This is a genomic window from Acinetobacter nosocomialis, assembly GCF_041021905.1.
Classification (GTDB): Bacteria; Pseudomonadota; Gammaproteobacteria; order Pseudomonadales; family Moraxellaceae; genus Acinetobacter; species Acinetobacter nosocomialis.
This window is the reverse complement of the sequence record NZ_CP157432.1, coordinates 2,249,184-2,364,526: the sequence shown is the minus strand read 5'-3', so window position 1 is coordinate 2,364,526 and position 115,343 is coordinate 2,249,184. Positions and strand designations below refer to the sequence as shown.

The window sequence follows — 115,343 nt, the reverse complement described above, 5'->3', positions numbered from 1 at the left end:
TAGATCCTACAGTTGATGCAATCAATGAAGTTGGTCACTTACTTTCGCCTGTACGCCGTGCTGCTGGTTTAGCATTGCGCCCATTAACAGGATTGATGCGTAGTAAAAAGCGAAATGAGCCATTACCTCGTGAACAAGAGAACCATAACCGCAAACAAATAAAGTTATTGCAGCGTATTGCCGATAATTTGGCGTCTAAGGGTGGTTTGTTAGGTTCTCTAGGGAAATTGCTTACTTCCGTGTTATCTGCTGGTGGTGGGCTTCTAGGTGGTGCTCTAGGCAAAGGAAAGAAAGGTGTAGGGAAATTAGGAAAGGGCTTAGGTAAACTTCTTAAGTTTGGCCGTGGTCTACCCGTAATAGGTGCATTGGCTGCTGGTGCATCATTATTAGATTGGAATGAACAAAGCACACAAGAAAAGGGCGGTACGGTTGGTAGTCTTGCTGGGGGCGTGATTGGTGGTACTGTCGGTTCTTTAATTGGTCCAGCTGGTACCTTAATTGGGGGCATGGCTGGTTCTTGGATTGGGAATAAACTTGGAACCGTAGTTGCGCCGTATTTCAAAGAGTGGACAGATTCTTTAATTGCTGCAGATGTACCAGGTATTATTAATACTGCTTGGAAAGGATTTGTAAGTTATGCGTCTAATGCTTTTGAACAGGCGAAAGGTACTGCCTCAAAAGTTGTAGACGGGGTAAAAGAAACGGCAGGTGATACATTAGATTTCATTAAAGATAAATTCAACCGATTTAATCCATTTCATGATGGTGTTCCAACATGGGGAATCGGGCAAGGTGTTTATAAACCGGGTTTTGGTGCAAATGCTAATGTAGCGCAATATGGAGCTACTGTTGCACAACCAGTCAATCAATCCGCTGCTAGGGATGAGGCATTAAAGTTTTTTACTAGTAAGGAAGGCGGGAATTGGTCACCTGAACAAGCCGCTGGAATTGTGGCGAACCTAGAAGCTGAAAGTGGCTTTAAACATACGGCTATAGGTGATAGTGGTAAAGCTTTTGGAATTGGTCAATGGCATCCTGATAGACAAGCAAAATTTAAACAGAAGTTTGGTAAAGATATTCGTCAATCCTCATATCAAGAACAATTAGCTTTTGTGAACTGGGAATTAAATAACAATGAATCATCTGCAGGTAAAAAGTTGAGACAATCTAAATCCGCTAATCAAGCTGGTGCAATTGTCTCCCGATATTATGAAAGACCTGCAGCAGTTGAAGCTGAAGCTATGAAACGTTCAGCAATGGCGCAAAATATCCATGTTGATGCAGGCAAAAGATCTCTACTTACAGATAAGCAAGATAACTCTAAAACATTAAAAGATGTAGAAGCTAAAACAGTGAAGAGTGCTTCTGGCATTGAGCCAAAGCAAGGGAATATCTATAACCAAACAAGTAGAAAACTCTCAGGCGTTTTAAGTTCTCAAACTCCACATATACCAACTCCAAAAAGGGATCTTAGCTCAAGTGGTACTAGTCTAAAAAGTACTCCTTTAACAAAAGTACCAGCTTTTAAACAGCCACTTAATACTCCAAATCCTCAGGAAGTCGTTGTTGTTAATGGTAATAATGGTAATATCGGTCAAAATGTAAATGATAGATTCCTAGCACATGCTTTAACTGGTGGGATAGGAATGGGAAACTTAGAAGGTTAGTTTATTAATGACTCTTAGAGCTTTAAATTTAACGGTATTAATTACTATGCTTGCATTAGCTGGTTGTAATAAAAATAATGAGCAACCAGCTGAAGGTTCTAACTCAGCAATGCAAGAACCCGTTAAAGCGGAAGCAACTTACGATTTTACATCTTTAAATGAATCTGATTTTTTGAATCAAAGTATTTTAATAAATGATGACAAAACCTATAGAGGAATTAGATTTCATGATTATGCTGTAGGTACAAAGCTAATTGGTGCGGCAAGCATTGACTCAATTCAGAAGGTTGATAATCACACTTTAGCTTTAGCATCTTCACGACCACTAATAAATCAAAAAGCTGGTTTATATGGGGTACTGGCTAATAAAGCTAATTTCGAAGGTAATTTAGTTGTTTTAATTTTTGATCCAAAGTTACAAGCAAGGGTTATAGAAGGCGACATAATTGCATTTAAGGGCACTGTAGCGCCGTCAGATGTATTTACTTATACAAACCCTATAACTAATCAAATTGAAGAGTTACCAATTATATATGTTCATTTCTATCAAGCTGGTGAACTATCAATACAAGGTATTAACGATTATTTAAAAAAACAATCTTCTGAAATTCCTAATATGATTCAAGACAAAATTCTCCAATATGAAAAGCTCAATGATGCATGCCGTGGCGGTTCAGGTGATGAACCCAAAACAATTGAAAGTTGTGAAGCAAGAGATACGTTATATGTTGATATTAAAAACGGCGGATGGTGTTGGGGTTCGGAAAATCAAAATGCTGCAGGATCGGATTTGAATTGGCTGCCTTGTATAAAAGATAGATATAACTGAAATGAAAAAAAGAAAGCCAGCTAAAACAGCTGGCTTTTTTATTACCCGGAAAAAATAAAAACATTAATTTTATTGATATTTCCAATGTAATTGGTCATATATTTCTTGAAAATTAATATTCATATATGCATAATTCGCGCGCGTTTTAAGGATTATGTTAATGACAACAACAGCTTATGATACTCATTTCATGGCTTCCGACATAGCCTTTACAGTGAATCGTACAGAAGTTACTCTAAATATTCCTTTTAGGAAAGTGAAACGTTTGGGCGATATTGTATTTGGTATGGCTGGATGTTTATTTTGTATGAGAGATTTTAGTGAGGCTCTTATTGATTTTATCTTACAAAATAAAACACAATTTGAGCTTCCGAGATCTATACTAGAAAAAACTAGCAGCGATTTTATTGCATTGATCTACTTAAGTGGTTCTTGCCTTAAAGTTTCAAAAATGGTAAACCATGCAGAGTTTACAATAGAAAACATTACTAATGTTCCTACTGTAATCGGTTCTGGGAGTTTACATACTCAACATATTATTCAAGATTGCCCTAATGCCATAGCTGTTGTTCTAGAAGCTATTAAATATGATCAATATACTGCAGGGGAAGTTAAATATTGCAGTATTAAACGAGAAGAAGTTCATAATTTGGAAGCGCCTATCATGTCTACAACTCTTAATAATCAAATACAAATGTTGCAAACAGAGATTGCTGAAACAAATCAACTTGTTGGAAATGGCAATACTTATCACGCTAATACTGAAACATATCATCATGGTGAACCAGTCAAAATTTCTACAGAATTAGGTTTACAAATGTTTCAACACAGTTTAACGAACGTCCGAAATAAATTAACTACAAATTAATTTTTAGTAAAAACCTGCATATGCAGGTTTTTACTTTTAAAGGTTATGAAAATTAATGGAACTTACTTAATTCTCAGAATAAATTTACTTAGAAGATAACCTCATTGATATGAGGTTATTTTTCATGGGCAGTCTTAATCTTGCAGCTGTAACAGCTACTACTCCATATATTAAAAAGATCCAATCAGCATTAGAAAAGGCAACAGGCCAAACTATTGTCACACCAGAATTTCGCAAAATTAAGCGTATTGCTGGTGTTAGCGTTTTACCAGTTGCATTTTTCTTTTCAGGTGGCGCTACGCTCACACTTTATGTTCGTGCTTTAGCAGATGTGGTGAAGGCAGAGCTTAATGACAAAGTTATTGTGTTATCTGGTGATTTTAGTGATGACTATAAGCCAACATTTGAAAACGCCGTGAGTTGCGTCGCTAAACTTATCCGTGAAGCACAATCAAAGATTCAAGAACAAAATAAACGGGAGAAAGTCAGTTTGCCGCCGCGCCGTACTTCTGTAGATCAGAAAATTAAAGAAGTACAAGAACAAGAACAAAAGCTAGATGAAGATTTAGCAAAACAAACCGCTCAGCGTGACCAACTGAAGGAACAAATTGAACAAGCTAAGCAACAACTGGGTATAAGTTCGGAGGCTGGTCAATCCGAACTGGGAAAGCCTGAATTTGATAGTGCGAGTCCAATCAAATCAGTTACAGCAAATATCACGCGTGGTAAAGCTGCAATGAACAAAGCCATTATGGAAAAAACCACAGTGCATAGAGCAATGTATCGTAATGATCTAGGCTGGGTAGATTTTGAGTATGGCAGTGAAAAACAGGGTATTAAGCATATTATCAAGCGCCGTATGGAAAGTGATGGCATGACATATGATGAAGTTGTGCATATGCTTGTGGATACTATTGTGCAAACAATCGCTCAAGGTAGTACACAACGGCGTACAGAACGTGGATTATCTACAAGAATAAATATTGTATTTAATTCGCATGAAGCGTCATTGATTAAGCGAGAAGGTAGTAATGCATGGCTGCTTACAGCTTTTGAAGTGCATTAAAAAAGCCCGGTAGTTAGAGATGGGTTGCGACATCTTCTAACCTACACTTATGACCCTATACGTTCTCGTGTCATAAGTGGAGCGGGCTTTGTATATATAATAATCCATGCTTTTCCTATTTTCAAATCTGGAACCATTCACGCTTACATAAATACAAAAGCAATACCCTTAATACAGTTCTTATTAAGGGTGTTTTTTATGCAAATTCAAATCGGTATTGATATTGTCTTAATTCTTGCATTTTTAGCTTATCTTTCCGTTGTTACTGGATGGAATAGCAAGAATAAAGCTGCGTATATTAAACAATTCCGTCATGTGCCTATAAGCCTCTTATTTAAAGAAATCAGATATATGTATTTCATAAGTATGGCATGTGTATTGATCACTATTATTCTTGTTGATTGGAGAATCTATAACGTTGCTTCATATTTTGATGCATTAAGCGTTTCATTATGGATATTCATAATCTATTTCACCATTTTTTCAACTTATCAGATTGGCACCGCAATACTAGTAAAGCTTTTGATGATTTTCAGTAATAGAGCAACTTCCTAATGATCACATCTAAAACAATTTTAGACATGGTTGAGTACTGGCTTAATCATCCGGTTAATGGGAAGTATGGTTCTGACTTTGGTGCACCTCTTTATGATTTGCTAATGGCACCTTTAGACTCGAGGGTGGCAGATAGTTTTCTTATTAAGATGAAAAAGGATCTACCAATATTATCTGAGCTTAACTCTGACCAATTAGCCCTGTATTCACAAACCGAAGGATTTGAGACGGTTCATATTCATTTAAGCATCATGAATGTGAATATAGATCTTAACCAAGTAGCAGACCGATTGGGTAAATCAGTAACAGGTGAGACATATGACATTAACGCAAGCTGATTTTGAAGCCCAGCTCCAAGCAGCGATAGATGATTATGAGATTCAGGAACGCTATAAAGCTCAAGATCCACTTGTCGTTCACCAGCTGCGTTCTATGGCTAGTTTTTTGACTGCATTTGGTCCAGAAATCGATATTGCTTCAATTGAACCATTTACCAAAACACGTGACCGCTCAATTATTGCGGATGCTACAAATAAAGGCATTTTGCCTATAGGTACACCGTGTCAGCACTTAATAGAAATTATCAACCGGTCAACAAATGCTGTGAGCTTAAGTCAAGGGCGAATGATTGAGGACCATAGCGGCGGTAGAGTATGGCGGTTGCTTCAATCAATTACTGTTAAAGCTGGTGAGACGGCGGAAGTAATAGCAGAACAAAGTGAATACCGTGAAATTAAATATGTTGTACCAGTTACTGAAGGGTTCCATAAATATCGAATAGACCTTTTAGAGGACCTTTCACTTGCAAATATTTCGATTAAGCAGGGCAATAATAACTATGTAATTAAGCCGCGCTGGATGAATGTTGAACCAGGTGAATATGCTGTAACTGTTACTACAGATAATCTAAGAAGATTGTTTATTGAGTTTGGCGATTCTGAGAGAGCTGGTCGTACTCTGCAAGCCAATGAAACGGTAATAATTGGAATTCTTGAGACATACGGGGAAGTTGATGTTAATCGTTTAAAAGATGCGGCTTTACTTGATGTACTTTCTAATGATGAACAACGCATATCAGTGCGTTTTAAAGCTGGTGGAGTGATTAGAGAGGGCGTAGATCCGTTAGCTATATCTGAATTACGTTTATTATCAAGCTATCCATCGCTTTACGATGAAGATGCTGTATTTCTGGGTAACTTTGACTATGCGGTCCGTAAAAAATTCATGAAACGGGCACAGTTTATTTCTGTTTGGAATGAAACTTTGCAAGAGCAACACTTTGCCATTACATACCGCGACATTAATCATTTAAACCTTGTGGTGGTTGCCAAGAACCCAGCTGAACAAGCAACGTTAGAACAAGATATCTGTCAGTATATTGGTTATTGCGATAACTTGTATGAAGGTAAAGTGAATGTACATGAAGCTGTAGAAAAGCCAATTGAAGTAAAAATTAAAGGCTCTTTGGCTTCTGTACATAACACAGATATGGTTAAGACACAGATCAAAGAATTACTTGTAGAACGATACGGGCGTGAATCATTGAGCTCAAGTCGTTGGCTGGTTAATGGCTTTAATACGCAAGAAATGGGGAAGCTGATTAATGACAATATTGTGGCTTTCCAAGACCGGATGAGTGACTTTACCATTATGCTTTCAAATGAGTTGAATAAGCCTAATGAGTGGGTGTATGTGACAAAAGACAGCATTACTGTTGAGTTGGAACGCACCGCTGATATTTCGGGGGCTACATGGACCCTATAAGCTTTACTCGGCCTATCGATGAACACTATGTGAGTACGGGCTTGCAAACCGCACTTGCTAAAGCATTTAAACAAGTATTTGCACAAAACTTTGAGCAGTCCATTCAAGATTTATTGGATTACGGTTGTCCTCATATCGGTAGTAAAACAGTTGTAGAACGGTTCTCTAAACAAAACGGACTTGTTGTATTACGCCGAAATAACACCTCTGACACGTTAATGCGAATTATCTATGCCAATTGGAGCAGCATGGGTAATAAAAGAGGATTAGCGTTTTTAGAGTTTGTTTTACGAATGTTGTGGGGTAAAGATCATTTTCAGATTATCCGGCTATGGCACAGCTTGGAAAAGCTAAAAGAATATCCAGCCTATTTGTCTGATTTTGAAAAGCCAAATTACTTCTTAACAAGTCGGATTAGAATTGTTTTAGATAAAACTGTTGATGCAAATGAAGTGGTAGAGCTGTCACCGATATTACGGCGTTTAGTACCAGCCAATATTGTCGTTAAAGTTCACTCAATGGCATTTGATAGAGATTTAGGCGACACAAGCTTTGCAGCGGCATTAGCAGCTAAGCCTTATGCAGTCTATAACTTCCTTTAATTCAATTGGAACTGTTGAGTTAGCGCTCAAATACAAAATGATTTCATAGTCCTGTTCATTAGTTCAGGACTTTTTTATATGCAACAAGCTCAAGACAATGTTTTAGTAGGAATCGCAGAACCTATCAATGGTCAGGGAGAAAACTTATTAATTGATCATTTCTTAGGATATGCAAGCCATGAATTAGAACCACAAGAAATTGATAAAGTTATTAAAGGGGAAGTGGTTGAAGGCATCACGGAATATGCTCAGGGCCATTACTATAAGATTTCAGCAAATCCTGAAAACCAAAATGCAAAAGAATTTGAAATCAGTATTCATTTTCAGGATGGCCCAATTCCTGAACATGGGGTGAATGGAGTTACTAGTGAAGCATTGTTAAAAGTGCTTATTCACCGTACTAAAACTTTAGATGAAAAATTCCCAAGCGAATTCAATAAACAAGCCATTATTTATATGGAAAGTGCGCTAGAAGAATTTAATAAGCGTACAGCAGAGCGCCGTGCTCGTGGTGTTGAAGGTACACTTCTAAAGTAATTGGGTGAAGTATGCGATTAAGTATTTTTTGTCGAAAGCGTGGTTGTTCTCAATTAATTGACTTATCTCAAATGGATTGTTTGCAAGTCTCCCAAAGTGAACATCGAGGCGGCATGGTTAGCGAGAGCTTTTATGATGTTTTTATCTCACTAAAAAGTGGATTCATCTTTGATGCAACCATTGAAGATAAACAGCATGACAAGCTATTGGAATTGATTGAATGTGATCAAAAGATTTGATTTGGAACTGATTAAATTTCAACTATAGAACAACTGAAACAATAGCCTCAATCACAGCATTGGGGCTTTTTTATGGCTAGCAAAAATAGAAAGACAAAAGTTCTATCTTACAACTTACATGACCGATGCCGTAAATATACCGGTGTTGATCGAAGTAATGTCGATGTTGATGCAATGGTCAACTTGATCAACAGTGACCATGTTCAAGAAATGGTTGCTACTAATTCATTACAAGGTTTTTACGGTCATCAAATTCGACAGCGTTACGGTATGGTACCGCCTGAAACTGTTCCTATTAAAGGTAAATTGGTATATCTAGCCCCTGCGCTTAAAACAATTCATTTACGTGCTTCACAAGATGGGACTGTAGAGCATCAAGAAGAATTTTTTGACAATGAACCTGGTGAACTTGCATTAAGACAGTATGCCGCACAAGCAGGTGGATTCAGCACAGCAGTTAACTATAAGAGAATGGGTGGTCGTCTTATACCAACTGGCTTTTTTGGTTTTGACTATGTGTCACAACCTAACTATGCAAGTAATGTAGGTGACGGTCAGTTATTTGATGGTTTATTTGTTCCAGAAGAACCTGAAGGTGTTGTTTCTTGCTTTGATAGTGCAACTGACATTTCACAGTTATCACCATCTGAAATTGTTATTGCTCAATTACTTGAAGATCAAATCTTACAGACCTACGACAATATCAATAGCCAACTTCATCTTTTAAATGAGTTAGGAAATGCTCAAGGGTTAGTAGGTGAACTATCAGAAAAAGTTGATAAACAGAAACGCCTGCAACAACTTAGGGAAGAACGCAAAAAAGAACTCTATACAGGTTTGGTAAATCCTGTGAAGAGCTTTGATTCAGTTCAACAACATGCTGAACAAATTCTGCAATCCATGGATCAGCCAAGTGTAAAAGAAAAAGCTAAAAAGCCGAAAAAGTCTTTTGGCAATATCTTTAGTGTATGGGGGTAATAATGAATTACCCCAATGATTCACTTAAAAGCATTCAAAACGCTTGGTATAAGCAGTTAGTTAATTTTCGCGCTTGGTATATGCCAGAGACACAATTAACAGCTGACTGGAAAATGAGAGCTATTGGCAACGCTATAAAAGCATGTCCTTCAAGGATGATGGACGACTCAGAAGCAATGCTTTCTGAATACAGAAAAAGCCAAACACATGGTGATAACTCTAAAGTTCAATTACCAATCATGCTTACTGCAACAGCGTTAACAGACCAACCCCCTGATGTAAATCAATTACTACCAGTACCAGATTTTGTTGAAACGGTCATTGATGAGAAGCGGGTAAAAGTTCGTCTAGTACCAACAACTGTAAGAGCTCAAATCGCATTTTTTGCCACCAATCCTAACGATCTGCGTTCAGTCATTGGGCAATTTTGCGCGTACATGTCTAGCAGTGATAACCGCCGTTTTAATGTGCCATTTCAGCAATGGAATGATCATGTTGTTAATTCAACATTCACTGTATTTGAAAATGAACTTTTTCCATCACCCGTACCTAGCGAAGCAGTCAATCTTTCTATCTCAACTGTAGATATTCAGCTTGTGGGTTACACACCTAACGTTATCGGTTTCGGTGGTCCTTTCGATCAAAACACGGGTAATGGGTATGAACCTGACGGCTCAGCAACGGAACAGCCCGCAATCAACGACAAAGTTGTAGTGCAAGCTGATCAGTACACGCCACTCGACCATCAACGTTTGAAGGGTGACAGAGAAACAGGTGAAATTACAGTTGAGCGTATAGATGACTGACTTAATCGATAAGGCACAAGAAAGTGCTGATTATTTATTGCAGCAAGAAATTGCAAATCGATGCCGTTTTGACGGCGAATCTGAAAAAGAATGTGTTGAATGTGGTGAAGAAATACCAGAGCGCCGCCGTTCTTTAGGTGGCGTGAAATTCTGCATTGAATGCCAAACCAAGTTAGAACGCAAACGGCGCTAAGGATACAAGTAATGTCTGGAATTATTCGTATTGACAGTCGTGTTGCTGGGTTTTCTGATCAACCGATTCGTCTCATTGGAGCCGCATTTGCGGATACTGGTGAGCTTGTTATTCAAAAAACAGCCGTTTATTCAAATTTACCTGTACCAAGTGATTTAAGAGATCAAACGGTTGTAGTAACTGACTCACCGGACCAAGTACAGAATTGGCAATTAAGTTTCAATGCTAAAGACCACTTAGAGGAAGTGATTTCAATTTATCAAGCTCGTTACAGAGCAAAATTAATTGAAATTGAGCCGAAGTTAAACCAGTACAACCCTAAGAACGTACTTGAAATCCGTAAAGTCGATAAAAACGGCCTTCAGCAGGAATTTGATAGCAGCAGCTTAAACAACGGCCACATTGCAATCCTGTTAGCTGTTTGGGCTAGTACAAAAATTGCAAAAGGCTTTTCAATTACTGAAGGGAATCAGTTTGAAGAAGATGCTGTAGATCCAACAATGCTTCCTTTTTCAATCTTTTAATTAATGGTGTTTTTACGGTATGGCTTTGGCACCATTAAAAGAAATTCCCGAATGGTGGGAACTTTGTGAGCGTTATCGATACGACATCTATGCTTTCGCCGTAGAAGCATTAGGTGTCGAACCCACATGGCAACAAGAATTACTATTTGAATCTATTGCATTTGATGGTAGTCGTACATCCGTAGCTTCAGGTCACGGTTGTTTTGGAAAAGGGACTTTAATCAAATTAGCCAATGGGGAATTTATCCCAGTTGAGCGCATTAACCTAAATCACAAGATCCTTGCTGCAGATGGTAAGACTGAACTAGATGTAATTAAAACAGTAACTGGTTATCAGGATATGTACCGGTTTGAATATGAGAATGGCAAAGCTCATACATTCAATAAATCGCATATCCTTTGCTTAATCTCTTTATACGATGGTAACGGCTGGTCAAAGGGCGACAAGATTGAATTACTTGTTTCTCAATACATGAACCTAAAGCCAAAAAATAGAGAACAGTTTGCATCATATAGGCTTGTTGATGGGGATCATGAGCCTTTAAAAATCACATCCGTTGCCGAGCTGGGTGAAGGTAAATATTACGGTTTTGTACTCGATCCAGATCCATTTTTCTTAGGTGAAGATGACTTAGTACTACATAACACTGGTAAAACGGCCAGTGCCGGTATTGTTGCCTTATGGCATCTCTTGTTTTTTGATGAATCAATCATGATGTTTACTGCCCCCCAGATCGGGCAGTTAAAGAAACAAGTCTGGAAAGAAATCAGTATCAATCTAGCACGATTGAAGCAAGGGCCTTTGGCTTGGCTTGCTGATTATGTCGGGTACCAGTCTGAACTCGTTTACATTAAAGGCTACAAAGAAAAATGGTATGTCTTTGCTAAGACAGCACCAAAACATCAACCTACAAACTTGGCTGGTAACCACGGCGATAACTACATGGTCTGGGTCGATGAGGCCAGCGGTGTAGATGATGCTGTACTGGATGTAGCGTTTGGTGCATTAACTCACGAAGACAACCGTGCCGTAATGACGTCGCAACCTACCCGTAATGCGGGTATGTTCTATGAGACTCATCACAAGTTAAGTCATCGAGCTGGTGGTGTTTGGATTGCTCTCACATTTAACGGGGAAGAGTCACCATTAGTTAGTAAGCAATCTTTAGAAGAACAACGGCAAAAGTATGGAAGCCGTGAAGACGCTCAGTACAAGATCCGTGTTCTAGGTGAATTCCCAGACTTATCGGATGAGTTCTTAATTACCAAACGTCAAACAGAAGAAATGTATGTTGGCGCGAGTATTTTTGATGACCATCAATTCGGTTATGTCATTACGGTTGACGTTGGTGGTGGTGTTGGTCGTGACGATTCAGTAATTGTTGTATCTAAAGTTTGGGGCGAATCGCAATGGGGGGAGCGTGCACGGAGCTATTTAATATTCAATGAAAAAGGTAAAAAGACAGGTGACATTGAAATAGCTGAACAATGTACTTCTGCAATTTTCAATTACCAGGTAATCGGGAACGGGGCAGAAGTAGAGTTTTTCGGAAGCAATGTTCCATATGCAGATCCGCAAAACGATTCTCACTGGGTGTCTATTCTTACATTAACAGCTGCTGCGCCCGATACTGAACCGTTTAGACAGCATTGCTGGGATAAGCTCCGTTATAGAGTGAAAGCAGGTGATAATGTGGAGATTTATGTTTCAAGTGGTGTAAGCGGATAGCTATATAAATAAAGGGCTGAGATGGTCCTTTAGCTACATTTTCTTTGTCCTCAATTTTGGGGACTTTTTTATGTTTGGAACCGACCAGCTTTAGTAAAAATAGGCCATGTCAGACTTTCTGCATCTTACATAGAAAGCCAAAGGCTGGTTTAAAATGACTGTGTTAACAGAAGAAATTCGTAAAAAGTATGATGCTCAACAACTAGCTACTGTTCAGTGCCGAAATTACTATTTCAAAAGTCCTGATGAGCTTGAAAATGGGTTTGATAGTGCTCAAACAGCTGCAGAAGATTACCCAGAAGTATTAAAAGCAATTTTTGATTCAATTGGCATGGATTATGCGCCAGAAGTTGATAAAGCTGTGATGTTTGGGGTATCACAATATCAAGCACGCCATGGGGGTGAATTACCACATCCTTCAATCATTGCAGCTGCATTATCTGCTGGTTTAAGTGGTGCGAAACAAGCATCTGCTTTGCCTGCTGAGACCCTTAGCTATTACGATAGTATTAATGAATCTGGTTTTGATGATGTAAATCACCAGCATCATGAATCTGTAAGCATCGTTCCAGCAATTACAGTTGCTACTATCGCCAACGTTATCGCTTATGCAACACCTATCGTTGCTATGATTCCCAACTCTAATAGCTCAAATGAAGTACCGATTGTATCTATTCGCTTTATCACCAACCGTGATTTTGGTGCAATGAAGAAATCAGAATACTTAGATGGTGCAAATGCTTCTAAGCCTTATGTTGAAGGACGATTCCGTTTTGCATTGTCTAATGGTGGCGCAGGTACAACTTATACTGTGACTGCACGAACAGGTTATGAAGACTTCAAGGCTAAAACACCTGATGCCAAAGCGAGTTTATTGCCATTTATTGCGGGTAATGTATCTATTAAGATCAATGGTAAAGAAGTTGCGCATACTCGAAATCGCAGTAAATCAAAATTTTCAGGCAAGATTTCTGCTATTGCTGAGAAAGACGTAGTAGTAAACGGCGTTGAATATCGTGTAGTTGGTAGCGAAATTGACATTTCAGCTAGCAAAATTAGCGTGACATTAAATGAAGCATTACCAGTTGGTGCGAAAATTGAAGTTCATCTTGTGGCGGATTTTGATGCGCGTGATGGTAATGATAACTATCTATTAACCCCAGTTGGTGTTGATTTCGAACCTGAATATGAAACATTGATTGCGTCACCTATCATGGCACGGGTAACAGCTTCAACACTATTACAATCTCAGTTAACTAACGAACTTAAGCTTGGTTTTCTGGGTCAGGCTTTAGCAATTGTTCAAGGTAAAATCTTCTTAGAACAAACTGTACGTTTATTAGGTGAAGCAAAAGATTTAGCTGAATACTCCGCTCGTGAAGTTACTTTTGATGCTTCTCGTGGTGTGACTGGAAAATTAGCAGCTGCATTTAATACTTCAGGTGACTTGTTTGCGGAAGTAAATAAATTTATTGCAGCGGCCAAATTGGATATTAACCAACGTACTGGTGGCTCTACCGTAGCATTTGACTTATATGTTGGCGATACTGGGTCAGTATTCTTTAATCAACTGTCAAGCGACAAGATGCCAGTTAAAACCGGATACACTGCTGGTTATGGTCAAATTGTCCGTATTGGTACTCTTGCAGATGGTACAAACGTTTACCACGCACCGACAGCACAAGAGCTTGTAGCTGAAGCAGATACAGCGTTTGATATGCTTTTAGTTGGTCGTGGTAATGAGCCAATTCGTGCGCCGTTCGTTGGCTTTATTCAAACGCCTCTTTCAGTTATTGAAACTCGACCAGATGCGCGTGAATCAGTACTTACTTTAATCGGTGCTCAAGCAGCCGAAATGAACCCGTTAGAACGTTATGCTGATCAAAGCTATGTCATCCACTGTATCAATATGCCATCTCTCAAAAATTCGTAAGTAAAACAGATAAGGGCGCATTTCGATGCGCCTTTTTACCCTATTTATTGAAAGGAAAATCTCATGGCTGCTGCAACACAAAACACTGACGAAACTTTAGCTTCAACTGACGAACAAGCGACTACTAAACAAAAAAACACACGTAATAAAACCAATAAAACTACAGAAACACAGAATACCCAAGCTGGTGATGAAAAAGCTTCAGACCAAGGTGATTTGTTAAATAGCCAAGGTCCTGAAGACGGCGCATCTCAAGATGAAGGTAATAAACCTACTGATTTGAAAAATGGCGATTCAGATAATGAAGAGTCCAATACTCAAGAAAATGGAAATCCAACTGAAACATCGAATGATTCTGTCAAACCTTCAAATGATCTAGATTCAAATGGTGGTAAGTCTGGTGATGATGTGGGGACGGAATCGGATCATGTCCTTAAAGAAACTGATACTTCTAAAGTTAATACTCCCATTACGGATTTGTTAACAGTATCAGGTGGGAGTAGCGTGGATCCGCTAGTTATTAAAGTTACTAATAACGGATTTGCAACAGTTTTAGAACCGTTATCACGTGTTGCTATTGAGGCAGGTAAAACAGCAAGTATTACGTGTCATAACCAAACATTTAAACATCAAGTACTGGAAAACTTACGTCAGTTGAAGGGGCTTGGTAAGAATCTAACTGTTGAGTAACAAGATGACTATTTTCATTATTGATGGCACGAACCCAATTATGGATGCTGTTGGTGATCATCCTACTGAACGAAGTATTACACTTCAAAATAACGGTTTAAGTGACATTACCGAACCATTTACGCAAGTTTTGGTACAAGCTGGTCAAAAGGTCACATTCACTTTGATCGGTGACGAAGCTCATAAACAATTGCTAGATAACCTAGATCAAATTAATGGCTTGAAAGGTAATGTACTTCAAATTGTACCTACTGAGGCAGAAGAGCCTACAGAACCTGCTAGCGGATTATAAAATTTAGGAAATGAAAAACCACTTTCGAGTGGTTTTTTTTACATTGGAACTAGCCAGAAAATCAAAAATGCCAACGGCTCAAAATACTTAAAACAAATAGCCTTGGGCGTGTAATGTAATGAATATACTTGCTCTATCAAGTACAGGTGAGCTATCCCTTGTTGCAGGGGCCAGCCCATCACTAAAACTGGAATTTGATACTCACAGTTATCTTGCAAATACAGAAATCAATGTGGCCTTTTTTGCGAAAGTAACTAGCCCACGCGGTCCTGCAGATATTTCTATGCGTTTGGAAATCCGTGATGCGGTAACAGGTGATCAAATTGTTACTGTTCAGGGATTAGTAGATGGAGACATTGAAAATTCTGCTTCTATTGTCGCTGTAGCTGATGCGAAAGAATATTTTGAGCGTTTTGATTTATCGTTAGGTATTGATGCGTTACAAGCAATCCTCAAATCAAATGCTTATAACGAATCAAATAGCTTAGGTCGTGCTTCAAAAACATTGGCATTGGAAGATGAATCATTACCATCATTTAATCCAGATGAACTATATAAAATTCTGACGAGTCAATTAAGTACACCAGCATATCTGACTTTACCAAATCCTCATGATTTACCAATTTATGTTGCGGCACAACGTGCAGCTACAAAGTTACGTATTCCTTTGGATGCTGAAATCAACCCAACTTTTACAGCTGAGCAAGCAGCTCAATTTGCGACAAGCGTAGATGCACAATCACAGTTTGTTCAATTCATTTGGAGTCCGAACCTATGCCGTCCATCTGGTGCTGTCACACTAAGAGGGCGTAAGGTCCCAGCTTATTATTTGGGCCATTACATCGGCGATAAATTATTACGTAACGCAAAGTTAAATAAACAAGGCTTTGCGCCGTTAAAAAATGCAGTAGCTTGGAAAGATTATCCATTTACAGCAAAAAACTTAAGCCAGATGCCGAATATTGATCTTGAAGATGAACAGACTCAAGAAATGTTGGCTAAGGCTAAAGTAAATGTAGTTCGCCCAGTTAAGTTTGAAACTACATTATTTGTATTAAGTGATGTGCTTACGCAATACCAAAGCAAAAATAGTGCTTTGCGTTTAGTTCCGGCCGCGGAGATTTCAGCTCGAGTTACGAATAAATGTATCGAGATCCTACGGACTTATATGTTCCAAGCTACACCGGACTATATCAAAAAAGCTGGTGATGACATCCAAGAGTTTTTAGAAGGTGCTTCTAGTGAAACAACCGGTTGGTTGCAACCGGCTGAAGATCTAGGGGGTAAACCTTTTGAGTTCAGTTTAATACCTGACAAAGACTATCCATATGAGCGTGTACGGCTCTATTTAGCCCATGGAGTTGTTGGTACAACTCGTGCCGCAATTTTTGATGACGACGTTTTAGTTAAATAATTTTATTAAGGATCTATCAAGATGAATCCATTTGGACCCACTACTGAAAAACCATTAACTTTACGTGCTTTTGATTCAGCAGCGGAGAATATCTCTACCGTTGTAAGTAAGGTTTCAAGTACTGATCGAGAACAGCAATCTGTGATTGAACAAGTACGACAAATTGCTCTGAACATTCTATCCGATACGGTAGATACAATCAGTGAAGGTAAGCTTGAAGAAGGTGAACTGGGCGTTGATCATTTAGACGCATTAATTGTCGATGCATTAGATGGTGCAGATGATGAAGAAGGCATCTTTGAAAGCGCTTTAATGGCATCTCTGTCCGATGCTTTCCTAACATTCGGCGTTGACGCTTCTGATATTGAAGAGATCTTTAGTGATGATACAGAAGTTGCTGATGTGGCGTTAGAAGCAGCAGCCAATACAGTTCTTGCTAATATGCCAGACGATGGCCCAGAACTTGAAGAACTCGTTCGAGAGTTTATTTTCGGTGAAGCGGATGAAACTGAAGAAGGTTTCGATTCAATGGCTAAAAAAATTAAAGCTCGAAATGGAGCATTTAGCCAACGGAAAGTAAATGGACGAAAAGTTCATTACCGTGGAGTACTTGCGATTCGACAAGGTATTAAAACGGTTGTGAATAAGCGGTTACCTGGTCAAAAGGTTCGTTTAACTGCAGCACAAAAAGCTGGTATGAAAAAAGCTCGACTTCATGCTTTTACTGCAAATGCAATCAACAAGCGTTTACGTTCATTCAAAAAAGGTAAACGCTTAGGTATTTACTAATTACTCATAGGTAAGGTCATTTTTGGCTTTACCTATAATCCATTTAATTAAGGAAATACTCATGAATACAACTCAAATCATAGGTGAAGCGCCTGGTATTCAATATCAGAAAAAAACTGATAAAACAGAAATAAAGACCAATCAATCATTAACTGACACAATTATTATTGGTCGTTTTATGCGTGGGCGTTTTGATGCACCGATGACAATACATAAGGGTAATATCCGTGGTGAACTTGGTTATGAACCAAATAATCCTGATTATCGTTGTGTCCAAGATGCGCTAGATCGGGGTGTACCTTCATTACAGGTTCTGCGAGTACCACCAAATATTGGATAAGTTCTAAAAAGAAAGCCAGCTGTATAGCTGGCTTTAATATAAGGGGAGTTCCAGTAGGAACGTCTTAATTTAATGATATGCCCTTTCAGTTCACAGGTTCAAAAGGAAAGCGTTTTAATACTTTGCCAAGCTCAAGTACTTCATCCTTATGAAGAAACTCCCATAGCCCATTAAACTTTTCGCGTAGTTGCACGACATTAATGGGCGTGTGGTGTAGAGAATATTGCTGTACTGAAAGAGCGCCGTTTTCCTGAATCGAAATCCAGAAGTTTTTCGGACCTTTGGGAGATTGATACTTTAGCTTCTCACCTACATGCTGTGCTATTTCATAAGCTAGCGGATTTTCTAATGCTGGATACCGTGCAGCGAGATTATCTACAAATTTTTCTAAACGTTTAAGTGTATCTGTTTCGGTTGGGCCTAGCTCATGAAGTGGTATTGTCTCAAGATACTGCTTCGCATCATCAAAATGGATTGAAAGCAATTGGCTATATTTAGCAATTCCAAAGTGGCGATTATGACGTATCCACATAGAGGCTCTTAAACTTCGATCTTTTCCTGCACGACGATCGACGATTGCATGTAAAGCATGCTGTTGTTCAGGTGAGATAGCTTTTCTATGATTGATTACTTGGCCTTTTGTCCAGTAATTCCATAAGACATCATCACATTCGTTTTGGTACATGATGACAGTGTCACGAAGTTCAGGTTTTACTTTGTTAGGACTGATGGTGGTGAGCCAAGCAAGAAGTTTTCTTAGTGGTAGACAAACCATTTCCTGTAAGTCGCCAAGAGTAGGTATAACGATTTTCGTTATACCCCATCGTTGAGGATTGGCATTCAGTTTTGCTAATTGAGACTGCCAAGCTAACCCCATACCCTCAACAATAGGCTTCATGGGTGTATATGGCTGACCATCATGTTCCACCAAGTACAACTCAGCATTGTGGAAAGGTACGGTGATTTGAGTTAAAGTAGTCATGTCTAATTTCCTCTTAGAGATTGGATATAACCCCTTGTTTACTTTGATCGGTACAAGGGGTTCTTTTTATCAAGACCATATCCTGTCCTGATGAGTTAAATATAACAACTATTAAATATAATAGCAATTACGAGTATTAATAAAATTATATTTAATAGCAATTGTTCTTGTGATACACTGAACTAAATATTTTTTGGTATATCGTGATGGTTGAAAAAAACAATGTCGCAACTTTGCGAGAGCAAGCTGGTATGACAGTTTATCAATTAGCTAAACAATGCGGATTTATATCAAATAATCATGTGCTTAATAGGTATATAAAAGATGCAGAAGCAGGAAAACACATCAGTGTTTATCGTGCCTTACTCATTTACACCGAACTAAAAAAAGCTGGTGTATGCGAGAAGTTTGAAGATGTCTTTTGGCTTGAATGTGATGATAAAGATATCGAAAACTAAAATATTTTTCTTGTGGAGTTGGAACTAACTAACTTCTAAGCTTTCCTCATTGTAAATAATGGCTTTATTCAATGAATAGGGTCATTATTATGTCCAAAGCTTTAGCTTATGCACCGGCAGTAAATACAGCTAGAACAAAGTTGCCCAGTACTGAATCAGATCCTTTCTATTTTAGGCACATTACAAGAAAATCAGTTATTATGAAAATCATAACAACTTGATTAACTATTTGTTTTAACTTAACAAACTGAGAAGCCCAATCTAAGCCAATGCCATCAACGATATGCTTCATGGGTGTGTATCGGGGTGTACCTTCAGTACAGGTTCTGCGAGTACCACCAAATATTGGATAAAAAGCTGATTTAAAAAGCTACCTTTTAGGGTGGCTTTTTTATTAAGACCTATTAAGTGGTTGTTAAACAGGTCTTGAAACAGATCTTCAAATTGTTTATATTGAGTTAACCCTGTAGCAAACTTAACTTTCTGAGGACGGTTCTAATCAATTGGCTACAAATTGATGTAGGACACATCAAATGAGAAACGTCATGAACCACATAATCCATAGTCGATTTGTGGCTAGTGTTTCTGAATTAAAAAAGAATCCTACAGCAGTTGTACAAAATGCTTTTGGCGAAGCAGTAGCTATTCTGAATAGAAATAATCCAGAATTCTACTGTGTTCCGGCAGCAATGTATGAACGCATGATGGATCTAATTGAAGATCAGGAACTAATTAAACTAGCCGAGCAAGTTGATACTGACGAAACTGTGAAGGTATCTATTAATGAGTTACGAGCTAGAGTTCTCAAAAACAGCTCTTAAAAAGTTTGACAAACTTAACCCACAAATCGCTGAGCAGTTTATTCGTAAGCTGGAAGCAATCCTAGATAACCCTAAGATACCGAAGAATAAGCTGAGAGGATCAGTTGATCTATATAAGATTAAACTGAAATCAGCAGGATACCGCCTTTTATATCAAGTCAAGGATGATGTAGTCGTAGTTCTTGTTCTTGATGTAGATAGGCGAGATGTTATCTATAAACAGATGTGATATAGCCCGCTTTTGCGGGTTTTTTATTAATATAAAGTCAGTTTTCTAAAATGGAACTGATTAAAAACCAATAGCAAAAACATCCTTAATCTTGTTGCATAAATCTGCATTTTGAGCATCAAAATTATGCAACAATCTAATCCGATTTTACTAAATCAGCTTAAACAAGATTACATTGCTCTACAGCAACTTGGTTCACCATTATTAGCGTGTCAGGGGATGTTTGTTCCTCGTGGCATGGAAGACCTTCGCTTCTTATTTAAAAGTTGCCCACGGCCAATTGTGAGTAATGAAGATCCAGCAGAAGTTCAATATGCGGGTGGATTTACTGGAATTGTTGCTGGTCCCCCGAAAACCCATTACACAGGCAACCTTCAAATCCTAGTAACTGAAGCAGGGCATGATCAACTATTAGCTGAATATGTCGTAGCTAGTGGTGGAATCATCCATGGTGATTATTACGATGGCCGTTTAGGTAGTTTTACCCGTTCTTATGCACTTGAAAACTGTGCTATACGCTTTGAGTCAGCTGAGTATGATTCAGATAGCCGATCTCAAGTTATGACAGTTTCTTGCCCAATCGACTATAACTACTTTGGTAGCTTCGCAAACATTGGTACCAACGGCAGTATTCAGCCGGGTAAAAAAGAAATTGATGGTACAGCTGAACTTGTGAATCGCGTTCAGCAGGTAATCAATACTGCTCAACAAGCTGTACGCAACTCAACGATTAATGCGACATCACGTACATTAGGCAATCTTTTCGGGTAATGGCTATGAAGTTATTACCTGAATCTGAAGGGTATGCTGTAGTTGCTGGTTCTATCCAGCAACTTTCAGAAGAACTCTATAAAGAATATCAATTATCGGGCTATTCAATTTTGCTTGATGATATCGTGAAAGCATTTTTAGATGAGGCAAAATATTATGCCGGATGGGCTGTTTTAGATTGTCAAACTAAAGCTACCACGAGTATTGAACTGAATGAAACTATCGAACTTAGCGGTGATGAGTACGTAATCATCCAACCTTTAGTAAAAGCTCACTGTGATCTTTTGCAAGCTAGATTGGTTGAAGCTACTCGTGGGCTCGGAGTCGAAAGTTATGGGCTATCTGTATCAGAAGCTCAACAGAACTATAATGAAAAGAAAGACGCTTTGCCTAAACTTGCGTTTTGTATGGCCCCAATGAGTTTTAATTTTAACTTGGGGAACCGTTAATGCAAATCACCATTGTATCTGCGGGTAAAATTATTCCAGCGTCTGAGCTGATTAGTGCAACTTTAAGAACTGATCTCATACCTATTCCCGCATCTATTGAGTTCACAGTTCAATCTACTACTGAATTAGACTCCCTTTTAAAAGAAGGGGAGCTACTTACTGTAAATGACATATCTCATCCTTTCGAACTTATCAAAGTTACCCCTCTAAAAACTCAGACTATTAAACAAGATCGGCGAGTAGGTGGCATCTCATGTATTGGTATTTTGGCTGGTTGTAAAAGACTTATCGAATATTCAAAGCAAGCAATTATTAGTAATGAAACTTCTTTTAATTCAGTAATTCGAGCTTGTGGTGCAACGATCAGTCTGGGCAGTGATTTACCTTTGCCTAAATTTGTTTGTTTAAAGGGTAGTATGCCTACACAGCGCTTGGCTCATTATCTGCAACAAGAAGCAGCTGTAATTTGCTTTCAAAATAATAAAGTGTCTGCTCAAAAAATTGATTCTTTCTTCAAAAAGGAACCTATCACAAAACTAGATCCTAGCAGTGTCGTTTGGATATCAAGTAAACCTTTGGAACTGATGCAAAAATCATCTTTTGTCACAGTTGAGAATAACGGTTCAACGGTTGTTGGTGATGACTCAATAACCCCAGGCCACACTGTGACGCAAAGAGCTGGTTTAGATGCCCGACAAGTCAAAAACTTGGAAAAAGTTTTGATTATGCGTGGGACCATTATTAGACCACTAAATTTGAACTGGAATGCAGGCGATATATTTGAAATAGATAGTAAGAAGTATGTCGTTTTAACTGCTGCACATCATATAGATACAGGCGCAATCGGGGGATCAATGGGGACTTCATCAAAGTTCTGGATTGCTAATTTGTAGGTCAAATATATGAATGGTTTAAAACGTGCAAAGATTTTAAGTTACAACGCAAAAGGTCGTACTGCACAAGTACACATTCATGGTTTAACTGATGGCGCGAGTGAAGGAATTACAGCAACTTTTGCTTATCCAGTCGGCGATAGTGATTTAGATACAGAAATTCAAATAGTTGATGGTGAAGACGTCTATGTCTTCTTTGAAAATGGTAATGAAGAACGTCCAGTAATCCATAGTTATGTCAGTCACGGAGACGGCGCGATTGTAGGTGTGCGCCGTATTCGACAAGATAATATTGAATTTATCTCTAAAGAAAATTTAAAAGTAGATTCTGGCACAACCGTTTCGATCAAAACGCCGTTAATGAATGTACAAGCTAATACTCAACAAACTGGTAATAGCACATTAACGGGAAATAGCACTGTAATGGGTAATACTTCAGTAGCTGGCAATAGTTCTGTAGCGGGTAGTATGGCCGTTGGCACAACGCTTACGGTTGCTGGTGTGCCTATTGACCCTAACGCTATTGAAGGTGCATTTAAAGACGCTCTCGATAAGTTAGAAGGGCTTAAGGAGGAATTAAAAGAACAAGGGGAGAAGATTGAAAATAACGAACAAACTAATCAAGAAATTGAAGAAAAGGTAAAAGAAGTAGAAGATTTAATTGAAAACATTAAAGATTCTGATGCTTTTAAATTGCTTGAAGAAGGAATGAAACATTTTGATGAGGAAGTTCAAAAGATTCATGAACAAGTTAAAGAAGTTAATCAGATCGCTCAAAATAAAGTCGATGAAGTTCGTGCTTATATAGATCAAGAAATAAATAATACTAAATTAATTGTAGATCAACATAATAATGAGGCTAATCTACGATTGGATGAAGCCAATCAACGTATCGATCAGTCTATTCAAGCTAATGAAGCATTGGTTGCTGATGCTCAACAACGTGCAATTCGTGCTGAGAAAGAACTCGATGATAAAATCGGTTTTATTAAAAGTGAAACAGATTCAATCATTGCTGATGTAAGAAGTGATTCAAATGAAATTCGGTTAGTCGCAGAAAACGCAAAAAAAATTGCGGATCAAGAAGTTCTGGACCGTAAAAAACAAGCAGCTGACACACTAAATGTTATTGATCAAACTAAGGCCGCCTTAAAACAAGACATTGATCAAAACTTAGTTAAAGCTGGTCAAATGATTGATGACGCTAAATTAGCATTAGGTGAAGAAACTAATACACTCATTAATCAAAAAATTGAACCGGTTGTAACCCAAACTGAAGCTGCAGTTAAAAAAGTAGATCAAATTGCAGCTCAGTATATTGATCTTGATAAGAAAGTTGATTCTGGTTTTCTAGCTGAAGCTGAAGCACGTGCAAATGATAAAGAGGCTTTAACTCAAAGTTTTGAGCTTAAGTTTGCTGAAATGCAAAACGAATTCGGTAAGTCAAACGCTCTAATTTCAGAAGATATAAAAACTCTAGCAGCTCAAGATAAAGCGTTTACTGAGCAAATTAGCACCGCACAATCACAAATTGGTGACAACAAAACTGCTATTAACAAAGTCGAACGTACTGTAAGTGATTTGAATCAATCTATTGCTGAGAAAACCTCACAAATTGAATCTACTCTTAAAAACTCACAAGAACAAATAGAAGGTAATGCCGCAAACATCGAAAAAGTAGAATCTTCAGTGAAACTTGTTGATGAGAAGGTTGTTTCAGAAGCAAAAAAACTTGAAGATCTAAAAACTGACTTTAATTCGAATAAAACTAAAACAGAGTCGGATATAGCAACAATTACTCAATCAGTTTCTGATGGTGATAAAGCCTTATCTTTACGTATCGACCAAACGAAAGCAGCTTTGGAAGAAGCTGATCGGAAATCTAATGCAAATATTTTAGAAGTTACTGAGTCACTTACCGAGTTGGAACAGTCTACTGCTTCAAAATTTAGTGAACTTGATACAAGTATCTCTAAAGAAAACTTAAAGGTACAAGGGCAAATTACTGATGTTCAAAAAAGTGTTTCGACCTTAGAAAGTAATACAAATACAAGCATAAATGGCCTTTCATCATCACTTAAAACTACTGATGATCTTGCAAAACTGGCTTTTGATAATGCAGCAGAAGCGCAGCAAACAGGAACAACGGCGGTAAAAGCTACCGAAGCCCTTTCTCAAAATTTATTAAGTCTAAAATCTCAAACTCAAGTAACTTCTGGGGTACGTGCAGTCGTCACAACAAAAGGTATTGATGACTGGACACGTTGGCGTACCACTGCAGAAGCGAAAGTAATTCAAGATTCTGATGCACTAGGTGGTTATATTCTTGAGCTTGGGAATAATGCTGATAATGATGAAACATGGGTTCATTGGAATGAGTTTGTAAAGATTAACCCAGATACACTTTATCGGGTTCGTGCACGTTTCCGCCGTGTACTCGGTGAAAATGGATCTATTTATCTTGGTGTTGCATGTAAAAATGCAGACCAAAGTAAATACGTAACGACTACAAACACCCTTGCAGAAGATATGGGTTCTTCTAACTACTTATTGTCGGCCATTAAACCTAATTTAGGTGAGTGGCAAGAAGTAGTTCTATACATGAAGGGTAAGTCTACTGGGGCAGCAACTGGCTTAGGGACAATTGATAATCCGCGTACTTTCCCCGCGCAAGCTGAATTTTATGCCCCAATCTTTATTGCAAACTACAACTTCCAGACAGGAATTTGTCAGCTTAATTACATTATTGTTGAAGATAACAACTCATTAGCTTCAGCTAATGATGCAACTGCAACAGCAAATGATTTATTCAAAACAGCAACTAACAGAACAGAAGCTGAAGCTGAAAGGACCAGTAAGCTTGAAACAAGAATGCAGAATGCAGAAACAGGTATTCAGAGCAATGCTCAAGCTTTATTGAAAACAGCTACAAAGAGTGATCTCGAAAGTGCAATGGGCCGTGTATCGACTGATATAACAGCTGCTGTAGATAATTTAAAAATCGGTGGTGTTAATGCTGTTGCTAATTCAGAAGCTCCTAGAACATCGACAGCTACAACAAGTCGTGAATACTTAATGTATGAACGAAGCAAAGAGTTAAAAGTTTTTTATGACGAAAACTTAGATAAGCCGGTTACCATTTCATTTGAAGTGAGTGTACCTGTTGCCGGTTCGGTTCAGGTTTACTCATCTAATGGTTCTGCCCACTTTTTCACAACTTCAGTTACAGTAACTAAAGCAAATGAATTTCAAAAATTTGCAGTGACGGTTTTTCCTAAATTTAACACTGGCAGTTCAACTGAATCTACAATTGAGTTTTACGGTACATATGGCTCAGGCCGAATTCCAACAATTCAAAAATTACAGATCGAAGCCGGCAATAAACCTACAGCATGGAGCCCAAGCCCTCGGGATACGCAAAGCTCATTAAATGCTAATGCAGAAGCGATTAAGATCACTCAAGCGGAAGTTAAGAAGCACGGCGAAACATTGTCTTCTCAAAGTTTAGATATTTCTAAGCTTAGAAATGATCTAAATTTAACTAATAATGAAGTAAATAAAAAGGCTTCATCAGAAGCATTGGAAGCAACGAAATCAGATGTAACAGAACAAGCTGGACAGATTAAAGCAGTTACAGAGCAAGCAACAGCACTCTCTGCAAGTTTGAGTAGAGCCGCAGCTGCTGGTTCGAATTTGCTTATCCAGTCAAATGTTGTGGGTAAATATAACGGAACTTCATATCCTCATCTTTCATATAAGCTAGGCGAGGATTGGGAGGTAGGCGCAAAATACACTTTAATGTGGTGTGCCGAACATCAAAGAAATGGTGCGGATACAAACTCTAATTTGGCAGTTTATGCTGGGGGAGGTCAGCAAGCCTTACAATCCGTTGTTAATACAAATGGCAAAGTTATTAATAAAATAACCTTTGTTAAAAATAATCAAGTTATTGAAAAACGTGCTTTAAATTTTTACATGATTAACAGTCCTACTGCTGCTCAAGGTTCAGTCGGAACGGTTTATTGGGCAGTGCTTGTCAGGGGTGACTTAATCACTACTGAATCGTGGATCCCCAGTGCTTATGACTACAACGCTGCAGTAGACCAAGTTAATGCAAACTTTAATGATTTCAAACAAACATATGTGACTGAAAAGGAGGCACTAACAAAGAGAACATCAAGTCTTGAAACTGGACTTTCAAATGCTGAAAAAAATATCGATAACACCGCAAAAGCACTGCAGAACTATGCAACCACAGCAAAGTTAGACGAAGCTACAGCAAATCAAACTAATCAGCTTAATGCTCAAATTAAAAATGTTAAAGCATCTATTGAATCTGCTAATGATAGTGACTCATTACTGCCAGATTTTAATTTAAAAAACCCTGAAGATTGGATTAATTACTATAGTTATGATTTGAAAATCCACTTTAAAACAACTAATACAGGTAAAGTTGGCAATACTGTCTTTAGAAAAGATTCTTCGAATCAAGCAGGATGTTGGATATATAGCCGTAAAGCTTTACCGACAAATCGTTCATATAAAGTTAGCTTTTGGGTCCGCCGAAGTGCAGATTCTACAGGTGATTGCAGCATTACGGCTATGTATGGCAAAGCTGATGGTAGTTTTTCAAATGCTACAATCACTGCATCAGCGATTGCTTTAATTAGAATTCCAGCAAACGAAGAATGGGTATATATCGAACAGGTTGTAACTTTTAATACTCATCCACAAATGAAGTTAGGTTTTGCACTTGGACACAATGGCAGTGGCGGTTGGTGGGAGTTACAAGCTTATCGGGTAAATAGCGTTTTAACAGACAAAGATGTAGACACATCACTTGTTCGCGCTACACAACTACAAAATTATTCGACTACTGCTGACACCAATAAAGCTGTTGCCACAGCTACAGATGCCTTGGAAGCAAAATTTAAGCAGAAGTTCGGGAATTTATGGACAGATAGTTCAGCAACACTGGATAGCACCCGTTATACAAAAGCAGAAACAAATAAAGCTATTGCTGAAGAAAGTAAAATTCTAAAAGCAACAATTTCGTCTAGTGGTGGAGACAATTTAATCAAGAATGGTGATTTCTATGCGCCTTTTTCAATCTCTAACTGGCGTCAGAATGCTGGTGTTGAAGGTAATGTTCTAGAAGTTTTTAAGGATGCTTATGGCGCAAACTGGGGGAGATTCCGCTCTACGAATTCGTCTACTTATTTTAAAGGTTTTATAGAGTCAATTACGATAGCTGATGGTTTAGAAATTAATCAAACCTATACGTTGTCACTTAAAGCCAAAGCTCTAACTGCAGCACAAAAAACTTTGCTTTTAATCATCCATAGATATGATGGTACTGGTAATAACCAGGTTGTTAATGAATGGAATATTGCAACAGATAAAGAAGTATTATGTACTTATACTTTTGATACAAATATCAACAACTTACAATATATTAATATTATCCTATGTGCTCAAGTAGGGTATGCTCCTGATTTCTTAATTCGTGAAGTTCAATTAGAGAAAGGCGAGTTAGCAACAGGATTTAGAAAAAATCCTCGTGAAATTGAGAAAGGTTTAGAAGCTAATTCATTAGCAATTACAGGCACTAAAACAGATGTTCAGAAAAATTTAGAAAAGATCCAAGTACTAACTGAAAATTATACAACTCTTAAATCAACTGTTGATACGAATAAATTAACAGTTGATGGGAAGTTTCAGGAAATAAACTCTACAATTAGTGATAATCAACAAAATATAACCCAATCAATTAATAGCTTGGATTCTAATTACAAGCAGTTAAATCAAGATCTAGGACAAGTCTTTAATTACAGAGTTTATTCTTCAGGCTGGAATAATGATTTTACTGGAATCAAGAACTTAAAAGGTGAGACTATATCTGTAGCTTCTAACCGCGGCTTTTCTGTGCATGTTTTAGCAGCAGATGGCTCGATTGCAACCTCTACGAGATACGATACATATGCTGACCCAGCTAATGCAGTAGCAATGAGTAATGCAATTCAGTCATTACCTCAAAATACTTTTGTGATTATCACTAACTATGATTACATTGCAATGAATTTGAATAGTGTAAAACCAGCATTACTTTCATTAGGCGCAAATCAATTTACTCTAGATCAGATTACAGGCAGAGATGCTTATATTTTAATTGGGCAGAAGGGAATCGGAGCGGGAAGAGGTATTGAACTTCATGCAACTCCTGACTCTGGTCTGAATGGCGCAAAACAGATTATGGTTGCTGTTCAGGTCGTTAGTGGTATTCCATTAGGATTAGCTAATAACAGTGGTAATTTGCAAAAAGTTTTGGAAAATCATGCTCAAATTTTAAGTCAAAAAATTACTCGATCTGATGCTAAAGAAGTATTTGCAGAGGAAATAAAATCCTTTTCAGCAAAACTAGATACTATTCAATACGCAGAAGATAATTGGATTTTATTAGGTGATGAAACTAAAACATTAAATGTTTCAACAGGCACAAATCAAACTTTTCCAGTCTGGGAACTACAATATAAAATTAAAGAACTACCAATCGCTAAAGGTGATCCTGTAGTTATACGAATCAAATATAATGCTTCGGCAGGTCTAATTGGTGCAGTTTGTACCATCCAATTTCACGGCGCGGTATATGGGCTTGGTTTACCATTATTTACTGTTCAAGCAAGTGGAGAATTAGAATTAACGGGGATTTTTCCAAGTGATGTAAAAGCTACGAATTTTGAATTTGTTCCTCTGGGTTTACGATTTGATAATGCTCCTTCAGCGGGCACATTTTCAGTTTCGAATATTTTCATTAGCCGAGGAAATTCTGCTCCTAATTTCAAAGGAGGCTTTAAAACTACTCTTAAACAAAATGCGAAATTTGTTGAAGATACATTTATCAATGCTGATGTTAACAAAGGTGTTATTGCACAACAAATTCAGCAATATGACGCTTCTGTACCAGGTGGACTTTCAACGGTATTAAAAACTACTAAAGCAGCAGCGGATCAAACATCAAAAGATTTAATTAATCTTCGTAATAATGATATTACTCAGCTCCAAACAAGCACCGACAATCTGGGTTCAGCATTAGAAAATACAACTAAGCTTGCAATGATGATTACTAACGGTAAGTTGCTTTACGGTGATGTAAATTTCAAGAAAGGAATGAACAACGTCGGCACTTACAACAATCTTCAGAATGGTACAGTTAGTGTTACTCGTGAAGTTAAAAGTGCTGACAATCCGACCACTTCAACTCATGAGGTTAGAATCGTTACAACTGGTTCAGCAAGCCCGAATTTCGGCGGTTTTCATCAACAGTTTTTCACACGTTCAAATGCTATTTTTATCATTAAATACCTGATTAAATTACCTATCGGCTACAAGTTATATCCTGCAGCAAATTTAATGGGCGATGGATCAGTAGATAAATTCATTGGTAGCACTGACGGGACGGGGAGATTTGAAGTTTATGTTCGTATGGTTAAATCCGGTGCCACCGGAATATTCGATACTTCTGGATTCGTACATGTAGCGGGTGGACCAGCCCCAACACCTGAAAGCCCTCTAATCTGGACTTTAGCTCAAATTGAATGTTATGACGTAACTGACTATGCATCTGCAGATCCTAATTTACAAGATTTCGTTTCCACAGCTAACGAGTCATTAGGGACATTAACTAATTTTAAGGAAACATGGGCAAGTAAACTTACTGAAATGTCTTCTAAATTGGATAGAACAAATAGTGCATATATTCTTAATTCTGACCTAACTAATACAAATATTGAAAGAGCAATTGCTGCATCGTCAAATCAGTTAAAGTCGGAATATATTGATCCATTACAGAAAAATACTGAAAGCTTAAAAGAAAATATTTTAACGAATGTTGACTTATCAGGTTTGAATCCAGATATTTACTATCCTGTTATCTTTCAGTTGGCTACCGGTAAGCAAAAGTATGATTTTAAAGTATTTTGTACTTTGGGCGGCCAAAATAATAGTAATGTGCCTTGGGCTACACATGGTACACGCTCTTTCGGTCTTAATTGTGAATGGAGTGTTACCGCTAATGGATGGGGTACTCAAGCAGAAAATAGAATTATTGATAAGTTCTCTTTTAGCTGGACTGCACAATCACCTTTAATAAACATTAAACAAATGCCTAACTCTTCAATTGAAACTGTCTTTTTACGGGGTGGGGCGAGATATGATATATCACACTATAAAACGATTACACCACTTATTAAAACTGAGTCTTTCACAGCTTTGGGACAATCTATTGAACCAATTCAATATAATTCGTCACTTGTACCAGTACCAATTTTTGCAGAAATTGTAAAAGCTCAAGACACAGCTGCTGCAGCATCTAGAACAGTTGCTGACATACAAAGAGATTATGTGACTTCTTCAAAATTGAATGAGGCAGTTGCTTCATCCAATGAAAGATTATCAGCCCTCTATTCAGCAAATAGCCAAACCATTATGGCGTCTGCTTTGCAAACTTTTGAGAAAGATTGGATTAACAGAACGCCTAGCGGCTCAAGAATAGGAATGCGTTTAATTGAAGATCAAACTTGTCGTGGTGGTTATGCATTACGAATGGGAGATAATTCAGGAAACGATGAAGTATGGTTGAATTGGTTTTCTACCTTACCAATTGATGATAATAAGATGTACCGGATTAAATACCGCTACAGAAGAGTGTCAGGTGCTGGTGTCGTTTATGTGGGGGCCACCTGTTTTAATGCCGCAAAAACTGCATTTATTACAGACGCTAATTACATTAATGGAGATATCGGCTCAAGTCATTATGTGGTGGGTGGCGCTGCACCTGCCTTGGGTACATGGGTGACGGGTGTTGCTTATTTCAAAGGTAGATCTGCTGGTGCAAGTAGTGGGGCTGGAACGCTTACAAACCCCAGAACATTTGCAAATAAAGCAGCTTTCTTTACTCCTGTTTTTATCGGCAATTATGCAGCTCAAGCAGGCGAAGTAGATCTAGATTACATCGATATTGAAGATGCAGACAATATTGCTGAATTTGAGAGTTTTAAAACTACATATACCACGGATGTAGGAGCTTACGTTGGTTCACTTCAAACTCTCACTTCAGTATATGGGCCAAATGCAATTAATCTTAAGTCTCAAGCTGACTTGATAGATGGCGTAAAGGGTAAGTATGTAATGGGGATGGACAATAATGGTGTGTTCACTGGTATGTCTATGGTCAGCGAGCAAACAAATGGAACTGTGCTCAGTTCTATAGGTTTCCAAGCGGATAAGATTTTCTTCACTACTGGTACTTCTTCTACTAAATATATGCCGTTCATAATCCAAGACAATCAAGTTGTCATGAACAGTGATGTATTTATTAAGAATTTGACAGCTGCAAATTTCAAAGCGAAGTCTTTAACAGCTGAACTGTTTAAAGTCGATAAATTGAGCGCGATTGCTGGTGAGTTGGGGACCTTAACTACCTACAAGGATCCGGCTAAACCCAATGGTGCGCGGCAGTTTAATTACGGTTTACGACGATAATAATGTTGTCAGGGTTAAATTAGGGCTGTGGTAGTGAAGAAGGGCTAGTTATCTAGCCCTTTATTTTGGGAGGACAATATGCCACAAGGCTTACAATGTTTTGATGAAACTGGGAAGATTGTTGTTGATGTTACAGATCGTCAAATGCACTTAATACATACTTTTGAAGTCTCTTTAGGTTCTAATGAGTATTATAAGGATTATGTTTATGACGGTATTACATCTGAAACTCATATAGCAATTGTTAGAGAAGACTGCTTAGGTAATATGACTCAGCAATACCCTACACTTGCTTACCATGGTGGGCCTTTTGCATCTATTTATACACCTAATGTAGTAAGAGTGAGCGCATTGTCTGGTTTAGCCCTTCTTACTGTTGATATTTATAGGTATGGATAATGTCTGGCTTTGAAGTAAGTAATGATAAAGGTGAAATTATTGTTAGCGACACTTACAGACATTTAGGTGTAAATTCTGTACAAGTGTTAGATGGTGGTGCACCTAGTTCAATAGGTGCTTCTTCTGGTTGGGCACCTAGTTTTATTCAAACCCCTAGTTTGGTATATCCTTCTTTTCGTAATGATTTACCAAAAGAGACTCTTTATATTTTAAACCTATCAGAAGGCACAGAGTTCTGTGGGAAATATTGGCATAGTGTGCATAACAATAATATTTCATTTTTAAGTTATGACTACACTAAAACCTCTGGTTATTTAGATGTATATGATGAGCAAGGTAATTTAATCTGGTCTGCTATATCTGCTAAAAATGTTCCAAGGATTGTGCAAACATATCAATTAACAGCAGATAACTTATTATACGGTATTACACTGAGCATTGGTTCTAATGTGGGTATCTTACTAAATACTTTACCTTCGTGGTTTAGGCCAGGACCTATGAATAACTTAAATAGAGGGGGCGTGTTCGGTAGGTACTCTAATGGTCAGTTACAATTACAGTTTGCGGCTGCTGCTAAATTAAATAATATCTCTTCAAGGATTATTGAAAATTTAGGGCCTAATGGCACTCTTCCTGTTCATATTACCTCTTTTGCATCATAAGGTTACTAGATAATAAGAAAGCCCCTTATTTGGGGCTTTTTTATTAAAGTATGTTATGCAGGTTGATCATTACTTTGTGGTTCTTCTACAAAAGTGTAGTTAACTGCAATGGAACCAGTTTCAAGGTCCCAGCCTAGGTTTAATGTTTTGAAAGCAGGACGATTATTATATCGTTGACTATTTACAATATCTTTTGTCTTTTGAGCTAATTCAATATCTAAATCAGTGAAGACTTTTACATCAGCCATGAGCGAATCCTCTGAACAGTAAAATAAGTTTGTTCAGATAGAATTGCATGCTGGATATTTATTAAATCTGTTTGGTTCCAATTCACTTTGGAACCCATCTAAAAGTAAAAAAATAGCAGCCTTCAAAATACATAATTATTTAGGTATTTTGGCTTCGTTATGTCTTCTCGGTTCTTATCGTTGTTACTCGGTGAAAATGTTAATTCATATGATCAGCAATTCGATACGTCTAATCAGGATGCAACAGCGCAGCTATATGAAACTATGGCTCCGTTTTCACTTGGGACTAACCAAACCAAAGCCAATAAGAAGCGTACTCGAAAAGAAATTCTTACTAAATGGGAAAGAATGTTACGCTTTGCACCTATCGCAGAGGGTATGGGGATTCATGTTTCTGCAGCCTTAGGGGGAGATTCTTATAGCGGCCAACAAGTCTTTATTACGCCCGCAGAACGGTTAAAAAAGGCGAATGGACCAGCAGCTGAAAAACTAAAAAAACAACTAGATGAGCGCCGTGTAAAGATGGAAAAGCTGATCAATAAGTATTTAAGCAAGCTAGCCCGAGATGCAATTTCATTTGGTGATTCTTATGCACGTATTTACGGGAAAAAAGATCAAGGTGTAATTGACCTCGTATGTAATGAGTATACTTATCCACCATTAATACAACCTTTCGAACAAGGCAGTAAGACTGTCGCCTTTTTTTGTTTAGATCCTCGTAATTGGCAAAAAACTATTACCAAACTGAATACTATTCAAATGGTACGTTTCAAAATGCCCCGTATGAGCAATATTGCTCAATATGAGCTTGTAGAAACTGGTCTAGTCACGAAAATGTTAGAGGGGGATGATCCAGATGAGCTACCTATCTTACCTGCGCATTTGGGCGGCTCATTCCTTTACGAAATTGAAGACATTTATGATGATGTAATCCTTGCTTTGGCATCTATGAACAGCCAGCAAATTGCAGATACCGTAAATCAGATGTTCTTGACAGTAAATATGTCGGGAATGCCACCAGCACAACGTCAAGCTTATATCCGTGGTTTAGAAGGTTTACTTAAAAATCATGAGGCTTATGTCCGTGATGCTTTATCAGGTGGAGAAGCAGTTTGGAATACTGCTTTTCACATGCTTCCGGTATTTGATGAAAAACAAGTTCTAAATCCAGTGGGTGATATCAAGAATCAACGAAGCTCACCTATTAATATTGAACAGTTCATGATTAATGTCCGTTTGCTGATGGGTGGAATTGGTCTAGATCCAAGCATGGTCGGTTGGGCTGATATGTTAACTGGTGGTATAGGAGAAGGTGGAGCATTCCATACTTCTGCACAAATCATGCGTAGGTCACAAGATATTCGAACAGCAGCTTCCGAAGGGATTAATCAAATTCTTCATTTGGATTGGGGGTTTGCTTACAACGAACAATTTGAGCCTGAAGATTACCCTTGGCAAGTTGAATATTATTCAAACCAAACTGCAGCAGCTACAGAAGAAATCAACAATGCTCAATCAAGAATGAATACAACATTACTTAAAACACAAGTAATCGCATCATTGAAAGAATCAAATTTAGATGTAGATATTATGGCGTACATTCTTGAGCGCGATACAGGTATGAAATATGAGGAAGCATTAACATTAGCTGAAAGTATTGCTAAGAGCCGTAAATTTCCAGAGGATGAAGAATAATGGCTTTCTTTGAATACGAAACGCAGAATAAAACTATAAATAACAGTTTTGGAAACGTTTTAAATCCGTTTAAAGAACGTTTTGCTAAGAATCCTGTCTTGTGGTCTGGGCTAACTGTTGATCGAGCTGTTTCACATTATCAGGAACTTTACGCATTAGGGACACTTTCAGCGGCCCATTTTGGAATTGAAATTCGCCCGTACCGTGCAAACAGTAAAATTGCTCAAGCAAATATTCCAATTTTTGATCCTTCAAACAAAGTTGCTTGGTTAGCCAATAATGTAGATGTATCACTACTAGATGCCCAAACCGATGCAGTGCATGTGGGGCATTTTCAACTCAACCATGTAACTGGTAATGCTTCAAATGAGTTGAGCATTTCATTTATTGAGACTAAAGAAGCAGCTATTGCGAATAGTGCTAAAGCTATAAAAGAAATAATGTTTAATAAAGATGGTACTCAGTCGCCACCAATTGAATACTTAATGAGATTAAAAATATATGCTTTTGATAAAGCTGCAAGAAATCAGAACCAATTTGAAATTGAGCATCTAGTTTCACTTCAAGCAGGCAATTTGCCCCTTGATGCCTCTAATAAAGCACATGCCATTGTTACTTTAAATTTCATAAAAATGTTTCCCAACTTAAAATAAGCTATGGAACTCATTGCCTTTATAGATTCACCTAATTGAGAAAATATCCTCAAACTAAAATGAGGATAACTCCGTGAGTGTTAAATCAATTTTCATTCAAACACACGCACCACATCAAAGCCGATTAGTACATGGTTTTGACTCCATGGTGAATAGTGGTGCTTGTTCAATTGGGTTTATTAAGGGTGATTACCGTCAAATTAATGCTTTAGTCACTGAAGATTACACGGAAAATGATTTCTGGCGTGTTGTAAATTTAAAAGGTAAAAAGGGTGGGATAGATGCGTTTGATTCTGTTGCGGTTTTAGGCGCTATCGATGACCAGCATGCAGCTGATTTAGCGATACTGCAATTTGGCCGAATGTTTGATGCTTGTGTTACAGATGTTATTGAAACAAATCAATTTGGACTTAAGCGCCATTTATCTTCACAACAATTTAATTTGACGGGTGCAAAACCGATTCAAAGATGGCAACTAGAACAATTACAAAATGTTGTCGCAGCTGAAAAACCTGAATGGGATGGAATCAATTTAATTTCTCATGAGGGTGATACTTCTAAGTTGTTATTAGATATGCAACGAAATGATGATCACAGCCAATTATTAAGTAAATTTGATGGGTTACCTACGCTTTTATCTAGTCTAGGCGTCGAAGAAGCGCATTATGACTCTATTATCGTTGATTACCAGCATTTAGAGCAGCTGTCTGCAATTTTGCATCACTCTATGGATCAGTTTTCAAAAACTGGCGTCAAAATCGTTAACGTTACGGAAAGTAAGCCCTTTAAGCATAAAAAAGTCCTTCAAATTGCCCTTACTTATGATTTTGATGACGGCCAAAACTTCACAATCCTTTTTCATAAGCCAGATCGATTATCAAAAAAAATTAGTCCAGCAGATTCATTAATTTCATGGAAGATTTTAATGAACAATCGGGATATTACTGCTGCAATCCAGCCTAATCAGGGAGAAGGAATTTCAATTCCAGTTCTCGCTGGTCGAATTATGAAGTTAATTAACCAAAATAGTAATCGTTTTAAGCGGTTACAATCTAAAAAAGCAGAAAAGGCCAAGGCTTTAGCAGATGCTGAACTACGTCTCGAGCAAAAACAAAGTCAATTAAATTCTTTAAGTGTAGAAATTTCCAATTTATTAAATGAATTGGATCAGTTGCAAAATACATTGTTAACCAAGCAATCTGAAGAAAATGAAGTAATCATTAAAGAGAATAGTCTCGATAATGAGTTACCAGATAGTATTTCTGATGAAGAAGCCGAACGTTTAAAAGCCGACTTAAAGCGTTTAAATGCTGATCCTGAATGGGCAGGTGAAGATGGTTTACGTTACCAAGCATTCTTTGAACGTATCAATAAGGCTCTAGAGGGGGATTCTGATGCAGTAGTTTGGGCACGTGAATGGATTTCTGATCTAGATGACCAGGCTTTGGCTCAACAGCAAGCAGAATTAGAAGCAAAAAAACTTATTGATGCCGAAAATGAAGCTAAACAAAAAAGAGATGAAGAAGTATTAGCAGCACGTACAGCTGGTATAGCTGAAAACAAAATGATGCAAGCATGGTTAGACACTTTGGAAAATCCTGAAGATTCTAACAACATAGACTTTATGGCTTGGGTTTCAGATCGCCGTGGTGAATTCTTAAAAAACTGGAATGGTGCCGAAGGTTCACCAGAATATTTAACAGCATTTTATGAATATTCAAGAGCATGGGCAGATGAACATTTAGCGGATCGCCTCAGAAATAAAGAGCCAGCCCAAAATTCAGATAATGAAGAATTTAAAGAACTAAATGCTCCGACAGAAGTTGAAGATCTTCAGCCTAGTACGACAAATGATGAAGGTAATCAACTTTACCGTTCAGTAATTGAAGGGCAGGTTAAAGTTAATCTTGAGTTATTAGAGCAAATTCGAGATGAAGCAGAAAAAGACTTAAATGATCCACTTCTTATTCCAGCGGTGACAGAGCTCTTGAATCAAGTACAAAAAATGGAAGCGGAGAATATCTAATGACAACATTAAATCTAATTTCTACTCAAGATATTGCTAAAAATCCATTAGTTGTAATTGATCAAATGATCAGCTTCTTTAAACCTAAACAGCCCTTCACTGGGCTTTTGAAGGGTAGAACTAATAATGTGAAAACAGCCAAAGGACAAAAGATTTCTACTGTATTCGCCTTAGTTGATATTGATCAAGTAATTGCATCTCATACAGCAACTGGTGCGGAAAACCCTAATTATCCGCAAGAATTGCAGCCACGAGATCGTAGTCGTGAATCCTCACAAGCATGGGTACAGAAAACTGCTAATGATTTAGATCCCGAAAGCCTAGGCCGCTCAGGTCGTGCAGATACGGGAGCACCGATTACTGGTGATGATTTAGTGGTTGAATCAGGAAATGGCCGAACAATGGCAATCAAGCTTGCCTATGATCGCGGTTCCGCAGATGAGTATAAACAATGGTTGATTGATGAAGCTGATTACTTTGGCTTTAGTAGTGAGCAGGTCCAAGCAATAGCTCAACCAATTTTGATACGTATTCGTACAACCGAGATTGATAGAGCTCAATTTGCAATAGATGCTAACCAAGATGATAAGTTGTCTTTTACAGCAACTGAACGTGCTAAAGCTGATGCTAAACGTTTAGATGAGAATTTACTGGCACTTTTTAATCCGAGTGAAGATGGCGATTTATTAGCAGTAAGTAATCAAAAGTTTATTCAAGGTTTTTTAAGTAAATTAGGTGATACAGAAGCTGCCCAGTACACAACGAAAGATAAAAAACCAACACAAGCACTGATAAACAGAATCAAGGCCGCAATTTTTAGTAAAGCGTACAATGATGATCGTTTGCTAGAAATGATGGCTGATCATACAAAACCAGATCTTCAAAATATGCTTAATGCGCTTGGTGTTGCTGCCCCTAAATTTATTGAAGCGCAAGCCATAAGTCGTGGAAATGTTCAAGATATATCAGATCAAATCGTTGATGGAATGGAGCAAGCCATTGATCAACGTGTTGCTAATGCAATTATTGATGCAGCAAATACAATTTTATCTGCAAAGCAAAATGATCAAGATATTGTTGAGTTTGTAAAGCAGCAAGGGCTTTTTGAGGATCTGGGAGAAGGTGTTGCTGAACTCGCCGTGTTTCTAGCTAAGAATAGCCGCAGTTCAAAAAAAATGAGTATGTTATTTAAAGCTTTAGCTGAATTTGCAGAGAAACAGGCTTTAGATAGTAGTAATGTAGGCTTGTTTGGTGAACCTGAACCAGTAAGTGTAAAAGATGCTATCCAATATGCACAACAAGTGCTTGGTGATGATTTCATCAGTGTGCAAATGTACGATTCATTATTCTCTAATGCATGTAATTATTTAAAATTAATAGATTATGTATCTAAGGATCCTCTTTTTGTTATTAAATCATTGATTATAAACATTAAAAAATATAAGTTTTAATTTTTAACATTGGTATTAGAACATTTAATTAATCTATTGTTGACTAATAAATGTTCTAATATGTTTTTTGGGAATAATTTAGGAATAAAAAACTATAGAAAAGTAAAAAAATAGTGTATAAAGTTAAGTGAAATATTTTGGAGCCGCTTTATGGCTATAGCTGAAGAATTACATGTTAAAAGTTTAATCCAACCATATTCTAATTCTATTATTCAGGCTATTAAGGAGGCGTGGTCATTGTGGCTGCAAAGTCCTTTTTTTGGAAAATGGAGTTCACGCGGACGTGCCACATTCGTTTGGGAAACTGTAATTAATTTACTCAAAGAAAAATTTATGGGACGTAGTGACGTTTTTATTATAGATAAAGGTGTTACGGTACTTTTTGTAATTCAACAGCAAGTTGTTTTTCGTTTTAAATTGGCAGATAGGACTGGAAGAAGTAAAAACGTTCAAACAGATTCGGCTAAAAGCTTTCATGATCCTGAACTCAATTATAATTTATTAGCTGAAGCTGATATAGCTAGTAATATTCCACGTATTGAAGTTATCTATACTTTAAATAAGTCTGCTACTCAAATCGATAATATCAAAATGATTGCTAGAGATAAAAATTCCGTTGCTTGGAATGTAAGTTTAATTGATAGCCAAACATCATTCGTTGAATTTGACGAAAGCAAAGATACAAGTGACTTTGATACTGTTAAGGATAATCAAACAAAACGTCGTTTCAAAGGGAAATCCACTGGCGGTGGATTTAAAAAAGCAGAAGGTGAATCGTGAGTAATTTGACCTTTAATCCTGAGTTATTAAGGATAGTAAGGCAGTTTAGAGGGTTTGGACAAACAGCTCTTGCTAAAATGGCTTCTTTGTCTCAGGGAACTCTGTCAAAAATTGAAGCAGGATTGTTAGAGCCTAATGAGGAAATGGTTTCAAATCTTGCCAAAGTTTTAAACTTTCCCGTTTCAATATTTTATGAGACCTATAAGCCATTTGGTTTACCGTTAAGTGTTCATCCCATGTACAGGAAGAACTCTTCAATCGGTAAAAGGGCTATTGAACAACTTGAAGCTGAACTTAATATTCGATTATTTAACTCTATGAAGTTAGTTAAAGCTATTGAGTTTGAGGAGGATTTACCACTTCCTTTTTTAAGTTTAGATATATATGAAACTCCTGAAAAAGTTGCTGAATTGCTCAGAAGAACTTGGTTAATTCCTAATGGCCCATTAAAGAATTTAACCGATTATGTTGAGAGGGCAGGGTGTCTCGTATTTCATTGCGATTTCTCTCAAGAAGGTGTGTCTGGTGTAACAATAAAAGTACCTGGTTTAAACCCTTGTATTTTTATTGATAAAAATATGCCCTCAGATAGACAACGTTTCACACTGGCGCATGAGTTAGGTCATGCAATTATGCATAAACTCCCTTCAGAAAATATGGAGGATGAGGCTAACCGTTTTGCAAGTGCTCTTTTGATGCCTTCAAAAGATATTAGACCATATCTTACTGGGAAAATTACTTTAGAAAAGCTCGCTACCTTAAAGTTGGTTTGGAAAGTTTCTATGAATGCTCTTCTTAAAACAGCAGAACGAGAAGGCTTATTAACACCATCCCAGAAAAAGTATCTATGGATACAAATGACTAAGAATGGTTATAGGACTAAGGAACCTGTAGAGTTGGATTTTCCTAAAGAAAAGGCTGTAACTATAGATCAAATTTTTGAATACTATAGAGAAGACTTAGGTTACTCAATTGATGAGTTATCTAATTTATTGCAAACACCAAAAGAAGACATTGATTCACTCTACTCATTAAATATAGTTAAGAAAAAACCAAATATACGAATTTTAGAATAAGATAGGCCCTCCATTAGGAGGGTTTCCTTTTTTAATAAAAAAACTTTTCTTTTTAAAAAAAATAGTCATAATAAATCTATGCTTCCACACTAAGCTTGTCACTCCAACCGTATTACGGAGCGAACATTCCTTAAGTAATGATGTGTACGTATATATGATTTACAACATTAGTGTAGATCTAGATTTTTGGAGTGGTCTAATTTTTATCTACACAGATGGATCGTATAATCATGTCTGATAAGAACTTCGTATTTCCTTCAGGATTGACCAGTCAACGTGCTAGAGCTTTAGCTAAAGAAGCAAAAAAACTAAATGGTACGCAACTTTCATGTGAGCTGGATTTAATATCTAAAAAAGAATGTCAACTCCCATGGCATAAAGCAGTTTCTAAGTTTACTAATGAAGATATCTCAATTCTACATTTGAAAGTAGAAGATATTTTGAAAAAAAACCCATTATTGGGTTATGGTGGATTCTATTCTCCATTAATATTTTCAGATCGTTATTATCAACGTCAATATAGAATGTCTAAAATAGAGTATGAACAGCATTTTATTGAAGGCCGAATTTTAAGTACAGACTGGTTAAAACAAATAGAATATGCTCAGCAGTTTATGTCATATTTTGGAAAAAATAAGAATATAAATAATAATATGTTAGGTTCTTATGGGTTAAAACATATGTGTGAGGATTACTATGGAGAAATATGTGGTCAGCATACTTATATATCTAATGGTGCATTAATCATAGGTGCTATTTTAAATAATTTCAATTTTGAGCAATATAGTGAATATCATATTAACTGTAGTTTTAATATTAGTAAAAAAAGTGAATTTTACCAATGGTATAAAATGTGGAAATATGGCTACAGGCCAAGTCAGTATCTAAAGTTTAAGATATTGGACCAAAAAATAGATCTAATAGCTAAAGCTTTAGTTAAAAAGACATGAATTAAAAAAGTAATCGATAAATCAAGGGAAATCGTTTAACTGTTCGTAAGGTGCTTAACAAATGAAAACCAGCTATCTAGCTGGTTTTCTTAATTTGGGGAGTTCTGGTGGAACATCTTAAAATAATTATATGCCCTTATCCTCTGATAGGTTCATAGGGAAACCTCTTTAAAACTTTACCTAATTCAAGTACCTCATCTTTATGTAAAAAATCCCATAGTTGATTGAATTTCTCCCGAAGTTGTACGACATTTACAGGTGTATGATGTGAAGTGTATTGATGTACTGCAACAGCACCACTTTCCTGAATTGAAATCCAGAAGTTTTTAGGGCCATTTGGAGATTGATACTTTAACTTTTCACCTACTTGTTGAGCAATTTCATAAGCCAGAGGGTTTTCTAATGCTGGATAACGTGATGAAACTCGATCTAAAAGATTTTCAAGCCGTTGTAAAGGATCTGATTCCACTTTTTCAACAACATTGATTGATTCTAAGTATTGTTTAGCTTCTTCAAAATGTATTGATAAAAGTTGGCTGTACTTAGCTATGCCAAAATGTCTGTTATGTCGTACCCACATAGATGCCCGTTGGCTGCGGTTTTTACCAGCACGGCGGTCAACTATCTCATGTAGTGCATGCTGCTGCTCAGGGGTAATCGTAAGACGTTTGTTTATTGCCTGTCCTTTTGTCCAGTAATCCCAAAGCACATCATCACATTCTTGTTGATACATGATGACTGTTTCGCGAAGTTCAGGCCGGACTTTGTTGGCGTGGATTGAGTAAAGCCATGCAGCTAATTTTCGGACAGGTAAGCAAGTCATTAAGCGACTTTTCCCATCATTGGCAACTGTGGTGATTTCCACCATAGTTGCACTGAAACGATCTTTTAATTTAACAAACTGGCTTTTCCAATCTAGCCCCATAGCTTCAACGATAGGTTTCATTGGTGTATAAGGCTGCCCATGATGTTCAATAATCATAAGTTCTGCATCATGAAATGGTACAACTTGTGGTATGTATGATAAATTAGACATATCAATATCCTTTCGTGGTTGTTGATAGAAGCCCTTGCATTTGGTTGGTAGCCTGCAAGGGCTTTGTTGTTTCAGGTTTAGAGCCTGTTGTGAATAACTATATATAGTGTATTTAAATAATGCAATATTAAAATAAATTAAAATATAAAAAGAATGCAATCTTATTGTGTTATGATTAATTATCTTTTTTAGAGAATTGAGATGATTAAGAATAATATTATTGCCTTACGAGATAAGGCCGGCATGACGGCGTATCAGTTAGCGAAACAATGCGGATTTATTTCAAATAACCATGTACTGGGAAAGAAGATAAGTGACGCAGAAAAAGGAAAAAATATCACAATTGAAACGGCTTTTTTAATCTACACTGAACTCAAAAAAGCTGGTGTATGCGAGAAGTTTGAAGATGTCTTTTGGCTTGAATGTGATGATAAAGATATCGAAAACTAAAAATATTTTTTGTAGAGTTGGAACTAACTAATTTTTAAACTTTCATATTTGTAAATAATGGTCCTATTCAATGAGTAGGGCTTTTTTATGTCCAAAGCTTTAGCTTATGCACCAGCTGTAAATACAGCAAAAACTAATTTACCAAGTAATGAATCAGATCCATTCTATGGTTCTATTTCAAAGCACAAATACGCAGAGTTTTCTCTATGTGACAAAGAGGGGAATCCTATTGCTGGCTCGCCAGTGATTAGAGCCTTATTAACGGACGGTGATAAAAGCATTGAGAGCCAATGGCAAACTCCATTTGAGAATAGTAATCCTGAGCTAAAAATGCCTATGCTCATGGCAGGCTTACAATCAGGTCAGCTATCACAAGTCGCTGAACAGATGCAAAGTAATCCTATAGCTCAAGTTTTATCAAAACTTGGGGTTCAAGATGCTATGCAGAGCGTTGAAGGGCGTACCAATCTAACTAAAGTGAATACAACTCAAGTATTCCTATCTACTTCTTCAGTACGGCTCAACCTTTCTATTTTCTTCCTTGCCTTTAGTGATGCGAAAACAGAAGTTGAAGACAGGATCATGCAATTAGAGGCTTGGAGTCTTCCAGTTTCTTTATCTTCTGATTCTACACTTCAGAATGTGGTTAATGACTCAAACTCAACTTTAGAAGGGTTGTTTTCAGGTGTAATCCCACCCTTTGTGTCTCTGACAACTCACGGCAAAACTTATAAACCTTTCATTATTGAAAGTGTTTCTGCACCAATTGTTGCGCCAATTGATGAGAAAGGTAACCGGTTAAGTTTGGCCGTGAATATAAGTTTGATGAGTCGAACTGCATGGGATTCAAAAGACATTTATTCATTGTATGGAGGCAACTAATGATTACTTTTGATCCAGTGTATGTAGGCGATAATACTTTTCAAATGCAAGAATTGAGTTTTGAGCAGTGTCTTAAAATTTCAATCATTGCGCCGAATTTAAATGAAAAAAGACTTACAGCTTTTCTTAAATCAGCTTTAGATAGTGTGTTTGATCCTTTGGTTTTAACTATTCAAGAACGATATTTACTGCTGCTGAAGTATCTTGAAAAACAAAGTAATACTATGTTGGAGGTGAACACAGACTGGTCTAAAGTTTTCCTTCAATCAGAAAATAATTGGAAAACTGAAACTACTCAAAATGGAATTACAGTTAGACAGCTTATTGGAATGGAAGTGGAGTTCTTAGAGGCAAATTGTAAGAATGTCGCTGAATGGATTGCCTGCATGATGGCTTTTCAGTTGAGTTATTCTAATCATGAGCACTTAGCTTTATTGCCGGATAGAACAAATCCTCAATTATTTGAAGAACAATTTAAGCAGCGGCTAGATTTCATTAAGAAAATGCCAGCTAGTGATTTTGATTTGTGCTATCAAGACTTTAATAATTTAAACAATGAGTTATTTACTCATTTACGGTTAAGCGTTGATAACCACGGTATTTTAGTGGAAAGAGGTGCAGATGACGCGCCTGCACGATTTCGCACCGCTTCCATCTTTACAGGAATCATCAAAGAGTTGGACCGATCTTTTGCTTGAGACAGCAAGTAGTATTTCTGAAAACTGCCCAATGCCTTTATCGGATGCATTAAAAATGCCTTTGAGTTTTGAAAGTACTTACTTCAATTCATCAGCATGGGAAAACCGCAAGAAGTATTTAGAAAATGAAATTGAACGTCACAACGTATTCTTAAAATTAGGTCAAGAAGTCATTAAGGGATTAAATGCCCTAGCAAGTAGAGGCCGATAGTTTTCATGTAGAAAAGTCTGATTAATTCAGACTTTTTTCGTGCTTTGTATTTGGAACCATACTCTATTTAGAACAATAACACTTGCAAAAATAGCTCCAAATGAAACGTGGGGAATAGGTCATGTCTGATCATCAGGCAATTGAAGTCACAGTCACAACTTTTGCTAATAAAACTACCTTCTGGAGTGGTTTAGCAAGCGCATTTGGTTCTTTAACTTCAATTAATTGGTTGAGCTATACAGGTGCAATAGTGGCTGTTGTTGGCCTATTCATAAGTTTCATTTTTCAGTGGAGACGTGACCGCAGAGAACGTAAAGAAAGTGAATTACGTGAAAAAGAAAGCGAATTACGAATCAAAGCTTTAGAAGCTCTAGAGCAAGATAATTTACGAAAGAGGAAAGATGAATGAAGTTAATTGAAAACAATGCTTGGCAGTATCTATCTGTTAAGTTACCCGCCGTAGGTGCATTCATCATGCTAATTTTATTGCCAGCACTACAATGGGGTGTTGATTATGAAGTTATTCCTGAAAAATATCATGCATTTGTTACTGGTACTTTGATGCTTGTTCTGTCATGGATTGGAAAGAAAATTTCTCAACCACGACTTAATGGCCCGCAATTAACAGGCCAGTTAGTAGGAATCAACACTTTAATGAATATTCCTACACCGACAAAGCTTGATGAATTAGCTTGGATAGCTGAAGCAAAAAAACATATTGGTCTGCAAGAAATACCAGGTAAACAGCACAATCCAACTATTTTGAAATGGTTAAAAGAGCTTAAAGCTTGGTGGGCGGATGATGAAACTGCGTGGTGTGGAACTTTTGTTGCTCATTGCTTGAAAGCAGCAGGAATTGCTTATCCTAAGCATTGGTACCGTGCATTGGATTACGTGAATTACGGCGCAAAACTAACAAAACCTGCTTATGGTTGTGTTGCTATTAAAACCCGTAAAGGTGGAGGCCATGTTTGTTTTGTCGTAGGACGTGATAAGACCACTGGAAAACTTGTTTGTCTTGGTGGTAATCAATCAAATAAAGTGTGTTACGCACTCTATAGTGATTCAGATTTCCAAGAGTTCCGTTGGTATGGACGTACTCCTCAACCAGCAAGTAAGCGTTATACATTGCCACAATTAAAAGGCGTAACAGCTACTAGGGTTTTGGAAGCCTAATGAAGTTACTGTTACTGAGCTTTCTTTTATGTGGCTGTACGGCCCATACAATAAATAGCAACGTAAACGTATCTATTTGCGTTAAAGCACTTTAAAAAAAAGCCCTGAATATTCAGGGCTTTTTTATTAATTATTTATTTCTGCATCGTAGACTGTTTTTAAAGAGGCTTTTAGAGCTTCATCATTTATACTATCAATGAATTTCCTCATTTTGAGTGTAGGTATTCGTTTAAAAGCCATTTGACGAGGGCTAATCATTTTTTGTAAGGTCAATTGAGTCAAGAACTTTAGCTTCAAGATCTTTATATATTTCACTTAGCTTTTTTATTAACTCAAATATATTATTAAAAGTATAAGATATATCTTCTTTCTCAAATTGTATAGGAAGATAGATATGCGTATTTAAAAGACCGACCTCTTCAGCATTTTTTTCACTTGGAAGTATATACTTTGGGAATGACCCCTTATTCAACATAAGTATACGCTCGGCATTACCCATTTCGCTATTAAATTTATCATAATATCGAATATATGATTTTTGAATGCAATTAAAGTTATCTACTAAATATACAAGATGGTTCTGGTATTTTGCATAAACAACAAATATTTCATTTTGACTTTTATTAAGTCTATCAAGCATTTTAACATTCAGTTGTTTGCTATAAAACTCATCTCTTAAATCATTTGCTTTAAATGAATAATATTTTTCATAAAGTATTTTATAGTCTTTCACATTTTTCAAATTTTCTAGTATTTCTTCCATTTTATGAAGTTCGTCATAACTTTGGGCTAATAAATAACTAATTTCATTTACATGTTGTTTTTTTAAATCAAAAGAGGCTTGAAGTCTCCAATCATTGAATAAATATGTTGCTACAAAAGCAGCAAAGAATGCACCACATGCCCCAAGTATAGAGCCAAAAGCAGAAATATTATCTGCTGAAGCACTTAATACACTCTTCATTGTACAATATGTAAGAAGTGCAAGTGCATAAGCAACTACGCCCCATAATAAAACTGCTGATAAAGTTACTTTCCTATGTTTCATTAATCACCAACTGTTCCTAAAATAGAAATCATCTGTAGACCCGTCATCCGAGCCTTACTAATAATCTCGACGAGTTCATCATAAGTTAAATTTAAAAAATCTTCTTTTTAATTAGTTTATTAATGTATTCCAGTGATTGGTATTTTGGTAGGAAGATAAAACTATTCTAAATCTTCATCCGTTACGTAAATATAAGGTACAAAATAGGACTAAATCGAATATACCAAAGAAAACGAATAGCCAATCGAACAATGACCATATGGACTGGTATTTATATAAAATCAGGCATTTAGTTGAAAATATGTTTTGTAGATTAAAGCAATTTAGAGGAATAGCTACTCGATATGAAAAGCTCAAAAGAAATTATCAAAGTTCTGTTGCCTTAGCCTGTATATTTTTATGGCTACCTTTATAGGGTTAATTATGAACAGTAAGTATCAACAGACCCTAATCATTTACTCGATTTTTGACATATTTTGTAGTGAATTACGCAAGTACTATATAAGTTTATTTTTTAAACACTCGGCTTCCTTATTTCATACATTAATTTACAGCTCTAGGTCAGGTTATAAGGCTCTAATAAAAAGGCTTTTTAATAATCAGCAGCCTTATTTGAGACTATTTATGTTGAACTAGAGAGGAAATCCGCATGCGTGCTCTTACCTATCATGGTGCTCGGGATGTACGAGTTGAATCTGTTCCAGATCCAGTGATTCAGGAACCAGATGACGTTATTTTAAGGGTGACAGCCACTGCCATCTGTGGCTCAGACCTACATCTATACCGGGGTAAAATCCCCGCCACTGAAGACGGTGATATTTTCGGCCATGAATTTATGGGAGTTGTAGAAGAAGTCGGCCCTGCAGTGACAGAAGTCAAAAAAGGTGACCGGGTGATCATTCCCTTTGTCATTGCATGCGGTCACTGTTTTTTCTGTGAACATGAACTGATGGCTGCCTGTGAAAATACCAATACGGGTCGTGGTGCAATTCTCAATAAAAAACAGATTCCACCAGGAGCGGCCTTGTTTGGCTTTAGCCACCTGTATGGTGGTGTTCCGGGTGGTCAGGCTGAATATGTGCGGATTCCCAAAGGCAATGTCGGACCGTTTAAGGTTCCCGGCTCCTTGCCTGATGAAAAAGTATTATTCCTGACCGATATTCTGCCAACAGCCTGGCAGGCAGTAACCAATGCTCAAGTCACCCGTGGTTCTACAGTGGCAATTTATGGTGCTGGTCCAGTCGGTCTGTTATCTGCAGCTTGTGCACGGATGCTCGGTGCCGAACAGATCTTCATGGTCGACCATCACCCTTATCGCTTGCGATTTGCTCATCAAACCTATGGAGTCATTCCGGTCAACTTTGATGAAGTCGATGCAGCTGAATTTATTATTCAAAATACAGCAGGTTATCGTGGTGTTGATGCAGTTATTGATGCCGTTGGTTTCGAAGCCAAAGGGAGTGTTCTGGAAACAGTAATGACCAACCTGAAATTAGAAGGTTCGAGTGGTTCAGCACTAAGACAATGTATTGCAGCAGTCCGACGCGGCGGTGTGGTGAGTGTACCTGGGGTTTATGCAGGTCCAATTCATGGCTTCTTGTTTGGTGATGCCTTTGACAAAGGTTTAACTTTTAAAATGGGACAAACCCATGTGCATAAATACTTGCCGCAGTTACTCGAACATATCGAAAATGGAGATCTGTCTCCGGATGTGATTATTACCCATCGCATGAAACTGGAAGATGCTGCGGAAGGTTACCGTATTTTTGATAAAAAGGAAGAAGACTGTCGTAAAGTCATTCTAACGCCGTAAATTTACTTAAAGAATAAAAAGTGCCTTCTAGGCGCTTTTTATTCTTTAAACAAGACAGATCAAATCACCTGTTTTTATTTTTCAATTTTCTTCATCAAAAACTAGGGTCTGTTGATACTTACTGTTCATAATTAACCCTATAAAGGTAGCCATAAAAATATACAGGCTAAAGCAACAGAAGTTTGATAATTTCTTTTGAGCTTGTCATATCGAGTAGCTATTCCTCTAAATTGCTTTAATCTACAAAACATATTTTCAACTAAATGCCTGATTTTATATAAATACCAGTCCATATGGTCATTGTTCGATTGGCTATTCGTTTTCTTTGGTATATTCGCTTTAGTCCCTGTTTTCCTGATCTGTTCACGCAGTGGTTCTGAATCATAGCCTTTATCTGCGCATACCACTTTTGTCTCTTTTAAATCTAATGTTGATATTAAATCAGGCGCAACTTTAACATCATGTGTGGTTCCATCGGTAATTATGAAATCAATAGGATTGCCATGTGCATCAACAATCAAATGTATTTTTGAGGAGTTTCCTCCTACACTTTTAGAAATAGATTGATTCGCTATGCCGGCAGAATGTTGATGAGCACGTACATGAGAGCCATCAATAAAAATCCACTCCATATCGGGACATGAGGCTATTAATTTGAATAATCTAAGTAACTTACCGCTGCTTGACCAACGATTAAAACGTTTGAAAATAGAGTTTGAATGACCAAAACAAGAAGGAATATCTCGCCACGAACAGCCTGTTCTAATTCTATAGAGAATAGCTTCAATAAAATTGCGTAAATTTGAGTTGTGGTGAATGGATAAATTACGCAGAATAACTTTCAACTTTTGCCAGTGTTGATCTGTCAGCATGGTACGAGGCATAGCGAATAGTAAAATTGGGTTTGGTGATTTGATTTTACTACTTCGCTATTTTTTTAAGCGAAAAGTGTCAACACACCCTAGTTATTAATAGTCAACAGTTCGTCCCACAAAAAAGGATTTCTGCTTAATTTATCCCGTGACATAGACCAGTTGCGACCTGGCACATAACACGTACTTATACCGAGTTTTTTCTTTCCAAATTTTGTATGTACGTTATCTAGTGTTTTCATCAATTGTTCTTTCTTTTCTATAGCTTCAAAATCTGTGAGTAAGTCATATGTATGACCAGCCTTCGGTTCTAGTCCAGTTAATATCACGCCGCACTTTTTATACTTAATACCTTCTTTATAAATATGAGAAACCATTTTTGTTGCGGCTTTTACGAAATCTAATGCACTATCTGTTGGCTGTGAAAATGATCCGGTTATTGACTTGTTATAGAACGGTACATTTTCATCAAAAGGACTAGATTGAACAAAAACAATAAGACAGCCGCATAATGATTCATCATCTCTCAATCTCTTACATGCTTCTTGTGCATGCATGGCTATTGCTTCTTGTAGGTCAATAAGTTCGGTAACTTTCGCACCAAAAGAACATGACTTAATAATTTGCTTTTTAGATGGCGGAGTGTCTTCAATTTCTAGGCAAGAGATGCCTTGTAGCTCGTTAATAGTACGAGCCATAACAATAGAAAAACGTTTTCGCATTTCACGTGGTTCAGCACAAGCTAGATCAAGCACTGTATTAATTCCCAGGCTTTGCAACTTTTTTGCATGTTTACGGCCGACCCCCCAGACTTCACTCACATCTATTTGAGCAAAGTAATATTCTTTATTGCACGGATCCATGTTTACGAGATCGCAAACGCCGTTAAAGCCTTGATTTTTCTTAGCTATATGATTGGATATCTTTGCCTCCGTCTTGCTGCGACCAATACCTACGCACACGGGCAAACCAATCCATTTCCAAATCTTCGCTCGCATATCGTGACCGACTTTTTCTAAATCAAAGTTTTTCTCATAAGCGGTGAAATCAACAAAACATTCGTCTATAGAGTAAGGTTCAACTTCTTCATCAGTAACGTAAGATGCAAGAATCGTATGAAAGCGCCGTGACATTTCTGCATACATTGCATAATTACTAGAAAGTACGATTACGTTATGCTGCTGAACAATGTCTTTGATCTGAAATAGTGGCACACCCATTTTTATGTTTAGAGCTTTTGACTCATTGCTACGTGCCACGGCGCACCCATCGTTGTTACTGAGAACAATCACAGGTTTATTATTCAAACTTGGATCAAAAACTCTCTCACATGAAACGTACATGTTATTGACGTCAATCAAGAAAAAGACCTTGTTTTCATGTTTCATGATTTTCTTATCATTTTAATGACGCAGGTGACAACGCCCCAAATTATTAATTCCTGTTCTTCTGAAAGATAAATATTTTTATATTCTGGATTTTCTGCTTTGAGCCATTTCCTAGACTCTTCGATCATTAATCGCTTAACAGTAAATTCATTATCGATTAGTGCAACAACAATATCGCCGTGTTTAGCATCTAAACTACGGTCAACAATTAGTTCATCATCAATATCAATACCAGCGTTAAGCATCGAAAGCGAAGCAACTTTGACAATAAATGTAGCGGTTTCATTTTTGATTAAGTGCTCGTTCATATCGAGCGCTTTATCTACATAATCTTGAGCTGGACTGGGGAAGCCTGCTGAAATCTTTTCAAGTGCGTAGGGGACAAGCATGTGTGTTGATGGTACAACTAGCTTGATAGACATAACTTCAGATAAAAAAAGACTTTTTTGCAGAAATGGTTTTATCTGGATAATGGACGGTGCAATTTCGCTCATACTTTTCCCCTAGCTTGATTATGTAACATATTCAAGATGATATTCTAGAGATGAGCATAAATTCAAATTTAAAAAGCTGTGGATAAACAAGTAGAAGTCAAAAATTGACGTCTTTCATTGTGCATTTGGTCGGAAATTCTTCAGTTCTGATCTTGGCTGAGCAGTGAATTCATCAGCTGGCATATCTAAGAAAAAGTCCATTGCTTCCTCATGCTTACAATGAAGCCAGTCGTTCCTTAATTCAGGAGGAATAACAATAATAGAGTGCTTTTCATCAGTTGGCGCGTGAAATTGCTTCATAAAAGGGTGATGGTCAGAATTAATTGTGAGCATGCTCATAGATCTTATTTCTTCGCCGTTTACGACAGCATATTCATAAATACCAGTTATAGTAAAAGGCATAGCATCTTTACGATAAATTCCCCACCACTCAGGCTTATTATTTATATATTTTGGCTCAAAGATTACATCAGCTGGGATTAAACAGAATTGGTTTTTCTTCCATGCATTTTTGAAACTAGGCTTTTCGTGAACTGTTTCCGTTCTTGCATTGTAAGTGTTATGAACTTTTTTAAGTTCTTTGACCCATGGAGCGACCAAACCAAATCTAGCCAATCGCCATTCCATTTGTTCTTTTTTAGAGAATAATAGGGGGCTTCATAGTTAGGGTATATGTGAGATTTATATTCAAATGTCGGCTCAAACAGATCCAGCAAGTGAATTCTATCTTTTGCAATTGGTTCATAGTTTGAGCACATATTGAAATCCTTTAGAAAGTAATTTAATTGATATCTGTGTGTACTTTTCCATTCCAGTTATTTAAAAATAAGAATACTTCATAAAAGAAATTTGCTAAATCATTTACTAAGTATGCATCATATTGAGCATTAGGTTTCTCAAAAAAATATCTTGAGTCAATAAAGTAGCTTTTAACTTTTTCCAAAGCATCAACTAAAGATAAATTTAATGAAGTTTTATAAAAGCAATCATAGATATAGATATGAAAATCTTGGATGTCTTCAGGTAGAGCTAAGAAGATTTCTTTAAGGTTATGTAAGTTTCCTTTTCGTAAACTTTTTAGAAAAGTTGTGGCAAAAGATCCCATATAACGAACATGAGTGACTTGATGATAGGGTGAATAAATATGTTCGACTTTATCCTCTGCTATCCAAGCTTTTAAAAATAATTCACAACTGAAGGCACTAATAGAAACACTTGGTAAATATGTGTAATAGATATCTATTCCATCAACATCAAGTAATTTATTTGAAGAAATTAGATACTTTATTGCATGATCAAAAGGTTCGCGACGATTTTCTGCAATCTCTGTATAAATACTTGAGCGAAGGTCCTTAAAGCTTTCATCTATCAATAATTTAAAATAATGATTAACAGGTTTTACCTTTAAATAATGTGTATTAGCTCCATTTGAATAATTGGGTTGTGCATAAAGGAAATGTTTTAAACATATTTGAAATTGTGTTTTAAAATAGCGCATAATTTTCCAACTAAATTTATGTCTTTTGACGAAATTGATTATTTATTTCTTTGTTCAATTATAAATAAGATATGCATTAATAATGCATTATTTCTCTTTATTTAGCTTAGGACTTCGCTCATAACTAAATAATTATTTTTCAAACCTAATGACCAGCCTGACTCTTTAAAGAAAGGTTCACCATATTTAATTGTATGCTCGATATAGAAGTAGACCCAATCTTTCATAAGTTCTTCACTCATTCTTAATAAAAAACAACTATCAACTAAGAATCGATAATAATTCATTTATAAACTATTCAAAATGATAGAATTACTCAGGTTTGAAAGTTGGATATGTTTTGCTTAGAAAGCATGCAGTCTACAAATTTTTTTAAATTAATTGAAAAATAAATTTGTAGACTGATTTGTAGACTAATGAAATGCAAAATACAGCATTGTGGTACAAGCGGATGCAACTTTAATTATGTTTAACTATTTGAAAATGCAAGATAAAGCAACCGAATGCAACCATTAACAATTACAGCTAGACTGTCAGGATTCTACTTTTTTTACTATTCCATCGTTGGCACATTCATGCCGTATTGGAATTTATATCTTCAAGATCAAGGGTTTAATTATCAGCAGATAGGTATCTTATCATCTATTGCTATTGTGACGCGATTCTTTGCGCCTTTAGTTTGGGGCTGGATCGCAGATAAATCTGGTAAAAGAATGCTTTTGGTGCGGCTCGCAACTTGGATGGAAGCTTGTATATGGTTGGCTATCTTTATAGTTCCCAATACATTTCAATCTGTCGCTTTACTTATGCTTATTTTTAGCTTTTTCCAAAATGCAATTTTGGCTCAGTTTGAAGGGGTAACCTTATTTTGGTTGGGCGACCAAAGGGCAAAACTTTATGGAAAAATTCGAAAATGGGGATCGGTCGGTTTTATTGTAGGTGTGTTTACCATAGGTGCAATTTTAGAAATTATTCCAATCTCTATGTTGCCTATTTTATTACTCATAATAGCATCGCTTGCATTTATTTGGGCTTTTACGATTCGTGAACCAGAAGGGGCTCCTACTTCACAAAAGTATTTAGAACCTTTATTGCCTGTGTTAAAGCGTCCAGAAGTTGCTGCTTTTTTTACTATTGAATTTATTCTTCTTTTTTCACATGCCCCTTTTTATAGTTTTTATAGCAATTTTCTAAAATCTTTAAATTACAGTACCACTGAAATTGGCTTTTTATGGGCAATGGGAGTGATTGCTGAAATTGTGATGTTTGCATATGCCGCTACGTTTTTTAAATATTTTTCGTGGCGTAGTCTTGTTGCCATGTGCTTAGTTTTAACAAGCATACGCTGGTTGTTGGTGGCTCTCTTCTCTCATTATTTTATAGGTCAGTTATTTGCACAGTGCTTACATGCTTTTAGTTTTGGCTTGTTTCATCTTATTGCAATGCGTCTCATTTTTCAGAACTTTTCAATAGGGCAGCAAGGTCGAGGTCAGGCTTTTTATAGCACCATGTGGGGACTTGGAGTTGCCTTTGGAAGTATTCTAGCTGGTCATTATTGGAAAATTCTTACTGGTGAGTATATTTTTATGATTGCTGCATTAGTAGTGCTTCTAGGTTTGTGCTTTGTATTTTGGCTACCAAAACAGATTGAAAAGCCAGCTTCTTAAGTCAAATGTTGCTAAAAATTGTTAGGGATGAGTAGTTAAAGATAAAAATTGTTTGATGAGAAGTATCGGTTCGTTACGGTTGAAAAATATTGTTTTTATATGGTTATGAAACAATGTTTTTCTAAAAAAATGTGCTAACTTAAACCCATGCGTTTAATGATTAATAAATCTATGAAAAATATTTATATTATGGGATTATTATTGGCTTGTTCTGGTTTTGCTATGGCTGAGACAGTGACTCAACAGCCAACTGAACAGCCCGTACGCACTGCTAGTAATCCTAACGCTATACGTATTGTTACGCGTCCTGAAATTATGGGATTGTGGGGAATGGAGATTCCAAATAATAAAAAATGTGTAGAGTACTATAATTTCCGTAGTAGTAATGATGTGGTGATTAAAAGCGGTGAAGAATGGTCATATGGTATTTATGAATATCAACCATCTGATGACCCTAAAGAGCAGTTATCAGCTCTAGTGATGCAGATTAAGTTTGATAATAATAAAGTTGATTGTTCTGGTCAGCAGCAAGATCAGACTGGTGATGTTTCCCAGTATTTTGTGCAATGGAAAAATGACCATACCATCAATTTCTGCTCAACTGCTAAAGGCGAGCAATGTTTTGCAACACTACGTCGCATGTTGCCATAAATTTGAATTAATAAAAAAAGCCTCTTATGTAAGAGGCTTTTTTTATTATGCATATTATGCAGTTTCAGCTTTCTTTTCTTCTTCCACTTTTTTCAACAAGTGTTTTTCAAGGTAATGGATGTCCATTGCTTGTTCGCAGAAGTTTTTATCTTGCAAGATAAGATCTTTATGTAAAGGAATATTGGTTTTAATTCCTGTAAGAATCATTTCGTCTAACGCTTGACGCATACGGGCAAGCGAAGTTTCACGATTTTTACCATGAGAGATCAATTTTGCAATCATTGAATCATAATAAGGTGGAATGCTATATCCAGGATAGATATGAGAATCTAAACGAATACCTGCACCGCCTGGCGCATAAAAACTTTCAATTTTGCCTGGTGAAGGTAAGAAAGTGGTTGGATCTTCGGCATTGATACGACATTCAATGGCATGACCACGAACTTCAATATCTTCTTGTTGAAGCTCTAAGCCTAAACCAGCTGCAATACGTAATTGCTGTTCAATAATGTCAACACCAGTCACCATTTCAGTTACAGGGTGCTCAACCTGAACACGAGTGTTCATTTCAATAAAGAAGAACTCGCCGTCTTCGAACAAGAATTCAAATGTACCAGCACCACGATATTGCATTAACTGACATGCATTAACACAAGCTTGTAAAATATCAGCGCGTGCTTGTTCTGGTAGATTTGGAGCAGGAGCTTCTTCTAACACCTTTTGGTGACGACGTTGTAATGAGCAGTCGCGATCATATAAATGAATCGCATGGCCGTTACCATCACCTAAAACTTGAACTTCGACATGGCGAGGTTTTTGTAAGAAGCGTTCCATGTACACGGTATCATCGCCGAACCACATTTCTGCATCACGTTGAGCTGCTTGAACTGACTCAAGTAATGTATCTACGCGTTCAACAATACGCATACCACGACCACCACCACCAGCTGCCGCTTTAACAATAAGCGGGAAACCGATTTCTTTAGCTTCAGCTAAAGCATTGTGGATAGTTACTGCATGGTCACAACCAGGTACTGTCGGTACACCAGCTTTTTTCATTGCAACAATTGCAGAAACCTTATTACCCATTAAACGAATATGTTCTGGGCGAGGGCCAATGAATGTGAAACCTGAGCTTTCTACAATTTCAGCAAACTCGGCATTTTCTGAAAGAAAGCCATAGCCTGGGTGAATTGCATCAGCACCAGTAATTTCTGCAGCAGTAATAATTGCCGGGATATTTAAATAGCTGTCACTACTTGCACCCGGACCAATACATACTGCTTCATCAACGAAACGTAAATGCATCAAATCTTTATCAGCATCTGAATAGATACCGACAGTTTTGATTCCTAATGTTTTGCAAGCCCGGGTAATTCGTAAAGCGATTTCACCACGGTTTGCAATTAAAACTTTTTGCAACATAGTTGTCCCCGAGGTATTACGCGCGATAACGGAATAAAGGTTGACCGAATTGGATCACTTCACCATTTTTCACTAAAATTTCTTCAATCACGCCGCTTTGAGTTGCTTCAATCGGGTTCATGATTTTCATTGCTTCGATAATACCCAAAGTCTCACCAGCAGATACTGTTTGACCTACTTTAACAAATGGTGCTTCGCCTGGGCTTGGAGCAGCATAGAACACACCAACCATAGGAGAAGTTTCAACTGCTCCACGTGGTGTTTTTGCAACAGGTGCTTCAGCAACAGGAGCTGCCGGAAGTGCTACACCAGCCGCAGCAACGACAGGATTGCGACGAGTTAAAGCGATCGATTGATCACCTTCTTTAACTTCAATCGCTTGCAAGTCAGACTCAATCATTAAATCGATGAGTTTCTTAATTTTGCGGATATCCATGGGCGACTATTCCTGAACTAGTTTGGGTTAGATGGTTGAATTTTTTCAATAGCGTAATCGAGAGCAAAGCTGTAACCTTTTGCGCCTAGACCACAAATCACGCCAATTGCTTTGTCTGATAAATAAGAATGATGTCTGAAAGCTTCACGTGCGTGGACATTTGATAAATGTACTTCAATAAAGGGAATAGCAACGCCCAGTAAGGCATCGCGTAAAGCAACTGAAGTATGAGTGAGAGCAGCAGGGTTAATAATAATCAGTTTTACGCCTTCTGTTTGTGCCTGATGAATACGGTCAACAATGGCACCTTCCCAGTTGCTTTGAAAAGTATCTAGTGTAATAGAGGCTTGTTCAGCTTGAGCAATAAGTTGTTGGTTGATATTGTCTAGGGTAAGATGACCATATACTTCTGGTTCGCGTTTTCCCAGCAAATTCAAATTCGGTCCATGAATTACCAAAATGGTCGAACTCATTCAGATTGCTCCAGCTCTAAAGTTGCAAATAATCTTTGCAAGATGTCTGCAAAGTTTGCTTATTATGGCATATGTTTCTACAAGTTTTTTATAATTTCTTTTAATTGTCGCAGAAAGGGTACACCAAATTCGGCTTATATATTGTAAATTTTGCGACGAATTAGCAATGTTAAAAAATGACAAAATTTCAAGTAATTTAACGGAGCTTATTTTAAACCGAATTGACAAAAACAGTTCATGTATTTTGTGTAACGAGGTCGTGAGCATCTTCAATCGTTAACATTTCATTCCAGCGAGTTAGGTAATTTTTTGAGCGATGGCATTGTTTCATTTGCCAAGATGGGTTACGTGAGTGATAGCCGACTTGTAAGTAATGACTACCAAAACGCTTACGGACTATACCTAAAGTTTCCATCAATTGTTGTCTTTGATGAATAAGTTCTAAAGGCTGCCATAAATCATCAATATGTTGCTGACGTGCATGTAGACCACAAAATAACACGCCAATTTTTATGTAGCTTTTATTTTCTTTATATAAAACATCGATTTGCTGCATTGCGGCTTTTGTTAGTATACATAAATCATCTGTTGCATAATGAAGGCCAATTGCCTGAGATGTGGCTTTTTTATAGGGTGGTTTGTCGGTTTTTTCATAAAGCATAACTTGAACACAGGCACAAAGTTGTTCTTGTTTCATTAAACGGCGATGTGCCCGGTTAAGGTGAAAGATAAGTGCTTGTTTAATAATCTCAATACTGGATAAAGCTTGAGCAAAACTTCGTGATGCTAAAATCCGTTTAGTCGGAATAGCGGGATCGTCAAGTTGAATACAGGATTGGCCTTTTAGCTCACGAATGGTACGTGCCATGACCACAGAAAATGCTTTTGCCATATGGTGTTCATTGGCAAAAGTTAAGTCTAGGCAGGAGTACACTTCATAACTTTGTAGTTGTTTGACCAATTGATAGCCAATTCCCCACACTTCTTTGACTGATGTGTGCTGCATGAGATCTTCCATAATTAATGGATCTAAGGTGATAAAATTACAAATTCCCCTAAAACTTTTAATTTTCTTAGCATAGTGATTGGCAAGTTTTGCTTGTGTCTTTGAATATCCAATACCAATACAACAAGGTAAGCCTAACCATTTTAGGAGGGTGTTTCTCACTTCACTGCAGTAATCTGATATATCAATAGACTGAAGGTAAGGGGTGAGATGAATAAAGCATTCATCTATAGAGTAAGCTTCTAAGTCATCTGGAGAGAAAAAGTCACCGAGGACAGCAAAAAAGCGACGAGACATCTCGGCATATAAAGTGTAGTTGCTTGAATAAACTTGAACACCAGCTTTTAAAGCATCTTTTTCAATTTGAAACCAAGGTATTCCCATCTTGATACCTAAAAGTTTTGCTTCTTCGCTACGTGAAACAACACAGCCATCGTTGTTAGATAAAACAACTACAGGTTTATCATTGAGTTTAGGGTTGAAAAGTCGCTCACAGCTGACATAACAATTGTTAATATCAACCAGTGCATAAACTTCGCGGTGTGAGATTTCTCTCATCATTTCTTTGCCCCCAATTTATTAATCCAAAATACATATTTTGAATTTGTAACATAATCAAGTTAACAAAATTACAGACTAATATCTAGGGGAGTTCAGGTTGTTCGTCGAAATTATAAAAAGGATGCAAGACTGCTGAATTGTCAGTTATTGATATGGAAATGTCTGAAAATGATAAGTTTTAGTTGGTTATGATCGGAAGCATAAGAACTATATTTAATGGATGAGTTGAGTCTTTTAAATGTAGTAATGCGTATAACGCATTTGTCTTATGGGTCTTTCAAGCTGTCTTTGTTAATAAAGACAGCTTTTTTTTATAATGTGCTTAAGTTTTTTAGAGTTTGGCTTGATTGTAGCAATCGAGATTAATGCATTGTGTACTCAGTTCTATGATTTGAGCAGGGGCTAATTGAAGTTTTTCCCATTTTTGCATTTGTTCAAATAACCAATAAAAGTCTTCTGGTTGCGGGGCAGCATTTTCTTTAACCAAATACTTAACAATATTTTGAATCATATAGTATTTATCGACATGTACTTCTTCCGAGCAATGAAATCGGACAATCCCAAACTCGACCAATAACTTTAAGACAGGCGTAAAATCTTTTAAATTACTCAATTCTTTTTGGGCTTTCATAATTGCCCCTGTAAGTGCAACTAAGGTTTGAGGGTGTTGTTCGGCCCATTCTTGAGTTACTGCGAGAACTTTATCTGCCACATTGGGAATAATGTCCTGACTTGAGCAAACCATTTTACTTAAGCCTAAAAGTTCTCCTTGTGTATTCCACGGCTCTCCCACACAAAAACCATCAATCACATGGTTATCTAAAGCTTCGACCATATACGGTGGCGGAAGTGCCTTGAGTTTGAGCGTTTGAGCTATTTTAGAATCTGCCAACGCAAGCCATTCTCTTAAACAATAATGATGGATTGAATGTTTAAATACATGGGCTAAGGATAGAGCATTATCTTCTTTAATGTAGCTCGTCACTTTTTGGGCGGTAGTTTGTGCATTATCATTCTCTTGAATAGCCAGTTGATGGGTTAATTTTTGGCTTAAGCTAATAAAGGCACGGTTTTTACTTAAAATAAGAGGGGTTTGCAGTGCAATACCAATTTGGTCTGCACCCACAGCTGCAGCGGGTAGCATAGCAGATAAACAATGTGCAGCATCTAATAAACCAAAAGCTAAACGGTCGCGTAGACTTGCCCATGATGCTTCTTTGACTAGGGTAACATCTAAATCGACTTCTTCGAAGAAACCTTGCTGCTTTGCCCACAGTAAAGCGATGCAATCAAGTAAAGGAATATAGCCGAGTTGCAATTGAGTCTTTTCTAATTTGCTCATTTATTCATCCTTTAGTTGATCATTTAGTAATTTTTGAGCGTCAAGTAAACGCCGTGCCATTTCTCCAATCGTTATACGGTGACTCATGGCATTTTTTCTGAGTAATTGAAAAGCCGTATCTTCAGGTAAGCCATGCAGTTGCATGAGTAGCACTTTGGCCTTTTCAACATCTTTACGATCTGCCAGTTTGGTTTGAGCTTCTTTTAAGTCACCTTCGAGCTTTTTATGTTTTTTATATTGCTCAATTGAAATCTCTAAAATGGTATGTAAGCGGGCAGGGTCTATGCCGTCTACAATATAAGCCGTTACACCTGCATCTATCGCTTGTTTGATGGTGTCTTTATCTGAATTTTTAGTGAATAGAACAGTTGGTAGGTCATAGCTACTCACACAACTTTCAATAATGTCACGATGAGGATGATCCATGTCGAGCAAGATGACATCGGCTTGTAAATCTTCAAGACAGAAAATATTTAAGTGGTCCAAAGTAAGGCAGGCCACCACTTCAAAGTCATTTTCAAGCAGACTGTTTTTTATATAGTCGGCCCGTGCATGATCATCATCGATAAGAGCTATTTTGAGTTTTGGCATAAGTTCAGAAAATCAGGCTAAGAAAATGCGCCAATTCGACGCGTTTTTTGTTATTAAGTTTTAAGCAAGATTAGTGCCATCCAAATTTAAACAAAAAATCAGGCATGAGTGGTCCTTTACTATGCTAAAGCATTGTTTTGATCGATATTGGTGCAAAAATACGATTCATTTTGTGGCAAAACTTATTTTTGTTTAAACCATATAGAGGAGCACCAATAGTGCAGGAAAAATTAAATCTTCTTTATGGATGAAAAGGTGTTTTAGTTTAAATAATTGAAAATAATAATAAAAAATTATTAATATTAATCTTAAAAAGAATTGGCATGCAAAATGCTTAGTTAATTACAGGTCGAAGACGACCATAAGTTTTAAAGACGGCCAACGATGTCCGTTCTGATCGAATTTGTGAGTGCAACTGCACACATAAAGAATTTACGTTCAGTCGGAGTGAAGGTTATGTCTTTATTTTTATTGCATAAAAAAGTTACATCTGAATTAACTAATTTTTCAGTTCCAGCGATGCGAGCCTTCTCTATGAGGGGGCTCGCTTTTTTTATTTGTTTTTATGACTTTGCTATGCATTGGGTGTCGTCAACGAGTGGAAAAAATGGATTCCAAGCAGCTATACGCTTTGTGATGTTGATACGTTTCTCGGTAGAGCACAAGGCAAAACAACAATGTCTATTTGAGAACGTAAGAACGCAGCTTAAAAGCAACGTGATTTGAGGAGAAACACTATGAAATTGGTAATGATTGGTCATGGTATGGTGGGCCACAAATTCATCGAAGCCATTTTAGAAAAAGCAGATGATGAACTGGAAATCACAATTCTCGCAGAAGAGCCTCGTATCGCATATGACCGCGTACATTTGACTGAATACTTCTCAGGGAAATCGGCAAAAGATTTATCTTTAGCACGTTTTGATTTTGCCGATGCGTATGGCATCGACCTACGTTTAAATACTAAAGCAGTAGCGATTGATACGACGGCAGAAACCGTAACAACCAATCATGGTGATGTTATTAGTTATGACAAGTTGGTGCTTGCGACTGGTTCATATGCATTTGTTCCGCCAATTCCGGGTAATGACCGTGAAAACTGTTTTGTTTACCGTACGATTGAAGACTTAGATGCGATTCGTACAGCGAGTCTCAATGCAAAAACAGGTGTAGTAATTGGGGGTGGTTTACTTGGACTTGAGGCAGCCAAAGCTTTACGTGATTTAGATTTAGAAACGCACGTTGTTGAGTTTGCACCACGTTTGATGGCAGTTCAAATTGATGACTTAGGGGGGAAAGTTTTACGCCGTAAAATTGAAGATTTAGGTGTAAAAGTTCATACACAAAAAGCGACTCAGTCTATTGAGTCTGGTGTAAATACCACTCATGTGATGAAGTTTGCCGATGGTAGTGAACTCGAAACTGATGTGATTTTATTCTCTGCGGGGATCCGCCCACGTGATGAATTAGCGCGAAATAGCGGGCTTGCGATTGGTGAGCGTGGCGGTATTGTAATTAATGATTATTGCCAAACATCTGATCAAAACATTTATGCCATTGGTGAATGTGCGCTTTGGCAAAATAAAATTTATGGCTTGGTTGCACCGGGCTATGACATGGCGCGTATTGCAGCAAAACATATTTTAGATGAAGAGTGTCATTGCTTCGCTGGCGCAGACATGAGCACCAAGTTGAAACTGATGGGTGTTGATGTTGCTTCGGTCGGTGATGCACATGCCATAACCCCAGGTGCATTAAGCTATTTCTATGCAGATGAGCATGCACTGATTTATAAAAAGATTGTTGTAAATGCAGACAAAACCAAATTGCTTGGCGCGGTTTTAGTGGGCGATGCCAAAGAATACAACGACCTTTTACAAATGATGTTGAATGGTCTGGCTTTACCGGAAGTGCCTGAAAGTTTAATCATGCCGGGTTTTGAGCAATCAGCAGCAAAATCTGGTGGTAGCGGAGTCGATTTACTGCCAGACAGTGCGACCATTTGTTCATGTAACAACGTATCAAAAGCAGACATCTGCCAAGCAATTAGCGATGGTTCGACCTCTTTAGGTGCATTAAAGAAATGCACCAAAGCAGCAACAGCATGTGGTGGTTGTGCACCATTAGTGACACAAGTATTGAAGTCAGAGTTACAACGTCAAGGTGTGACTGTTAACAATCATATTTGCGAACACTTCCCGTACTCGCGTCAAGAGTTGTATCACTTGGTCCGTGTCAATGAAATCAAGACATTTGATGATTTGATTCATCAACATGGGCACGGTTTAGGTTGTGATATTTGTAAACCAGCGGCAGCAAATATTTTGGCATCTTGCTGGAATGATTTCGTACTTAAGCCAAGTCATGCAGGCTTGCAAGACAGTAACGACTACTACCTAGGTAACATTCAAAAAGATGGCTCTTACTCAATTGTACCGCGTATGGCAGGTGGAGAAGTCACTCCGGATGGCTTAATTGCGATTGGTCAAATTGCAAAGAAATATAACTTATACACCAAAATTACTGGTGGTCAACGTGTTGATATGTTTGGTGCCCAAGTTCATGAACTTCCATTTATTTGGGAAGAGTTAAATGCTGCGGGCTTCGAGTCTGGTCATGCCTACGGTAAGTCGTTACGTACAGTGAAATCTTGTGTGGGTAGCACTTGGTGCCGTTACGGGGTAGATAACTCGGTTGGTTTAGCGATTGAACTTGAAAACCGCTACAAAGGTTTGCGTTCACCGCATAAATTGAAAATGGCAGTGTCTGGCTGTACACGTGAGTGTGCAGAAGCGCAAGGTAAAGATGTAGGCGTGATTGCCACTGAAAAGGGTTGGAACCTTTATGTATGTGGTAACGGTGGTATGAAACCGCGTCATGCAGAATTACTTGCATCTGACCTTGATAAAGAAACACTGATTCGTTATATCGACCGTTTCTTTATGTTCTACATTCAAACGGCAGACCGTTTACAACGTACCAGTGTATGGCGTGACAACATGGAAGGCGGTCTAGACTACCTTAAATCTGTGATCGTTGATGACTCTCTTGGTTTAGCCGCCGAGCTTGAGCGCCGTATGGAACACATTATTGGTACATATCAAGACGAATGGCGTACAGCTGTCGAGAACCCAGAAGTTCGTAAACGCTTCCAAACCTATATCAATGCAGGAGCGAATGAACAAGCTGATCCGCACATTCAATTTACAACTGAACGTGGTCAAATCCGCCCATTAACCGAAGCTGAACGTTCAGAAGACCGTATTCCAATGGTTGAAGCATAAAGGGGAACTTATATGAATATTGTACAAGACAAAAATATGCTTCCTGATGATCAGTGGATTGACGTTTGTGCACTCGATGATTTAACTCCAAACACTGGTGCAGGAGCGCTAGTGAGCGGTCAAGCGGTTGCAATCTTCCGTGTGGGGCATGAAAAACGTGTTTATGTACTAAGCAATAAAGATCCGTTTAGCTTAGCAAATGTGATGAGTCGCGGGATTATTGGTGATTTACAAGGCGAACGCGTGGTTGCATCACCAATTTATAAACAACATTTCAGTTTAGCTACGGGCCGTTGTTTAGAAGATAAAGACCAAAAATTGGCGGTTTACCCGAGCAAAATTGTTGATGGCCGTGTTTGGATCAATGCGGTGCCGCAAAAAACTTATATTACCAATACAGGGGTATCACAAGACAAACTTAGACTGGTGCTGATCGGGAATGGTTTGGCAGGGATGCGTTGTCTGGAAGATTTACTTGATATGGCACCAGACCGTTATGAAGTTACGGTGATTGGTGAAGAACCATGGGGTAACTATAACCGTATTATGTTGTCTCCGGTTTTATCGGGTGAGAAAACCATTGAAGACATTATGTTGCATCCACCAAAGTGGTATGACGATAAAAGCATTAAATTTATTGCCGGTGATAAAGCCGTAAAAATTGATCGCCCACGTAAAGTGGTTTACACCGAAAAAGGCAAGACAGTTGATTATGACCGTTTGATTCTGGCAACAGGCTCGGCACCATTTATTCCACCAGTTCAAGGTGTTGACCTAAAAGGTGTGTTAACTTTCCGCGATATTTATGACGTTAACACCATGATTGAATACTGCGATTCAAAAACTAATGCAGTCGTGATTGGTGGCGGTTTGCTGGGTTTAGAAGCGGCGTATGGTTTAAAACAACGCGGTATGAATGTCACAGTATTGCATTTGATGGACCGTATTATGGAACGCCAACTTGATGGTCGTGCGAGCCAGTTATTACGTCATAGCATTGAACAAAAAGGTATTCATATTATTACCGAAGCCAATACAGAAGCGTTAATTGGTGATGAAAACGGACATGTGAAGCAAATCCGTTTGAAAGATGGCACAGTGTTAGATGCTGACCTTGTGGTATTCGCTGTGGGCATTCGTCCAAATATTGCTTTGGCACAAAGTGCTGGTTTACGTTGTAATCGTGGTGTATTGGTGAATGACACCATGCAAACATTTGACCCAAGTATTTACGCGGTGGGTGAGTGTATTGAACACCGTGGTCAAACTTTTGGTTTGGTTGAGCCACTATGGGGCCAAGCTTTTATTTGCGCGACCCATTTAGCAGAGCACGGCAGCTTAACTTTTAAAGCACCCACTGTACCGACTCAGTTAAAAGTCAGTGGTGTCGATGTATTCTCGGCGGGCAATTTTGAGCCGAAAGATGATTATGAAGACATTATCCTGAACGATGAAAAACGCCAGATTTATAAACGCATTATTATTCAAAGCGATCGAGTAATCGGTGCAGTATTGTTTGGTGATACTGAAGATGGTATGTGGTATGCAGAGTTAATTGCAGACCAAACCCCTGTTTCTTCATTTAGAAATAAACTGCTATTTGGTCGAGATTTTGCATTAAAAAATGCAGGCTAAATAGGGAAAGGAGCAGTTATGAATAGTATTCCAAGCGTTGAAGTCGATAGCTCCGATCATGTTGCAAAAACAATCAAAACAACATGTCCATATTGCGGTGTAGGTTGCGGTGTTAGCGTAAACGTCCAACAAAAACCTCAAGGACCTGTGGTGCAAGTTGAGGGGGATGCTGAGCATCCTTCCAACTTTGGACGCTTATGTATTAAAGGTAGCCGTCTTGCGGATACTTTGGGGTTGGAAACACGTCTACTTCAACCCATGTTTGGTCGTAAGCCACATCGGACTGTAACGACATGGGATGCAGCAATCAATAAAATTGCCGATAAATTCCAGTCTTGTATCGACAAATATGGTCGTGACAGCATTGCATTTTATGTTTCAGGTCAGCTTTTGACTGAAGACTATTATGTGGTGAACAAGTTTGTAAAAGGCTATTTGGGCACTGCAAATATCGATACCAACTCACGGCTTTGTATGTCATCTGCGGTGGCAGGTCACAAACGTAGTTTCGGTGAAGATATTGTGCCTGCAAGTTATGAAGATTTTGAACATGCAGACATGGTGGTTTTGGTTGGTTCCAATACCGCATGGTGCCATCCTGTACTGTATCAACGGATTATGCAGGCTAAAAGCCACAATCCAGATATGTTTATTGTGGTGATTGACCCACGTTTTACCAGTACTTGTGAGCAAGCGGATTTACATTTACCGATTTTACCGGGCCAAGATGTCGCATTGTTCAACGGTCTATTCCAATATTTATATCAAAATGGTCATGCCGATCAGGCTTTTGTTGATGCTTATACCGAAGGTTTGCAAGAGGTTTTGGCAAGCAGCGAGCCAGAAACTAATGTGGAATATGTGGCAAAGCGTACAGGAATTGCACTCGATAAGATGCAACAGTTCTTTGAGAAATTTGCGCAGACTGAAAAGGTAATTACGCTATTTTCAATGGGTGTGAATCAATCAAGTCAGGGCGTGAATAAAGCCAACAGCATTATTAACTGTCACTTACTAACAGGCAAAATTGGAAAGCTCGGCGCTGCACCATTTTCAATGACAGGCCAGCCCAATGCTATGGGTGGCCGAGAAGTGGGTGGCTTAGCTAATATGTTGGCTGCCCATATGGATTTAGATAATCCCTTGCACCAAAAAGTAGTGCAAATCTTTTGGGACAGCCCATTTATTGCAACTCAAGCTGGCTTAAAAGCAGTTGATTTATTCCGTGCTGTTGAAGCTGGAAAAATTAAAGCCATCTGGATTATGGCAACCAATCCGGTGGTAAGTTTACCAGATGCTGATCAGGTGAAACGTGCTTTAGAAAAATGCGAATTGGTCGTTGTGTCAGATATCTGTGCCGATACGGATACTACGGCTTACGCCGATATTTTGCTTCCAGCTTTAGGTTGGGGTGAAAAAGACGGAACCGTTACTAACTCTGAGCGTCGTATTTCACGTCAACGTGCTTTTTTACCTGCGCCGGGTGAAGCAAAAGCAGATTGGTGGTCAGTGAGCCAAGTTGCGAAAAAATTAGGCTTTAAAGGTTTTGACTTTACGAGTGCTGTTGATATTTTCAATGAACATGCGGCTTTGTCAGCACAAGATAATGCGGACATTGAAGCACGTGAGCAAACTGATACGTTTCGTTATTTCAACTTAAAAGGTTTAATGAACCTAAGTGCTGCTGAGTACGATGTTCTGCAACCAGTGCAATGGCCAGTCTGGAGTAAAAATCAAGACGCTAAAGCTGTTCAACAACTGTTTGGCAAGGGCCAGTTTAGTCACAAAAACACCAAGGCAAAACTAATTCCGACTGTTGCAATTAATCCGGTACATGCAATTTCAGAAGATTATCCGCTCATTTTGAACACGGGGCGTATTCGCGATCAATGGCATACCATGACCCGTACTGGTTTGTCGCCAAATTTAACCAGTCACCGTGCTGAACCATTCTGTGAGATTCATCCAAGTGATGCATTAAAGTTTGGTGTACGTGATCAAGGTTTAGTAGAAGTTCGTTCGAAATGGGGCAGTTGTGTACTACGTGTAACCTTCTCATCAGGTGTCCGTCGTGGGCAAATTTTTGCACCGATTCACTGGACTGAACAGGTCGCATCCGATGCCCGTATTGGTAAAGTCGTTAATCCAGAAGTTGATGCAATTTCAGGTGAGCCCGAGTTCAAACATACGCCTGTAACTATTCAACCGTTCTATACCACTTGGCAAGGTGTGCTCTATATTCGTGAAGGATACGATTCTCATATTCAAGAATCGCTACATCACTGTGCATGGTGGACCAAAGTCAAAATGGTGAAAACCAGCCGCTATGAACTTGCAGACCGCCAAACTTTTCATGATACTCAAAAGAATCTGAAAAGCTTTTTGCCATTTGCCGATGAAACCTTTGAATGGTTAAGCATAGAAGATATTTCTTCACAACTGAGCCATAGTGTTATTTTGAAAGATGGCATTGTAATTGCAAGTCTATATATTGCACCGCCAGATTTATTGCCAGACCGTGACTGGGTAGCAAGTCTGTTTAAACGCGAACGTTTGAGCGCCTTGCACCGTAAAGCTTTACTAGCAGGTATGCCAATGTCGGCTACCAATAATGATGGGCCTTTGGTGTGTAGTTGTTTTAAAGTAGGTAAGAATAAAATTATCGAAGCAATAAAAACACAAAACATTACCCATGAAAAACAGGTTACTGCATGTTTAAAAGCAGGTGGAAACTGTGGTTCATGTTTACCTGAAATCCGAGGCTTGATTAAAGCTTGCCAGCAAGAGGTGGAAGTGTGAATAAGGGATATCCCGTAACTGATCTGGTCATTCTGGCGGGTGGACAAGCCCGCCGTATGAATGGTTTAAATAAGCTGTTGCAGCAATTCGATGGCGATACACAACTACTCAAAATTCATCAAAAATTAAAGTCATCTGTATCTGAAATTTGGGTGAATAGTCATCGTGATTATTCGATTTATCAAAGTATTGTGCCTGATATTAAATGTTTTCAAGATGATGCAGCAGGCTTTTTTGGCCCACTCATGGGAATGAAAAGCGCATGGTCACATGTAAAAGCAGATTATGTTTTGTTTATCCCTTGTGATGTGACCTACATACCTACGCAAGTCGTTGCGAAATTACACAGCGCACTTCGCAAAAATAAACAGGCCCAGGCAGCTTACGTTTCAATTAATGGAGATGCTTTATACCCATTTTGTTTGTTAAAACGTGAAAGTCTAGAGGTTTTAGAGCAGCAAATTGATAAGCAACAATTGAGTTTAAAAAATTGCTTTAAACTTTTACACGCACAAGTAGCCATTTTTCAAAAGCAAAACTTATTTTTCCATAGCATTAATTCTTTAGATGAACTTCAACAATACAAACAAATTAAAGCATTTAAAGAGATTTTTTCGACAAATTAGAACTTCAATCATATCGATTTAAAATTTACATTGATAATCTGAAATCATTTTTTAAATTTTGAGTTATTGACTGTTTAGAATTTAAGTTCTATTTTGGAACTTGTTGTTTTCATTCTAGCCAGATGTATAAAAATAAACGGAGCCAGAAAAATGATGGACGCAGCTCAGCAAAGTAAAACAGATGTGACCGCATGTATTTTATGTTCAAGAAACTGCGGTTTGAGCGTAGAAATTAAAGATAACCAATTTGTCAAAATTAAAGGTAATCCTGAGCATCCATTTTCTCAAGGTTACATTTGCCAAAAAGCCGCAAGATTACAGCATTACCAGAAACATGCAGACCGTTTAACCGCACCTTTAAAACGCCAACCAGATGGCTCATTTCAAGAAATTAGTTGGGATGTGGCGATACAAGAAATTGCTGATCAATTGGTTCAGATTAGAGATAAATTTGGCGGTACTGCTTTTGCTTCGGTTGGGGGCGGTGGACAGGGTAACCACCTCGGTGCAGCTTATGGTCGACAACTTTTACTGGCTATGAAAAGTTATTATGCATATAACTCACTTGCCCAAGAAAAAACAGGTGATTTCTGGCTCAATGGCCGCCTGTTCGGTAGTCAGGCTTGCCATACGACAGAAGATGTTGAGCATGCAGATTACGTACTTTTTATTGGGACGAACCCGTTTCAGGCACATGGTATTCCTAACGCACGAGACACGCTAAAACATATTAAAAAAGATCCGAACCGAACCATGGTGGTGTTCGACCCGCGTGTTACCGAAACGGCAAAACAAGCAGACATTCACGTACAGCTAAAACCGGGAACAGATGCTTTTTTAATGTCGGCCATGATTGCGATCATTATTAAAGAAAAGCTTTATGATGCAGCGTTTATTGAGCAGCACACACATGGGTTTGAAGAAGTAAAAGCTGCATTTAACCATGTCCCGATTGAAGACTATATTGCTAAAGCTGATGTACCTATCGATTTGATTTATCAAGTGGTTCGAGAGTTTGCCAAAGCAAAAAGAGGCTGTGTACGTATCGATTTAGGTATTCAACATACTTTGAATACAACATTAAATGGTTATTTAGAAAAGCTCTTATACTTGCTGACAGGGAACTTTGGAAAACAGGGTACCAATAATTTGCATACCATGTTTATTCCAATTTTGACCGATACGGATGAAAGAAAACCAAAATATCGACGTAGCGTTTACCATAAAATGTTCCCGATTTCCGGGTTTTTCCCGCCTAATATTTTACCCGATGAAATCTTAAAAGCAGGGGAAAAGCGAATTCGTGCTGTGTTTGTAGATAGTTGTAATCCACTATTAACTTACCCTGATACACCAGCTTTTGAGGAAGCCTTTAAAGCATTAGATTTGTTGGTGGTAGTTGATGTTGCGATGACAGAAACCGCGAGATTTGCACACTATATTTTGCCTGCTCATACTCAGTTTGAAAAATGGGAATTTACCGGTTTTAACTTGGAATTTCCTAAGAATGGTTTTCACCTGCGTCATCCCGTATTGGTTGCTCAAGCAAATACTTTACCGGAAGCCGAAATTTATACTCGATTACTGGAAGCGATGAATGCTATTCCGAAGAGTTTCCCAGTTTTAGAAAAAATAGCTGCGGTCGACTCGAAAAAAACTGCCTACTTACCATACTTGTCGGCGTTAGGACTTACCTTGGCACGACATAAAAAATATATCCCTTTTGCTGCTTCTATTATTTATCGAACTCTTGGCAAACGACTTGGCAATTCTGCAGATTCAGTTGCTTTTTTACTGCCGCTATCTATTCAATATGCTGTTTTACATACCAAAGCGGTACGCCGTGCAGGTTATAAAGGTAATCCGTTAACACAAGGTGTCAAACTATTTGAGCAGATATTAAAGCAACGTTCAGGTATGGTTTTATCGCAACATGAATATGACGAAGTCTGGAAACTGGTGGCTTATAAAGATAAGAAAATACGTCTTGCAATTCCCGAGATGTTAAGTGAACTCGCAAGCTTGAAAAGCCATAACGTTAATGTTGAAGAGTTTCCTTTCATCCTTTTGTCAGGTGAACGCCGTAGTTACAACGCCAACCAAATTTACCGTGACCCTGCTTGGCGAAAAGTAGATGCAGAAGGTGCACTACGTATTCATCCCGAAGATGCAAGGCACTTAAATGTAGATACAGGAGGGCAGCTTAAATGTATCTCACAACATGGAGAAATTCAGGTAACTATTGAGTTGGATGATGGGATGAGAAGAGGTGTTGTGTCACTGCCACATGGCTACGGTATGCGCTTTCAAAATGGAGAACCGATTGGGCCACAATTAAACTTACTTATTTCTGCTGAACATTGTGATCCATTGTCGAAAACGCCGTACCATAAATATGTACCCATCCGTTTAGAAAAGTGTTAGAAATAGAATCAAGTAAAACATAGATTTTACCGCGCTAACTTGAGATTTATTTTTTAATTGTTCTTAAGGTAGTGCGGTGAAAAGTCTATAAAAAATTTAAATATTATGGAAAATAAGTAGAGCTGGAACAAATTTTGCTATTAAAGAACAAAGCACTATTAAGATGCAATTTTTTGTATTTGATTGTTCATAATCGGTGCTCGCAAGATTTGAAATGTTCTCGATATGAGTGCAAATGATGAAACAATATCACTCTGAAAATGCGCCAAGCCTTCTGCAAGATCAATATGGGCGTATCAAGCGTAAGTTACGAATTTCTGTAACTGATCGCTGTAATTTTAAGTGTGTATATTGCATGCCTGAGCATCCAGAATGGTTAAATAAACAGGACTTGCTTAGTTTTGAAGCGCTCTTTCAATTTTGTCATTTTATGGTGCAGCAAGGTATCGAGAGTATTCGCATTACGGGTGGTGAACCATTAATGCGTCAAGGCATTGTTCATTTTGTTCGTGATTTGCAGGCCTTAAAAGCATTAGGTTTAAAACGTATATCGATGACTACAAATGGTCATTACCTTGCTAAATACGCTAAACAACTAAAAGACGCTGGATTAGATGATTTAAACATTAGTTTAGATAGTCTTGATTCAATTCAATTTAAAGAGCTCACTAAGAAAAAGTTAGAACCGGTTCTTGAGGGTATTCAAGCTGCTAAAGATGCAGGACTGCCTTTTAAAATTAACTGCGTATTAATGAAAGATAAAAATGATAATCAAATCTTACCTATGGTGAAGTGGTCAATTTCTAATCATATTCCTTTACGTTTTATCGAGTTTATGCCGCTTGATGGTGATGCACTTTGGTCAAATAAAGATGTGGTAAGCGAGGCTGAAATTTTAAAGGTATTGCGACCGTATTATTCGGTACAAGTGATCGAGCAGCAACATGAGCCTGCGCGTCAATATCTAATTAATGGTAGCTACCATTTAGGAATTATTTCCACAATTACGCATTCATTTTGCCACCAATGTGACCGTATACGGCTTACCGCAAAAGGCGAATTATATAACTGTTTATTTGCGCCGCAAGGTTTAAATATTAAGCCTCAGCTTCAAGCACTGGTAAGCAAACAACATAGCCCAGAATACGGTATATATATCCAAAATTTAAAGAATTTGGTTCATCCTTATATCTGGCATAAAGCAAAAGGTTTCCATGCCTTACAACATCAACAAACCCGTAAAATCAGCATGCATATGCTTGGGGGATAAATGCAACAATCTATCCAAATTAAAGTCGAAGCATTTGGTGCAATTGAAAAATTGCTTCCTGAAAATCTTTTGTTAGTTTGTCCTAACCATAGTTTGGTTAAAGATGTATTAGATGAAATTGTTTTATTGCATCCGGAATCTACAAAAGCCATGGAAAAATGTGCATGTGCAATTGGTGATAATGTCATAACTAGACAAACTGTCTTAAGTGAGCCATGCACTTTGGTTTTATTATCACCCGTTGCTGGAGGATGAATCATGAAAGAGTTTGCAAGAATACAAGAGCAGGCTTTAAGCCTAGATACTTTTGATCCGATTCAATCTTTTCCTGAATGTGGCGGTATCGATATTTTTATGGGTACGGTTCGTAATCACCACGAAGGTAAAGCGGTAAAGGCGCTGAAATATACATCTTATAAACCGCTTGCAGAAAAAATGATACGTGAAATTGAACTAGAAATTGAGAAAAAGTATCAGGTATCTTATGTGCGAGTGGTTCATCGAATTGGATATCTAGATGTTGGTGAAACAGCCATTATTGCGATTGTGTATGCAGCCCATCGCCGTGAAGCTTTTCAAGCATGTGAGGAAGCAGTCGAACGGGTAAAACATGAAGTGCCTGTCTTTAAAGAAGAGTTCTTTACAGATGGCACAAGTCATTATGTAGAGGGCTGTTGTATTCGTAAGGATGCGCCGCACGACCACAAACATCACCATCATCATGCCGGCCATGAGCACTCACACTGAAATATGTAACACTAGGATAAATAATGAAAAACGTAGGAATGAAGCCGGAAAGTTATCGTGTTGCCGAAGCACAAGCGATTTTATATGCACCACCCGCCTGTATTGAACTATTAAGACAAGGAAACACGGAAAAAGGTGATGCATTAAAAACAGCACGTGTTGCAGGAATTTTGGCAGCAAAACGAACTGATGAGCTGATTCCACTATGTCATCCGTTACCGATTTATCGGGCAGATGTTGAATATGAATTGGAAAATGACTTTGTAAAAATTATTGCTGTTGTTGAAACTATTGGTCCAACTGGCGTAGAAATGGAAGCTTTAACGGCGGCAAGCCTTGCAGGCTTAACTATCTATGACATGTTAAAGCCTCATTGTGAACCAGAAGAACTCTGGATGGATCAATGTAAACTACTGAAGAAAAAAGGCGGAAAATCCCATTTTAAACGGGTATTGCGTCAGCCTGTTTCGGCTGCGGTTATTGTCTTGTCAGACACCGTAGCAGCGGGTAGAAAGCCGGATACTGCTGGAAAATCTGTGGTTGAAACTTTAACTGAAGCTGGCTTTGATCCGATCCATTACCAAATTTTGCCCGATGAAGCAGATGATCTCAAAGAATTGGTTTTAGAACTCACCAAATCGTATGCTTGTATTATGACTGTGGGTGGGACAGGAATTGGTAAGCGTGACATTACAGTTGATACGCTAGAGCCTCTTTTAGAACGTAAATTAGATGGCTTAATGGAAGCTGCTCGCTCATTTGGACAAAAACGCACGCCATATGCTGCTATGTCACGCGGAGTAGCAGGGTTTATTGACCGTTCGTTAGTAGTGACATTACCGGGAAGCCGTGGTGGCGCAAGCGAATCAATGGCCGCTATTTTACCCGCATTAGTCCATATTTTTGATGTTTGCCGTGATTTACCACATCCAGGAGGCTATGAATAATGTCAGGTTGTGGTGCTGAGCGTGGATTAATCAGTATAGATGAAGCGCTAGATTTAGTTATTAATAAGCCTAAAAACTTAAGCTCTATTCAAAAGACTCTAACAAATAGCCTAAGTAGTTATCTTGCCAAAGATATTTACTCTGAAATTAATTTACCAAGTTTCTCTCAAAGTGCAGTTGACGGTTATGCACTTTGTAGCCATGCAGAAGATTTAAATAATCAAAAGTTCCAAGTCACAGGTGAGATTCGTGCCGGAAGCGAGAGTCATGATATACTCGGTGAAGGTCAGACAATTCGTATATTTACGGGCGGCAAAATTCCTGAAGGGACAACGCATGTAGCTCGACAAGAAATCGTATCGGTTATTTCGGCCCAAGAAATTTGTTTAACGGAACATATACGTCCTCAAGCCGATATCCGCTTTACCGGAGAGGAAATCCAGCAAGGGCAGTTGCTTGCTCAAGTAGGACAACTTTTGAATATTGGAAGTTTGGCTGCTTTAAGTATGGCGGGTGTGCAAACCGTTGAAGTCTATCGTGCACCGAAAGTCGCTGTTTTGATCACGGGTGATGAAGTTGCCGAAACAGCAGAAGATCTAGCTGAAGGTAAAGTCTTTGATGCAAATGGCCCATTACTAAAAGCTTGGTTTGAAGATTATGGTTTAGATATCGAACTCATTCACGTAGCAGATGAAGCAGAGCAGGTCACCCATTACTTTAATCAACTAAAAGACAGCCATGATGTTGTTATAACGACTGGCGGAGTGTCGGTAGGAGACTACGACTTTGTACGGCCCTGTGCTTTCGAAGTTGGGTTTGAACAAATCTTTTGGAAAGTTAAACAAAAACCGGGTAAACCTTTATTCTTTGCCGAATACCATAATTCACAAACCCAACATTCTTGCTATTTGTTAGGCTTACCGGGCAATCCAGCTGCGGTATATGTCGCAATGCAAATTTACGGAAAATCTTTGCTTGATGCATTGCAGGGCAATAGACGCGGACCAGAATGGTTTACCGCAATTTTAGAGCATGATTTAAAAGAAGATGCACGTGAGCGTTTTTTACGAATGTATGCTTATTTTGATGCAGGACAACTTAGGGTAAAAGGTTTGGCCAAGCAGCAGTCCCATATGCTGAGTAATCTTATGCAAGCCAATTGTCTAGTCCGTATTCCTGCGAGTACAAAACTAGCATCAGGAACTGTGCTAAAGGGAATCTTTATTTCAAATTAACTTATAAATAAGCTGAATATAATTAATCCATACGGATGGATTAATTATATTTTATATCTATTTTTAGTGACTGTTATTTTAAAAAAATAAGCTTTATAAATATACTGAAAACTTATTTCTAAGCTCTATATTGCATATAACATATTAAGTGGTTTAGGGTATAAATAATATGGCAAATAGGCCAGTTTTATATTGAGGAAAGCATAAAGATGAAATGGGATGACATCGGTGATCAGCCTTGTTCAGTTGCCCGCATGCTATCAGTGATTGGTGATCGATGGACGATGCTAATATTACGTAATGCTTTTATGGGAATTCGCCGTTTTGATGATTTTCAAAAATCATTAGGTGTCACTCGTCATGTCCTTTCTGATCGCTTAAAAAGGTTGGTTGAATACGAAATTTTAGTAAAAGCACCTTATTTTGACCGTCAGGAGCGTTTTGAATATCGTCTCACGGATAAAGGCTTTGAGCTTTATCCAATTATCTTATCTATGGCGAACTGGGCAGATAAATGGATGGATCAAGGTTTAGGTAAACCTTTGGAATATCGTCACAAAACATGTGGACATAAGTTTGAACCTGTTATGGTGTGTTCAGTATGCCGTGAGCCATTACATGCAAAGCAAGTTCAGGTTTCGGCTGGGCCGGGCTATTTTGCTTATATGCAACAAAAGCAAAAACAGGCTTAAACTCGGTTCTCTAACCTAACGACTCTTGTAGAAGTGCTTCTGCAAGAGTCTTATAAATATAATCATGATTTGATTGAGTAATATTAAAACGGATAAATTGACCTGCTGATTGTGCTTGGCTAAAGGCATTACCCGGGGCGAGAATCACTTGCCGATTCAGACAAAACTGGGCAATCTTCGCTGCATCTACACCTTCTGGTAGACGACACCACACAAAAATTCCAGCCTTGGGTTCAATCCACGGTTCTATCCCAATCGATTTGAGCTTCGTGATTGTTTCTTGCATGGCTTGAGCTAAACGAACTTTTAATAAATCTAAATGCTTACGGTATGAACCATCGGTTAAAGCTGTGTGTAAAATCTTGGCTGAGAGTCCATTGTGAGAAAAACTGGTAGCAATTTTTAAATCGGTAATCTGATCAATCCATTCTGGTTTTGCAATAATGTAGCCGCAGCGAATAGAGGCAGAAAGCGTTTTAGAGAAACTTCCAATAAAAATCACGCGTGAAAGGTTGTCTAGGGCTGCAAGTCGTGGAGCTGGAGTATATTCAAAATCCGAGAATATATCGTCTTCAATCACAATTAAATTAGATTGATCAATCAACTTCAGTAATTGATGAGCTGTCGAGAGTGAAAGCGTTGCGCCAGTGGGGTTATGTATTCCTGAATTTGTAATATAAAGCCGAGGATTATAGATCTCAATCGCTTCTTTAAATGCCTCTAAGTCTGGGCCATTTGGAGTGTATGGAATACCAATAACTTTAACTTGATGAACTTTAAGTAGAGCATGAAAATTAAAGTAACATGGGTCATCAATTAGAACTACATCATCTGGTTTAAGTAAAAAACGACAAACCAGATCAATAGCTTGAGTGCCTGAATCGGTTAGAACAACTTGATTGAGATTTGCCTCTATACCTTTATTTTGTGCTCGCCTAGCCAGTAAATCTCTTAATACGGGCAGCCCTAACGGTGAAGAATAACCCATTAAACTATCATCTTCACTTCGTGTAACAGATCTTAATGCCTTACGAATACTTTCAAGTGGCATCCAGTCATTAGGTAACCAACCACAACCGGGCTTAAACGCATCAGGTTCTGCCTCTAAAGACTGACGTGAAATCCATAACGGATCTATTGAGCGATCTAGTTTGGGTCCTAATTCACTTAAGTCTAAAGGAGCAAGTGGTGCCACTACATAAAAGCCCGATCCACTACGTGATTCAATTTTACCTAGGGCAATTAATCGTTCATAAGCTTCGACAATCGTAGAAACTGAAAAACCTAAATCTTTGGCCAGCTTGCGCACAGAGGGGAGTCGAGTTCCCGGAGTCAAAGAGCGATTCTTAATTTGTTGTTCAATCTGTGAAATAACAAGTTCGATTTTTGTTTTTGTCTGGTTCACGTTAATCATCTCTACTGTACTGCTTATTTATACATAACAGTTTTTTAAAATTGTACTGCTTTGTATCTGGTTTTGACACCATATCACAGCTTAAATTCTTCGTATAGTTGCGGAGAATAATATGCAAAAGTTTATGAACGGTTGGGTAAATGGTTTTATTGGCGTTGCAATTTTTGCAGGCTCGTTACCCGCTACCCGTGTTGCGGTAACAGGTTTTGAGCCTGGTTTTCTAACAGCAGCAAGAGCTGTCATTGCAGGAGTCTTGGGCTTAATTCTTATCTTTTTACTTAAGGAAAAAAAGCCTGCTAAACAAGACTGGTGGCCGCTGGCTATTGTGGCTTTAGGCGTTGTAGTTGGGTTTCCATTATTTACGGCGCTTGCCTTGCAGTATATGAACGCAGCCCACTCGATTGTCTTTGTTAGCCTTCTACCGCTCACTACTGCCATATTTGCAGTAGTGAGAGGTGGAGAAAAACCAAATTTATTTTTTTGGATATTTGCAATTTTAGGCAGTTTAGTTGTTTTTACCTATATGTTCTTTTTGTCCGGTGAAGCATCTTTTGGCATTGGCGATTTATACATGCTTATTGCAATTATTTTGTGTGGATTTGGCTATGCAGAAGGTGGAGTGCTTTCGAAAAAAATAGGTGGATGGCAAGTGATTTGTTGGGCGCTTATTTTAGCTTTACCGATTATGCTGCTCGCTACTCTTTTTTATATGCCCGTTTCCTTTCAAGATGTATCTACATCGGCGGTAGCAGGACTGGTTTACGTATCTTTATTTAGTATGCTCATCGGGTTCTTTTTCTGGTACAAAGGTCTTGCTCAAGGCGGTATAGCTGCAATTAGCCAGCTACAACTTTTACAACCATTAATGGGACTCGCGATTGCTGCACTTTTATTACATGAACATGTAAGTTGGTCGATGTTAATGGTAACGGCAGTAACAATTTTATGTGTCGCTGCCGCTAAAAAATTCGCATAAAAATTTATAAACAATTTGCCGGTTTAGGAATACCTGCTAAGCGACTGAGATGGCGAGCAACTAAACCGGTATTAAATTTTTGCTGTAAAACAGCATTATTAATATCTGGACTTACGGTTTTCATTAAAAACTTAATCAAAGGACGTGTTGCAGGAGAATGCCCAAATTGCTGATAAAATTGGCGAACCGCAGCTAAAACTTCAAAATGCCAATCTGTTAATTCAAGATCGAGAGATTTGGCGAGTTCCTGTGCTACTTCGGGATTCCAAATCGTATAGTCGACTAAATGACCATCTTGATCTAATTCTAAATTCATAAAAATGAGCCTAACTATATTATTTCAAAGAAATACATCGATTAAATTGTAAAACCAGATCCGCAAACTGGTCATAGTTCAATACCTTAACGTGAGCCAAGGTTTCTGCATCAATTAAATCTTTTTCATGAGACAAGCAAGAAACTGAGCCAAACTGCTGACAAATACTTACTGTAAGTTGAGCAGTTGAGTCACCCATAAAAATAAGTTGATCATCTTTATGGAACAGTTTTGCAAGTTCTTCAATAATGCGAGGAGTATGGTGATAAGAAGCTTGCACAAGATAAAGAGTTGATTGCGTCATTAAAATTACACCTTTATCTACCAATATAAGACATGATCGAAAGATTGGATGAGTTTCGTATCTAGCTGAACAAATTCTAGTTCCTGCTCACTGTTTTGAACAAAAGGATGCTGTTTATTTTTGTCTTCAATAAGAATTGGGCTTAAGTCATAAAACTCAAAGCTATCTACCATATTTGAAGCAATTTTAAATGCATGCTGCAATTGGTCAAAGTTACGTTCATTTTGTAAAAGACTAAGAGCCGCATCTTTTAATAATACTTTGACTGGTGAGCCAAAGGTTGCTAAAACCATAGTAGCGGCGAGGCTTTCATTGACTTGTAGGCTGGTTAAATTGGCTTGGGTCAAAATAACGAGTACAGTTTTCACACAATATACCTTTTAAAAGCAACAATCTAAGTTAATAAAGTAACTTAGAATTGAAGAAGACGAGAGGCTGACTGTACTGCATCAGCAAGTTCACCTAGTCCAACCAACTCAAAGTTGTTCGCTAGGTTGTGATGACTAAGTTGATGACGACTCGCATTTTCTGCATCGGTAATCCCACGTGCAAGAGCTGCGCTGACACAGACAGGAAGTCGGATCGCGAGCTTTTGCCATTCATGCGTTAAATTACGCTGGTCGTCAGGAACCCATTGAAAATCATTCGCAACTTGAACGCCATCTTGGTAAAAGAATACACGAAAGTCTTCATTTTTACTTTTGAGTGCCTGAGCAAGGCCTAGCGCATGCCAAGCATGGATCGAAGTAGGAGCAGAGGTTATTAGTAGTAATGTACTCATTGAGAATTCACTATGGTCATACGTCTAAATGGGCGTAGATACATTAAGAGAAAGGTAAGTATACAATGATTTTAGTGACAGGTGGTTTAGGCTTTATCGGTTCACACATTGCATTGAGTCTATTGGCTCAAGGCCAAGAAGTGGTTATTGTCGATAATTTGGCTAACTCGACCTTGCAAACGCTTGAGCGGTTAGAATACATCTCTGGTATGTACGTTCCGTTTGTTAAACTTGATGTACGTAATACACCTGCATTGAACAAAGTATTTGAACAGTACTCAATCGATGCAGTTATTCACACAGCTGGTTTTAAATCTATTGAAGAGTCTAATTTAAAACCGCTCGAATATTACAATGACAATGTCAGTTGCATTATGAGCCTGTTACGTGCAATGCAGCGTACTGGTGTTCGTCATTTTATCCATTTATCTAGCTTGGCAGTCTATGGAAAATCTGGTTTGCAGTTAAGCGAAACAGAAGACTTCAACTATGCTTATCCTAATCCATATATTAAATCTCAACAGATGATTGAAGAAATCATTAGAGATACTCATAAAATTGATCATGAATGGAAAATTGCAATCCTACGCCTATCAAATATTGTAGGTGCTTTTGAGCATGGTGTATTAGGTGAATATGTTGCACAGCTCCCTAAAAATATTGTACCGCTTGCATTACAAGTTGCAGCGATGCAGCGTGATTTAATTGAATTACAAGATCAGGTTTCGACCGAAGACCATACAGTAGAACGTAGCTTTTTACATGTATTAGATGTATGTGAAGCAGTAAGCTTAACTTTACATTGGTTACGCGATCAAACCCATTGCTGTGAAGCTTTTAATATTGCTCATGAGCAAGTGCAATCGATTCGTCAATTATTAGATGAAATTTCACAGGTTACCCAAGCCGAAATTCCGACGCAATCGGCAATTTATAAGCATGAAGAGTTGGCTCAATTGGGTGCAAATATAGGAAAAGCAAAAACTTTATTACAATGGAATCCGAAACGAACTTTAAAGCAAATGATTGAAGATGAGTGGAGATTCTATCAAAATACATTAAATGGAAGATAAGATAATGATTCTTATTTACAATAATGAAATGCTTGAGTACGATATTAAAATTAACTAGCCAAAGCAAAAATTGCTTCAGCCCGTGAGTTCTTTAGCCACATAACCGAGGTTTCTATGCAAACACGAATTGAACATGACACTATGGGTGAGATTGAAGTTCCAAATGAAGCGCTATGGGGAGCACAAACCCAACGTAGCTTACAGAACTTCAAAATCGGGCAGGAGCGTTTACCCCGTGCCATGATTCGAGCGATGGGCTTGGTAAAAAAAGCTGCGGCAATAACCAATGCAGAGTTGGGCCAGTTACCACAAGATTTGAGTCAGTACATTGTAGGTGCTGCCGAAGAAGTGATTGCAGGGAAATGGGACTCACAGTTTCCACTCGTAGTTTGGCAAACAGGTTCTGGTACGCAAAGTAACATGAACTGTAATGAGGTGATTGCAAATATTGCAAATCAAAAGCTAGGCCAAGCGCTCGGAGCACAAAAGCCAGTACATCCAAATGATCATGTTAACCGTGCACAATCTACTAATGACTCATTTCCAACGGCTATTCATGTTGCGGCAAGTTTGCAAATTAATGAATTACTGATTCCAGCTGTAGAGCAGCTTAAAGCGACTTTGCAGAAGAAGTCAGATGAATTTCAAGAGATTGTCAAAATTGGCCGTACCCACTTACAAGATGCGACGCCACTAACACTTGGCCAAGAATTTAGCGGTTATGTTTCTCAGCTTGAGCACGGTTTAGTACGCTTACAACAAGCTTTAAGTGGTTTGTATGAGTTGCCATTGGGTGGTACAGCGGTAGGAACTGGTTTAAATGCTCATCCTGACTATGCTGTTAAAGCCGCAGCTCAGCTTGCAGCTTTAACGGGTTTGCCATTTGTTACTGCTCCTAATAAATTTGAAGCACTTGCAGGACGTGATGCAGCTGTTTTTGCATCAGGTGCATTAAAAACTTTAGCAGTAAGCTTAAATAAAATTGCTAACGATATTCGTTGGTTAGCAAGCGGACCACGTTGTGGTTTTGGTGAAATTCGCATTCCTGAAAATGAGCCAGGCTCAAGCATTATGCCGGGTAAAGTGAACCCGACCCAAAGTGAAGCAATGACTATGGTGGTTGCACAAGTGCTTGGTAATGATACGACTATTAATGTCGCTGGTGCTTCGGGTAACTTCGAACTTAATGTATTTATGCCAGTAATCGCTTATAACTTACTGCAATCTATTCAGCTTCTTGGTGATGCGTGTAATAGCTTTAATGACCACTGTGCAGTAGGAATTGAGCCTAATCGTGACAAAATTGATCACTTCTTGCATAACTCTCTCATGCTGGTTACTGCATTGAATCCGGTTATTGGTTATGAAAACTCTGCAAAAGTGGCGAAAACTGCTTATAAAGAGAATAAAACTTTAAAACAAGTAGCTGTTGAGCTTGGTTTAGTTACAGCAGAACAATTTGATGAGGTCGTTAAACCTGAAAAAATGGTTTCACCAAATAGTAAATAAGCAGTCTATATAGCCATCAGTAGTGCCATTTTGTACTGAGTGTACAGATAAACTACTGATGGCTATTATGTTTACACCTTAAATCTAGAACTTTAACTTATAGATTGAGAATAAAAGCTACATCAGTAGATCTTCTATATATTCCCAACCATTTACTTTCATTTCTTCAAATTTTCTTTTTAGTTCTTCTTTCGTGTATTCATGAGCATCTTTTGCTAAAAGAATATGATAAGAATTAGAGGCTGGGTCTATAGTGACCTCACTAATTTCTACAGGTTCAATCACACCATTTTCGGTTAAACCAAGATCAGTAAAGCACATTCCTTTTACTGGTATAACGCTACATTCATATTCTTTCGAAATAAAGTAATGGTTTGAATAAGTTGAATAGGTACGTGAAGCGCGGATCTTCATTGATCTCTCCTTTATTTGTAGAGAAGATTTGTATAGTCTGGCGTCTTTTAGCAGTTAAAACTGTTTAATTTTTATTGCTTATTTACTATGGATCTTTGTTATTTAAAGTTTTTTTAACAATCTATATCAAAACTATTATAGAAGCCTTCCATCAGAAAGAAGGCTTCAGAAAATATAAAAGCTTATTTTAAAATTTTATAAACTTTCTCTTTGTATTCATCATTGGAAATGACTCCTTTATCGTATTGCTGTTTTAATGATCTATATTGTTGAATACGAATATCCCTTTTAAGGCTTATATCATCATGATTTCTAATATAGTAGAGACTTCGCTCATGATCGCTCATGTTCACTGTCGGGTCAGGAAAATGCGAGTAGGTATTTTGTGATTTCTCATCTTGATATTGTTTGGCAATTTCAAAAAAATCTACTCTTTGCTTATTAGAATCGGAGTGAAAAGAATTGTGTTGTGATTCACTAAACTTATGACTTGAAGTGTTACTTACCTCAAGCATACTTCTATGGCGGTTCGATTCTTGGTCATAAAATTCTTGTTTAATTGGGGAAGTAATCGTTTCAGAAAATACCAAAGAAGAAAAAGTACTAATACTTAAAAATAATAAAATTAATTTTGATCTATTCATTTCTTTGGAAGCCCAGATGAAATTGAGTAAATCAATGTATTATAACATTAAATTTAAAAGTAGACTAAAAAATAATATATTTAAAATATATGCATTTTTAAATTTTTGAAGTTGTATGAGATTTATTTGCAAGTTTCTAGGTTGTAATTATTTCTTGATTAAGCTTTATCAAACCAACTTAGAGTTGAATAAGCTGCCATAATTGTTAAAATGCCCACCTTATCCTGTTTTTCTATTGTTTTTAATTTTTATTTATTTTGCGATATGGAAATTAAACACATAATAAACAGTTGTTTAGCTAAGGATTTTTGAATGCTCTCGATTTATTTAACAGATACCGAACAACATGTGCAGTTTAATGATTACCCGAGTGATCAGCCTGTTAAATTTCTGTTAAATCTTAAAAAGATTTTTCCAAGTACTGGTGATTTGCTGTTACCTGTTTTGCCTGAAGATAATAATCTGGAAAATGTCACTTGGGAATCAACGACGAAAGATTTTGAAATTTTCAAAAAATTGTTGGCCGGTTGGGGTGTTATTGAGCTTCGTTTAAATGCAATCACCACATATAAAGATAAAAATTTTGCAAATGAGTTAATTAAACAAGCTCAAGTGAAGCGAAAAAAAGTAGCGCAAAAAAATCATCAACTCTCTTTAGTTGCCTTAGATTACATTTTTATGCACGAAATTCATGCACTCATTGATGCTGAGTTGGTCACAATTGGTGAGAAGTTTTATTTACCAACCTTGAGAGAGCAGTGGAAAGGTCATGTTTCAGACCAAGTGCTTGAAGGAAAGCTTTAATAAATGGCAAAAGGTGAATTTAAATAATTCACCTTTTTTTGTAATTAAATCAAATAATTTCATATTTAATTGAATTGCTGTACAAAAGTTTACAAGAAAAGAATGCGTTTTTTTAAAAGTGGCAGATACATTGCTTATATAAATACAAAATTATTGCGGGAGAGAGGTTCTTAAGAACCCGCCGAAGGAGCAACAGGCCCGGAAACTCTCAGGCAAAAGGACTGTAATAATTAAAAAATCTGGAGAGCAGCTTAAGATTTATAAGCATGAAGAATAAAAACTTATAAGTCATAAACTCACCGAAGGGGAAGATCGAAATGCTAAAAGGTAGTATTTAGGTCGAAACTCTCAGGTACAAATGACAGATGGGCTGTACTGATGAAATGTTTTTGCATTTCAGAGGAGTCTGTTATGCCACATGTTATTGTGATTGGTGCAGGAATCACAGGGGTTACTTCAGCCTATGAATTATCTCAATTAGGTTACCAAGTCACAGTGATTGATCGTCATCTTTATCCAGCTATGGAAACATCATTTGCAAATGGAGGGCAATTATCTGCTTGTAATGCAGAAGTCTGGAACCAGAAAGCGACCGTTATAAAAGGTTTTAAATGGATGAGGCAAAAAGATGCTCCTCTATTACTTAATCCTTCTTTTAGTTTGCACAAATATAGCTGGTTAGTTGAGTTTTTATCTCATATTAAAAATTATGAGGCTAATACGATAGAAACTGTTCGTTTAGCATTGCTTGCTCGTAAGCGCTTATTTGAAGTCGCTGAAAAAGAGCAGCTTCAATTTGATTTGGAGAAACGCGGTATTCTTCATATGTATCATACTAAGGATGACTATGATATTGCCAAGCGAGTTAATGATGTCTTGAATAAAGGGACTTTAGAACGTTACTCCGTTTCACCTGAGGAAATGAAGTCAATCGAACCTTCTTTAACGGGTGAGTACTTTGGTGGTTATTACACACCAAGCGATGCAACTGGAGATATTCATAAATATTCAACCACTTTAGCTGAAAAGACTAAACAATATGGGGTGCAGTATAAGTTTGGCTTAGAAGTTACTGATATTAAGTGTCATATAGATAAAGTCGTACTGAATTGTCAGCCAAGTGCTGAGCATCCGCATCTTTCCCCAACAGATAGCTTTCAATTAGAAGGTGATGTTCTGGTGGTTTGTGGTGGTGTTGGAAGTTATCAATTGGCTGACATGATTGGTGAGCGTGTAAATGTTTATCCTGTAAAAGGCTATTCGATTACTGTCCAATTGAAAGATGAGAAAAGCATTAAAAATGCGCCGTGGGTAAGTTTGCTTGATGAGAGTGCCAAAATTGTAACCTCTCGTTTAGGACAAGACCGTTTACGTATAGCAGGTACAGCTGAGTTTAATGGTTACAATCGAGACATTCGTGCAGATCGTATTCAGCCTTTGGTTAATTGGGTGAACCGCAATTTTGACATTTCAACTGAGCATGTTGTGCCTTGGGCGGGTTTAAGGCCAATGATGCCTAATATGTTGCCTGTAGTGAAACAGTCTAAGCAATCACGGGTTTTTTATAATACCGGGCATGGCCATTTAGGTTGGACTTTGTCAGCAGCAACAGCTGTTTTGGTGAGTCAGGATATCCTGCAAAAATATCCAGCTTAAAAAGAAAAGCCAGTGTAGATGCACTGGCTTTTTTTATTTTATATCAATTAATCATATAGCCGATAAACGCCAGTAAATCGCTCACAGCCTTTTTGTTGAGTCTTTACAACAAGTAAGGCCTTTTGAAAATCAAATTTGTATTTGCAATTATGCTCGTTATCTAAAATTTCACTTTTTTGCTCAGGAGAGCTATAAGCCATTAATGAAATAGTTTGGGCTTCTTTTCGGTTATTCGGATTACGGTAAGCTAACCCTTCTATTTTGATTTTATCTTTAGCAAGTTGATGGATTTGTAAATGAACAGGTTGGGCTGCAATGTGCCCATTTTCAAATTTAAGGTAATGCTGTGTTAGGGTTTGCTTAAGTGAAGCATAAAAATTTAAATCATCACCACGTACGTCAAACTGTTGTTGAATACATGAATTGGTTTTACATTGTTGCGTATGTTTAAACCACAATGTTTGAGTATCTTGTAGAAGCTGTAATGGAGCATCTGTAACTAAGTATGCAGAAAGATATTTGTTATTAAGTTGCTTTCGTGCTTCGCTAAAGTTTTTTGAACAGATTTTGAGCTCTGATTTTGAGTTGGAGCAGTCAATGGATTCTGCAAAAACAAGCGATGAGCATAAACAACTCAATGTCACGACAAAACTTAATCTTTTCAATTGATTCATATCAGTATTCGACGGCATGATCGCTTATACTTTCAGTCTACTTTGCTAAGTGTACTATAGCGAAACACAACGGTTGAATACAAGATTTCTTAAGCTTTTATAATAGAAGGAAAGAGTTTATATGGTTGCTCAAATTCGTATTGGTCAAGGAATGGATGTGCATGCCTTTGAAGAGGGTAACTTCGTAACTTTAGCTGGCATTCAGATTCCGCATACGCATGGCCTGAAAGCACATTCTGATGGTGATGTCGTGTTACATGCACTATGTGACGCTTTATTAGGTGCACTAGCGCTTGGAGATATTGGTCAGCATTTTCCAGATACCGATCCAGAGTTTAAGGGTGCAGATAGTCGTGTACTACTAAAACACGTTTATCAACTAATCTTAGACCGTGGTTATCGTTTGAATAATGCTGATATTACTGTAGCCTGCGAACGTCCTAAATTAGCGAAACATAATTTAGAGATGCGACAAAGCATTGCGGATGTTTTGAATGTGGATTTAAATCAAATTAGCATCAAAGCGACCACTACCGAAAAACTCGGGTTTACTGGTCGCCAAGAAGGAATTTTAGCAACAGCGACGGTATTAATCTCTAATTAGACTAAATCATCAGCTTGTTGCAAAGACTGCTGGAGTTCTAAAGTAGCCTTACGGCCTTGTAGCTGTAAGGTAATACTATGGATAAGACCTGTCCAAGTTTCATTTGGCTCCCAAATTTCGTGCAGTAAATCTTGGGAAGTAGGCATGTCCATATTCATATAAAATTGTCTGTAGACATACATAAGACAGCTTACGCGTTTGTTTTTGGCACAATGTAACCAAACAATTTCATTTTGAACCAAATGATCAATTAAATCTAAAACCAGTAAGCATTGGTCAGAAGATGGTGTTTCCCAGTCAATTGGAATATGAATGTAATTTAAACCATACTCAAGACAAACCCGATCTTCGTTTTCAATACAATCTGGTGAGTTTGTCAAAGCTAAATTGATAACGGTACTACAACCATACTCTTTAATAAGTTTAAGCTGTTCAATAGAAGGTTGTGCTGAACTAAACAAATGTTCATGAATAATTGAAAATGCAGGGATTTGAGATAGTGATTCTTCAAGGGTTGTCATAATCGCACTCTACAAGAGTAGGCTTGGCTTATTGTGTAGAATGTTATACACGATTCTAGAGTGTAGTTGAAATATAGACTGTTTATATATTCAGCAACATCATGAAAAATTTTAAAAAAATAAACTAGAAAAATAAGTATTTTATAGAAGTAAAAAAAACAGCACCTTAAAGGTGCTGCTTTTATATCAAGATTAAGCTTTTTTTAAATTTTCATTCAATAAAAATTCCATTAAAGCTTTTTGTGCATGTAGACGATTTTCAGCTTCATCCCATACAACAGAGTTTTTATGATCAAGCATTGTTTCTGAAATTTCTTCACCGCGATGGGCTGGTAAACAATGCATAAATAAACAATCTGGATGTGCAAGACTCATCAGTTTTTCATTTACCTGAAAAGCCGCAAATGCGTTCTTACGTAATTTTTGTTCTTCTTCTTGCCCCATGCTTGCCCAAACATCTGTAACGATAAGGTCAGCATTTACAGCCGCATCTTCAGCATTATCAAAAAGCTCAACGCAATGACCAAATTCTGCTAAAAATTCAGGTTTAGGTTCAAAACCTTTGGGTGAAGCAATTTTTAATTTAAAACCCATTAAATGTGCAGCTTCAATATATGAGTTACACATATTATTACCATCACCAATCCACGCTACGGTTTTACCTTCGATACTACCGCGATGTTCAATGTAAGTTTGTAAATCTGCGAGTAGCTGACAAGGGTGGTGGTCATCAGTTAGGCCATTAATCACAGGAACTTTTGAATAAGATGCAAAACGTTCAACAATGTCATGACCAAACGTACGAATCATCACAATATCAAGCATACTTGAAATAACGCGTGCTGAATCTTCGATAGGTTCACCGCGACCTAGCTGTGTATCGCGAGGTGATAAAAAGATAGCGCTACCACCAAATTGATTAATACCGGCTTCAAAAGAAATACGCGTACGTGTACTCGATTTTTCAAAAATCATTCCCAATACTTTACCAACAAAAGGTTGATACACCTTATTGCTTTGTTGCATTTTTTTTAGTTCGCTTGCGCGCTGTAAAACGCGATGGAGTTCTAATGTAGATAGATCACGTAAAGTCAGGAAATGTCTTAAAGCCATGTAGCTACTCCATAATAATTGTCTTTGAAATACAACAATTATCTGTTGTTGGCTGGGTGGATGTGGGAAAAAAGAAGTCTACTATACTATAAGCATTTCAAAATGCAAAAGAATTAGACTTTATGGTGGCCTTTTAAGAAAATTTCTACACAATAATGAATATAATCAATTACTTCATATTCATTGGTTGGTAGTGGCATGCCCATAATCATACGCCACTCAATATCACGTAAAATCCCAAAATACATGAGAGATGAGTGATCGGGAGAGGTACAAGTAATTTCACCTGCTTGATGAGAAATAAGTAGTGCTTGAGCAATGGTATTTTGTACGTCTTGAGCGCATTTTTCGTATAAATATTGGCTCAAAGTTGCATTACACTGGGTTTGTTCAATAACCAAACGTAAAAAAGCAATATGCTCAGGTTGAATAATGTGGTTATAAAAACGGATGAGAGTTTGAATTAAGTATTCTTTTAAAGAAGCCTGATCTGGTTGAAATGCAATACAAATATCTTTAAAGAACATCTCACGGCGGTAATCGCAAATTGCAGTAAATAAACCTTCTTTATTACCAAAGTATTTATAAATAGAAGCTTTTGAACCACCAGCATGATTGACGATGTCATCTAAAGAGACAGCATCATATCCTTTTTCCAAAAACAGTTCGGTTGCGCTTAGCAATAGTGCTAAACGACGTTCTACACCGCGACGTGTTTGAGGCTTGTCACATATAGGAGGATATGACTCAAGGACTGGATCATGCATAAAATTTAATAACGACAATTAATACTGCTTAACTAGTATAACAAAACTATCTTTAAGGGTGGTCATCGCTATATTTTTAGGTTGCTTGATAAACAGCAATATAAAATTTAATTTGAATAAATATTTTAAAATACAAGTATTTGTGAAATATTTTGAAGGTTTTTAATGATGTAACTGTATGTTCACATTTTAGTTTAACCATGTCTTTTCAATGTAAATCAAGATAAAGAAAAAGCGACTAATAGATTTAGTCGCTTTTTCTTTTACGAATGATTATTAAGCTTCAGACAAAGTTACTTTGTGTTCATCCTCATCATCGTCATCAGCAGAATCCATACCTAGTTCTTTTAACTTTCGGGTTAGAGTGTTACGACCCCAACCTAATAGCTCGGCTGCATGACGTTTGCGCCCACGAGTTTGCTGTAGTGCAGCATTAATTAAAGTACGCTCAAACATTGGTGTAGCAATATCCAAAATCTTCATTTCGCCATTTTTGAGTTTTTGAATTGCCCATTGACTTAGTAGCTCATCCCAATGATGTAAAGAAATACGCTCAAAAGATGGAGCAGGTTGGCTAGCTTCACTATTTTTTTGGAGTGGAACTTGTTTAAGTTCTGAAGGTAAATCTTCTGGGTAAACCTCACGGCCAGTAATCATGACGGTTAACCAGCGGCAGGTATTTTCAAGCTGACGAACATTACCGGGCCATGGTAATTGCTGCATATAGTCAGTTGTCTCGGTACGTAAAATCTTTGGACTTACGCCTAACTCTTTACCAGCACGAGCCAAGAAATGTTGAGCTAACATCGGAATATCTTCACTTCGATGTGCAAGCTTAGGAATATGAATACGAATTACATTTAGACGGTGGTATAAGTCTTCACGGAAGCGACCTTCATTTACCAATTTTTCTAAATCTTGGTGTGTTGCCGCTACGATCCGAACATCAACTTTAACAGGGATATGCCCGCCAACGCGGTAAAACTCACCATCTGCGAGTACACGTAGTAATCGCGTCTGTGTTTCAAATGGCATGTCACCAATTTCATCAAGGAAGAGAGTGCCGCCATTGGCTTGTTCAAAGCGACCTTGATGTTGAGTATTAGCGCCAGTAAAAGCACCTTTTTCATGGCCAAATAATTCCGTTTCAATTAAGTCTTTCGGAATTGCTGCCATGTTTAGAGCAATAAATGGTTTGGCTCTGCGTGGTGAATGCTTATGTAAAGCATGTGCAACTAATTCTTTACCTGTTCCTGACTCACCATTAATTAAAACGGTAATATGCGACTGAGATAAGCGACCAATTGCTCGGAAAACCTCTTGCATAGCTGGAGATTCACCAATAATTTCTGTCGATTGTAGCGGAGAAGCAGTTTTTGTAGCCTCTTGTTGCTGCAATTTATTGATATGTAAAATTGCTCGATTGACTAAAGCTAAAGCTTCATCAATATCAAACGGTTTTGGTAAATACTCAAATGCACCAGTTTGATAGCTAGATACAGCAGACTCTAAGTCCGAATGCGCTGTCATAATGATCACAGGCAAATCAGGATGAGAGTTTTTTACTTTAGATAAGAAAGTTAACCCATCAATGCCTGGCATACGGATGTCAGTTAAGATGACATCCGGCGCATCAAGATGTAAACGTTCGAGTGCTGTTTGAGCTTCTTCAAAATTGGTGACGTCAAATCCTTCTTCTTTAAAGGTCTTTTCAAGTACCCATCGCATGGCGCGATCGTCATCAATAACCCATATTTTATTTCGCGACACGGTCTGACTCCCAAGGTAAATATAAGCTAAACATTGTTTTTCCAGGAACTGATTGGCATTCAATCATTCCGTTATGTTGATGCATGATGTTCTGTGCAATACTCAGGCCAAGGCCTGTGCCTTTTGCTCGTCCTGTAACCAAAGGATAAAACACAGACTCTAAAATGCTTTCGGGAATACCCGGTCCATTGTCCTCAATATCGACTCGTACCGCAGAGCGATTGAGTACACCATTAATAGTGACTAGACGTTGAATTCGGGTACGTAAAATTAATTCAGGCTCTTGATCTATAAAAAAAGATTTATTTTCTGTGATGGCTTGAATTGCATTAACGCTAATATTGAGCATGACTTGGATAAGTTGATCTCGATCGGCTTTTACATCCGGTAAAGATAAATCATAGTCACGCGTAATTTTGATTTTTTTCTTGGTTTGATTTGCGATTAAAGAGCGTACACGTTCCAAAGGTTCATGCACATTTACGTTTTCATAACTCGGCAGTTGTCTTGAACCTAGCATAGTGTCTGCTAAATTGGTGAGACGGTCTACCTCATTAATAATGACATCTGTAAATTCAGCATAACTCTCGTCATTTAAACTACGAGCAAGTAACTGAGTTGCACCCCTGATACCAGCCAGAGGATTTTTAATCTCATGAGCCACACCTCTAACCAGTTGTCTAGCCACCTGATGTTGTTGAATTAGGTTTTCTTCTTTAGAAATTTTCAACATCCGATCAATTGGATTTAGCTCAATAAGTAAGAGCGGGTGGTAGCTTTTGCCTGCATTTAACTGTGAAACCGTATAATCAACATGTAAGTCTTTAAAGTTGACATTAATTACAGCTTCACGACGTGTATAAGGCTGTCCTGTTTTTAGAGTATTGAGTAACGCTTCATGTGTATTAAAAGTATCATCAGGGGCATGAAGTAAATTTAAAACCGGTTGTCCAGAAGCGCGAAGCAAACTAATGTCAAAAAGTGCTTCACAAGCAGAATTTAAATAAAAAATATTAAAGTTACTATCGATTAGTAAAATCGCAGTAGTTAAGTTGTCTACCAAAAGGCGATAGTCGATAGGTGTGTGTTGATCCATTAGCGAATCGTTCCTGTCTTAAAATGGCGCAATGGCATCTTCATTAGTTATCGGTTTTCACCGTTATAGAACATGCATGATGCAAAATGTACGCCAACTTTGTTTGTGGATTATTTTAAGGTTTCAAGCGTAGTTAAAGCGCTCTAAAATCGTTCTTAATATCTTTTGGTCAAAAATATGGATGTATATACCAATAATATCATGATCCAACTTGGTGCAATATTGAGTTTTGGTGCAAATATTGGTTGTATTTTGGTGCATTACACAAAGAGTGGGGTTTCCACCTATGCTTGAGACGAGAAAAGACATACAATACGCGCATTCAAGTGGAGCGCAGATTCATGAAGACCCCCAAAGTCGGTTTTGTTTCTTTAGGTTGTCCTAAGGCATTGGTAGATTCTGAACGAATTTTAACTCAGTTAAAGACTGAAGGTTATCAAGTTGCATCAGATTATGATGGTGCTGATTTAGTTGTTGTTAATACCTGTGGTTTTATTGAATCTGCAGTACAAGAATCGTTAGATGCAATTGGCGAAGCCATGAGTGAAAATGGCCGAGTTATTGTTACAGGTTGTTTGGGTAAAGACGAAGATAAAATTCGTCAAATGCACCCTAATGTTTTAAAAGTCACTGGTGCAGCAGCTTACCAGGACGTTATGGAAGCTGTACATGAATATGTGCCAGCACCGCCTAAACATAATCCGTTTATTGATCTTGTTCCTGAGCAAGGTATCCGTTTAACACCTAAACATTATGCTTATTTGAAAATATCTGAAGGCTGTAACCATCGTTGTACCTTCTGTATCATCCCAAGCATGCGCGGTGATTTAGTATCACGTCCGGTTGGTAGCGTATTAGAAGAAGCTGCCGCATTAAAACGCGCAGGTGTGAAAGAAATTTTGGTTATTTCACAAGATACTTCAGCTTATGGTGTAGATACTAAATATAAGTTGGACTTCTGGAATGGCCAACCTGTAAAAACCAAATTCTTTGACATGTGTGAAGCACTTGGTCAGCTTGGAATCTGGGTTCGTCTACATTATGTATATCCATATCCACATGTTGATGCAGTAATCGATTTGATGGCTCAAGGTAAAATCTTGCCATACCTCGATATTCCTTTCCAACATGCAAGCCCACGTGTTCTTAAATTAATGAAACGTCCGGCGCATAGTGAAAATACTTTAGAAAAAATTAAATTATGGCGTGAAAAATGCCCTGATCTTGTAATCCGTTCTACTTTTGTGGTTGGTTTTCCAGGCGAAACTGAAGAAGACTTCCAGATTTTGCTCGATTGGTTGGTTGAAGCTCAACTTGATCGTGTAGGGTGCTTTACCTATTCACCAGTAGAAGGCGCTACGGCAAATGATTTACCAGATCATGTGCCAGAAGAAATTAAGCAAGAGCGTTACGAGCGCTTTATGCAAGTGCAGCAGCAAATATCTGCTGCCAAATTACAAAAACGTATTGGTCAAACGATGACTGTACTGGTCGATAGTTTGGAAGATGAATATCCTGTTGCTGTTGCACGTTCTTATGCCGATGCTCCGGAAATTGACGGTAATGTCTTTGTAGAAGATATCGATAAGAGCACGATTCAACCAGGCGATATGTTGGAAGTCGAAATTACCGATGCGGATGAATACGACTTATTTGCAAAGTTAATTAAAATTAAATCGGTCTAATCGAATCGCGATTCAAAAAGCATTCAGTTTAAGAGGTCTTGGAGCAAAATCATGGCGGAAACAATCAGCCCCCGTTATTCACGAATTTTATTAAAATTATCTGGTGAAGCTTTATCAGGTAATAAAGATATGGGTATTGATGCTCAAGTTTTAGATCAGATGTCACTTTCTATTGCGCATTTGGTAGGCTTGGGCGTGCAAGTAGGTATCGTTGTTGGTGGCGGTAACTTATATCGTGGAAGCCAGTTGCAAAAAGATGGTTTGGTTGGCCGTGTAACAGGTGACCAAATGGGTATGCTTGCGACTGTCATGAATGGTTTGGCAATGCGTGATGCATTGGTGCGTCGTAACATCAGAACTCGTCTTATGTCTGCACTACCAATTGGTACTGTTGTAGAGTCATACTCAAGTCGTGATGCAATCCGTCATTTAAGCCAAGGCGAGGTCTGTGTTTTTGTTGCGGGAACAGGAAATCCATTCTTCACAACTGATACAGCAGCATGTCTACGTGGTATTGAAATTGAAGCAAATTTAATTTTGAAAGCAACCAAAGTAGACGGTGTTTATAATAAAGATCCAAGCAAATATGAAGATGCAGTGAAATACGATCATTTAACATTTGATCAGGTGTTAGATGAGAAGTTAGGTGTTATGGATTTAACAGCAATTTGCTTATGCCGTGACCACAATGTGCCATTGCAAGTATTTGATATGAATAAATCTGGTGCGCTTTTATCAGTTGTAATGGGTGAAAAAGAGGGTACACGCGTTACTAAATAATGTACGTGTGCCGCAAAGCTCTTTATACTAGCGCTAAATTAAATTTGTTATATACATCCTTGAATAAATAAGTAAGGAAGATCATATGATTAACGATCTGAAAAAAGACAGCGAACAGCGTATGATGAAAACTCTTGAGTCTTTGGAACAAGGGTTTGCTAAAGTTCGTACCGGCCGTGCACACCCATCAATTTTAAATGGGGTAATGGTTCCTTACTATGGTTCTGATGTGCCTTTAAACCAAGTAGCGAACGTTGGTGTTGAAGATTCTCGTACGCTTATCGTTCAACCGTTTGAACGTACAATGGTATCTGCTATTGATAAAGCAATTCGTGAAAGTGATTTAGGTTTGAATCCAATTACTGCTGATTCAATCCGTGTACCTTTACCAGCTTTAACTGAAGAAACACGCCGTGATATGCAGAAAGTTGCACGCAGTGAAGCTGAAAATGCAAAAGTTGCTATTCGTAACATTCGTCGTGATGTTTTAGGTGATATCAAAGCATTATTGAAAGAGAAAGAAATCTCTGAAGATGATGAGCGTCGTGCAGGTGATGATATCCAAAAAATCACTGATAAATATGTTGCAGAAGTAGATAAGCGTCTTGCAGCGAAAGAAGCAGAATTGATGAAGGTCTAATTTTATGACCGAATCAGAAGAGTATCATCTTCCTAAGCATGTTGCCATCATTATGGATGGCAACAACCGCTTTGCAAAGAAAAATCAAATGCAAAAAGGTGATGGGCATCGAGAAGGTAAAAATATTCTTGATCCTATTGTTGAACATTGTATAAAAACTAGTGTCCGTGCTTTAACTGTTTTTGCATTTTCGAGTGAAAATTGGAATCGACCACAATATGAAGTCGATCTGCTTATGAAGCTTCTTGAAGAAACCATTCATGAGCAAATACCTCGCATGAAGAAATTCAATATTGCTTTGCGTTTTATAGGGGATCGTTCTAGATTACCTTCACATTTAGTTGCCTTAATGGAAGATGCAGAGCAACAAACAGTACATCATGACACCATGACATTAACCATTGCGATTAGCTATGGGGGTATGTGGGATATTGCAAATGCAGCTAAACAAGTTGCCCAAGCAGTTTCACGTGGTGAAATTGACGCTGATCAAATAAATGTTGATTTGTTCGAAAAATATGTCAGTCTAAACGATCTGCCAGCTGTGGACTTGTTGATCCGTACAGGTGGAGATTTCCGTATATCTAACTTCTTGTTATGGCAAGCAGCTTATGCGGAACTGTATTTTACGGATACTTTGTGGCCGGAATTTACAGTCGAGGAATTCGATCATGCACTGAATGTTTTTTCAGGGCGTGAACGTCGTTTCGGTAAAACATCTGAACAAATTCAGCAAGAGAAAATCGAGAAATTATAATGTTAGAGCGGATTGTTACCGCATTGGTACTTGTTGCAGTTGTTTTAAGCTGTATGTTTGCTACGCAATCACATTATCCAATGTTGGTACTTATGATTGTAGCAGCAGCGGTTGCGGGGTATGAATGGTATAAGTTGATGCCTCATGAAGCTGGCGCCGTAGTAAAACCTAAAGCATGGGGTTATGGTCTACTTGTTGCTTTTGTTTCGGGCGTTGCCTTGTTCTTTCACGACATTGCATTACTGCTATGGTCTGCTTCAATTTTAACTTGGCTCGTTAGTGTATATTGGGTTAAGTCCTTTCCTGAATTTGATGGGTGGTATAACGCGACCCTTTATGTCATTGGTTTAATTCTTATCTGTGCAGCAGTGACTGCAATTTTTGTAGTATGGCAAAGCTCACCATGGTGGTTGATGTATTTGTTCTTGCTTGTATGGGGTGCAGATAGTGGAGCTTACTTCGTAGGTCGTAAATTCGGTAAGAGAAAATTGGCACCTACGGTAAGCCCTAATAAATCAGTAGAAGGTTTATATGGTGGTATTCTCACTACAATTATTGTAATGCTTGTAGTGCAATATCAATATTTAAACTTAACTTGGGTTCAACAACTTTTATTCCTGATCTTATCTTTAGTCACAGTATTCGGTTCAGTATTAGGTGATCTATTTGAGTCGATGATTAAACGCCGTGCTGGTATTAAAGATTCTGGCCGTGTTTTGCCAGGTCATGGTGGTGTGTTGGATCGTATTGATTCTTTACTCGCGGCAGCCCCGATTTTTGCAACGGGAATGTATATATTAAAGCTTATTGGTGTAGATTTATAGATGACACAATCTGTTTGCATATTGGGTGTAACTGGTTCTATTGGGCAAAGTACATTAAAAATTTTAAGCCAACATCCAGATAAGTATTCAGTCTTTGCAGTTTCGGCACATAGTCGAATTTCTGAACTTGTTGAAATCTGCAAACAGTTCCGCCCTAAAGTGGTCGTTGTTCCTGAACAGAAAATAGTTGAACTAACCACCTTATTTGCTCAACAAAATATACAAGGTATTGATATTTTAATTGGGCAAGATGGTCTGGTTGAGATCGCATCACATACAGATGTTGATATTGTTATGGCAGCAATTGTCGGGGCAGCGGGACTGTTGCCTACTTTGGCAGCTGTTAAAGCTGGTAAACGAGTATTGCTTGCAAATAAAGAAGCATTGGTTATGTCTGGTGAAATCATGATGCAAGCTGCTCGTGATCATCAGGCATTATTATTACCAGTGGATTCAGAGCATAATGCCATTTTTCAGTCATTACCTCATAACTATTTACAAGTTGAGAGAACTGGACAACCACAACTAGGCGTATCTCAAATATTGCTAACAGCATCTGGTGGCCCATTCTTAAATCATTCCTTGGAACAGTTGGAACATGTAACACCCCAACAAGCATGTAAACATCCAAATTGGTCAATGGGGCAAAAAATTTCAGTTGACTCGGCTACTCTCATGAATAAAGGGTTGGAGTTAATTGAAGCGTGTCATTTATTTTCAATATCTGAACATTTTGTTACAGTTGTTGTTCATCCACAAAGTATTATTCACTCTATGGTGCAGTATGTTGATGGTTCAACATTAGCACAAATGGGTAATCCTGATATGTGTACGCCAATTGCACATGCATTAGCATGGCCTGAGCGTTTACAAACAAGTGTTCCTGCTTTAGATTTATTTGAGTATTCTCAACTTAATTTTCAGGCGCCCGATACCCAAAAATTTCCTGCATTAAATTTAGCAAGACAAGCAATGCGTGCAGGAGGTTTGGCACCTACCATTTTGAATGCGGCAAATGAAATTGCTGTTGAAGCATTCTTAAAGGAAAGGATTGGATTTACACATATTCCACAAGTGGTAGAGCATACTTTGCAAGAGTTAGAGAATGCCGCAGCTGAAAGCATTGAGTGCATTTTAGATAAAGATAAAGTGGCTCGATCTATAGCTCAGAAATATATATCAAGTATTGGAGGCTGAAATGAATGCGCTTTTTATGATTGCAGCAGCAGCTCTTTTACTTGGTCCTTTAATTGCAATTCATGAGTTTGGCCATTACTGGGTTGCACGCAAACTTGGGGTTAAAGTTTTAGTTTACTCAATTGGTTTTGGTCCAACTTTATTGAAATGGACCTCTAAAAAATCGGGTATCAAGTATCAGCTTTCTGCTTTACCTTTAGGTGGCTACGTCAAAATGTTGGACGAGCGTGAAGGTAATGTCGCAGAACAAGATCTACCGTATGCTTTTAATAGACAAAAACCATGGAAACGTATAGCTATTGTTGCTGCAGGGCCACTAATTAACTTAATTTTTGCTGTACTTCTCTTTTGGGTTTTGTTTTTACCAGCACAACAACAATTAAATACCAAAATTGGTAAAATTATTCCAAATTCTCCAGCTGCAGAGGCTCAATTGCATGTGGGGGACAAAATTATTGCTGTTGATGGAAAAGAGACTGCAACTTGGGAAAAACTAAACTTTGCTTTAATTGATCGTGTAGGCGAGACAGGTACTATAAATATCGATGTTGATCGTGCAGGTACAGAGAAAAATTTTGTCTTACCTATTAAAGATTTTTTAAAAAACCAGAATGAATCTGCATTGGATATATTAGGCTTCTTGCCTTATCGTCCTGTAATTCCTGCTGTGGTAACAGATTTAACAGAAGATGGTGCGGCTATTCGTCAAGGAATGAAAGTAGGTGATCGTATTGTTGCGATTGATGGCCAGCCTATGAAAGATTGGTTTGATGTTGTTGAAGTCGTACAGCGTTCTCCAGAAAAATTGCTTAATATTGATGTTTTACGCCATGCGCAATTAGTGCATTTACAAGTTATGCCGCAAGGAAAGCGGGATAATATGGGACAGGTCAATGGTGTACTTGGTGTAAAAAGTGATGCTGGAAAAATTACAATTCCTGACGAATATAAGCAAACAATTCAATATACTCCAATACAAGCTTTTGAAATGGCACTTGATAAAACTGGCCAAATCTCTAGCATGATTTTGAATTCAATAGTGAAAATGGTTAAAGGATTAATTGGATTAGAAAATCTTTCTGGCCCAATTACCATTGCAAAAGTTGCTGGACAAAGTGCAGAAATGGGATGGGAAACTTTTATCTCTTTTATGGCTTTAATGAGTGTAAGTCTTGGAATTTTAAACTTATTACCAATTCCAATGTTAGATGGTGGTCATCTAGTGTATTACATTATTGAAGCTATTCGAGGGAAACCTGTTTCTGAACAAATACAAATGTTTGGTCTAAAAATTGGTATGGTACTGCTCGGTAGTATGATGCTTTTAGCTTTATTTAATGACTTTATGCGTTTGTAAACGTATATGGATTTATAACTTACTGGAAAAAACTGGCATGCGGCACACACATTTTTTAATGCCTTTGGCACTTGTTAGCGCTATGGCAGCGGTACAACAAGCATATGCAGCTGATGATTTCGTTGTTAGAGATATTCGTGTAAACGGCTTAGTCCGTCTTACTCCTGCAAATGTTTATACCATGTTGCCAATCAACAGTGGCGATCGCGTTAATGAACCGATGATCGCCGAAGCAATTCGAACATTGTATGCCACGGGTCTTTTTGATGATATTAAAGCATCAAAAGATAACGATACTTTGGTCTTTAATGTCATTGAACGCCCTATTATTTCAAAACTCGAATTTAAGGGTAATAAACTTATTCCTAAAGAGGCATTAGAACAAGGCCTTAAAAAAATGGGTGTTGCAGAAGGTGAGGTTTTTAAGAAATCTGCTTTGCAAACCATTCAAACAGAATTAGAGCAGCAATACACCCAACAAGGTCGTTATGATGCTAGTGTTACTGTTGATACCGTTGCGCGACCAAATAACCGCGTTGAATTAAAACTTAATTTTAACGAAGGAACGCCAGCAAAAGTTTTTGATATCAATGTAATTGGTAATACTGTTTTTAAAGACAGTGAAATCAAACAGGCATTTGCTGTTAAAGAAAGTGGTTGGGCTTCAATCGTTACACGTAATGACCGTTATGCGCGTGAGAAAATGGCTGCAAGCCTTGAAGCATTGCGTGCTATGTACCTTAACAAGGGTTATATTAATTTTAATATTAATAATTCCCAGCTTAATATTAGTGAAGATAAAAAACATATCTTTATTGAAGTTGCTGTTGAGGAAGGTAACCAATTTAAATTTGGTCAAACTAAATTCTTAGGTGATGCGCTTTATAAGCCTGAAGAGTTACAAGCACTAAAAATTTATAAAGATGGCGATACCTATTCACAAGAAAAGGTAAATGCAGTTAAGCAATTACTTCTACGAAAGTATGGTAACGCAGGTTATTACTTTGCTGATGTGAATATTGTTCCGCAAATTAATAATGAAACTGGTGTGGTTGACTTAAATTATTATGTAAACCCAGGTCAGCAAGTGACAGTGCGTCGTATTAACTTTACTGGTAATAGTAAAACTTCTGATGAAGTATTACGTCGTGAAATGCGTCAAATGGAAGGTGCTTTAGCAAGTAATGAAAAAATTGATTTGTCTAAAGTTCGTTTAGAGCGTACAGGTTTCTTTAAAACAGTTGATATTAAGCCTGCCCGTATTCCAAACTCTCCTGACCAAGTCGATTTGAACGTAAATGTTGAAGAACAACATTCAGGTACTACCACATTAGCTGTAGGTTATTCACAAAATGGTGGTATTACGTTCCAAGCTGGACTTAGTCAAACTAACTTTATGGGTACTGGTAACCGAGTTGCAATTGATTTGTCTCGTTCAGAAACTCAAGACTATTATAATCTAAGTGTTACTGACCCATACTTTACTATTGATGGGGTAAGTCGTGGTTATAACGTTTATTATCGTAAAACTAAGTTAAATGATAACTATAACGTTAACAACTACGTAACGGATAGTTTTGGTGGTAGTTTAAGCTTTGGTTATCCAATTGATGAAAACCAAAGCTTAAGTGCATCTCTAGGTATTGATAATACTAAAGTAACGACTGGCCCTTATGTTTCTACCTATGTGCGTGACTATTTATTGGCAAATGGTGGTAAGGCAACTGGTAAGTCGAATTGGTGTCCAACTGGTAAGACCGAGACTGACCCTGAAACAAATCAACCAATACCTGATACATGTGAAGGTGGTTTTAAAGAATATGATAGTGCTTTTGATGGCGAGTTCTTTACTTATAATTTAAACTTGGGTTGGTCATATAACACTTTAAATAGACCGATTTTCCCAACATCAGGTATGTCTCACCGAGTAGGTCTTGAAATTGGCCTGCCAGGTAGTGATGTTGACTATCAAAAATTAACTTATGATACACAAGCATTCTTACCGATTGGTAAATCAGGCTTTGTGCTTCGTGGTTATGGTAAGCTGGGTTATGGTAACGATTTACCATTCTATAAAAACTTCTATGCCGGCGGTTATGGTTCTGTTCGAGGCTATGACAATAGTACTTTAGGGCCTAAATATGCCAGTGTAAATTTACAAGAAACAAAACAGAATGATCCTTCACCTGAAAATGTTGGTGGTAATGCTCTAGTTCAATTTGGTACTGAATTAGCATTACCTATGCCATTTAAAGGTGATTGGACGCGTCAAGTACGTCCTGTTATTTTTGCAGAAGGTGGTCAGGTCTTCGATACCAAATGTAATATTAATAACTCTGTATACGGTGATAAAGGCATGATGATTAATGGCCAAACTATTACAGATGTTAAGAAATATTGTGAAGATAACTATGGCTTTGATTTAGGTAACTTACGTTATAGCGTGGGTGTGGGTGTAACCTGGATTACTATGATTGGACCATTATCACTTAGCTATGCATTCCCGTTAAATGATAAACCGGGTGATGAAACTAAAGAAATCCAGTTTGAAATTGGTCGTACTTTCTAAGTACGATCATATTGAACAACGAAATAAGGAAAGAAATTTACATGAAAAAATTAAATACATTAATGTTAGGGTTAGGCTTGACGGTGGCTTCGGTAGCAGCTAATGCAGCCGGTTATGGGGTGATTGATCTTGCTAAAGTTGTTGAGAGCAGTACTTATTTGAAACAACAAAACGCAAGCTTGAATCAGTCTGTGAAACCAACAACGACTAAACTTGAGCAATTAGGTAAAGAGTTAGAAGGGCTTCAACGTCAAGCGCAGACCCAAGGTCAAAAAATGAAAGAAGATGAGATTAAAAAATTACAATCTCAGTATCAATCAAAGTTAAATGAATTTAATTCAACACAGCAGGGCTTACAGTCTAGAGTTCAAACTAGCTTGCAAAGTATGAACACAACTTTTGAGTCTAGAGTTAAGCAAGCTGCTGAGCAATTACGAAAAGAAAATAATCTTGACTTTATTTTGAATAAAAATTCAACTGTTGCCTATGACGCTAAGTATGATTTAACTGATAAAATGATACAAAAGGTTAATTCAATGAAATAAATTAATGAAAGTGCAACAATTTCGTTTAGATGAATTAGCTCACCTTGTTAAAGGTGAGTTAATTGGTGAAGGTAGTCTTCAATTTTCGAACTTAGCAAGTTTGGAAAATGCAGAGGTTAATCATCTTACTTTCGTAAATGGTGATAAATATCTCGAACAAGCTAAAGCAAGTCGTGCAGGGGCTTTCATTGTTACTGCTGCTTTAAAAGAACATCTTCCTGAAAAAGATAACTTTATTATTGTTGATAATCCTTATCTTGCTTTTGCAATCCTTACTCATGTATTTGATAAAAAGCTTACTTCAAAAGGTATAGAAAGTACTGCTCAAATCCATCCTTCTGCTGTTATTTCAGAAGCTGCTTATATTGGTCACTATGTAGTCATTGGTGAGAATTGTGTAGTAGGTGATAACACAATCATTCAATCACATACCAAACTTGATGATGATGTAGAAGTTGGGAAAGACTGTTTTATTGACTCTCATGTCACCATTACAGGTAGCTCTAAATTGGGCGACCGGGTGCGTGTTCATTCAAATACTGTAATTGGTAGTGAAGGTTTTGGTTTTGCTCCCTATCAAGGTAAATGGCACCGTATTGCTCAGTTAGGATCAGTTCTAATCGGAAACGATGTTCGAATTGGATCAAATTGTAGTATTGATCGCGGTGCTCTTGATAATACAATTTTAGAAGATGGTGTAATTATTGATAACCTTGTGCAAATTGCACATAACGTTCATATTGGTTCAAATACTGCTATTGCAGCTACCTGTGGCATTGCGGGTAGTACAAAAATTGGCAAAAACTGTATTCTAGCAGGCGCATGTGGGGTAGCAGGTCACCTTTCAATTGCTGATAATGTGACTTTAACTGGAATGTCAATGGTCACAAAAAATATTTCTGAGGCTGGAACTTATTCTTCAGGAATTGGATTGTTCGAAAATAGCCAGTGGAAAAAAACGATTGTACGCTTGAGACAATTAGCAGATGTGCCATTGACCCAAATCACTAAACGACTTGATCATATACAAGCTCAAATAGAGTCTCTTGAATCAACTTTTAATTTGCGTAAATAGAATATTATGACCGAGTCAACTACACCTAAATTTGCCATCCCTGAATTACCAATGCAGATTCAAACGATTCGTCAATATTTGCCGCATCGTTACCCATTCTTATTGGTTGATCGTGTGATTGAAGTTACTGACAATAGTATTGTTGGTTATAAAAATGTTTCTATCAATGAAGAGTTTCTTCAAGGACATTTCCCAGAATATCCAATTATGCCTGGTGTTCTAATTGTTGAAGCACTAGCTCAAGTTTCAGGCGTTCTAGGTTTTATTATGAACAATGAGACGCCAAAACCAGGTTCTTTGTTCCTGTTTGCTGGTGCAGAAAGAGTTAGATTTAAAAAACAAGTAGTTGCAGGCGACCAACTTGTATTAAAATCCGAGTTGGTAATGCAGAAGCGCGGTATTTACAAATACAATTGTACAGCTAGCGTTGATGGCATTGTAGCAGCAACCGCTGAGATTATGATTTCACACCAAAAAACAGAGCAGGCATGAGCAATCACGATTTAATCCATTCTACCGCCATTATTGATCCATCTGCAGTGATTGCTTCAGATGTTCAAATCGGACCTTATTGTGTTATTGGTCCTCAAGTGACTATTGGTGCTGGTACTAAATTACATTCTCATGTGGTAGTAGGTGGTTTTACCAGAATTGGTCAAAATAATGAGATCTTTCAATTTGCAAGTGTTGGCGAAGTTTGTCAAGACCTCAAATATAAAGGTGAAGAAACTTGGCTTGAAATTGGTAACAATAATTTAATTCGCGAACATTGCAGCTTACATAGAGGCACTGTGCAAGATAATTCATTGACTAAGATAGGTAGTCATAACCTATTGATGGTAAATACTCATATTGCACATGACTGTATTGTAGGTGATCACAATATCTTTGCTAATAATGTTGGTGTTGCTGGACACGTACATATTGGTGATCATGTTATTGTCGGTGGTAATTCTGGAATTCATCAATTCTGTAAGATTGACTCTTATAGCATGATTGGTGGGGCCTCACTGATTCTTAAAGATGTACCAGCCTATGTTATGGCTTCTGGTAATCCTGCGCATGCCTTTGGTATAAATATTGAAGGTATGCGAAGAAAAGGTTGGTCTAAAAATACAATTCAGGGCTTAAGAGAAGCTTATAAATTGATATTTAAATCTGGTCTAACCTCTGTTCAAGCTGTTGAGCAAATTAAAAGTGAAATTTTGCCTTCTGTTCCAGAAGCTCAATTATTAATTGACTCTCTTGAGCAATCCGAGCGTGGAATTGTACGCTAATCAATAAGGCATAAAAAAAGACACTGTTAAAACAGTGTCTTTTTTTATGCCTAAATTATTTTTTAAAGAATTTAGCTTCTTCAGATTTAGGATATTGAGTAAGTAACTTATTTTTGTATTGATTAGCTGATACAGTATTCTTATCGACATCTTTGGCAATGCTATATAGTTGATAGAGTGCTCGAGGTGCCTTGCTAGAGTTTGGATATTGGCTAGCGACAATATTGTAGTTTTTCTTTGCTTCATTGTAGTTCACTGGGTCTGTAGCTAAATGAAACTCGGCTAACCAGAAATAAGCATTGCCTGTATAAATACTGTTAGGATGGTTTTTAATAAAGTTTTGCATCGGAGCAATTGCTTTTTTTGCTCCACCTTGTTTATAAGCATCTAAAGCTACTGTATAAGCGGCTTTTTCTAATTCAAGTGGATTAGATTGGTTTTGAGCAGTAGTCGCTGGTTGAGTGTTGGTTACTGGTGTATTAGATTGTTGTTCAGACGTTTGAGATGGGGCGGCAACTACTTTATTGCCATCTGCAGGCTGAGATTGAGATACTGATGGACTAGCAGGTGTGGCGCTATTAGTATTGGTATTTGTACCGTCTTCTTGTGTAGCACTATCAGGGTCAACTTTTTGATGTAATAATTCTAAACGTTGATCTAAATCGGTATATCTATTCGCAAGGTCTTTTTTTAATTGGTCAATATCATTCGCTTGTTCTTCTAATTGACCTCTTAAAGTGCGGATATCATTTTCTAGTTGTTGATTTTTTTGCATAAGTTCCCAGTTTAAGTTTGTAGGAACTGAAATATTGCTTGAAGAAGAAGTATTAGATGCACTGCCATCATTTTGACTTAAACCACGAGACTCAATAGGAATGTTTGCGTATAGAGAAGTGGTACTCATTAAGGCAATAAATAATAAAGAATGCTTCTTCATTTGCATGTGTATAAATCCATAATTTTATATAAAAGCCACCTTGACACAGGAATATAAAAAACAATTCTCTAAATATCTAAGGTTTTTCATTGATCAATGCAATTAAAGCAGTTAACAGTTTAAATGCAAGGATAGTTTACAATCTTCAAGCATATTTTATGCAAAATAAGAAAAGAGCATAAGCTCAGAAAACTACATTTTTGGGGTTTTAAGCTATTTTTGCTGATGAATTAATCAATCGAAACAAAAACTTGCTGAAAAAGCCAGAGAAGGGTTGCAACTCTTTTAAAAATCTCTATACTTTGTTTTGCAATGGTAACCCCGCTGGTGGCTTCGCAATTGTACTCTGTGAATCCCGCCAGGACCGGAAGGTAGCAACGGTAGCAGATCTATGATGTGCCGAAGTTTTGCTAGTGGGGTTGCCACCATTCCTTTAATCCAATTTTCTTTGGATCGCTTTTAAAATCACATCTAAATCAAATCCTCTATATTGTAGAAATCTAATCTGCTTTGCTTTAAGTTTTGGGTCTTTCTCTATCTCTTCTCCAAACTTCTTAACTTTAAGTTGATAAGCTTGTTCTACCCAATCAATTTCGCGAATTTCGTCGGCAATTAAATCATTTTCGATCTGTTTAGTTTTTAAAGCTTGTTGAATGCGTTTCGGTCCTTTACCTTTACGAATCTGACTTGCAAGCATTTGCTCAGCAACACGCTGATCACTTTGGTAATTTTGTTCAGATAACTCTTCAACGAGTTGGTTCACTTCTTCTATATTTTGTGCATAACGGGCTAATTTCTCAATGAGTTCTGCTTTAGAGTAGTCTCGTCGAGTAAGTAATGCAAAAGCATATGAGCGTAAACGCTGGCCAGTGAGTGGTGGACGCTGTTGAGATTGTTCATTGTTTCTTTTGAACATATATATTTCCTTGTAAAAAACGCCTCGAAGGGCGTTTTTATGACTTAGGTGTAATTAAGATTCTAATAAAAGATCTGGTTCTTCTTCATCATCTTCAATTGGCACTGCGCCATTTGTACCTGTAGTCAACAATTGCTCACGGATATTACGTTCAATCTCTTCAGCAATATGTTTGTTTTCTTCAAAATAGCGGATCACATTATTCTTACCTTGGCCAATTTTATTGCCTTGATATGAATACCATGCACCAGCTTTCTGAACGATATCTTGCTGTACTGCCAAATCTACAAGTTCACCTAATTGGTTAGTACCTTTACCGTATAGAATTTGGAAAATAGCTTCTCTAAAAGGAGGAGCCATTTTATTCTTAACGACTTTAACTTTAGTTTCTGAACCAACAATTTCATCGCCTTCTTTTACCTGACCAATACGACGAATATCTAGACGAACTGAAGCATAGAACTTAAGAGCGTTACCACCAGTCGTGGTTTCTGGGCTACCAAACATAACACCAATCTTCATACGGATTTGGTTAATAAAGATAACCATACAGTTTGAACGTTTAGCGTTACCAGTAATTTTACGAAGTGCTTGGCTCATAAGGCGTGCTTGTAGACCCATATGAGAGTCACCCATTTCGCCTTCAATCTCTGCTTTAGGTGTAAGGGCAGCTACTGAGTCCACAACGATTAAATCAATTGCACCTGAGCGAACAAGCATATCAGCGATTTCAAGCGCTTGCTCACCATTATCAGGTTGTGAAACGAGTAGGTTATCAATATCTACACCAAGCTTACGTGCATATTGAGGATCTAGGGCATGCTCTGCATCGATGAAGGCACATGTACCACCAGACTTTTGACATTGAGCAATTGCTTGTAATGTCATTGTGGTTTTACCAGAAGATTCAGGACCATAAATTTCAATAATACGGCCTTTTGGTAAACCACCAATCCCCAATGCGATGTCTAAAGTTAAAGAACCTGTAGATACGGCTTCAACTGCTTGAACAGTGTTGTCACCGAGACGCATAACCGTATTTTTACCAAATTGTTTCTCAATTTGGCTCAAAGCGGCTTGTAATGCTTTGCTTTTATTCTCATCCATCTCAAAAACCTCAATACTCTATGTTCATCACGTTTAACCCAAGTGGATGCATTGAATCTCAACTTGTTTCACAGGGCTAATAGTGACAGATTTTTTCTCTAGCTTCTATATATTGTATATGTGAGTGCGACACAACTCGACGTTTTTATTCATCATTATATGACCAGTGGTCTTCATAATGTTGATCGTTATCCTGTTTAAACCGATTGATTTGTCGCCGATCTTTCTTGCTTGGTCTATGGTCAGGCCGAGCTAGATTATGCAATTTTCGTTGCGAAGCAATCAACTCCCGTCTTGCAATACTTACTTCGGTTTCTTCATAAAGCTGTTGTGCAATAGGAGCCGGTCCTCTGGTATTGGAAAGTGCTTTAACAACAACTGTCTTTTTATCAAAACCTTGTTGAACAACAAGTTCCATTCCAACACGAATTTCTTTAGAAACTTTTACACGTTCATTATTGTGATGCACTTTTCCCCCTTCAATTGCAGCTTTAGCAATAGAACGGGTTTTAAAAAAACGTGCTGCCCATAACCATTTGTCGACACGCATGGTTTCTACAGCATCGTTTTCACGCAATTTTGACATCATTATCCTTTCTATCAGTTTGATTCAAAATAGACAGTAGCTCTGTAAGCTGATCTAGTGCTTTATACTCTAAATCTTGTAGCTGTCTTTTACTCTTAAGAGTTGAGGGCTGTAAGATAGTAAACAAGTGTCTTATACCAAATTTTTCTGCAGTTTTTAAAACTTGAATAGTATCGTCTAAAAAAATAGTGTTTTGGGGTTCAAAATAATGCAAGCCTTGTAATTCTTGCCAAAACTTAAGGTCTTCCTTCGCATAACCAATTTGTTCACTAGATACAATCACATCAAAAAAATCTTGAATAGGGATGTTATCAAGTTTTAACTGTAAGCTTGCACAGTCTGCGTTGGTCACTAACCAGCATTGATAGCCTTGTTCTTTCAGAGTATTAAGTAACTCCATACATCCTGATCGTGCTTTAATTTTATGCTGAAATTCTTTTTGAAGATTTAAAACATCTACACCTGTCGTTTTTGTCCAATACTGTGAAGAATACCAGGAAAGAGTATGTTTATTGCTACAATAAAACTGGTTTAATATTTCATGGCTTTGTGTTAAAGAGATTTGATGCGTCTGAGAATGTCGTTCAGGTAAGCATTCGTTCCAGATAAAATCATCAAAAGCCAAATCTAATAAAGTTCCATCCATATCGAAAAGCACTATTTTATGCATGTTTTGAGAGCTCCAATTGAAACAGACATGGAAGAAAAGTAATTTAAGATTATAATCATTAAATACGATAAAACGGACTGATTTATGCTTATTTCATCATTTTATAATTTAAATAGTCTGTACTAGGTAAACAGAGAGATAACAAGAGAGTTCTTAGACTTAGACTACTCAATAAGATCGCTGAAACAAATTTTTTGAAAAATATTCATATAAAAGGAATAGGGTGGAGGATTAATAAAAATTTATTAAAAATATACAGTTGTATTTATTGGGGATTCATTTTTTGATAAGCATTTTTGCTTTTCTATGAACTCTATGGAATTATCATTATTTAAATATTATTAAAAGTTGGAATAAAAGTGGGCTTATATACAATTAGATATGGCTATCGTAATAATAGTTTTTTTATAGCTTCAAATGCTGCTGGACAATTCATTGTGATTGATGCATTAGGAGCAGATTTCCAAATAGGTCATCAAATTTCTTATGAAGGTACCAAAATAATAAATGAAACTTTAAATGATGAGACAGAAGCAAGAGTTCATCTGGAGAGTAATGAAAAAGAGGCTTATGAATATTTACGTGCCATGAAATAATGAATTCGTTATTTTGATTTACATAGGATACGTATTGGCAAACATTTTATAAATTGAACCGTACTTGTTTAAAGTTATATTAAAAATTATCCGAATAACAATTTAGAGCAGGCAATGAAAATTGGATTTATTGGCGGAGCCAATGATGGCATAGTGATCAATGCTGCTAATGGTATTGATACTTATAAGCTTGAATGGCATTACAAGGCTGAGAAGCATTGTGAAGAACAGCCATCATTGGGGCTAAATGGCCCCGAATATGACTATTACAATTTATTAATTTTGAGAAAAAACAAAGAAGCAAAACTTTTCTATGTTTTAACTACAATGGATAAGGAAGCTATTGCAGATAAAATTAATGAATATTGGGAGCATTCCACTTCGGTAGGTTATGACTTTGATGAATAACCTTTATTTTATATTCATTGGAACGGTTGAAATATATCCTATTTTACACCTTTATAACCCAAAATTAGGATTATTTATTTCATAAAGAACATGTTCTTGAAGGGCGTGTCCATCTGGAAGCTTGGGGTGATTGAAGTGTTTAACTTTACACATTCCTAGTCTTTCCATGACGGCTTGTGATGGCTTATTTACCGTTGCTGTAAAAGAAACCACTTTATCTTTATTCAGAACATTAAAGGCATAGTCCAAAGCTGCTTTTGCTCCTTCTGTGGCATAACCTTTTTTCCAGTGTTTTGTAGCAAGTCTCCAGCCAATTTCAATGCATGGAGAAAAATCAAATTGTTCTGGTTGGTCATGTAGACCAATAAAACCGATAAATTCATGGTTTTCTTTTAATTCTAAAGCCCAAAATCCCCAACCTTTTTCATCAATAAGGGCCGATGCTCTTTGAATTAAATTTATACTTTCAGTAGCAGATAAAAGCTTTGGAAAAAAACGCATAACATCTTTATCCAATCCCATTTCGATAAAGGGGGCAGCATCAGTTTCCTTCCATTGTCTTAAGATTAAACGTTCGGTTTCGATCATAGTAAAAGCTCTTTAAATATAATTTTTAATTTAACCATATAGTCTACAGTGGCTTTTGTATAATTTTCTGTAAGATAATCTTAGAATTAATGCTTACCACTCCTTTAATTTTATTGAGTGTATTAATAACAAAGTGAGAAAAAGAATTTAGATCTTTAGTGGCGACATGCAGAACATAATTAGATTCGCCTGTAATGATATAAGCATTAATCACTTCATCAAAATTCTTGATCTGGCTTAAAAAAAACTGGTGATCATTTTCAGTGAGTTGAGCAAGTTTAATTTCAACTATGGCCTCAATTTTTATACCTAATTTTTCGTAGTTAACTTTCGCTTGATATTTTTCAATAATTCCGTTGGTTTCTAAAATCTTGACACGTCTGTGACAAGCAGAGGCTGAAAGATTAACGAGATCAGCAAGTTCTTGATTGCTTAAGCGGGCATTATCTTGTAAATACTTCAAAATTTTTAAATCAATTGCATCTACATTCATTTTCGAATTCCATCCATGTTTTTTAATTTTAATTAGAATTCTATACGAAATTATCTGTTTTTGATCAAATATTATCGAATAAATCGAAAGAATCACCATGATAAAATTCAAATACAAAGGAAATGTTGAAATAGGTGCAATACCAAATGATTACTCGTGAACAGTGTTTGTATTGGGATCAGGAAGACGAACTCAAAAAATTTAAAGATGAATTTGCATTGCCAGAAGGTGTCATTTATTTAGATGGTAACTCTTTAGGCGCTAGACCAAAGAAATCTTTGTCTGTCGCTCAGCATATTATTTCCCAAGAATGGGGAGAAGATCTGATCAATAGTTGGAATAAGGCTGATTGGTGGGGGTTACCTACTAGACTGGGCGATAAGGTAGCCACATTGATTGGTGCAGAACAGGGTGAAGTTGTTATTTCAGATTCAACTACATTGAACTTATTTAAAGTTTTATCAGCAGCGGTAAAAATTCAGGCTGAAAAATTTCCAGAACATAAAATAATTGTGGCGGAAAAGGATGCTTTCCCAACAGATATTTATATTATTGAAGGTTTTGTTGATTTAATTCAAAAGGGCTATCAAGTTGAATTGATTGATGGAGTAGAAGACTTAGCTCGAGTTCTAGAAAAAGATGTTGCTGTAGTAGTTCTTTCTCATGTGAATTATCGTACTGGGTATTTCTACGATATGGCATCTATTAATAAACAGATTCACTCTCAAGATGCTCTGGTTATTTGGGATTTATGTCACTCAGTTGGTGCTGTGCCTATGCATCTTAATCAAGCTGATAGTGATTTCGCGATTGGTTGTACGTATAAATATTTAAATGGTGGACCTGGTTCTCCAGCATTGTTATGGGTCAATGAAAAACACCGTGATCAGTTTTGGCAACCATTATCCGGTTGGTGGAGTCATAAAAAGCCGTTTGATATGGCCCAGCATTATGAACCAGCGAATAGTATTCGTCGCTATCTATGTGGGACTCAGCCAATTATTTCTATGAGTCTGATTGAGTGCGGAGTAGATATTTTCCTGCATGCTGATATGCAAAAAATCCGTGAAAAATCGCTGAAATTAACTGATTTATTCATTCAGCTGGTACAGCAAGAATGTTCTGAATTTGGATTTGAGTTAATTACTCCTTTAGATCATAAATATCGTGGTAGTCATGTCAGTTATCGCCATGAGTTTGGTTATGAAATCATTCAGGCGCTTATCGCACGTGGCGTGATTGGTGATTATCGTGAACCTGCTGTCTTGAGATTCGGTATTACACCTTTGTATCTGGGCTTTGAAGATATCTGGAGTGCAGTACAGCACTTAAAAGAAACCATGCTGAATAGTGAGTGGAAAAATAAGCGTTATTTAGTTCGCGGTGAAGTGACCTGATTTAAGGAATCAAAATAAAACAAATGGCTAGGAGGGCCTATGAGTAGTTTTGATGAAATACAAAATAGAGAAGCTGGACTGCATAAAAAGTTATCTGCAAAACAGATGGGGATGATTGCGATTGGTGGAGCAATTGGAACCGGTTTATTTATGGGAAGCAAATTTGCAATTAGTTTTGCAGGTCCCGCCGTGATAGTTAGCTATGCCATTGGTGGTTTAATTGCATTTGCACTTATGGCTTGTTTGGCTGAAATGACAGTGCAGCATCCTACTTCGGGCTCATTTGGTGCATATGCAGAACATTATATGTCTCCACTCGCTGGCTTCTTAGTCCGCTATTGTTACTGGGCTTGTATTGTGTTGGCTGTAGGTACCGAAATTACCGCCGTTGCTGATTATATGAAGCTCTGGTTTCCGAATGTAGGCTCTTGGGTCTGGATTGGATTTTTTTCACTGACCTTACTTGTTGTAAATGCCTATAGTGTAAAAGCCTTCGGGTTAGTCGAGTACTGGTTTTCCACAATTAAAGTTTTTGCCATTATCGTATTTATTCTTTTATCTATTGGTATATTGACGCAAAGTAATCAGGGAATGAATCAAGTAGTTACTAATTTGAGAGGTCATGGGGGCTTTTTTCCAAATGGCTTTAGTGGAGTATGGATCGGGGTCATTATTTCTATATTTAGTTACTTAAGTATAGAAATGATTGCTGTCGCAGCTGGTGAAGCTAAAGACCCTGAAAAAGCAGTAAAAAAGGCATTTAAAAGCACAGCGCTACGACTCATTTTATTTTACTTATTATCCTTATTTCTAATCGTTACTTTGGTGCCGTGGACTGTTTTGATTGGAGCAGATGCAACTAGTCCTTTTGTTATGGTCATGAAGATTGTTGGTATCCCATATGCAGATAGTATTTTAAATTTTATTGTAATTGTAGCTGCCTTATCAGCGATGAATAGCATGCTTTATATTTCAACCCGTATGTTGTTTAGTTTGTCACGGGCAGGTGATGCTCCAAAAGTTTTTGGCCGAATCAGTAGTAATGGTGTGCCGGTAAATGCGCTGTTGCTATCTGCGGTAGGGATTGGTATTGCTAGTATTGTTTATACGATTAATCCGGCTTCTGCGTTTCCAATTATGATTGCGCTATCGATGTTTGGTGCATTGTTCACTTGGGGCAGTATCTTTGTGACACATATGTTTTTTAGAAAACACATGACACAGCAAA

General features: G+C 37.6%; 116 protein-coding genes, 1 other RNA gene, 3 pseudogenes and 1 riboswitch (2 of these 121 cut by a window edge). Of the genes and pseudogenes, 83 read left to right on the top strand and 37 right to left on the bottom strand.

Annotated elements, in window-relative coordinates:
• The 21 genes from ABLC00_RS10990 to ABLC00_RS10890 all read left to right on the top strand — a co-directional run.
• A protein-coding gene (locus ABLC00_RS10990; protein WP_031952648.1) for a phage tail tip lysozyme crosses the window boundary here: on the top strand, positions 1-1,667 show its 3' portion. It extends 577 nt beyond the left edge of the window; the window shows 1,667 of its 2,244 coding nt (coding positions 578-2,244); its start codon lies off the left edge, out of view; it ends in the stop codon at positions 1,665-1,667.
• 7 nt (positions 1,668-1,674) lie between these two features.
• Positions 1,675-2,496 (top strand): hypothetical protein, encoded by an 822-nt coding sequence (locus tag ABLC00_RS10985; protein WP_031952647.1) that lies wholly within the window; start codon positions 1,675-1,677, stop codon positions 2,494-2,496.
• Positions 2,497-2,656: 160 nt separating this feature from the next.
• Positions 2,657-3,364, top strand: coding sequence for a hypothetical protein (locus ABLC00_RS10980; RefSeq protein WP_031952645.1), 708 nt, complete (start codon positions 2,657-2,659; stop codon positions 3,362-3,364).
• Positions 3,365-3,488: 124 nt separating this feature from the next.
• Positions 3,489-4,430 (top strand): hypothetical protein, encoded by a 942-nt coding sequence (locus ABLC00_RS10975; protein WP_031957862.1) that lies wholly within the window; start codon positions 3,489-3,491, stop codon positions 4,428-4,430.
• 198 nt (positions 4,431-4,628) lie between these two features.
• Positions 4,629-4,985, top strand: a complete 357-nt coding sequence (locus ABLC00_RS10970) for a hypothetical protein (protein WP_001166851.1) — start codon at positions 4,629-4,631, stop codon at positions 4,983-4,985.
• Positions 4,985-5,323 (top strand): hypothetical protein, encoded by a 339-nt coding sequence (locus ABLC00_RS10965; protein ID WP_000633139.1) that lies wholly within the window; start codon positions 4,985-4,987, stop codon positions 5,321-5,323. Before ABLC00_RS10970 ends, ABLC00_RS10965 begins: the two co-directional genes overlap by 1 nt.
• Entirely contained in the window at positions 5,304-6,749 is a 1,446-nt protein-coding gene (locus ABLC00_RS10960; RefSeq protein ID WP_000176704.1) for a hypothetical protein, read from the top strand. Before ABLC00_RS10965 ends, ABLC00_RS10960 begins: the two co-directional genes overlap by 20 nt.
• The gene (locus ABLC00_RS10955; protein WP_032007579.1) at positions 6,737-7,351 is read left to right on the top strand and encodes a hypothetical protein; all 615 of its coding nucleotides are present in this window, start codon (positions 6,737-6,739) and stop codon (positions 7,349-7,351) included. Before ABLC00_RS10960 ends, ABLC00_RS10955 begins: the two co-directional genes overlap by 13 nt.
• A 78-nt stretch (positions 7,352-7,429) precedes the next feature.
• The gene (locus ABLC00_RS10950; RefSeq protein ID WP_032007581.1) at positions 7,430-7,888 is read left to right on the top strand and encodes a hypothetical protein; all 459 of its coding nucleotides are present in this window, start codon (positions 7,430-7,432) and stop codon (positions 7,886-7,888) included.
• Between the two features lie 11 nt (positions 7,889-7,899).
• Positions 7,900-8,127, top strand: coding sequence for a hypothetical protein (locus ABLC00_RS10945; protein WP_001239774.1), 228 nt, complete (start codon positions 7,900-7,902; stop codon positions 8,125-8,127).
• A gap of 72 nt (positions 8,128-8,199) precedes the next feature.
• On the top strand, positions 8,200-9,105 hold the full coding sequence (locus ABLC00_RS10940; protein WP_000157187.1) for a hypothetical protein: 906 nt from the start codon (positions 8,200-8,202) through the stop codon (positions 9,103-9,105).
• A 2-nt stretch (positions 9,106-9,107) separates the two neighbouring features.
• Positions 9,108-9,911, top strand: coding sequence for a hypothetical protein (locus ABLC00_RS10935; protein ID WP_001108883.1), 804 nt, complete (start codon positions 9,108-9,110; stop codon positions 9,909-9,911).
• Complete coding sequence (locus ABLC00_RS10930; protein ID WP_000130710.1) at positions 9,904-10,104, top strand: TraR/DksA C4-type zinc finger protein; 201 nt, start codon at positions 9,904-9,906, stop codon at positions 10,102-10,104. Before ABLC00_RS10935 ends, ABLC00_RS10930 begins: the two co-directional genes overlap by 8 nt.
• Positions 10,105-10,115: 11 nt before the next feature.
• Positions 10,116-10,628, top strand: coding sequence for a hypothetical protein (locus ABLC00_RS10925; RefSeq protein ID WP_000014219.1), 513 nt, complete (start codon positions 10,116-10,118; stop codon positions 10,626-10,628).
• A gap of 19 nt (positions 10,629-10,647) precedes the next feature.
• On the top strand, positions 10,648-12,357 hold the full coding sequence (locus tag ABLC00_RS10920) for a terminase (protein WP_348941125.1): 1,710 nt from the start codon (positions 10,648-10,650) through the stop codon (positions 12,355-12,357).
• Between the two features lie 154 nt (positions 12,358-12,511).
• Positions 12,512-14,290 carry a hypothetical protein gene (locus ABLC00_RS10915; RefSeq protein WP_004708324.1) on the top strand — a complete coding sequence of 593 codons (1,779 nt, stop codon included), beginning with the start codon at positions 12,512-12,514 and terminating at the stop codon, positions 14,288-14,290.
• A 63-nt stretch (positions 14,291-14,353) separates the two neighbouring features.
• Positions 14,354-14,980 carry a hypothetical protein gene (locus tag ABLC00_RS10910; RefSeq protein WP_004708325.1) on the top strand — a complete coding sequence of 209 codons (627 nt, stop codon included), beginning with the start codon at positions 14,354-14,356 and terminating at the stop codon, positions 14,978-14,980.
• Positions 14,981-14,984: 4 nt separating this feature from the next.
• Positions 14,985-15,272 carry a hypothetical protein gene (locus ABLC00_RS10905; RefSeq protein WP_000151778.1) on the top strand — a complete coding sequence of 96 codons (288 nt, stop codon included), beginning with the start codon at positions 14,985-14,987 and terminating at the stop codon, positions 15,270-15,272.
• Between the two features lie 118 nt (positions 15,273-15,390).
• Positions 15,391-16,686: a hypothetical protein gene (locus ABLC00_RS10900; protein ID WP_004708326.1), complete on the top strand. Its 1,296-nt coding sequence runs from the start codon at positions 15,391-15,393 to the stop codon at positions 16,684-16,686.
• Positions 16,687-16,707: 21 nt separating this feature from the next.
• The gene (locus tag ABLC00_RS10895) at positions 16,708-17,475 is read left to right on the top strand and encodes a hypothetical protein (RefSeq protein ID WP_004708327.1); all 768 of its coding nucleotides are present in this window, start codon (positions 16,708-16,710) and stop codon (positions 17,473-17,475) included.
• Between the two features lie 61 nt (positions 17,476-17,536).
• The gene (locus tag ABLC00_RS10890; RefSeq protein ID WP_001098596.1) at positions 17,537-17,815 is read left to right on the top strand and encodes a hypothetical protein; all 279 of its coding nucleotides are present in this window, start codon (positions 17,537-17,539) and stop codon (positions 17,813-17,815) included.
• A gap of 85 nt (positions 17,816-17,900) precedes the next feature.
• Here the strand turns inward: ABLC00_RS10890 and ABLC00_RS10885 are convergent, their stop codons facing one another.
• Positions 17,901-18,797, bottom strand: a complete 897-nt coding sequence (locus ABLC00_RS10885; RefSeq protein WP_000210194.1) for a phage antirepressor N-terminal domain-containing protein — start codon at positions 18,795-18,797, stop codon at positions 17,901-17,903.
• 206 nt (positions 18,798-19,003) lie between these two features.
• On the opposite strand from ABLC00_RS10885, the gene ABLC00_RS10880 reads away from it, so the two are divergent.
• Entirely contained in the window at positions 19,004-19,255 is a 252-nt protein-coding gene (locus tag ABLC00_RS10880) for a hypothetical protein (RefSeq protein ID WP_000229653.1), read from the top strand.
• Positions 19,256-19,421: 166 nt separating this feature from the next.
• On the opposite strand, the gene ABLC00_RS10875 is transcribed toward ABLC00_RS10880, so the two are convergent.
• Complete coding sequence (locus tag ABLC00_RS10875) at positions 19,422-19,547, bottom strand: hypothetical protein (protein WP_000680690.1); 126 nt, start codon at positions 19,545-19,547, stop codon at positions 19,422-19,424.
• Positions 19,548-19,800: 253 nt separating this feature from the next.
• Between ABLC00_RS10875 and ABLC00_RS10870 the strand changes: the two genes are divergently transcribed.
• The 8 genes from ABLC00_RS10870 (at position 19,801) to ABLC00_RS10835 (ending at position 33,019) form a co-directional block, all read left to right on the top strand.
• Positions 19,801-20,076, top strand: a complete 276-nt coding sequence (locus ABLC00_RS10870; RefSeq protein ID WP_001015563.1) for a type II toxin-antitoxin system Phd/YefM family antitoxin — start codon at positions 19,801-19,803, stop codon at positions 20,074-20,076.
• Positions 20,039-20,305, top strand: a complete 267-nt coding sequence (locus tag ABLC00_RS10865; RefSeq protein ID WP_000119670.1) for a type II toxin-antitoxin system RelE/ParE family toxin — start codon at positions 20,039-20,041, stop codon at positions 20,303-20,305. The genes ABLC00_RS10870 and ABLC00_RS10865 overlap by 38 nt, the downstream gene beginning before the upstream one ends.
• Before the next feature lie 126 nt (positions 20,306-20,431).
• On the top strand, positions 20,432-21,076 hold the full coding sequence (locus ABLC00_RS10860) for a hypothetical protein (RefSeq protein WP_001187723.1): 645 nt from the start codon (positions 20,432-20,434) through the stop codon (positions 21,074-21,076).
• Positions 21,076-21,525, top strand: a complete 450-nt coding sequence (locus ABLC00_RS10855; RefSeq protein ID WP_001240941.1) for a hypothetical protein — start codon at positions 21,076-21,078, stop codon at positions 21,523-21,525. Before ABLC00_RS10860 ends, ABLC00_RS10855 begins: the two co-directional genes overlap by 1 nt.
• Complete coding sequence (locus ABLC00_RS10850) at positions 21,525-22,418, top strand: hypothetical protein (protein ID WP_033846514.1); 894 nt, start codon at positions 21,525-21,527, stop codon at positions 22,416-22,418. Before ABLC00_RS10855 ends, ABLC00_RS10850 begins: the two co-directional genes overlap by 1 nt.
• Positions 22,419-22,427: 9 nt before the next feature.
• Positions 22,428-31,958, top strand: a complete 9,531-nt coding sequence (locus ABLC00_RS10845; RefSeq protein WP_348941116.1) for an interleukin-like EMT inducer domain-containing protein — start codon at positions 22,428-22,430, stop codon at positions 31,956-31,958.
• Positions 31,959-32,036: 78 nt separating this feature from the next.
• Positions 32,037-32,357 (top strand): hypothetical protein, encoded by a 321-nt coding sequence (locus ABLC00_RS10840; RefSeq protein WP_006581287.1) that lies wholly within the window; start codon positions 32,037-32,039, stop codon positions 32,355-32,357.
• Positions 32,357-33,019 (top strand): hypothetical protein, encoded by a 663-nt coding sequence (locus ABLC00_RS10835; RefSeq protein ID WP_006581286.1) that lies wholly within the window; start codon positions 32,357-32,359, stop codon positions 33,017-33,019. Before ABLC00_RS10840 ends, ABLC00_RS10835 begins: the two co-directional genes overlap by 1 nt.
• Before the next feature lie 53 nt (positions 33,020-33,072).
• On the opposite strand, the gene ABLC00_RS10830 is transcribed toward ABLC00_RS10835, so the two are convergent.
• Positions 33,073-33,267, bottom strand: a complete 195-nt coding sequence (locus tag ABLC00_RS10830; RefSeq protein ID WP_006581285.1) for a hypothetical protein — start codon at positions 33,265-33,267, stop codon at positions 33,073-33,075.
• Positions 33,268-33,426: 159 nt separating this feature from the next.
• On the opposite strand from ABLC00_RS10830, the gene ABLC00_RS10825 reads away from it, so the two are divergent.
• The 7 genes from ABLC00_RS10825 to ABLC00_RS10795 all read left to right on the top strand — a co-directional run bounded on the left by ABLC00_RS10825 (position 33,427) and on the right by ABLC00_RS10795 (position 41,898).
• On the top strand, positions 33,427-34,962 hold the full coding sequence (locus ABLC00_RS10825; RefSeq protein ID WP_000098520.1) for a hypothetical protein: 1,536 nt from the start codon (positions 33,427-33,429) through the stop codon (positions 34,960-34,962).
• Positions 34,962-35,615 carry a hypothetical protein gene (locus tag ABLC00_RS10820; protein WP_000863713.1) on the top strand — a complete coding sequence of 218 codons (654 nt, stop codon included), beginning with the start codon at positions 34,962-34,964 and terminating at the stop codon, positions 35,613-35,615. Before ABLC00_RS10825 ends, ABLC00_RS10820 begins: the two co-directional genes overlap by 1 nt.
• A gap of 73 nt (positions 35,616-35,688) precedes the next feature.
• Positions 35,689-37,641, top strand: coding sequence for a hypothetical protein (locus ABLC00_RS10815; protein ID WP_031957851.1), 1,953 nt, complete (start codon positions 35,689-35,691; stop codon positions 37,639-37,641).
• Positions 37,641-39,092 carry a hypothetical protein gene (locus ABLC00_RS10810; RefSeq protein WP_000209671.1) on the top strand — a complete coding sequence of 484 codons (1,452 nt, stop codon included), beginning with the start codon at positions 37,641-37,643 and terminating at the stop codon, positions 39,090-39,092. The genes ABLC00_RS10815 and ABLC00_RS10810 overlap by 1 nt, the downstream gene beginning before the upstream one ends.
• Positions 39,093-39,242: 150 nt before the next feature.
• Positions 39,243-39,872, top strand: a complete 630-nt coding sequence (locus ABLC00_RS10805; protein WP_000951724.1) for a hypothetical protein — start codon at positions 39,243-39,245, stop codon at positions 39,870-39,872.
• Positions 39,869-40,948 (top strand): ImmA/IrrE family metallo-endopeptidase, encoded by a 1,080-nt coding sequence (locus ABLC00_RS10800; RefSeq protein WP_000067934.1) that lies wholly within the window; start codon positions 39,869-39,871, stop codon positions 40,946-40,948. Before ABLC00_RS10805 ends, ABLC00_RS10800 begins: the two co-directional genes overlap by 4 nt.
• A 215-nt stretch (positions 40,949-41,163) precedes the next feature.
• Entirely contained in the window at positions 41,164-41,898 is a 735-nt protein-coding gene (locus ABLC00_RS10795; RefSeq protein WP_348941112.1) for a hypothetical protein, read from the top strand.
• 136 nt (positions 41,899-42,034) lie between these two features.
• On the opposite strand, the gene ABLC00_RS10790 is transcribed toward ABLC00_RS10795, so the two are convergent.
• Entirely contained in the window at positions 42,035-42,934 is a 900-nt protein-coding gene (locus ABLC00_RS10790; protein WP_000067916.1) for a phage antirepressor N-terminal domain-containing protein, read from the bottom strand.
• 201 nt (positions 42,935-43,135) lie between these two features.
• Between ABLC00_RS10790 and ABLC00_RS10785 the strand changes: the two genes are divergently transcribed.
• The 6 genes from ABLC00_RS10785 to ABLC00_RS10760 all read left to right on the top strand — a co-directional run bounded on the left by ABLC00_RS10785 (position 43,136) and on the right by ABLC00_RS10760 (position 46,351).
• Positions 43,136-43,384 carry a helix-turn-helix transcriptional regulator gene (locus ABLC00_RS10785; RefSeq protein ID WP_000594623.1) on the top strand — a complete coding sequence of 83 codons (249 nt, stop codon included), beginning with the start codon at positions 43,136-43,138 and terminating at the stop codon, positions 43,382-43,384.
• Between the two features lie 87 nt (positions 43,385-43,471).
• A complete protein-coding gene (locus tag ABLC00_RS10780) occupies positions 43,472-44,266 on the top strand; it encodes a hypothetical protein (RefSeq protein ID WP_000030337.1) in 795 nt (264 codons plus the stop codon).
• Positions 44,266-44,964, top strand: coding sequence for a hypothetical protein (locus tag ABLC00_RS10775; protein ID WP_000627457.1), 699 nt, complete (start codon positions 44,266-44,268; stop codon positions 44,962-44,964). The genes ABLC00_RS10780 and ABLC00_RS10775 overlap by 1 nt, the downstream gene beginning before the upstream one ends.
• Positions 44,957-45,175, top strand: a complete 219-nt coding sequence (locus tag ABLC00_RS10770) for a hypothetical protein (protein WP_000894311.1) — start codon at positions 44,957-44,959, stop codon at positions 45,173-45,175. Before ABLC00_RS10775 ends, ABLC00_RS10770 begins: the two co-directional genes overlap by 8 nt.
• Before the next feature lie 121 nt (positions 45,176-45,296).
• The gene (locus ABLC00_RS10765) at positions 45,297-45,584 is read left to right on the top strand and encodes a holin (protein ID WP_001279704.1); all 288 of its coding nucleotides are present in this window, start codon (positions 45,297-45,299) and stop codon (positions 45,582-45,584) included.
• Positions 45,581-46,351, top strand: coding sequence for a TIGR02594 family protein (locus ABLC00_RS10760; RefSeq protein WP_049082843.1), 771 nt, complete (start codon positions 45,581-45,583; stop codon positions 46,349-46,351). Before ABLC00_RS10765 ends, ABLC00_RS10760 begins: the two co-directional genes overlap by 4 nt.
• Positions 46,352-46,601: 250 nt before the next feature.
• Here ABLC00_RS10760 and ABLC00_RS10755 read toward each other — a convergent pair whose 3' ends face one another.
• A complete protein-coding gene (locus tag ABLC00_RS10755) occupies positions 46,602-47,399 on the bottom strand; it encodes a hypothetical protein (protein WP_348941106.1) in 798 nt (265 codons plus the stop codon).
• 208 nt (positions 47,400-47,607) lie between these two features.
• Between ABLC00_RS10755 and ABLC00_RS10750 the strand changes: the two are divergent.
• Positions 47,608-47,833, top strand: a pseudogene (locus ABLC00_RS10750) (transposase); the annotation flags it as partial.
• 215 nt (positions 47,834-48,048) lie between these two features.
• Positions 48,049-49,212 (top strand): zinc-dependent alcohol dehydrogenase, encoded by a 1,164-nt coding sequence (locus ABLC00_RS10745; protein ID WP_002045824.1) that lies wholly within the window; start codon positions 48,049-48,051, stop codon positions 49,210-49,212.
• 137 nt (positions 49,213-49,349) lie between these two features.
• Here the strand turns inward: ABLC00_RS10745 and ABLC00_RS10740 are convergent, their stop codons facing one another.
• The 6 genes and pseudogenes from ABLC00_RS10740 to ABLC00_RS10715 all read right to left on the bottom strand — a co-directional run bounded on the left by ABLC00_RS10740 (position 49,350) and on the right by ABLC00_RS10715 (position 53,691).
• On the bottom strand, positions 49,350-50,096 hold the full coding sequence (locus tag ABLC00_RS10740) for an IS5-like element ISAba31 family transposase (RefSeq protein ID WP_033846518.1): 747 nt from the start codon (positions 50,094-50,096) through the stop codon (positions 49,350-49,352).
• A gap of 77 nt (positions 50,097-50,173) precedes the next feature.
• Entirely contained in the window at positions 50,174-51,472 is a 1,299-nt protein-coding gene (locus ABLC00_RS10735) for a Y-family DNA polymerase (RefSeq protein ID WP_033846519.1), read from the bottom strand.
• Positions 51,469-51,966 carry a LexA family transcriptional regulator gene (locus tag ABLC00_RS10730; RefSeq protein ID WP_033846520.1) on the bottom strand — a complete coding sequence of 166 codons (498 nt, stop codon included), beginning with the start codon at positions 51,964-51,966 and terminating at the stop codon, positions 51,469-51,471. Before ABLC00_RS10730 ends, ABLC00_RS10735 begins: the two co-directional genes overlap by 4 nt.
• Before the next feature lie 114 nt (positions 51,967-52,080).
• Positions 52,081-52,724, bottom strand: a pseudogene (locus tag ABLC00_RS10725) (SOS response-associated peptidase).
• A 23-nt stretch (positions 52,725-52,747) separates the two neighbouring features.
• A complete protein-coding gene (locus ABLC00_RS10720; RefSeq protein WP_033846522.1) occupies positions 52,748-53,464 on the bottom strand; it encodes a hypothetical protein in 717 nt (238 codons plus the stop codon).
• Positions 53,465-53,565: 101 nt separating this feature from the next.
• Complete coding sequence (locus ABLC00_RS10715; RefSeq protein WP_000656187.1) at positions 53,566-53,691, bottom strand: hypothetical protein; 126 nt, start codon at positions 53,689-53,691, stop codon at positions 53,566-53,568.
• Between the two features lie 276 nt (positions 53,692-53,967).
• Between ABLC00_RS10715 and ABLC00_RS10710 the strand changes: the two genes are divergently transcribed.
• Positions 53,968-55,131, top strand: coding sequence for an MFS transporter (locus ABLC00_RS10710; protein WP_079377036.1), 1,164 nt, complete (start codon positions 53,968-53,970; stop codon positions 55,129-55,131).
• A 147-nt stretch (positions 55,132-55,278) separates the two neighbouring features.
• Positions 55,279-55,782, top strand: a complete 504-nt coding sequence (locus tag ABLC00_RS10705) for a hypothetical protein (RefSeq protein WP_002049607.1) — start codon at positions 55,279-55,281, stop codon at positions 55,780-55,782.
• A 54-nt stretch (positions 55,783-55,836) separates the two neighbouring features.
• Here ABLC00_RS10705 and accC read toward each other — a convergent pair whose 3' ends face one another.
• From accC to ABLC00_RS10685, 4 genes are all read right to left on the bottom strand, one after another.
• The gene (accC, locus tag ABLC00_RS10700; protein ID WP_002049609.1) at positions 55,837-57,207 is read right to left on the bottom strand and encodes an acetyl-CoA carboxylase biotin carboxylase subunit; all 1,371 of its coding nucleotides are present in this window, start codon (positions 57,205-57,207) and stop codon (positions 55,837-55,839) included.
• A 16-nt stretch (positions 57,208-57,223) separates the two neighbouring features.
• Positions 57,224-57,643, bottom strand: a complete 420-nt coding sequence (gene accB, locus ABLC00_RS10695) for an acetyl-CoA carboxylase biotin carboxyl carrier protein (RefSeq protein ID WP_000354611.1) — start codon at positions 57,641-57,643, stop codon at positions 57,224-57,226.
• 17 nt (positions 57,644-57,660) lie between these two features.
• Complete coding sequence (gene aroQ, locus ABLC00_RS10690; protein WP_000099412.1) at positions 57,661-58,116, bottom strand: type II 3-dehydroquinate dehydratase; 456 nt, start codon at positions 58,114-58,116, stop codon at positions 57,661-57,663.
• A gap of 235 nt (positions 58,117-58,351) precedes the next feature.
• Positions 58,352-59,680, bottom strand: a complete 1,329-nt coding sequence (locus tag ABLC00_RS10685) for a Y-family DNA polymerase (protein WP_006581337.1) — start codon at positions 59,678-59,680, stop codon at positions 58,352-58,354.
• A 219-nt stretch (positions 59,681-59,899) separates the two neighbouring features.
• Here ABLC00_RS10685 and ABLC00_RS10680 point away from each other — a divergent pair.
• A pseudogene (locus tag ABLC00_RS10680) lies at positions 59,900-60,000 on the top strand (hypothetical protein).
• 14 nt (positions 60,001-60,014) lie between these two features.
• Here the strand turns inward: ABLC00_RS10680 and ABLC00_RS10675 are convergent.
• Both ABLC00_RS10675 and ABLC00_RS10670 read right to left on the bottom strand, forming a co-directional pair.
• Positions 60,015-61,025, bottom strand: a complete 1,011-nt coding sequence (locus ABLC00_RS10675) for an ABC transporter substrate-binding protein (RefSeq protein WP_004886803.1) — start codon at positions 61,023-61,025, stop codon at positions 60,015-60,017.
• Positions 61,026-61,616: an ANTAR domain-containing response regulator gene (locus tag ABLC00_RS10670; RefSeq protein ID WP_004886807.1), complete on the bottom strand. Its 591-nt coding sequence runs from the start codon at positions 61,614-61,616 to the stop codon at positions 61,026-61,028.
• A 384-nt stretch (positions 61,617-62,000) separates the two neighbouring features.
• Here ABLC00_RS10670 and ABLC00_RS10665 point away from each other — a divergent pair, with 384 nt between their 5' ends.
• The 12 genes from ABLC00_RS10665 to ABLC00_RS10610 all read left to right on the top strand — a co-directional run bounded on the left by ABLC00_RS10665 (position 62,001) and on the right by ABLC00_RS10610 (position 77,275).
• On the top strand, positions 62,001-62,342 hold the full coding sequence (locus tag ABLC00_RS10665) for a hypothetical protein (protein WP_006581338.1): 342 nt from the start codon (positions 62,001-62,003) through the stop codon (positions 62,340-62,342).
• A gap of 11 nt (positions 62,343-62,353) precedes the next feature.
• Positions 62,354-64,900, top strand: coding sequence for a nitrite reductase large subunit NirB (gene nirB, locus ABLC00_RS10660; RefSeq protein WP_033846525.1), 2,547 nt, complete (start codon positions 62,354-62,356; stop codon positions 64,898-64,900).
• Positions 64,901-64,912: 12 nt separating this feature from the next.
• Positions 64,913-66,535, top strand: coding sequence for a nitrite reductase small subunit NirD (gene nirD, locus ABLC00_RS10655; protein WP_004886815.1), 1,623 nt, complete (start codon positions 64,913-64,915; stop codon positions 66,533-66,535).
• Between the two features lie 18 nt (positions 66,536-66,553).
• Positions 66,554-69,334 carry a nitrate reductase gene (locus ABLC00_RS10650; RefSeq protein ID WP_004886817.1) on the top strand — a complete coding sequence of 927 codons (2,781 nt, stop codon included), beginning with the start codon at positions 66,554-66,556 and terminating at the stop codon, positions 69,332-69,334.
• Positions 69,331-69,960, top strand: a complete 630-nt coding sequence (locus tag ABLC00_RS10645; RefSeq protein WP_004886820.1) for a molybdenum cofactor guanylyltransferase — start codon at positions 69,331-69,333, stop codon at positions 69,958-69,960. Before ABLC00_RS10650 ends, ABLC00_RS10645 begins: the two co-directional genes overlap by 4 nt.
• 150 nt (positions 69,961-70,110) lie before the next feature.
• On the top strand, positions 70,111-72,384 hold the full coding sequence (locus ABLC00_RS10640; RefSeq protein WP_004886823.1) for a molybdopterin-dependent oxidoreductase: 2,274 nt from the start codon (positions 70,111-70,113) through the stop codon (positions 72,382-72,384).
• Between the two features lie 229 nt (positions 72,385-72,613).
• Positions 72,614-73,654 carry a GTP 3',8-cyclase MoaA gene (moaA, locus tag ABLC00_RS10635; RefSeq protein ID WP_080775608.1) on the top strand — a complete coding sequence of 347 codons (1,041 nt, stop codon included), beginning with the start codon at positions 72,614-72,616 and terminating at the stop codon, positions 73,652-73,654.
• A complete protein-coding gene (locus ABLC00_RS10630) occupies positions 73,655-73,909 on the top strand; it encodes a MoaD/ThiS family protein (protein WP_001187656.1) in 255 nt (84 codons plus the stop codon).
• Positions 73,910-73,912: 3 nt separating this feature from the next.
• Positions 73,913-74,401 carry a molybdenum cofactor biosynthesis protein MoaE gene (locus ABLC00_RS10625; RefSeq protein WP_004886830.1) on the top strand — a complete coding sequence of 163 codons (489 nt, stop codon included), beginning with the start codon at positions 73,913-73,915 and terminating at the stop codon, positions 74,399-74,401.
• Between the two features lie 23 nt (positions 74,402-74,424).
• Positions 74,425-75,348: a bifunctional molybdenum cofactor biosynthesis protein MoaC/MoaB gene (gene moaCB, locus ABLC00_RS10620; protein WP_004886834.1), complete on the top strand. Its 924-nt coding sequence runs from the start codon at positions 74,425-74,427 to the stop codon at positions 75,346-75,348.
• The gene (locus tag ABLC00_RS10615; protein WP_033846527.1) at positions 75,348-76,583 is read left to right on the top strand and encodes a molybdopterin molybdotransferase MoeA; all 1,236 of its coding nucleotides are present in this window, start codon (positions 75,348-75,350) and stop codon (positions 76,581-76,583) included. The genes moaCB and ABLC00_RS10615 overlap by 1 nt, the downstream gene beginning before the upstream one ends.
• A 209-nt stretch (positions 76,584-76,792) precedes the next feature.
• Positions 76,793-77,275: a helix-turn-helix domain-containing protein gene (locus ABLC00_RS10610; RefSeq protein WP_004886841.1), complete on the top strand. Its 483-nt coding sequence runs from the start codon at positions 76,793-76,795 to the stop codon at positions 77,273-77,275.
• Between the two features lie 10 nt (positions 77,276-77,285).
• On the opposite strand, the gene ABLC00_RS10605 is transcribed toward ABLC00_RS10610, so the two are convergent.
• Entirely contained in the window at positions 77,286-78,680 is a 1,395-nt protein-coding gene (locus ABLC00_RS10605) for a PLP-dependent aminotransferase family protein (RefSeq protein WP_025466830.1), read from the bottom strand.
• 121 nt (positions 78,681-78,801) lie between these two features.
• Here ABLC00_RS10605 and ABLC00_RS10600 point away from each other — a divergent pair, with 121 nt between their 5' ends.
• Positions 78,802-79,665, top strand: a complete 864-nt coding sequence (locus ABLC00_RS10600; protein ID WP_002060079.1) for a DMT family transporter — start codon at positions 78,802-78,804, stop codon at positions 79,663-79,665.
• A gap of 4 nt (positions 79,666-79,669) precedes the next feature.
• On the opposite strand, the gene ABLC00_RS10595 is transcribed toward ABLC00_RS10600, so the two are convergent.
• The 4 genes from ABLC00_RS10595 to tusD are packed head-to-tail and all read right to left on the bottom strand — an operon-like array spanning position 79,670 to position 81,066.
• Positions 79,670-79,981: a TusE/DsrC/DsvC family sulfur relay protein gene (locus tag ABLC00_RS10595; protein ID WP_001047539.1), complete on the bottom strand. Its 312-nt coding sequence runs from the start codon at positions 79,979-79,981 to the stop codon at positions 79,670-79,672.
• 19 nt (positions 79,982-80,000) lie between these two features.
• The gene (locus ABLC00_RS10590) at positions 80,001-80,285 is read right to left on the bottom strand and encodes a hypothetical protein (protein ID WP_004886852.1); all 285 of its coding nucleotides are present in this window, start codon (positions 80,283-80,285) and stop codon (positions 80,001-80,003) included.
• A gap of 17 nt (positions 80,286-80,302) precedes the next feature.
• Entirely contained in the window at positions 80,303-80,653 is a 351-nt protein-coding gene (locus tag ABLC00_RS10585) for a hypothetical protein (protein WP_004886854.1), read from the bottom strand.
• A 44-nt stretch (positions 80,654-80,697) separates the two neighbouring features.
• Positions 80,698-81,066 carry a sulfurtransferase complex subunit TusD gene (gene tusD / locus ABLC00_RS10580; RefSeq protein WP_000105718.1) on the bottom strand — a complete coding sequence of 123 codons (369 nt, stop codon included), beginning with the start codon at positions 81,064-81,066 and terminating at the stop codon, positions 80,698-80,700.
• 65 nt (positions 81,067-81,131) lie between these two features.
• Here tusD and galE point away from each other — a divergent pair, with 65 nt between their 5' ends.
• A complete protein-coding gene (galE, locus tag ABLC00_RS10575; RefSeq protein ID WP_004886857.1) occupies positions 81,132-82,139 on the top strand; it encodes a UDP-glucose 4-epimerase GalE in 1,008 nt (335 codons plus the stop codon).
• A 114-nt stretch (positions 82,140-82,253) separates the two neighbouring features.
• Positions 82,254-83,648, top strand: a complete 1,395-nt coding sequence (fumC, locus tag ABLC00_RS10570; RefSeq protein WP_004708382.1) for a class II fumarate hydratase — start codon at positions 82,254-82,256, stop codon at positions 83,646-83,648.
• A 117-nt stretch (positions 83,649-83,765) separates the two neighbouring features.
• Here fumC and ABLC00_RS10565 read toward each other — a convergent pair whose 3' ends face one another.
• Positions 83,766-84,062 (bottom strand): hypothetical protein, encoded by a 297-nt coding sequence (locus ABLC00_RS10565; RefSeq protein ID WP_004886862.1) that lies wholly within the window; start codon positions 84,060-84,062, stop codon positions 83,766-83,768.
• Positions 84,063-84,244: 182 nt separating this feature from the next.
• Positions 84,245-84,706, bottom strand: a complete 462-nt coding sequence (locus ABLC00_RS10560; protein WP_004886865.1) for a hypothetical protein — start codon at positions 84,704-84,706, stop codon at positions 84,245-84,247.
• A 312-nt stretch (positions 84,707-85,018) separates the two neighbouring features.
• On the opposite strand from ABLC00_RS10560, the gene ABLC00_RS10555 reads away from it, so the two are divergent.
• Entirely contained in the window at positions 85,019-85,510 is a 492-nt protein-coding gene (locus tag ABLC00_RS10555) for a hypothetical protein (protein ID WP_004708388.1), read from the top strand.
• 146 nt (positions 85,511-85,656) lie between these two features.
• A riboswitch (glycine riboswitch) is annotated at positions 85,657-85,744 on the top strand.
• Positions 85,745-85,921: 177 nt separating this feature from the next.
• On the top strand, positions 85,922-87,166 hold the full coding sequence (locus ABLC00_RS10550; RefSeq protein WP_002049660.1) for a D-amino acid dehydrogenase: 1,245 nt from the start codon (positions 85,922-85,924) through the stop codon (positions 87,164-87,166).
• Between the two features lie 47 nt (positions 87,167-87,213).
• Here the strand turns inward: ABLC00_RS10550 and ABLC00_RS10545 are convergent, their stop codons facing one another.
• A complete protein-coding gene (locus tag ABLC00_RS10545; RefSeq protein WP_004708391.1) occupies positions 87,214-87,858 on the bottom strand; it encodes a hypothetical protein in 645 nt (214 codons plus the stop codon).
• A gap of 103 nt (positions 87,859-87,961) precedes the next feature.
• On the opposite strand from ABLC00_RS10545, the gene ispF reads away from it, so the two are divergent.
• On the top strand, positions 87,962-88,444 hold the full coding sequence (gene ispF, locus ABLC00_RS10540; protein ID WP_002049661.1) for a 2-C-methyl-D-erythritol 2,4-cyclodiphosphate synthase: 483 nt from the start codon (positions 87,962-87,964) through the stop codon (positions 88,442-88,444).
• On the opposite strand, the gene ABLC00_RS10535 is transcribed toward ispF, so the two are convergent.
• The 5 genes from ABLC00_RS10535 to glnL all read right to left on the bottom strand — a co-directional run bounded on the left by ABLC00_RS10535 (position 88,441) and on the right by glnL (position 93,711).
• Complete coding sequence (locus tag ABLC00_RS10535; protein WP_004886872.1) at positions 88,441-88,965, bottom strand: protein tyrosine phosphatase family protein; 525 nt, start codon at positions 88,963-88,965, stop codon at positions 88,441-88,443. The two genes, ispF and ABLC00_RS10535, sit on opposite strands and share 4 nt — an antisense overlap.
• Positions 88,966-89,157: 192 nt before the next feature.
• Complete coding sequence (gene argF, locus ABLC00_RS10530; protein WP_004708394.1) at positions 89,158-90,078, bottom strand: ornithine carbamoyltransferase; 921 nt, start codon at positions 90,076-90,078, stop codon at positions 89,158-89,160.
• 113 nt (positions 90,079-90,191) lie between these two features.
• The gene (adeN, locus tag ABLC00_RS10525) at positions 90,192-90,845 is read right to left on the bottom strand and encodes a multidrug efflux transcriptional repressor AdeN (RefSeq protein WP_004708396.1); all 654 of its coding nucleotides are present in this window, start codon (positions 90,843-90,845) and stop codon (positions 90,192-90,194) included.
• A 276-nt stretch (positions 90,846-91,121) separates the two neighbouring features.
• Positions 91,122-92,615, bottom strand: a complete 1,494-nt coding sequence (gene glnG, locus ABLC00_RS10520; RefSeq protein ID WP_348941102.1) for a nitrogen regulation protein NR(I) — start codon at positions 92,613-92,615, stop codon at positions 91,122-91,124.
• Positions 92,602-93,711, bottom strand: coding sequence for a nitrogen regulation protein NR(II) (gene glnL / locus ABLC00_RS10515; protein WP_002049598.1), 1,110 nt, complete (start codon positions 93,709-93,711; stop codon positions 92,602-92,604). Before glnL ends, glnG begins: the two co-directional genes overlap by 14 nt.
• A 341-nt stretch (positions 93,712-94,052) precedes the next feature.
• On the opposite strand from glnL, the gene rimO reads away from it, so the two are divergent.
• From rimO to lpxA, 12 genes are all read left to right on the top strand, one after another.
• Positions 94,053-95,396, top strand: coding sequence for a 30S ribosomal protein S12 methylthiotransferase RimO (gene rimO, locus ABLC00_RS10510; protein ID WP_000856678.1), 1,344 nt, complete (start codon positions 94,053-94,055; stop codon positions 95,394-95,396).
• A 51-nt stretch (positions 95,397-95,447) separates the two neighbouring features.
• Positions 95,448-96,176, top strand: coding sequence for a UMP kinase (gene pyrH, locus ABLC00_RS10505; RefSeq protein WP_000852257.1), 729 nt, complete (start codon positions 95,448-95,450; stop codon positions 96,174-96,176).
• A gap of 85 nt (positions 96,177-96,261) precedes the next feature.
• The gene (gene frr, locus ABLC00_RS10500) at positions 96,262-96,816 is read left to right on the top strand and encodes a ribosome recycling factor (protein ID WP_002049637.1); all 555 of its coding nucleotides are present in this window, start codon (positions 96,262-96,264) and stop codon (positions 96,814-96,816) included.
• 4 nt (positions 96,817-96,820) lie between these two features.
• Complete coding sequence (uppS, locus tag ABLC00_RS10495; protein ID WP_004708401.1) at positions 96,821-97,573, top strand: polyprenyl diphosphate synthase; 753 nt, start codon at positions 96,821-96,823, stop codon at positions 97,571-97,573.
• Positions 97,573-98,397: a phosphatidate cytidylyltransferase gene (locus ABLC00_RS10490; RefSeq protein WP_002049666.1), complete on the top strand. Its 825-nt coding sequence runs from the start codon at positions 97,573-97,575 to the stop codon at positions 98,395-98,397. The genes uppS and ABLC00_RS10490 overlap by 1 nt, the downstream gene beginning before the upstream one ends.
• Entirely contained in the window at positions 98,398-99,594 is a 1,197-nt protein-coding gene (gene ispC, locus ABLC00_RS10485; RefSeq protein ID WP_004708403.1) for a 1-deoxy-D-xylulose-5-phosphate reductoisomerase, read from the top strand. It abuts the gene before it with no gap.
• A gap of 1 nt (position 99,595) precedes the next feature.
• Complete coding sequence (gene rseP, locus ABLC00_RS10480) at positions 99,596-100,951, top strand: RIP metalloprotease RseP (RefSeq protein ID WP_004708405.1); 1,356 nt, start codon at positions 99,596-99,598, stop codon at positions 100,949-100,951.
• A gap of 37 nt (positions 100,952-100,988) precedes the next feature.
• Positions 100,989-103,520: an outer membrane protein assembly factor BamA gene (gene bamA, locus ABLC00_RS10475; protein ID WP_033846584.1), complete on the top strand. Its 2,532-nt coding sequence runs from the start codon at positions 100,989-100,991 to the stop codon at positions 103,518-103,520.
• A 41-nt stretch (positions 103,521-103,561) separates the two neighbouring features.
• The gene (locus tag ABLC00_RS10470; RefSeq protein WP_002049593.1) at positions 103,562-104,065 is read left to right on the top strand and encodes an OmpH family outer membrane protein; all 504 of its coding nucleotides are present in this window, start codon (positions 103,562-103,564) and stop codon (positions 104,063-104,065) included.
• A gap of 4 nt (positions 104,066-104,069) precedes the next feature.
• Positions 104,070-105,140, top strand: coding sequence for a UDP-3-O-(3-hydroxymyristoyl)glucosamine N-acyltransferase (lpxD, locus tag ABLC00_RS10465; RefSeq protein WP_004708409.1), 1,071 nt, complete (start codon positions 104,070-104,072; stop codon positions 105,138-105,140).
• 6 nt (positions 105,141-105,146) lie between these two features.
• Entirely contained in the window at positions 105,147-105,632 is a 486-nt protein-coding gene (gene fabZ, locus ABLC00_RS10460; protein ID WP_002049600.1) for a 3-hydroxyacyl-ACP dehydratase FabZ, read from the top strand.
• Complete coding sequence (lpxA, locus tag ABLC00_RS10455) at positions 105,629-106,417, top strand: acyl-ACP--UDP-N-acetylglucosamine O-acyltransferase (protein WP_002049604.1); 789 nt, start codon at positions 105,629-105,631, stop codon at positions 106,415-106,417. Before fabZ ends, lpxA begins: the two co-directional genes overlap by 4 nt.
• 55 nt (positions 106,418-106,472) lie before the next feature.
• Here lpxA and ABLC00_RS10450 read toward each other — a convergent pair whose 3' ends face one another.
• Positions 106,473-107,360 (bottom strand): YbgF trimerization domain-containing protein, encoded by an 888-nt coding sequence (locus ABLC00_RS10450; RefSeq protein ID WP_032011530.1) that lies wholly within the window; start codon positions 107,358-107,360, stop codon positions 106,473-106,475.
• Positions 107,361-107,676: 316 nt separating this feature from the next.
• Here ABLC00_RS10450 and ffs point away from each other — a divergent pair.
• Positions 107,677-107,773: signal recognition particle sRNA small type (ffs, locus tag ABLC00_RS10445), an RNA gene on the top strand.
• A gap of 14 nt (positions 107,774-107,787) precedes the next feature.
• Here ffs and ABLC00_RS10440 read toward each other — a convergent pair.
• The 4 genes from ABLC00_RS10440 to ABLC00_RS10425 form a co-directional block, all read right to left on the bottom strand.
• Complete coding sequence (locus tag ABLC00_RS10440; protein WP_032011531.1) at positions 107,788-108,270, bottom strand: regulatory protein RecX; 483 nt, start codon at positions 108,268-108,270, stop codon at positions 107,788-107,790.
• Positions 108,271-108,324: 54 nt separating this feature from the next.
• Positions 108,325-109,377 (bottom strand): recombinase RecA, encoded by a 1,053-nt coding sequence (gene recA / locus ABLC00_RS10435; protein ID WP_032011532.1) that lies wholly within the window; start codon positions 109,375-109,377, stop codon positions 108,325-108,327.
• Positions 109,378-109,522: 145 nt separating this feature from the next.
• A complete protein-coding gene (locus ABLC00_RS10430; protein ID WP_002049587.1) occupies positions 109,523-109,963 on the bottom strand; it encodes an RNA-binding S4 domain-containing protein in 441 nt (146 codons plus the stop codon).
• Positions 109,947-110,633, bottom strand: coding sequence for an HAD-IA family hydrolase (locus ABLC00_RS10425; RefSeq protein ID WP_032011534.1), 687 nt, complete (start codon positions 110,631-110,633; stop codon positions 109,947-109,949). The genes ABLC00_RS10430 and ABLC00_RS10425 overlap by 17 nt, the downstream gene beginning before the upstream one ends.
• Positions 110,634-110,992: 359 nt before the next feature.
• Here ABLC00_RS10425 and ABLC00_RS10420 point away from each other — a divergent pair, with 359 nt between their 5' ends.
• Positions 110,993-111,229: a hypothetical protein gene (locus tag ABLC00_RS10420; RefSeq protein ID WP_017394092.1), complete on the top strand. Its 237-nt coding sequence runs from the start codon at positions 110,993-110,995 to the stop codon at positions 111,227-111,229.
• 114 nt (positions 111,230-111,343) lie between these two features.
• Positions 111,344-111,637: a hypothetical protein gene (locus ABLC00_RS10415; RefSeq protein ID WP_004708422.1), complete on the top strand. Its 294-nt coding sequence runs from the start codon at positions 111,344-111,346 to the stop codon at positions 111,635-111,637.
• Positions 111,638-111,688: 51 nt separating this feature from the next.
• Here ABLC00_RS10415 and ABLC00_RS10410 read toward each other — a convergent pair whose 3' ends face one another.
• A complete protein-coding gene (locus ABLC00_RS10410) occupies positions 111,689-112,225 on the bottom strand; it encodes a GNAT family N-acetyltransferase (RefSeq protein WP_033846529.1) in 537 nt (178 codons plus the stop codon).
• A 43-nt stretch (positions 112,226-112,268) separates the two neighbouring features.
• Positions 112,269-112,718, bottom strand: coding sequence for an Lrp/AsnC family transcriptional regulator GigD (gigD, locus tag ABLC00_RS10405; RefSeq protein WP_004708427.1), 450 nt, complete (start codon positions 112,716-112,718; stop codon positions 112,269-112,271).
• A 146-nt stretch (positions 112,719-112,864) separates the two neighbouring features.
• Here gigD and kynU point away from each other — a divergent pair, with 146 nt between their 5' ends.
• Together kynU and ABLC00_RS10395 are read left to right on the top strand one after the other, a co-directional pair.
• Positions 112,865-114,115 (top strand): kynureninase, encoded by a 1,251-nt coding sequence (gene kynU, locus ABLC00_RS10400; RefSeq protein WP_033846530.1) that lies wholly within the window; start codon positions 112,865-112,867, stop codon positions 114,113-114,115.
• Positions 114,116-114,154: 39 nt separating this feature from the next.
• A protein-coding gene (locus ABLC00_RS10395) for an amino acid permease (RefSeq protein ID WP_002049621.1) crosses the window boundary here: on the top strand, positions 114,155-115,343 show its 5' portion. Its footprint extends 218 nt past the window's final position; 1,189 of the gene's 1,407 nt are visible here — the first part of the coding sequence; the start codon lies at positions 114,155-114,157; its stop codon lies beyond the right edge, outside the window.

Bases quoted from the DNA above. Each gene is read 5' to 3' on its own strand.
- ABLC00_RS10720 (WP_033846522.1), bottom strand. From the start codon at position 53,464: ATGCGCTATTTTAAAACACAATTTCAAATATGTTTAAAACATTTCCTT.
- ABLC00_RS10930 (WP_000130710.1), top strand. From the start codon at position 9,904: ATGACTGACTTAATCGATAAGGCACAAGAAAGTGCTGATTATTTATTG.
- ABLC00_RS10910 (WP_004708325.1), top strand. From the start codon at position 14,354: ATGGCTGCTGCAACACAAAACACTGACGAAACTTTAGCTTCAACTGAC.
- ABLC00_RS10880 (WP_000229653.1), top strand. From the start codon at position 19,004: ATGGTTGAAAAAAACAATGTCGCAACTTTGCGAGAGCAAGCTGGTATG.
- ABLC00_RS10820 (WP_000863713.1), top strand. From the start codon at position 34,962: ATGGCTTTCTTTGAATACGAAACGCAGAATAAAACTATAAATAACAGT.
- ABLC00_RS10830 (WP_006581285.1), bottom strand. From the start codon at position 33,267: ATGGCTGATGTAAAAGTCTTCACTGATTTAGATATTGAATTAGCTCAA.
- ABLC00_RS10665 (WP_006581338.1), top strand. From the start codon at position 62,001: ATGTCCGTTCTGATCGAATTTGTGAGTGCAACTGCACACATAAAGAAT.
- pyrH (WP_000852257.1), top strand. From the start codon at position 95,448: ATGGCGGAAACAATCAGCCCCCGTTATTCACGAATTTTATTAAAATTA.
- accC (WP_002049609.1), bottom strand. From the start codon at position 57,207: ATGTTGCAAAAAGTTTTAATTGCAAACCGTGGTGAAATCGCTTTACGA.
- recA (WP_032011532.1), bottom strand. From the start codon at position 109,377: ATGGATGAGAATAAAAGCAAAGCATTACAAGCCGCTTTGAGCCAAATT.
- ABLC00_RS10855 (WP_001240941.1), top strand. From the start codon at position 21,076: ATGGCTATGAAGTTATTACCTGAATCTGAAGGGTATGCTGTAGTTGCT.
- ABLC00_RS10835 (WP_006581286.1), top strand. From the start codon at position 32,357: ATGTCTGGCTTTGAAGTAAGTAATGATAAAGGTGAAATTATTGTTAGC.
- ABLC00_RS10545 (WP_004708391.1), bottom strand. From the start codon at position 87,858: ATGCCGTCGAATACTGATATGAATCAATTGAAAAGATTAAGTTTTGTC.
- ABLC00_RS10980 (WP_031952645.1), top strand. From the start codon at position 2,657: ATGACAACAACAGCTTATGATACTCATTTCATGGCTTCCGACATAGCC.
- ABLC00_RS10450 (WP_032011530.1), bottom strand. From the start codon at position 107,360: ATGCAAATGAAGAAGCATTCTTTATTATTTATTGCCTTAATGAGTACC.
- aroQ (WP_000099412.1), bottom strand. From the start codon at position 58,116: ATGAGTTCGACCATTTTGGTAATTCATGGACCGAATTTGAATTTGCTG.
- lpxA (WP_002049604.1), top strand. From the start codon at position 105,629: ATGAGCAATCACGATTTAATCCATTCTACCGCCATTATTGATCCATCT.
- lpxD (WP_004708409.1), top strand. From the start codon at position 104,070: ATGAAAGTGCAACAATTTCGTTTAGATGAATTAGCTCACCTTGTTAAA.
- ABLC00_RS10595 (WP_001047539.1), bottom strand. From the start codon at position 79,981: ATGAATTTAGAATTAGATCAAGATGGTCATTTAGTCGACTATACGATT.
- ABLC00_RS10600 (WP_002060079.1), top strand. From the start codon at position 78,802: ATGCAAAAGTTTATGAACGGTTGGGTAAATGGTTTTATTGGCGTTGCA.
- ABLC00_RS10735 (WP_033846519.1), bottom strand. From the start codon at position 51,472: ATGAAACATGAAAACAAGGTCTTTTTCTTGATTGACGTCAATAACATG.
- ABLC00_RS10415 (WP_004708422.1), top strand. From the start codon at position 111,344: ATGAAAATTGGATTTATTGGCGGAGCCAATGATGGCATAGTGATCAAT.
- ABLC00_RS10780 (WP_000030337.1), top strand. From the start codon at position 43,472: ATGTCCAAAGCTTTAGCTTATGCACCAGCTGTAAATACAGCAAAAACT.
- ABLC00_RS10650 (WP_004886817.1), top strand. From the start codon at position 66,554: ATGAATAGTATTCCAAGCGTTGAAGTCGATAGCTCCGATCATGTTGCA.
- ABLC00_RS10615 (WP_033846527.1), top strand. From the start codon at position 75,348: ATGTCAGGTTGTGGTGCTGAGCGTGGATTAATCAGTATAGATGAAGCG.
- ABLC00_RS10440 (WP_032011531.1), bottom strand. From the start codon at position 108,270: ATGTTCAAAAGAAACAATGAACAATCTCAACAGCGTCCACCACTCACT.
- frr (WP_002049637.1), top strand. From the start codon at position 96,262: ATGATTAACGATCTGAAAAAAGACAGCGAACAGCGTATGATGAAAACT.
- ABLC00_RS10845 (WP_348941116.1), top strand. From the start codon at position 22,428: ATGAATGGTTTAAAACGTGCAAAGATTTTAAGTTACAACGCAAAAGGT.
- ABLC00_RS10850 (WP_033846514.1), top strand. From the start codon at position 21,525: ATGCAAATCACCATTGTATCTGCGGGTAAAATTATTCCAGCGTCTGAG.
- ABLC00_RS10640 (WP_004886823.1), top strand. From the start codon at position 70,111: ATGATGGACGCAGCTCAGCAAAGTAAAACAGATGTGACCGCATGTATT.
- ABLC00_RS10935 (WP_001108883.1), top strand. From the start codon at position 9,108: ATGAATTACCCCAATGATTCACTTAAAAGCATTCAAAACGCTTGGTAT.
- ABLC00_RS10810 (WP_000209671.1), top strand. From the start codon at position 37,641: ATGACAACATTAAATCTAATTTCTACTCAAGATATTGCTAAAAATCCA.
- ABLC00_RS10805 (WP_000951724.1), top strand. From the start codon at position 39,243: ATGGCTATAGCTGAAGAATTACATGTTAAAAGTTTAATCCAACCATAT.
- ABLC00_RS10430 (WP_002049587.1), bottom strand. From the start codon at position 109,963: ATGTCAAAATTGCGTGAAAACGATGCTGTAGAAACCATGCGTGTCGAC.
- ABLC00_RS10885 (WP_000210194.1), bottom strand. From the start codon at position 18,797: ATGACTACTTTAACTCAAATCACCGTACCTTTCCACAATGCTGAGTTG.
- ABLC00_RS10960 (WP_000176704.1), top strand. From the start codon at position 5,304: ATGACATTAACGCAAGCTGATTTTGAAGCCCAGCTCCAAGCAGCGATA.
- ABLC00_RS10670 (WP_004886807.1), bottom strand. From the start codon at position 61,616: ATGCCAAAACTCAAAATAGCTCTTATCGATGATGATCATGCACGGGCC.
- ABLC00_RS10730 (WP_033846520.1), bottom strand. From the start codon at position 51,966: ATGAGCGAAATTGCACCGTCCATTATCCAGATAAAACCATTTCTGCAA.
- ABLC00_RS10775 (WP_000627457.1), top strand. From the start codon at position 44,266: ATGATTACTTTTGATCCAGTGTATGTAGGCGATAATACTTTTCAAATG.
- ABLC00_RS10955 (WP_032007579.1), top strand. From the start codon at position 6,737: ATGGACCCTATAAGCTTTACTCGGCCTATCGATGAACACTATGTGAGT.
- ABLC00_RS10555 (WP_004708388.1), top strand. From the start codon at position 85,019: ATGCTCTCGATTTATTTAACAGATACCGAACAACATGTGCAGTTTAAT.
- uppS (WP_004708401.1), top strand. From the start codon at position 96,821: ATGACCGAATCAGAAGAGTATCATCTTCCTAAGCATGTTGCCATCATT.
- ABLC00_RS10975 (WP_031957862.1), top strand. From the start codon at position 3,489: ATGGGCAGTCTTAATCTTGCAGCTGTAACAGCTACTACTCCATATATT.
- ABLC00_RS10860 (WP_001187723.1), top strand. From the start codon at position 20,432: ATGCAACAATCTAATCCGATTTTACTAAATCAGCTTAAACAAGATTAC.
- moaCB (WP_004886834.1), top strand. From the start codon at position 74,425: ATGAAAAACGTAGGAATGAAGCCGGAAAGTTATCGTGTTGCCGAAGCA.
- ABLC00_RS10590 (WP_004886852.1), bottom strand. From the start codon at position 80,285: ATGACGCAATCAACTCTTTATCTTGTGCAAGCTTCTTATCACCATACT.
- ABLC00_RS10760 (WP_049082843.1), top strand. From the start codon at position 45,581: ATGAAGTTAATTGAAAACAATGCTTGGCAGTATCTATCTGTTAAGTTA.
- ABLC00_RS10940 (WP_000157187.1), top strand. From the start codon at position 8,200: ATGGCTAGCAAAAATAGAAAGACAAAAGTTCTATCTTACAACTTACAT.
- ABLC00_RS10950 (WP_032007581.1), top strand. From the start codon at position 7,430: ATGCAACAAGCTCAAGACAATGTTTTAGTAGGAATCGCAGAACCTATC.
- galE (WP_004886857.1), top strand. From the start codon at position 81,132: ATGATTTTAGTGACAGGTGGTTTAGGCTTTATCGGTTCACACATTGCA.
- argF (WP_004708394.1), bottom strand. From the start codon at position 90,078: ATGGCTTTAAGACATTTCCTGACTTTACGTGATCTATCTACATTAGAA.
- ABLC00_RS10685 (WP_006581337.1), bottom strand. From the start codon at position 59,680: ATGAGAGAAATCTCACACCGCGAAGTTTATGCACTGGTTGATATTAAC.
- tusD (WP_000105718.1), bottom strand. From the start codon at position 81,066: ATGAGTACATTACTACTAATAACCTCTGCTCCTACTTCGATCCATGCT.
- ABLC00_RS10945 (WP_001239774.1), top strand. From the start codon at position 7,900: ATGCGATTAAGTATTTTTTGTCGAAAGCGTGGTTGTTCTCAATTAATT.
- ABLC00_RS10920 (WP_348941125.1), top strand. From the start codon at position 10,648: ATGGCTTTGGCACCATTAAAAGAAATTCCCGAATGGTGGGAACTTTGT.
- rimO (WP_000856678.1), top strand. From the start codon at position 94,053: ATGAAGACCCCCAAAGTCGGTTTTGTTTCTTTAGGTTGTCCTAAGGCA.
- glnL (WP_002049598.1), bottom strand. From the start codon at position 93,711: ATGGATCAACACACACCTATCGACTATCGCCTTTTGGTAGACAACTTA.
- kynU (WP_033846530.1), top strand. From the start codon at position 112,865: ATGATTACTCGTGAACAGTGTTTGTATTGGGATCAGGAAGACGAACTC.
- ABLC00_RS10790 (WP_000067916.1), bottom strand. From the start codon at position 42,934: ATGTCTAATTTATCATACATACCACAAGTTGTACCATTTCATGATGCA.
- ABLC00_RS10890 (WP_001098596.1), top strand. From the start codon at position 17,537: ATGAATACAACTCAAATCATAGGTGAAGCGCCTGGTATTCAATATCAG.
- ABLC00_RS10900 (WP_004708326.1), top strand. From the start codon at position 15,391: ATGAATATACTTGCTCTATCAAGTACAGGTGAGCTATCCCTTGTTGCA.
- ispF (WP_002049661.1), top strand. From the start codon at position 87,962: ATGGTTGCTCAAATTCGTATTGGTCAAGGAATGGATGTGCATGCCTTT.
- ABLC00_RS10625 (WP_004886830.1), top strand. From the start codon at position 73,913: ATGAAAGAGTTTGCAAGAATACAAGAGCAGGCTTTAAGCCTAGATACT.
- ABLC00_RS10490 (WP_002049666.1), top strand. From the start codon at position 97,573: ATGTTAGAGCGGATTGTTACCGCATTGGTACTTGTTGCAGTTGTTTTA.
- adeN (WP_004708396.1), bottom strand. From the start codon at position 90,845: ATGCATGATCCAGTCCTTGAGTCATATCCTCCTATATGTGACAAGCCT.
- ABLC00_RS10610 (WP_004886841.1), top strand. From the start codon at position 76,793: ATGAAATGGGATGACATCGGTGATCAGCCTTGTTCAGTTGCCCGCATG.
- ispC (WP_004708403.1), top strand. From the start codon at position 98,398: ATGACACAATCTGTTTGCATATTGGGTGTAACTGGTTCTATTGGGCAA.
- ABLC00_RS10965 (WP_000633139.1), top strand. From the start codon at position 4,985: ATGATCACATCTAAAACAATTTTAGACATGGTTGAGTACTGGCTTAAT.
- ABLC00_RS10825 (WP_000098520.1), top strand. From the start codon at position 33,427: ATGTCTTCTCGGTTCTTATCGTTGTTACTCGGTGAAAATGTTAATTCA.
- ABLC00_RS10875 (WP_000680690.1), bottom strand. From the start codon at position 19,547: ATGAAGCATATCGTTGATGGCATTGGCTTAGATTGGGCTTCTCAGTTT.
- ABLC00_RS10795 (WP_348941112.1), top strand. From the start codon at position 41,164: ATGGATCGTATAATCATGTCTGATAAGAACTTCGTATTTCCTTCAGGA.
- ABLC00_RS10705 (WP_002049607.1), top strand. From the start codon at position 55,279: ATGCGTTTAATGATTAATAAATCTATGAAAAATATTTATATTATGGGA.
- ABLC00_RS10470 (WP_002049593.1), top strand. From the start codon at position 103,562: ATGAAAAAATTAAATACATTAATGTTAGGGTTAGGCTTGACGGTGGCT.
- ABLC00_RS10410 (WP_033846529.1), bottom strand. From the start codon at position 112,225: ATGATCGAAACCGAACGTTTAATCTTAAGACAATGGAAGGAAACTGAT.
- ABLC00_RS10985 (WP_031952647.1), top strand. From the start codon at position 1,675: ATGACTCTTAGAGCTTTAAATTTAACGGTATTAATTACTATGCTTGCA.
- ABLC00_RS10970 (WP_001166851.1), top strand. From the start codon at position 4,629: ATGCAAATTCAAATCGGTATTGATATTGTCTTAATTCTTGCATTTTTA.
- ABLC00_RS10675 (WP_004886803.1), bottom strand. From the start codon at position 61,025: ATGAGCAAATTAGAAAAGACTCAATTGCAACTCGGCTATATTCCTTTA.
- ABLC00_RS10765 (WP_001279704.1), top strand. From the start codon at position 45,297: ATGTCTGATCATCAGGCAATTGAAGTCACAGTCACAACTTTTGCTAAT.
- ABLC00_RS10535 (WP_004886872.1), bottom strand. From the start codon at position 88,965: ATGACAACCCTTGAAGAATCACTATCTCAAATCCCTGCATTTTCAATT.
- ABLC00_RS10710 (WP_079377036.1), top strand. From the start codon at position 53,968: ATGCAACCATTAACAATTACAGCTAGACTGTCAGGATTCTACTTTTTT.
- ABLC00_RS10895 (WP_004708327.1), top strand. From the start codon at position 16,708: ATGAATCCATTTGGACCCACTACTGAAAAACCATTAACTTTACGTGCT.
- ABLC00_RS10740 (WP_033846518.1), bottom strand. From the start codon at position 50,096: ATGCCTCGTACCATGCTGACAGATCAACACTGGCAAAAGTTGAAAGTT.
- ABLC00_RS10745 (WP_002045824.1), top strand. From the start codon at position 48,049: ATGCGTGCTCTTACCTATCATGGTGCTCGGGATGTACGAGTTGAATCT.
- ABLC00_RS10865 (WP_000119670.1), top strand. From the start codon at position 20,039: ATGAGTTACGAGCTAGAGTTCTCAAAAACAGCTCTTAAAAAGTTTGAC.
- ABLC00_RS10550 (WP_002049660.1), top strand. From the start codon at position 85,922: ATGCCACATGTTATTGTGATTGGTGCAGGAATCACAGGGGTTACTTCA.
- accB (WP_000354611.1), bottom strand. From the start codon at position 57,643: ATGGATATCCGCAAAATTAAGAAACTCATCGATTTAATGATTGAGTCT.
- fabZ (WP_002049600.1), top strand. From the start codon at position 105,147: ATGACCGAGTCAACTACACCTAAATTTGCCATCCCTGAATTACCAATG.
- nirB (WP_033846525.1), top strand. From the start codon at position 62,354: ATGAAATTGGTAATGATTGGTCATGGTATGGTGGGCCACAAATTCATC.
- ABLC00_RS10715 (WP_000656187.1), bottom strand. From the start codon at position 53,691: ATGAAAGATTGGGTCTACTTCTATATCGAGCATACAATTAAATATGGT.
- ABLC00_RS10425 (WP_032011534.1), bottom strand. From the start codon at position 110,633: ATGCATAAAATAGTGCTTTTCGATATGGATGGAACTTTATTAGATTTG.
- ABLC00_RS10565 (WP_004886862.1), bottom strand. From the start codon at position 84,062: ATGAAGATCCGCGCTTCACGTACCTATTCAACTTATTCAAACCATTAC.
- bamA (WP_033846584.1), top strand. From the start codon at position 100,989: ATGCGGCACACACATTTTTTAATGCCTTTGGCACTTGTTAGCGCTATG.
- ABLC00_RS10915 (WP_004708324.1), top strand. From the start codon at position 12,512: ATGACTGTGTTAACAGAAGAAATTCGTAAAAAGTATGATGCTCAACAA.
- ABLC00_RS10785 (WP_000594623.1), top strand. From the start codon at position 43,136: ATGATTAAGAATAATATTATTGCCTTACGAGATAAGGCCGGCATGACG.
- rseP (WP_004708405.1), top strand. From the start codon at position 99,596: ATGAATGCGCTTTTTATGATTGCAGCAGCAGCTCTTTTACTTGGTCCT.
- ABLC00_RS10630 (WP_001187656.1), top strand. From the start codon at position 73,655: ATGCAACAATCTATCCAAATTAAAGTCGAAGCATTTGGTGCAATTGAA.
- nirD (WP_004886815.1), top strand. From the start codon at position 64,913: ATGAATATTGTACAAGACAAAAATATGCTTCCTGATGATCAGTGGATT.
- ABLC00_RS10870 (WP_001015563.1), top strand. From the start codon at position 19,801: ATGAACCACATAATCCATAGTCGATTTGTGGCTAGTGTTTCTGAATTA.
- ABLC00_RS10560 (WP_004886865.1), bottom strand. From the start codon at position 84,706: ATGAATAGATCAAAATTAATTTTATTATTTTTAAGTATTAGTACTTTT.
- ABLC00_RS10905 (WP_000151778.1), top strand. From the start codon at position 14,985: ATGACTATTTTCATTATTGATGGCACGAACCCAATTATGGATGCTGTT.
- ABLC00_RS10925 (WP_000014219.1), top strand. From the start codon at position 10,116: ATGTCTGGAATTATTCGTATTGACAGTCGTGTTGCTGGGTTTTCTGAT.
- ABLC00_RS10840 (WP_006581287.1), top strand. From the start codon at position 32,037: ATGCCACAAGGCTTACAATGTTTTGATGAAACTGGGAAGATTGTTGTT.
- gigD (WP_004708427.1), bottom strand. From the start codon at position 112,718: ATGAATGTAGATGCAATTGATTTAAAAATTTTGAAGTATTTACAAGAT.
- ABLC00_RS10755 (WP_348941106.1), bottom strand. From the start codon at position 47,399: ATGAAACATAGGAAAGTAACTTTATCAGCAGTTTTATTATGGGGCGTA.
- fumC (WP_004708382.1), top strand. From the start codon at position 82,254: ATGCAAACACGAATTGAACATGACACTATGGGTGAGATTGAAGTTCCA.